Source organism: Agromyces sp. NPDC057679 (assembly GCF_042799635.1).
In the GTDB taxonomy this organism is placed as follows: domain Bacteria; phylum Actinomycetota; class Actinomycetes; order Actinomycetales; family Microbacteriaceae; genus Agromyces.
Map to the genome: position 1 here is coordinate 1 of NZ_JBHVIK010000005.1, position 109086 is coordinate 109086.

General features: G+C 71.8%; 116 protein-coding genes, 3 tRNA genes and 1 pseudogene (1 of these 120 only partly in view). 77 read left to right on the forward strand and 43 right to left on the reverse strand.

The genetic code is table 11. The features are described from left to right. From ACFVAJ_RS19395 to ACFVAJ_RS19440, 10 genes and pseudogenes are all read left to right on the forward strand, one after another. A pseudogene (locus ACFVAJ_RS19395) lies at nucleotides 1-171 on the forward strand (UTP--glucose-1-phosphate uridylyltransferase); the annotation flags it as partial. Nucleotides 172-173: 2 nt separating this feature from the next. Continuing rightward, nucleotides 174-836, forward strand: a complete 663-nt coding sequence (locus ACFVAJ_RS19400; RefSeq protein WP_376947081.1) for a GNAT family N-acetyltransferase — start codon at nucleotides 174-176, stop codon at nucleotides 834-836. 53 nt (nucleotides 837-889) lie between these two features. After that, nucleotides 890-1900, forward strand: coding sequence for a hypothetical protein (locus ACFVAJ_RS19405; RefSeq protein ID WP_376947083.1), 1011 nt, complete (start codon nucleotides 890-892; stop codon nucleotides 1898-1900). A 62-nt stretch (nucleotides 1901-1962) separates the two neighbouring features. Further along, nucleotides 1963-2035, forward strand: a tRNA-Ala gene (locus ACFVAJ_RS19410). Between the two features lie 166 nt (nucleotides 2036-2201). Continuing rightward, nucleotides 2202-2534, forward strand: coding sequence for a hypothetical protein (locus ACFVAJ_RS19415; protein ID WP_376947085.1), 333 nt, complete (start codon nucleotides 2202-2204; stop codon nucleotides 2532-2534). Between the two features lie 2 nt (nucleotides 2535-2536). Continuing rightward, complete coding sequence (locus tag ACFVAJ_RS19420; protein ID WP_376947087.1) at nucleotides 2537-3889, forward strand: hypothetical protein; 1353 nt, start codon at nucleotides 2537-2539, stop codon at nucleotides 3887-3889. A gap of 29 nt (nucleotides 3890-3918) precedes the next feature. Continuing rightward, nucleotides 3919-4485, forward strand: a complete 567-nt coding sequence (locus ACFVAJ_RS19425; protein ID WP_376947089.1) for a hypothetical protein — start codon at nucleotides 3919-3921, stop codon at nucleotides 4483-4485. Beyond that, entirely contained in the window at nucleotides 4482-5084 is a 603-nt protein-coding gene (locus tag ACFVAJ_RS19430; protein ID WP_376947091.1) for a hypothetical protein, read from the forward strand. The genes ACFVAJ_RS19425 and ACFVAJ_RS19430 overlap by 4 nt, the downstream gene beginning before the upstream one ends. Beyond that, nucleotides 5057-6244, forward strand: coding sequence for a hypothetical protein (locus tag ACFVAJ_RS19435; protein ID WP_376947093.1), 1188 nt, complete (start codon nucleotides 5057-5059; stop codon nucleotides 6242-6244). The genes ACFVAJ_RS19430 and ACFVAJ_RS19435 overlap by 28 nt, the downstream gene beginning before the upstream one ends. A gap of 28 nt (nucleotides 6245-6272) precedes the next feature. Further along, nucleotides 6273-7766, forward strand: a complete 1494-nt coding sequence (locus tag ACFVAJ_RS19440; RefSeq protein ID WP_376947095.1) for an MFS transporter — start codon at nucleotides 6273-6275, stop codon at nucleotides 7764-7766. A 6-nt stretch (nucleotides 7767-7772) separates the two neighbouring features. Here ACFVAJ_RS19440 and ACFVAJ_RS19445 read toward each other — a convergent pair whose 3' ends face one another. Together ACFVAJ_RS19445 and ACFVAJ_RS19450 are read right to left on the reverse strand one after the other, a co-directional pair. Continuing rightward, a complete protein-coding gene (locus tag ACFVAJ_RS19445) occupies nucleotides 7773-8465 on the reverse strand; it encodes a DNA alkylation repair protein (RefSeq protein WP_376947097.1) in 693 nt (230 codons plus the stop codon). Between the two features lie 43 nt (nucleotides 8466-8508). Next, nucleotides 8509-9162 (reverse strand): NADPH-dependent F420 reductase, encoded by a 654-nt coding sequence (locus ACFVAJ_RS19450; RefSeq protein WP_376947099.1) that lies wholly within the window; start codon nucleotides 9160-9162, stop codon nucleotides 8509-8511. Between the two features lie 191 nt (nucleotides 9163-9353). Between ACFVAJ_RS19450 and ACFVAJ_RS19455 the strand changes: the two genes are divergently transcribed. Beyond that, nucleotides 9354-10475 (forward strand): LLM class flavin-dependent oxidoreductase, encoded by a 1122-nt coding sequence (locus ACFVAJ_RS19455; protein WP_376947101.1) that lies wholly within the window; start codon nucleotides 9354-9356, stop codon nucleotides 10473-10475. A gap of 13 nt (nucleotides 10476-10488) precedes the next feature. Here ACFVAJ_RS19455 and ACFVAJ_RS19460 read toward each other — a convergent pair whose 3' ends face one another. The 8 genes from ACFVAJ_RS19460 to ACFVAJ_RS19495 all read right to left on the reverse strand — a co-directional run bounded on the left by ACFVAJ_RS19460 (nucleotide 10489) and on the right by ACFVAJ_RS19495 (nucleotide 17731). Then, entirely contained in the window at nucleotides 10489-11676 is a 1188-nt protein-coding gene (locus ACFVAJ_RS19460) for a cation:proton antiporter (protein ID WP_376947103.1), read from the reverse strand. A gap of 13 nt (nucleotides 11677-11689) precedes the next feature. Beyond that, entirely contained in the window at nucleotides 11690-12184 is a 495-nt protein-coding gene (locus ACFVAJ_RS19465) for a cation:proton antiporter regulatory subunit (protein ID WP_376947105.1), read from the reverse strand. Nucleotides 12185-12260: 76 nt separating this feature from the next. Next, nucleotides 12261-13136, reverse strand: a complete 876-nt coding sequence (locus tag ACFVAJ_RS19470; protein ID WP_376947107.1) for a metal-dependent hydrolase — start codon at nucleotides 13134-13136, stop codon at nucleotides 12261-12263. 10 nt (nucleotides 13137-13146) lie between these two features. Next, nucleotides 13147-13293, reverse strand: coding sequence for a hypothetical protein (locus ACFVAJ_RS19475; protein WP_157424635.1), 147 nt, complete (start codon nucleotides 13291-13293; stop codon nucleotides 13147-13149). Between the two features lie 91 nt (nucleotides 13294-13384). Beyond that, a complete protein-coding gene (locus ACFVAJ_RS19480) occupies nucleotides 13385-14527 on the reverse strand; it encodes an acyl-CoA dehydrogenase family protein (protein WP_376947809.1) in 1143 nt (380 codons plus the stop codon). 75 nt (nucleotides 14528-14602) lie between these two features. Then, a complete protein-coding gene (locus tag ACFVAJ_RS19485; protein ID WP_376947109.1) occupies nucleotides 14603-15529 on the reverse strand; it encodes a DUF4349 domain-containing protein in 927 nt (308 codons plus the stop codon). Nucleotides 15530-15677: 148 nt separating this feature from the next. Continuing rightward, nucleotides 15678-16511, reverse strand: coding sequence for an aldo/keto reductase (locus ACFVAJ_RS19490; RefSeq protein ID WP_376947111.1), 834 nt, complete (start codon nucleotides 16509-16511; stop codon nucleotides 15678-15680). A gap of 11 nt (nucleotides 16512-16522) precedes the next feature. After that, nucleotides 16523-17731: an MFS transporter gene (locus tag ACFVAJ_RS19495; protein ID WP_376947113.1), complete on the reverse strand. Its 1209-nt coding sequence runs from the start codon at nucleotides 17729-17731 to the stop codon at nucleotides 16523-16525. 235 nt (nucleotides 17732-17966) lie between these two features. Here ACFVAJ_RS19495 and ACFVAJ_RS19500 point away from each other — a divergent pair, with 235 nt between their 5' ends. The 5 genes from ACFVAJ_RS19500 (at nucleotide 17967) to pnuC (ending at nucleotide 21880) form a co-directional block, all read left to right on the forward strand. Then, the gene (locus ACFVAJ_RS19500) at nucleotides 17967-18869 is read left to right on the forward strand and encodes an ABC transporter substrate-binding protein (protein WP_376947115.1); all 903 of its coding nucleotides are present in this window, start codon (nucleotides 17967-17969) and stop codon (nucleotides 18867-18869) included. A gap of 20 nt (nucleotides 18870-18889) precedes the next feature. Next, nucleotides 18890-19900, forward strand: a complete 1011-nt coding sequence (locus ACFVAJ_RS19505; protein WP_376947117.1) for an amino acid ABC transporter permease — start codon at nucleotides 18890-18892, stop codon at nucleotides 19898-19900. Then, entirely contained in the window at nucleotides 19897-20673 is a 777-nt protein-coding gene (locus ACFVAJ_RS19510; RefSeq protein WP_376947119.1) for an amino acid ABC transporter ATP-binding protein, read from the forward strand. Before ACFVAJ_RS19505 ends, ACFVAJ_RS19510 begins: the two co-directional genes overlap by 4 nt. Before the next feature lie 74 nt (nucleotides 20674-20747). Next, a complete protein-coding gene (locus ACFVAJ_RS19515) occupies nucleotides 20748-21212 on the forward strand; it encodes a DUF3054 domain-containing protein (protein ID WP_376947121.1) in 465 nt (154 codons plus the stop codon). After that, nucleotides 21209-21880: a nicotinamide riboside transporter PnuC gene (pnuC, locus tag ACFVAJ_RS19520; protein WP_376947123.1), complete on the forward strand. Its 672-nt coding sequence runs from the start codon at nucleotides 21209-21211 to the stop codon at nucleotides 21878-21880. Before ACFVAJ_RS19515 ends, pnuC begins: the two co-directional genes overlap by 4 nt. Before the next feature lie 27 nt (nucleotides 21881-21907). Here the strand turns inward: pnuC and ACFVAJ_RS19525 are convergent, their stop codons facing one another. Further along, on the reverse strand, nucleotides 21908-22246 hold the full coding sequence (locus tag ACFVAJ_RS19525) for a hypothetical protein (protein ID WP_376947125.1): 339 nt from the start codon (nucleotides 22244-22246) through the stop codon (nucleotides 21908-21910). Nucleotides 22247-22438: 192 nt separating this feature from the next. Between ACFVAJ_RS19525 and ACFVAJ_RS19530 the strand changes: the two genes are divergently transcribed. Next, nucleotides 22439-23080: an RBBP9/YdeN family alpha/beta hydrolase gene (locus ACFVAJ_RS19530; RefSeq protein ID WP_376947127.1), complete on the forward strand. Its 642-nt coding sequence runs from the start codon at nucleotides 22439-22441 to the stop codon at nucleotides 23078-23080. Between the two features lie 8 nt (nucleotides 23081-23088). Next, nucleotides 23089-24654, forward strand: a complete 1566-nt coding sequence (locus tag ACFVAJ_RS19535; RefSeq protein WP_376947129.1) for a methyltransferase — start codon at nucleotides 23089-23091, stop codon at nucleotides 24652-24654. A 39-nt stretch (nucleotides 24655-24693) separates the two neighbouring features. Here ACFVAJ_RS19535 and ACFVAJ_RS19540 read toward each other — a convergent pair whose 3' ends face one another. Continuing rightward, nucleotides 24694-25122: a DUF1761 domain-containing protein gene (locus tag ACFVAJ_RS19540; protein ID WP_376947811.1), complete on the reverse strand. Its 429-nt coding sequence runs from the start codon at nucleotides 25120-25122 to the stop codon at nucleotides 24694-24696. Nucleotides 25123-25231: 109 nt separating this feature from the next. Here ACFVAJ_RS19540 and ACFVAJ_RS19545 point away from each other — a divergent pair, with 109 nt between their 5' ends. The 3 genes from ACFVAJ_RS19545 (at nucleotide 25232) to ACFVAJ_RS19555 (ending at nucleotide 28153) form a co-directional block, all read left to right on the forward strand. Further along, on the forward strand, nucleotides 25232-26161 hold the full coding sequence (locus tag ACFVAJ_RS19545; protein ID WP_376947131.1) for a DnaJ domain-containing protein: 930 nt from the start codon (nucleotides 25232-25234) through the stop codon (nucleotides 26159-26161). Between the two features lie 64 nt (nucleotides 26162-26225). Continuing rightward, on the forward strand, nucleotides 26226-27515 hold the full coding sequence (locus tag ACFVAJ_RS19550) for a M18 family aminopeptidase (RefSeq protein ID WP_376947133.1): 1290 nt from the start codon (nucleotides 26226-26228) through the stop codon (nucleotides 27513-27515). Between the two features lie 104 nt (nucleotides 27516-27619). Further along, nucleotides 27620-28153, forward strand: a complete 534-nt coding sequence (locus ACFVAJ_RS19555; RefSeq protein ID WP_376947135.1) for a rhodanese-like domain-containing protein — start codon at nucleotides 27620-27622, stop codon at nucleotides 28151-28153. A gap of 61 nt (nucleotides 28154-28214) precedes the next feature. Here ACFVAJ_RS19555 and ACFVAJ_RS19560 read toward each other — a convergent pair whose 3' ends face one another. The 3 genes from ACFVAJ_RS19560 to ACFVAJ_RS19570 form a co-directional block, all read right to left on the reverse strand. Then, the gene (locus ACFVAJ_RS19560; RefSeq protein WP_376947137.1) at nucleotides 28215-29105 is read right to left on the reverse strand and encodes a sulfurtransferase; all 891 of its coding nucleotides are present in this window, start codon (nucleotides 29103-29105) and stop codon (nucleotides 28215-28217) included. Between the two features lie 107 nt (nucleotides 29106-29212). Continuing rightward, entirely contained in the window at nucleotides 29213-29410 is a 198-nt protein-coding gene (locus ACFVAJ_RS19565; RefSeq protein ID WP_376947139.1) for a hypothetical protein, read from the reverse strand. 64 nt (nucleotides 29411-29474) lie between these two features. Beyond that, a complete protein-coding gene (locus tag ACFVAJ_RS19570) occupies nucleotides 29475-30869 on the reverse strand; it encodes an L-serine ammonia-lyase (protein ID WP_376947141.1) in 1395 nt (464 codons plus the stop codon). A 139-nt stretch (nucleotides 30870-31008) separates the two neighbouring features. Between ACFVAJ_RS19570 and ACFVAJ_RS19575 the strand changes: the two genes are divergently transcribed. Beyond that, nucleotides 31009-32055, forward strand: a complete 1047-nt coding sequence (locus ACFVAJ_RS19575; RefSeq protein WP_376947143.1) for a GNAT family N-acetyltransferase — start codon at nucleotides 31009-31011, stop codon at nucleotides 32053-32055. A 3-nt stretch (nucleotides 32056-32058) separates the two neighbouring features. Here ACFVAJ_RS19575 and ACFVAJ_RS19580 read toward each other — a convergent pair whose 3' ends face one another. Continuing rightward, complete coding sequence (locus ACFVAJ_RS19580; RefSeq protein ID WP_376947145.1) at nucleotides 32059-32490, reverse strand: GNAT family N-acetyltransferase; 432 nt, start codon at nucleotides 32488-32490, stop codon at nucleotides 32059-32061. 95 nt (nucleotides 32491-32585) lie between these two features. Between ACFVAJ_RS19580 and ACFVAJ_RS19585 the strand changes: the two genes are divergently transcribed. From ACFVAJ_RS19585 to ACFVAJ_RS19600, 4 genes are read left to right on the forward strand one after another with little or no spacing between them, the layout of a single operon-like run. Continuing rightward, a complete protein-coding gene (locus ACFVAJ_RS19585; protein WP_376947147.1) occupies nucleotides 32586-32822 on the forward strand; it encodes a helix-turn-helix domain-containing protein in 237 nt (78 codons plus the stop codon). Beyond that, a complete protein-coding gene (locus ACFVAJ_RS19590; RefSeq protein ID WP_376947149.1) occupies nucleotides 32815-33324 on the forward strand; it encodes a Clp protease N-terminal domain-containing protein in 510 nt (169 codons plus the stop codon). The genes ACFVAJ_RS19585 and ACFVAJ_RS19590 overlap by 8 nt, the downstream gene beginning before the upstream one ends. Before the next feature lie 2 nt (nucleotides 33325-33326). Next, nucleotides 33327-34268, forward strand: a complete 942-nt coding sequence (locus ACFVAJ_RS19595; RefSeq protein WP_376947150.1) for an ABC transporter ATP-binding protein — start codon at nucleotides 33327-33329, stop codon at nucleotides 34266-34268. Continuing rightward, the gene (locus tag ACFVAJ_RS19600; protein WP_376947151.1) at nucleotides 34265-35107 is read left to right on the forward strand and encodes an ABC transporter permease; all 843 of its coding nucleotides are present in this window, start codon (nucleotides 34265-34267) and stop codon (nucleotides 35105-35107) included. Before ACFVAJ_RS19595 ends, ACFVAJ_RS19600 begins: the two co-directional genes overlap by 4 nt. 22 nt (nucleotides 35108-35129) lie before the next feature. Here the strand turns inward: ACFVAJ_RS19600 and ACFVAJ_RS19605 are convergent, their stop codons facing one another. Next, nucleotides 35130-35738, reverse strand: a complete 609-nt coding sequence (locus ACFVAJ_RS19605; RefSeq protein WP_376947153.1) for a CoA-binding protein — start codon at nucleotides 35736-35738, stop codon at nucleotides 35130-35132. After that, the gene (locus tag ACFVAJ_RS19610; RefSeq protein WP_376947155.1) at nucleotides 35735-37030 is read right to left on the reverse strand and encodes an O-acetylhomoserine aminocarboxypropyltransferase/cysteine synthase family protein; all 1296 of its coding nucleotides are present in this window, start codon (nucleotides 37028-37030) and stop codon (nucleotides 35735-35737) included. The genes ACFVAJ_RS19605 and ACFVAJ_RS19610 overlap by 4 nt, the downstream gene beginning before the upstream one ends. Nucleotides 37031-37233: 203 nt before the next feature. Between ACFVAJ_RS19610 and ACFVAJ_RS19615 the strand changes: the two genes are divergently transcribed. From ACFVAJ_RS19615 to ACFVAJ_RS19640, 6 genes are all read left to right on the forward strand, one after another. Next, nucleotides 37234-38304, forward strand: coding sequence for an AAA family ATPase (locus ACFVAJ_RS19615; RefSeq protein ID WP_376947157.1), 1071 nt, complete (start codon nucleotides 37234-37236; stop codon nucleotides 38302-38304). Beyond that, the gene (locus tag ACFVAJ_RS19620; protein ID WP_376947159.1) at nucleotides 38301-38597 is read left to right on the forward strand and encodes an antibiotic biosynthesis monooxygenase family protein; all 297 of its coding nucleotides are present in this window, start codon (nucleotides 38301-38303) and stop codon (nucleotides 38595-38597) included. The genes ACFVAJ_RS19615 and ACFVAJ_RS19620 overlap by 4 nt, the downstream gene beginning before the upstream one ends. A gap of 101 nt (nucleotides 38598-38698) precedes the next feature. Further along, complete coding sequence (locus ACFVAJ_RS19625; RefSeq protein WP_376947161.1) at nucleotides 38699-39025, forward strand: DMT family transporter; 327 nt, start codon at nucleotides 38699-38701, stop codon at nucleotides 39023-39025. Between the two features lie 92 nt (nucleotides 39026-39117). After that, on the forward strand, nucleotides 39118-39549 hold the full coding sequence (locus ACFVAJ_RS19630; protein WP_376947163.1) for a hypothetical protein: 432 nt from the start codon (nucleotides 39118-39120) through the stop codon (nucleotides 39547-39549). Beyond that, nucleotides 39543-39767, forward strand: coding sequence for a helix-turn-helix transcriptional regulator (locus ACFVAJ_RS19635; protein WP_376947165.1), 225 nt, complete (start codon nucleotides 39543-39545; stop codon nucleotides 39765-39767). Before ACFVAJ_RS19630 ends, ACFVAJ_RS19635 begins: the two co-directional genes overlap by 7 nt. A gap of 2 nt (nucleotides 39768-39769) precedes the next feature. After that, a complete protein-coding gene (locus ACFVAJ_RS19640; protein ID WP_376947813.1) occupies nucleotides 39770-40789 on the forward strand; it encodes an NAD(P)-dependent alcohol dehydrogenase in 1020 nt (339 codons plus the stop codon). A gap of 10 nt (nucleotides 40790-40799) precedes the next feature. On the opposite strand, the gene ACFVAJ_RS19645 is transcribed toward ACFVAJ_RS19640, so the two are convergent. Further along, complete coding sequence (locus ACFVAJ_RS19645; protein WP_376947167.1) at nucleotides 40800-41177, reverse strand: hypothetical protein; 378 nt, start codon at nucleotides 41175-41177, stop codon at nucleotides 40800-40802. A 2-nt stretch (nucleotides 41178-41179) separates the two neighbouring features. After that, on the reverse strand, nucleotides 41180-42223 hold the full coding sequence (locus tag ACFVAJ_RS19650; protein ID WP_376947169.1) for an NAD(P)-dependent alcohol dehydrogenase: 1044 nt from the start codon (nucleotides 42221-42223) through the stop codon (nucleotides 41180-41182). Between the two features lie 89 nt (nucleotides 42224-42312). Here ACFVAJ_RS19650 and ACFVAJ_RS19655 point away from each other — a divergent pair, with 89 nt between their 5' ends. After that, nucleotides 42313-42981: a TetR/AcrR family transcriptional regulator gene (locus tag ACFVAJ_RS19655; protein WP_376947171.1), complete on the forward strand. Its 669-nt coding sequence runs from the start codon at nucleotides 42313-42315 to the stop codon at nucleotides 42979-42981. Nucleotides 42982-42988: 7 nt separating this feature from the next. Here the strand turns inward: ACFVAJ_RS19655 and ACFVAJ_RS19660 are convergent, their stop codons facing one another. Next, nucleotides 42989-44554 carry a dolichyl-phosphate-mannose--protein mannosyltransferase gene (locus ACFVAJ_RS19660; protein WP_376947173.1) on the reverse strand — a complete coding sequence of 522 codons (1566 nt, stop codon included), beginning with the start codon at nucleotides 44552-44554 and terminating at the stop codon, nucleotides 42989-42991. 29 nt (nucleotides 44555-44583) lie between these two features. Here ACFVAJ_RS19660 and rsmI point away from each other — a divergent pair, with 29 nt between their 5' ends. The 11 genes from rsmI (at nucleotide 44584) to ACFVAJ_RS19715 (ending at nucleotide 56750) form a co-directional block, all read left to right on the forward strand. Further along, nucleotides 44584-45414 carry a 16S rRNA (cytidine(1402)-2'-O)-methyltransferase gene (gene rsmI / locus ACFVAJ_RS19665; RefSeq protein WP_376947175.1) on the forward strand — a complete coding sequence of 277 codons (831 nt, stop codon included), beginning with the start codon at nucleotides 44584-44586 and terminating at the stop codon, nucleotides 45412-45414. Between the two features lie 124 nt (nucleotides 45415-45538). Continuing rightward, nucleotides 45539-46675 carry an NADP-dependent oxidoreductase gene (locus tag ACFVAJ_RS19670; RefSeq protein WP_376947177.1) on the forward strand — a complete coding sequence of 379 codons (1137 nt, stop codon included), beginning with the start codon at nucleotides 45539-45541 and terminating at the stop codon, nucleotides 46673-46675. 280 nt (nucleotides 46676-46955) lie between these two features. Beyond that, on the forward strand, nucleotides 46956-48515 hold the full coding sequence (gene metG / locus ACFVAJ_RS19675; RefSeq protein WP_376947179.1) for a methionine--tRNA ligase: 1560 nt from the start codon (nucleotides 46956-46958) through the stop codon (nucleotides 48513-48515). A 3-nt stretch (nucleotides 48516-48518) separates the two neighbouring features. Continuing rightward, nucleotides 48519-49412, forward strand: a complete 894-nt coding sequence (locus ACFVAJ_RS19680) for a TatD family hydrolase (protein ID WP_376947181.1) — start codon at nucleotides 48519-48521, stop codon at nucleotides 49410-49412. After that, nucleotides 49409-50293: a 16S rRNA (adenine(1518)-N(6)/adenine(1519)-N(6))-dimethyltransferase RsmA gene (rsmA, locus tag ACFVAJ_RS19685; protein WP_376947183.1), complete on the forward strand. Its 885-nt coding sequence runs from the start codon at nucleotides 49409-49411 to the stop codon at nucleotides 50291-50293. The genes ACFVAJ_RS19680 and rsmA overlap by 4 nt, the downstream gene beginning before the upstream one ends. 141 nt (nucleotides 50294-50434) lie before the next feature. Then, nucleotides 50435-50977 (forward strand): hypothetical protein, encoded by a 543-nt coding sequence (locus ACFVAJ_RS19690; RefSeq protein WP_376947185.1) that lies wholly within the window; start codon nucleotides 50435-50437, stop codon nucleotides 50975-50977. Nucleotides 50978-51015: 38 nt separating this feature from the next. Then, complete coding sequence (locus tag ACFVAJ_RS19695) at nucleotides 51016-51948, forward strand: 4-(cytidine 5'-diphospho)-2-C-methyl-D-erythritol kinase (RefSeq protein WP_376947187.1); 933 nt, start codon at nucleotides 51016-51018, stop codon at nucleotides 51946-51948. 50 nt (nucleotides 51949-51998) lie between these two features. Then, nucleotides 51999-53876, forward strand: coding sequence for an ABC-F family ATP-binding cassette domain-containing protein (locus tag ACFVAJ_RS19700; protein WP_376947189.1), 1878 nt, complete (start codon nucleotides 51999-52001; stop codon nucleotides 53874-53876). A gap of 182 nt (nucleotides 53877-54058) precedes the next feature. After that, nucleotides 54059-54961 (forward strand): MetQ/NlpA family ABC transporter substrate-binding protein, encoded by a 903-nt coding sequence (locus ACFVAJ_RS19705; RefSeq protein ID WP_376947191.1) that lies wholly within the window; start codon nucleotides 54059-54061, stop codon nucleotides 54959-54961. Nucleotides 54962-55062: 101 nt separating this feature from the next. Further along, entirely contained in the window at nucleotides 55063-56091 is a 1029-nt protein-coding gene (locus ACFVAJ_RS19710; RefSeq protein ID WP_376947193.1) for a methionine ABC transporter ATP-binding protein, read from the forward strand. Continuing rightward, nucleotides 56091-56750 carry a methionine ABC transporter permease gene (locus tag ACFVAJ_RS19715; RefSeq protein ID WP_376947195.1) on the forward strand — a complete coding sequence of 220 codons (660 nt, stop codon included), beginning with the start codon at nucleotides 56091-56093 and terminating at the stop codon, nucleotides 56748-56750. The genes ACFVAJ_RS19710 and ACFVAJ_RS19715 overlap by 1 nt, the downstream gene beginning before the upstream one ends. 36 nt (nucleotides 56751-56786) lie before the next feature. On the opposite strand, the gene ACFVAJ_RS19720 is transcribed toward ACFVAJ_RS19715, so the two are convergent. After that, nucleotides 56787-57284 carry a MarR family winged helix-turn-helix transcriptional regulator gene (locus ACFVAJ_RS19720; protein ID WP_376947197.1) on the reverse strand — a complete coding sequence of 166 codons (498 nt, stop codon included), beginning with the start codon at nucleotides 57282-57284 and terminating at the stop codon, nucleotides 56787-56789. A gap of 73 nt (nucleotides 57285-57357) precedes the next feature. Here ACFVAJ_RS19720 and ACFVAJ_RS19725 point away from each other — a divergent pair. The 5 genes from ACFVAJ_RS19725 (at nucleotide 57358) to ACFVAJ_RS19745 (ending at nucleotide 62194) form a co-directional block, all read left to right on the forward strand. Continuing rightward, nucleotides 57358-57429 (forward strand) — tRNA-Gln (locus ACFVAJ_RS19725). Nucleotides 57430-57477: 48 nt separating this feature from the next. Further along, complete coding sequence (gene glmU / locus ACFVAJ_RS19730) at nucleotides 57478-58917, forward strand: bifunctional UDP-N-acetylglucosamine diphosphorylase/glucosamine-1-phosphate N-acetyltransferase GlmU (protein WP_376947199.1); 1440 nt, start codon at nucleotides 57478-57480, stop codon at nucleotides 58915-58917. A gap of 14 nt (nucleotides 58918-58931) precedes the next feature. Further along, nucleotides 58932-59966 (forward strand): ribose-phosphate diphosphokinase, encoded by a 1035-nt coding sequence (locus ACFVAJ_RS19735; RefSeq protein ID WP_376947201.1) that lies wholly within the window; start codon nucleotides 58932-58934, stop codon nucleotides 59964-59966. Nucleotides 59967-59975: 9 nt separating this feature from the next. Beyond that, complete coding sequence (locus ACFVAJ_RS19740) at nucleotides 59976-61676, forward strand: long-chain-fatty-acid--CoA ligase (RefSeq protein ID WP_376947203.1); 1701 nt, start codon at nucleotides 59976-59978, stop codon at nucleotides 61674-61676. Nucleotides 61677-61690: 14 nt separating this feature from the next. After that, the gene (locus ACFVAJ_RS19745; protein WP_376947205.1) at nucleotides 61691-62194 is read left to right on the forward strand and encodes a hypothetical protein; all 504 of its coding nucleotides are present in this window, start codon (nucleotides 61691-61693) and stop codon (nucleotides 62192-62194) included. 19 nt (nucleotides 62195-62213) lie between these two features. On the opposite strand, the gene ACFVAJ_RS19750 is transcribed toward ACFVAJ_RS19745, so the two are convergent. Next, a complete protein-coding gene (locus ACFVAJ_RS19750) occupies nucleotides 62214-62567 on the reverse strand; it encodes a VOC family protein (RefSeq protein WP_376947207.1) in 354 nt (117 codons plus the stop codon). 202 nt (nucleotides 62568-62769) lie between these two features. Between ACFVAJ_RS19750 and ACFVAJ_RS19755 the strand changes: the two genes are divergently transcribed. After that, nucleotides 62770-63933 (forward strand): DUF998 domain-containing protein, encoded by a 1164-nt coding sequence (locus tag ACFVAJ_RS19755; RefSeq protein ID WP_376947209.1) that lies wholly within the window; start codon nucleotides 62770-62772, stop codon nucleotides 63931-63933. Between the two features lie 22 nt (nucleotides 63934-63955). Here the strand turns inward: ACFVAJ_RS19755 and ACFVAJ_RS19760 are convergent, their stop codons facing one another. From ACFVAJ_RS19760 to gndA, 4 genes are all read right to left on the reverse strand, one after another. Continuing rightward, nucleotides 63956-64321, reverse strand: coding sequence for a hypothetical protein (locus tag ACFVAJ_RS19760; protein WP_376947211.1), 366 nt, complete (start codon nucleotides 64319-64321; stop codon nucleotides 63956-63958). Further along, on the reverse strand, nucleotides 64318-64644 hold the full coding sequence (locus ACFVAJ_RS19765; protein WP_376947213.1) for a DUF202 domain-containing protein: 327 nt from the start codon (nucleotides 64642-64644) through the stop codon (nucleotides 64318-64320). Before ACFVAJ_RS19765 ends, ACFVAJ_RS19760 begins: the two co-directional genes overlap by 4 nt. Then, nucleotides 64641-64994 (reverse strand): YidH family protein, encoded by a 354-nt coding sequence (locus ACFVAJ_RS19770; RefSeq protein WP_376947215.1) that lies wholly within the window; start codon nucleotides 64992-64994, stop codon nucleotides 64641-64643. The genes ACFVAJ_RS19765 and ACFVAJ_RS19770 overlap by 4 nt, the downstream gene beginning before the upstream one ends. 105 nt (nucleotides 64995-65099) lie before the next feature. Beyond that, entirely contained in the window at nucleotides 65100-66554 is a 1455-nt protein-coding gene (gndA, locus tag ACFVAJ_RS19775; RefSeq protein WP_376947217.1) for an NADP-dependent phosphogluconate dehydrogenase, read from the reverse strand. Nucleotides 66555-66755: 201 nt separating this feature from the next. On the opposite strand from gndA, the gene ACFVAJ_RS19780 reads away from it, so the two are divergent. The 3 genes from ACFVAJ_RS19780 (at nucleotide 66756) to pth (ending at nucleotide 68882) form a co-directional block, all read left to right on the forward strand. Beyond that, the gene (locus ACFVAJ_RS19780; RefSeq protein WP_376947219.1) at nucleotides 66756-67280 is read left to right on the forward strand and encodes a gluconokinase; all 525 of its coding nucleotides are present in this window, start codon (nucleotides 66756-66758) and stop codon (nucleotides 67278-67280) included. Between the two features lie 231 nt (nucleotides 67281-67511). Beyond that, a complete protein-coding gene (locus ACFVAJ_RS19785; protein ID WP_376947221.1) occupies nucleotides 67512-68144 on the forward strand; it encodes a 50S ribosomal protein L25/general stress protein Ctc in 633 nt (210 codons plus the stop codon). Nucleotides 68145-68300: 156 nt separating this feature from the next. Further along, the gene (gene pth, locus ACFVAJ_RS19790; protein ID WP_376947223.1) at nucleotides 68301-68882 is read left to right on the forward strand and encodes an aminoacyl-tRNA hydrolase; all 582 of its coding nucleotides are present in this window, start codon (nucleotides 68301-68303) and stop codon (nucleotides 68880-68882) included. An 18-nt stretch (nucleotides 68883-68900) separates the two neighbouring features. Here pth and ACFVAJ_RS19795 read toward each other — a convergent pair whose 3' ends face one another. Further along, complete coding sequence (locus ACFVAJ_RS19795) at nucleotides 68901-69602, reverse strand: RNase H family protein (RefSeq protein WP_376947225.1); 702 nt, start codon at nucleotides 69600-69602, stop codon at nucleotides 68901-68903. Between the two features lie 101 nt (nucleotides 69603-69703). Between ACFVAJ_RS19795 and mfd the strand changes: the two genes are divergently transcribed. Continuing rightward, the gene (gene mfd / locus ACFVAJ_RS19800) at nucleotides 69704-73387 is read left to right on the forward strand and encodes a transcription-repair coupling factor (protein WP_376947227.1); all 3684 of its coding nucleotides are present in this window, start codon (nucleotides 69704-69706) and stop codon (nucleotides 73385-73387) included. A gap of 63 nt (nucleotides 73388-73450) precedes the next feature. Here the strand turns inward: mfd and ACFVAJ_RS19805 are convergent, their stop codons facing one another. After that, entirely contained in the window at nucleotides 73451-73780 is a 330-nt protein-coding gene (locus ACFVAJ_RS19805; RefSeq protein ID WP_376947229.1) for a hypothetical protein, read from the reverse strand. A gap of 82 nt (nucleotides 73781-73862) precedes the next feature. Beyond that, the gene (locus ACFVAJ_RS19810; protein WP_376947231.1) at nucleotides 73863-75062 is read right to left on the reverse strand and encodes a Na+/H+ antiporter NhaA; all 1200 of its coding nucleotides are present in this window, start codon (nucleotides 75060-75062) and stop codon (nucleotides 73863-73865) included. A 217-nt stretch (nucleotides 75063-75279) separates the two neighbouring features. Between ACFVAJ_RS19810 and ACFVAJ_RS19815 the strand changes: the two genes are divergently transcribed. Continuing rightward, complete coding sequence (locus ACFVAJ_RS19815) at nucleotides 75280-75933, forward strand: LysE family transporter (protein ID WP_376947233.1); 654 nt, start codon at nucleotides 75280-75282, stop codon at nucleotides 75931-75933. Nucleotides 75934-75982: 49 nt separating this feature from the next. Next, the gene (locus ACFVAJ_RS19820; RefSeq protein ID WP_376947235.1) at nucleotides 75983-76684 is read left to right on the forward strand and encodes a YabN family protein; all 702 of its coding nucleotides are present in this window, start codon (nucleotides 75983-75985) and stop codon (nucleotides 76682-76684) included. Nucleotides 76685-76714: 30 nt separating this feature from the next. Here the strand turns inward: ACFVAJ_RS19820 and ACFVAJ_RS19825 are convergent, their stop codons facing one another. Next, nucleotides 76715-77812, reverse strand: a complete 1098-nt coding sequence (locus ACFVAJ_RS19825; protein WP_376947237.1) for an ABC transporter permease — start codon at nucleotides 77810-77812, stop codon at nucleotides 76715-76717. Next, nucleotides 77809-78729, reverse strand: coding sequence for an ABC transporter ATP-binding protein (locus tag ACFVAJ_RS19830; protein ID WP_376947239.1), 921 nt, complete (start codon nucleotides 78727-78729; stop codon nucleotides 77809-77811). The genes ACFVAJ_RS19825 and ACFVAJ_RS19830 overlap by 4 nt, the downstream gene beginning before the upstream one ends. A gap of 51 nt (nucleotides 78730-78780) precedes the next feature. Here ACFVAJ_RS19830 and hisS point away from each other — a divergent pair, with 51 nt between their 5' ends. The 7 genes from hisS (at nucleotide 78781) to ACFVAJ_RS19865 (ending at nucleotide 85776) form a co-directional block, all read left to right on the forward strand. Next, entirely contained in the window at nucleotides 78781-80049 is a 1269-nt protein-coding gene (gene hisS / locus ACFVAJ_RS19835; protein ID WP_376947241.1) for a histidine--tRNA ligase, read from the forward strand. A gap of 175 nt (nucleotides 80050-80224) precedes the next feature. Continuing rightward, complete coding sequence (gene eno / locus ACFVAJ_RS19840) at nucleotides 80225-81505, forward strand: phosphopyruvate hydratase (protein WP_376947243.1); 1281 nt, start codon at nucleotides 80225-80227, stop codon at nucleotides 81503-81505. An 82-nt stretch (nucleotides 81506-81587) separates the two neighbouring features. Beyond that, nucleotides 81588-82370 carry a septum formation initiator family protein gene (locus ACFVAJ_RS19845; protein WP_376947245.1) on the forward strand — a complete coding sequence of 261 codons (783 nt, stop codon included), beginning with the start codon at nucleotides 81588-81590 and terminating at the stop codon, nucleotides 82368-82370. Next, the gene (locus tag ACFVAJ_RS19850) at nucleotides 82367-82888 is read left to right on the forward strand and encodes a DUF501 domain-containing protein (protein ID WP_376947247.1); all 522 of its coding nucleotides are present in this window, start codon (nucleotides 82367-82369) and stop codon (nucleotides 82886-82888) included. Before ACFVAJ_RS19845 ends, ACFVAJ_RS19850 begins: the two co-directional genes overlap by 4 nt. Further along, nucleotides 82885-84171: a S8 family serine peptidase gene (locus ACFVAJ_RS19855; RefSeq protein WP_376947249.1), complete on the forward strand. Its 1287-nt coding sequence runs from the start codon at nucleotides 82885-82887 to the stop codon at nucleotides 84169-84171. Before ACFVAJ_RS19850 ends, ACFVAJ_RS19855 begins: the two co-directional genes overlap by 4 nt. Nucleotides 84172-84218: 47 nt before the next feature. Continuing rightward, complete coding sequence (locus tag ACFVAJ_RS19860) at nucleotides 84219-85625, forward strand: NAD(P)/FAD-dependent oxidoreductase (RefSeq protein WP_376947251.1); 1407 nt, start codon at nucleotides 84219-84221, stop codon at nucleotides 85623-85625. Nucleotides 85626-85702: 77 nt separating this feature from the next. After that, nucleotides 85703-85776 (forward strand) — tRNA-Leu (locus tag ACFVAJ_RS19865). A 143-nt stretch (nucleotides 85777-85919) separates the two neighbouring features. On the opposite strand, the gene ACFVAJ_RS19870 is transcribed toward ACFVAJ_RS19865, so the two are convergent. Further along, nucleotides 85920-87266: a DUF2252 domain-containing protein gene (locus ACFVAJ_RS19870; RefSeq protein WP_376947253.1), complete on the reverse strand. Its 1347-nt coding sequence runs from the start codon at nucleotides 87264-87266 to the stop codon at nucleotides 85920-85922. A gap of 33 nt (nucleotides 87267-87299) precedes the next feature. Next, on the reverse strand, nucleotides 87300-88376 hold the full coding sequence (locus tag ACFVAJ_RS19875) for a DUF998 domain-containing protein (protein ID WP_376947255.1): 1077 nt from the start codon (nucleotides 88374-88376) through the stop codon (nucleotides 87300-87302). 215 nt (nucleotides 88377-88591) lie between these two features. On the opposite strand from ACFVAJ_RS19875, the gene ACFVAJ_RS19880 reads away from it, so the two are divergent. Both ACFVAJ_RS19880 and ACFVAJ_RS19885 read left to right on the forward strand, forming a co-directional pair. After that, a complete protein-coding gene (locus ACFVAJ_RS19880) occupies nucleotides 88592-89311 on the forward strand; it encodes a hypothetical protein (protein WP_376947257.1) in 720 nt (239 codons plus the stop codon). A gap of 130 nt (nucleotides 89312-89441) precedes the next feature. Then, nucleotides 89442-89846 (forward strand): SHOCT domain-containing protein, encoded by a 405-nt coding sequence (locus ACFVAJ_RS19885; RefSeq protein WP_376947259.1) that lies wholly within the window; start codon nucleotides 89442-89444, stop codon nucleotides 89844-89846. A 95-nt stretch (nucleotides 89847-89941) separates the two neighbouring features. Here the strand turns inward: ACFVAJ_RS19885 and ACFVAJ_RS19890 are convergent, their stop codons facing one another. Then, nucleotides 89942-90868 (reverse strand): Ppx/GppA phosphatase family protein, encoded by a 927-nt coding sequence (locus ACFVAJ_RS19890; protein ID WP_376947261.1) that lies wholly within the window; start codon nucleotides 90866-90868, stop codon nucleotides 89942-89944. 109 nt (nucleotides 90869-90977) lie between these two features. On the opposite strand from ACFVAJ_RS19890, the gene ACFVAJ_RS19895 reads away from it, so the two are divergent. Genes ACFVAJ_RS19895 through ACFVAJ_RS19910 form a run of 4 tightly spaced genes read left to right on the forward strand, consistent with a single transcriptional unit; the run spans nucleotide 90978 to nucleotide 95420 of the window. Beyond that, the gene (locus ACFVAJ_RS19895) at nucleotides 90978-91574 is read left to right on the forward strand and encodes a TetR/AcrR family transcriptional regulator (protein ID WP_376947263.1); all 597 of its coding nucleotides are present in this window, start codon (nucleotides 90978-90980) and stop codon (nucleotides 91572-91574) included. After that, the gene (locus tag ACFVAJ_RS19900; protein WP_376947265.1) at nucleotides 91571-92845 is read left to right on the forward strand and encodes an MFS transporter; all 1275 of its coding nucleotides are present in this window, start codon (nucleotides 91571-91573) and stop codon (nucleotides 92843-92845) included. The genes ACFVAJ_RS19895 and ACFVAJ_RS19900 overlap by 4 nt, the downstream gene beginning before the upstream one ends. A 5-nt stretch (nucleotides 92846-92850) precedes the next feature. Further along, nucleotides 92851-94095, forward strand: coding sequence for an alanine racemase (locus ACFVAJ_RS19905; RefSeq protein WP_376947815.1), 1245 nt, complete (start codon nucleotides 92851-92853; stop codon nucleotides 94093-94095). After that, nucleotides 94092-95420, forward strand: a complete 1329-nt coding sequence (locus tag ACFVAJ_RS19910; RefSeq protein WP_376947267.1) for a D-arabinono-1,4-lactone oxidase — start codon at nucleotides 94092-94094, stop codon at nucleotides 95418-95420. Before ACFVAJ_RS19905 ends, ACFVAJ_RS19910 begins: the two co-directional genes overlap by 4 nt. Before the next feature lie 51 nt (nucleotides 95421-95471). Here ACFVAJ_RS19910 and ACFVAJ_RS19915 read toward each other — a convergent pair whose 3' ends face one another. The 4 genes from ACFVAJ_RS19915 to ACFVAJ_RS19930 all read right to left on the reverse strand — a co-directional run bounded on the left by ACFVAJ_RS19915 (nucleotide 95472) and on the right by ACFVAJ_RS19930 (nucleotide 98607). Then, nucleotides 95472-96323, reverse strand: coding sequence for a trypsin-like serine protease (locus ACFVAJ_RS19915; RefSeq protein WP_376947269.1), 852 nt, complete (start codon nucleotides 96321-96323; stop codon nucleotides 95472-95474). Between the two features lie 85 nt (nucleotides 96324-96408). Next, complete coding sequence (locus ACFVAJ_RS19920) at nucleotides 96409-97143, reverse strand: ABC transporter permease (protein ID WP_376947271.1); 735 nt, start codon at nucleotides 97141-97143, stop codon at nucleotides 96409-96411. After that, nucleotides 97140-97982 (reverse strand): ABC transporter ATP-binding protein, encoded by an 843-nt coding sequence (locus ACFVAJ_RS19925; protein WP_376947273.1) that lies wholly within the window; start codon nucleotides 97980-97982, stop codon nucleotides 97140-97142. The genes ACFVAJ_RS19920 and ACFVAJ_RS19925 overlap by 4 nt, the downstream gene beginning before the upstream one ends. A 31-nt stretch (nucleotides 97983-98013) precedes the next feature. Then, nucleotides 98014-98607, reverse strand: coding sequence for a TetR family transcriptional regulator (locus tag ACFVAJ_RS19930; protein ID WP_376947275.1), 594 nt, complete (start codon nucleotides 98605-98607; stop codon nucleotides 98014-98016). Nucleotides 98608-98799: 192 nt separating this feature from the next. On the opposite strand from ACFVAJ_RS19930, the gene ACFVAJ_RS19935 reads away from it, so the two are divergent. Then, complete coding sequence (locus tag ACFVAJ_RS19935; protein ID WP_157424712.1) at nucleotides 98800-99366, forward strand: LemA family protein; 567 nt, start codon at nucleotides 98800-98802, stop codon at nucleotides 99364-99366. 9 nt (nucleotides 99367-99375) lie between these two features. Continuing rightward, entirely contained in the window at nucleotides 99376-100251 is an 876-nt protein-coding gene (locus ACFVAJ_RS19940) for a M48 family metalloprotease (RefSeq protein ID WP_376947277.1), read from the forward strand. Nucleotides 100252-100297: 46 nt separating this feature from the next. On the opposite strand, the gene ACFVAJ_RS19945 is transcribed toward ACFVAJ_RS19940, so the two are convergent. Then, nucleotides 100298-101512 (reverse strand): winged helix-turn-helix domain-containing protein, encoded by a 1215-nt coding sequence (locus ACFVAJ_RS19945; RefSeq protein WP_376947279.1) that lies wholly within the window; start codon nucleotides 101510-101512, stop codon nucleotides 100298-100300. Between the two features lie 105 nt (nucleotides 101513-101617). On the opposite strand from ACFVAJ_RS19945, the gene ACFVAJ_RS19950 reads away from it, so the two are divergent. After that, nucleotides 101618-102850 carry an AI-2E family transporter gene (locus ACFVAJ_RS19950; RefSeq protein WP_376947281.1) on the forward strand — a complete coding sequence of 411 codons (1233 nt, stop codon included), beginning with the start codon at nucleotides 101618-101620 and terminating at the stop codon, nucleotides 102848-102850. Beyond that, on the forward strand, nucleotides 102847-104094 hold the full coding sequence (gene ilvA, locus ACFVAJ_RS19955; RefSeq protein WP_376947283.1) for a threonine ammonia-lyase: 1248 nt from the start codon (nucleotides 102847-102849) through the stop codon (nucleotides 104092-104094). The genes ACFVAJ_RS19950 and ilvA overlap by 4 nt, the downstream gene beginning before the upstream one ends. A 150-nt stretch (nucleotides 104095-104244) precedes the next feature. On the opposite strand, the gene greA is transcribed toward ilvA, so the two are convergent. Then, nucleotides 104245-104736 carry a transcription elongation factor GreA gene (gene greA, locus ACFVAJ_RS19960; protein WP_376947285.1) on the reverse strand — a complete coding sequence of 164 codons (492 nt, stop codon included), beginning with the start codon at nucleotides 104734-104736 and terminating at the stop codon, nucleotides 104245-104247. 78 nt (nucleotides 104737-104814) lie between these two features. Then, a complete protein-coding gene (locus ACFVAJ_RS19965) occupies nucleotides 104815-105237 on the reverse strand; it encodes a DUF4307 domain-containing protein (RefSeq protein WP_376947287.1) in 423 nt (140 codons plus the stop codon). 68 nt (nucleotides 105238-105305) lie between these two features. On the opposite strand from ACFVAJ_RS19965, the gene ACFVAJ_RS19970 reads away from it, so the two are divergent. Next, a complete protein-coding gene (locus ACFVAJ_RS19970; protein WP_376947289.1) occupies nucleotides 105306-105635 on the forward strand; it encodes a hypothetical protein in 330 nt (109 codons plus the stop codon). Nucleotides 105636-105638: 3 nt separating this feature from the next. Here the strand turns inward: ACFVAJ_RS19970 and ACFVAJ_RS19975 are convergent, their stop codons facing one another. Next, complete coding sequence (locus ACFVAJ_RS19975; RefSeq protein WP_376947291.1) at nucleotides 105639-106442, reverse strand: hemolysin III family protein; 804 nt, start codon at nucleotides 106440-106442, stop codon at nucleotides 105639-105641. A gap of 75 nt (nucleotides 106443-106517) precedes the next feature. Here ACFVAJ_RS19975 and ACFVAJ_RS19980 point away from each other — a divergent pair, with 75 nt between their 5' ends. From ACFVAJ_RS19980 to ACFVAJ_RS19990, 3 genes are all read left to right on the forward strand, one after another. Next, on the forward strand, nucleotides 106518-107303 hold the full coding sequence (locus tag ACFVAJ_RS19980) for an isoprenyl transferase (protein WP_376947293.1): 786 nt from the start codon (nucleotides 106518-106520) through the stop codon (nucleotides 107301-107303). Between the two features lie 81 nt (nucleotides 107304-107384). Further along, nucleotides 107385-108503 (forward strand): aminotransferase class V-fold PLP-dependent enzyme, encoded by a 1119-nt coding sequence (locus ACFVAJ_RS19985; RefSeq protein ID WP_376947295.1) that lies wholly within the window; start codon nucleotides 107385-107387, stop codon nucleotides 108501-108503. A 165-nt stretch (nucleotides 108504-108668) separates the two neighbouring features. Continuing rightward, nucleotides 108669-109086, forward strand: partial view of a PhoH family protein gene (locus tag ACFVAJ_RS19990; protein WP_376947817.1) — the beginning only. The gene runs 986 nt beyond the window's last position; the window shows 418 of its 1404 coding nt (coding positions 1-418); the start codon lies at nucleotides 108669-108671; its stop codon lies beyond the right edge, outside the window.

A 109086-nucleotide genomic window follows, 5' to 3' on the forward strand; every position in this document is an offset into this window, starting at 1 on the left:
CAGGGCACGGGCGGGGTGTACGGGGTCGTGTTCCGGGGTCGCCGGTACGACACGGGCGACAAGCTGGACTACATCAAGGCCGTGATCCAGCTCGCGGTCGATCGTGACGACCTCGGTGCCGAGCTCCGGTCCTGGCTCGTCGACTACACCGCAGACCTCGAAACCGACTGACGATGGCCGCGGTCGCCCTGCCCACGCTCCGTGACGGCGAGGTCACGCTCCGGCCCATCCGCGTCCGCGATGCGAAGGCGCTCGAGCGCGTGCTGCTCGCCAATCGCAGCTGGCTGCGCCAGTGGGAGGCGACCTATCCCGGCGGCGGCTCGTTCATCGACGCGCGAGCGTCGATCCGCAATCTCCTCGCGCACGCGCGCAGCGGGCACGGGCTGCCGTTCGTGGTCGAGGTCGACGGGCAGCTCGTCGGCCAGCTGAACGTCTCGTCGATCAGCTACGGCTCGCTCTCCTCGGCGACGATCGGCTACTGGGTCTCCGAGGAGGTCGCCGGGCGCGGCATCACCCCCACGGCCGTCGCGCTCGCGACCGACTACTGCTTCGGGGTGCTGCGCCTCCACCGCATGGAGATCTGCATCCGCCCCGAGAACGGCCCGTCCCTGCGCGTGGTCGAGAAGCTCGGCTTCCGCTACGAAGGGCTCCGGCGTCGATTCATCCACATCGACGGGCACTGGCGCGACCACTTCTCGTTCGCCCTCGTCGCGGAGGAAGTGCCCGGCGGCGTGCTCCGGAGGTGGCGCGACGGGCGGGTGCCGAGCGGGGCCGCACGGGTCGCCGCAGCGGACCTGGCCGCGAGCGAACGACCACTTCCCCTGACAGATCGCTGAACACGCCCGAGTCTGGTCGGGGCAGCGACGCCCGGTGACTTAATGTTGTCGCCATGGATGTGATCGGCGGGGGAGTCCTGGTGGCGGTGGCCGCCGCCCTGTGGATCGCGTACCTGCTGCCGAACTGGCTGCGTCGTCGGCAGTACCTCGCGACCGAGCGGAACGCCGTCCGCCTCCAGCAGACGCTGCGCATCCTCGCCGAGACCGCCGAGACGCCCGAGCCGGTCGTGGTCGAGGCGACGGCCCGCGAGGTCGCGACCCAGCAGCGCATCCTCCACGAGCACGAGGAGACCGCGAGACTCGCCGCCGAGGCGGCCGAGCAGATCGCGATCGCCGAGCGGCGCGAAGCCGAAGAGGTCGCGGATGCCGCGCGCGCACGCGCCGACGCCGCGCTGGCCGCTCGCGCCCCCGTCACCGAGCCCATCGCGCTGCCCACGAGCGCGCCCGACTCCGCAGGGCGCGCCGCCCGGCTCGCCCTGCGCCGCAAGCGCGCCGCCTGCTCGCTGACGGCGTTCGCGGCCCTGCTCACCGTCATCGGCGGACTCGTGGCGACCGTCTTCGGCGCGTCGCTCCTCATCGCCGGCGTCGCAGGCATCGTCTTCCTCGCCTCGTTCGGCGGGCTCGTCGCGCTCGCGCGGGTGCGTCCGCCGCGCCAGGCGTCGAGCGTCGCGCAGCCCGTCAGGACCGCGGCGCCCGAGTTCGAGCCCATCGAGCTCCCCGACACCGTCGCCGAGCCTGCCGGCTGGACGCCGCAGCCGCTGCCCCGCCCGCTGCACCTCTCGCGCGGCACCATCGCCGCGACCGCGATGGCGTCGATCGAGGCCGCCGCCGAGCTCAAGCGCGCCGAGTCGGAGGCCGCCGTGGCGCGGCGCGCCGAGCGCCTCGCTCCTCCCGTGCCGTCGATCACCCCCGCGGCATCCGCAGCCGCAGCCGCGCCCGACACGCGTCGGGCCGACCGGCCGTCCGCGGCGAGCCCGTACGCGAGCATGGGCATCGTCGACGACTCGCGTCCGGGCTTCGAGGACCTCGACGCGGTGCTCCGGCGGCGCCGGGCTGCGGGCTGACGCCCAACGGGGCGGCCGTGGTCAGAACCACCCCCTGAAGGGTGATAGGCTCTTTCTCGCTCGGGCCCATGGCGCAGTTGGTAGCGCGTCTCGTTCGCAATGAGAAGGTCGGGGGTTCGAATCCCCCTGGGTCCACCGAGTCGAAGGGCTCCCGCATCGCGGGAGCCCTTCGTGCATCTCCAGCCGTCGGCATCGGCCGTCCGCGACATGGTGAGTTCTCCCCATTCCGGCGGCGCGTGCGAGGCCTCTAGTCTGAAGCGAGCCCGAGGGCTGGGCCAGTGGACCTGCGAGAAGGAGTGGTATGAGTGCCGACGTCGAGATCCCGTACGAGGTGCTCAACGAGCTCAACGGGTCGTTGAAGCAGATCATCGTCGAGTTCGACAAGGCGGGCTCGCGCACGAACTCGCTCGAGTCGGCCATCGGCCGCCCGCTCGGCCGCGGGGCGCTCCGCGACCAGGTCGACCGATTCGAAGGCGCCTGGAACGACAAGCGCGAGACCCTCAAGCAGGACATCGCGGAGCTCCAGCAGCACGTCGAGGACGTCGGCAAGGGGTGGAAGGACTGGGACCAGGAGGCCGCACTCTCGCTCTCGGTCGATCAGGACGAAGCGAAGAACCTGCCGAGGAAGGCGTGAGCATGCACAACTCCCCCCGAGGGCACGAGATCCGCAAGATCGCCGGCGACGGCGGCACCATCACCAGGCGGGGCAGCGAGATGGAGTCGCTCGGCCTGCAGATGCGCGAGTCGGCTGCGCTGCTCCGGGCCATCGTCGACGGCGCGAAGGGCAAGGGCTACTCGATCGACAGCCTGAAGGAGACCGCCGGAGAGGTGCACGCCGACCTCGCGAAGGCCGGCGAGCGCTACGAGCCGAGCGGCCGCGTGATCCGCCAGTACGGCGAGGCGATGTCGAGCGTCCAGCCGCGGATCGACACCATCGTCGACAACTGCATCGAGCTCTGGAGCGCCTACGAGTCGGCGAACGGCTCGTTCGGCGACGCCAGCACGCAGGTGCCCCCGGCCGACGAGACGGCGACGCAGACCACCCAGCGCGAGCAGGAGCTCGACGAGCTGCGCGGCTCGCGCGACGCGGCGTACGACGCGTGGGAGGCGGAGGCGCGCAAGTACGACGATCCCTACGACACCTGGGACGAGGCGTACGACCGGGCCCTCAACGGGCTCGAGGACGCCAACGACCGCGGCGTGGAGGACAGCTTCTGGGACAACGCGCTCCCGGCGATCGAGGTGATCCTCACCGTGCTCACCTTCGTCGGCGTCGCCCTCGCGATCGCCGCGATCGTGATCGGCGGGCCGTTCATCCTGCTCGCGGCCGCAATCGTCGGACTCGCCGCGCTCGCGCTCACGGTCTGGAAGGTGGCGGCCGGGCGCGGCGGTTGGCAGGACATCCTGATCGCCGCGATCGGCGTGTTCCCGTTCGGGAGGCTCGCGAAGCTCGGCACGCTCTTCAAGGGCGCCGGCACGTTCGCGTCGCGGTTCGGCACCTTCGCGAAGGGGTTCGGCAGCGACCTCGTGGGCATCTCCGCGTTCCGCGAGCTGCGGGCACTGCGCGGGCTGCAGAACTTCCTGCACGGACCGGTCACGAACTCTGCGGGCAACCTGACCCAGAGCCGCGGCATCCTCGAGCAGATCGCCTCGGTGCGCAACTCGGTCGACGGCATCTCGTACACGGGCCTCGCGGGCTGGTCGCGCATCACCGGCGGCTCGTCGGCGCCGATCTCGAACGTCCTGACCGACGTCTTCTCGGGTGCCGGCCCCGCGGTCACCAACCGCGTGAACGGCGCTCTCGCGGGCACGGTGCTCGACGGTGCGCAGCACGGCAACGGCGCGGTCGACATCGCGCTCAACGTCATCGACAGCGTTCCGAAGCCGGGCTACGGCGCGTACAACGACATCGACGGCATGATCGGCGACGCCGGCGACGCGGCCGACGCCGACCGCTGGGCCGGCGAGCTGGCACGGTCCGGCCGGTGACCGGCGCGGGGCATCCGTATGCTGGAGCGGTGCTGACCTACTCGCTCGACTACGAAAGCAAGTGGTGGCTGCCGGTGCCGGCGGCGTTCCCGACGCCCGAGGGGCTCGGTCTCGAGGAGTGGGCGCGGAGCACCGCGGCCACGTCGAACATCTCGGCCGCCTGGGTCGACTCGCCGCTCGCGGCGCAGCTGCCCGAACTGCTCGCGGCGCAGGTCTACGGTCTCGACCCGGGGCGCTCCGGTGCGCTGTGGTACTGCCCGTACGGCCTGCCGGCCGCGGGCGTCGCGCAGCTCTTCATCACCGAGCGCGCCGACGACGACCTGCTCAGCCCCGCTGAGGAGATCGCGGCCCTGCCGAGCTTCGTCGCCGTGCGCCCGCTCGAGGTGCGCGCCGCGGGCCTCGGAGCGGGCGTGGGGTACTCGCGCATCGTCGGCGACGACGAGGACGGTCCGACGGTCGCCGAGCTCGGCTACGTGTTCACCCCGCCGGGGGCCCGCGTCGCGGTGATCGCCCGCAGCGGCGACGCCGACTCGATCGGGCTGATGGCGCCCGAGCTGTGGGCACTCGTCGACTCGATCGTCCTGGAGCGCGCATGAGCCCCCTCACCCCGGTCGTCCCGTCGTTCCGCATGCTCTTCCCGCCGGGATGGGTGCGGCACGATCCGTCGACCGAGTCCGAGCGCGAACTCCTCGACCGGATGCGGGCGAAGATGCGCGCGTACGCGCGCCCCGACCTCGAGTTCGAGCTCACGATGACGGTCAAGTCCGCGTTCCGCGAGCTGCGTGAGCGCTCGGGCATCGCGATCTACCTGCCGAGCGGCGCCGAGGGCACCACGCTCGTCCCCATGTCGATCACCGCGACGCGCTTCACCGAGCCGGGCGGTGCCTCGCTCGACGGCCGCGTCGCCGACCTGTTTCGGAGCCACGAGGCCGACTTCCTCGGCGACGACCGCACGATCGTGCGCTGGCGGCGCACGATCACGAAGCTCGAGGGGTTCGAGGGTGCGGTCAACGAGCAGGTCAACTACCTCGTTCCGGTGCCGGGTACGTCGCGTCGGGAGGCGGTGCTCATCTCGACGGCCGTGCTGCGCGACGGCACCGAGCCCGTCGACGAAGAACTGCTCGAGTCGTGCCTCATCCTGAGCGATGCGATCGTGAGCACGTTCGCATGGGCACCGGACGGGCGAACGCCGTGATCGACCTGCAGCGGTGGGCGAAGCAGACGCCCGGCGGGCGCGACCCGCGAGACATCCTCGTCGAACTCGACGCGATCCAGCGCGACGCGGCACCGGGCGCCGGGAGGGCCCGGCGCGGGGGCCGCGCCCCGGCGCTGGGCGTGGTGGACACCACGGCCGCCGATGACCGCCGCACGGCGCTCGACGTGCTCGTGCGTCGGGGGGTGCTCACCTCGCAGCTCGCCGACGCCGCCGCGGCGGCGCCCGTGGGCGAGGCCGCGGCGACCGTGCCGCGCCCGCGTGGCAGTGCGCGGCCGACGGCCCTGCCGACGCGCGTCGTCGAAGACCGGCCGGCCGATCCGGGGGCGGTGGTCGGCGTCGCGCTCGTGGCACTCGCCCCCGTCACCGTCGTCGTCGCCGCACTCGTCGGGCTCGACCGCGCCATCGGCGACGCCGTCTCGACCGTCCTCCTGCTCGCGGGCGAGCTCGTGCTCGCGGTCACGGCGGGCCGCGGCGTCGCGAACGCGCCCCGGCGCATCGGCCGGCTGAGCCCCGTCGCCCTGCGCTGGACCGCGGCCCTCGGCGCCCTCTCGCCCGTGCTCCTGCTCGCGATCGCGTTCGCCGACCCCGGCGCAGCGTCGGAGTACGTCGGCTGGTTCTTCGGCGTGCAGTGCATGATGGTGCTCGGCCTCGTCGCGTTCTCCGAGATCGCGCGCGCCCAGGACTGGAGGGCGCGGGGCGGACGCTCGGCAGACCCACGGATCGAACGCGGAGATCCCGTGCGGCCCGACCTCGGCGCGTTCGCCGGCATCGCGCTCATCGCGCTCGCGCCGATGCTCGCAGGAGCAGGCCTCGCCGCGGCGGTCGCCCCGGCCGCGAGCGCCTGGCTCGCGAGCGGGTCGATCGTGGCCGGCGCGCTCGTCCTCGCGCTCTCCGCGGGGCGTGCAGACGGCTTGGCTCCCTCGCGCCGCGGGATGCTCGGCTCCCGCGCGCTCTGGTGGGTCGTGCTGGTCGCCGCACTGACGCCGGTGACGCAGCTCGTGGTGATCCTCAGCGATCCGGGCGAGCTCTGGACGATGCTGCGCCCCGCCCTCGCGGTCCAGTCGATCGCGGTGATCGCGCTCGCGACCCTGCCGCCGATCGCGCGTCGACAGGAGCGAGGCGGCCCGCTGCGCGGGTGACCGTGCCCCCGGGCATAGGCTGGAACGGATGTCCGTGCCTCCCGTCACCCGTTCCATCCCGCTTTCGGAGCAGCACCGCTGGCGTGCGTACTGGGTCTGCGTCGCGGTCGCGGCGCTCACCATCCTCGATCTCTCGAAGGTCAACGTCGGCCTGCCCGCCATCGAGGACGCGTTCGACGCCGGTTCGACCGAGCTGCAGCTCATCGTCGCGGGCTACGTCCTGACGTTCGGCCTCACGCTCGTACCGGCTGGGCGCATCGGCGACCAGCGATCGCGCAAGACCCTGTTCGTGATCGGCCTCAGCCTGTTCACGCTCACGAGCCTCGTCGCGGCCCTCGCGCCGAACGCCACGGTCCTGCTCGTGGCCCGACTCCTCCAGGGCGTCGCCGCGGGCATCCAGATGCCGCAGGTGCTCGGCATCATCCAGGAGCTCTTCCACGGCAAGGAGCGGGGCAAGGCCTTCGGCCTCTTCGGTGCGACGATCGGGCTCGCGACCGCGTTCGGCCCGACGCTCGGCGGCCTCATGATCGCGATCGGCGGCCCCGAGGACGGCTGGCGCGGCATCTTCTGGATCAACGTCCCGCTCGCGCTCGCCGCGATCGCGCTGGCCGTCTGGCTGCTCCCGCAGACGCGTCATCCGTCCGGCAAGCCGCTCTCGCTCGACCCCATCGGGCTCGGCCTCTTCGCGGTCACGGTGATCTCGCTGATGTGGCCGTTCCTCTTCACGACCGGCTCGCCCGACGACGATCCGGCGCGCTGGTGGGTGCTCGTGGTGTTCGTGTTCGCCGCGACGGCGTTCATCGCGTGGGAGCGCCACTACGCGGCCTCGGGGCGCCATCCGCTCGTGCCGCTCAACCTCTTCGCCGTGAGCTCGTTCCGCAACGGCACCGCGCTCGCCGCCGTCTACTTCGCGGCGATGCCGTCGATGTTCCTGCTGACGACGCTCTACCTGCAGCACGGTCTCGGCCTCGAGGCGGTCTACGCGGGCATGGTGGGCATCGGGTTCGCGCTCATGAGCGCCGTCGGCTCCTGGCTCGGCGGCAACCTCGTGAACCGCATCGGGCGACCGCTGGTCGTCTGGGGGCTCGTGCTGCTGCTCATCGGCATCGGGCTGCTCGTGCTCCTGGCCATCGTGACCCCTCCCGAGCTGACGCCGTGGGCGATGGCGGGGGCCATGATCATCGGCGGCGCGGGCGGCGGGCTCGTCGTCTCGCCGAACCAGACGCTCACGCTCATGGACATCCCGGTGAAGCAGGGCGGCCTCGCGGGCTCGGTCGGTCAGCTTGGCCAGCGCATCGGCACCGCGATCGGCACGGCGGTGACGCTCTCCCTCTTCTACTCGACGATCTTCCGCGAGGCCGACGGTGATCCCGATCTCGTCGTCTACCACGACGCGTACGCGGTCGGAATGCTCGCGGTCGCCGTGTTCGTCGCGATCGCGTTCGCGATCGGCGTGGCCGACCTCGGCGCCCGGCGTCGGGAGCGCCGTCCGCTCGGCGGCGAGGCATCCGACGAGGGCTGAGCGCGCTCAGCGGATCGCGAGCACGCGCGTCCGCTCCTCCTTCGGAAGGTGCTCGATCGCGGCGCGGAGGGCGACCCGGGGCATCCTCGCCGCGTGGCGCTCGACGAGCGCGACGAGCCGCGCCTCGTCGAGGTCGCCCGCCGCCCGCAGCACCCAGCCGACCGCCTTCTGGACGAACGGCGCCTCGTCGAGCGCGAGGCGCTCGCCGAGGGCGAAGGCATCGTCGGTCTGACCGTGCTTCAGGAACGCGAAGGTCGCGACGAGCGCGGTGCGCCGTTCGGGCCAGAAATCGGATGCCGCGAGCCGGTCGAGCGGCGCGCGATCGCGTTCGAGGAGGTGCGCCCCGATGACGTCGCGGGCGGCGAGGTCGACGAGATCCCACTGGTCGATGCGGTCGTGGCGGCGGAGGTAGAGCCCGTACAGCGCGGTGCGGCGGGTCTCGTCGCTCGTCCGGTGCGCGGCGGACTTGCCCATGATGCTGCAGGCGAGGGCGCGCACCTCGTGCGTCGGCTCCTCGAGCAGCAGCTCGAGTTCGCGCTCTGGCAGGTCCAGCGCGGTCTTCGCGAGGTCGAAGACGGCGCCCATGCGCACGCCGATGAACGGCGCGGCGTCGTCGTCGGGGAAGTACCGCCGGTACTTCACCCGCTCGGTCTCGCTCGCCATCGCCTCGAGTCGGCCGATCAGCTCCGCAGCGTCCATGCTCGCCCCCCGGTTCGTGCCGTCGGGGAACAGCGTAGGGGGATCAGGCGGCGAGGTGGGCGACGGGCGTGAGCAGCGCGGCGAGTTCGGCGGCGGAGAGCTCGCGGCCGAAGGCCGGGTGGCCGGGTTCGAGGGCGACGCCGTGCGCGAGTGCGCCGCCGTCGACGGGGTCGAAGCCGATCGCGTCGATGAGTGCGGCGACCTCGGCCCGTGCCTCGCCGTCGTCGCCCACGACCGCGAGCGCGCGGCGCAGCGGGTCGCCGGCGGGCAGGCTGTCGTCCTCCATCTCGTGGTATCCGAGGTGGTTGAGCGACTTCACGACTCGGGCGCGCGGGTTGCGGGCGGCGTTCTGCTCGCTCGTCGTGCGGGGGTCGTCGTCGACCTCGGCGATGTTGCCGTCGACCGGGGGCCAGTAGTTCATGGCGTCGACCACGATGCGGCCGTCGAACGCGGGCCACGGCACGGTGCCGGCCTTGCCGAACGGCACGGCGACGATGATGATGCGCGCCTCGGCGGCGAGCACGTCGGGTGCGACGACCTCGGCGCCGGGGGCGACCACGCCGACGAGCAGCTCGAGTGCGGTCTGCCGGGGCGAACCCGACATGAGCACGCGGTAGCCGGCGTCGACGAGCAGCCGGGCGAGGGCGGTGCCCACCTTGCCCGCTCCGAAGATGCCGATCACCGGACGTTCCGTCACCGTTCCATGCTCCCATTCCCGACGCGCGACCACGAGATTGATGCGTCGACATGGAATGCCAACGCCGGCGGCAGGGCGGGCATTCCCGTTCGGGTGCTGGCCGCCGGGGCGAGCGGGGGAATAGTCTCGTGGCGTCACGGGTTTCGCCAAGAAGCATGCATACGCATGCAGACGCGGAGAGAAGGGCCGGCATGACCGAGCGCTACGAATTCGGACTCGACACCTTCGGGGATGTCACGGCGGGCCCCGACGGCACTGCGCTGCCGCACGCCCAGGTGCTGCGGAACGTCGTCGAGGAGGCGGTGCTCGCCGACCGGCTCGGCCTCGACTTCTTCGGCATCGGCGAGCACCACCGGCACGAGTTCGCCGTGTCGGCCCCCGAGGTCGTGCTCGGCGCGATCGCCGGGCGCACCGAGCGCATCCACCTCGGCTCGGCCGTGACGGTGCTGAGCTCCGACGACCCCGTGCGGGTGTTCCAGCGTTTCGCGACCCTCGACGGCCTCTCCGGAGGGCGCGCGGAGGTCATCCTCGGGCGGGGGTCGTTCATCGAGTCGTTCCCGCTGTTCGGCTTCGAGCTCAGCCAGTACCAGGAGCTCTTCGAGGAGAAGTTGAACCTCTTCGCCGCCCTGCTCGAACAGGAGCCGATGACGTGGACCGGCGAACTCCGCCCGCCGCTCGAGAACCAGCTCGTCTTCCCGCCGGTCGAGCACGGGCATCTGAAGACCTGGGTCGGCGTCGGCGGCAGCCCCGAGTCGGTCGTGCGCGCCGCGCACTACGGACTGCCGCTCGTGCTGGCGATCATCGGCGGCAGCCCGGCGCGCTTCGCGCCGCTCGCCGAGCTCTACCGGAAGGCGCTCGCGCAGTTCGGCAAGCCGGTGCAGCCGGTGGCGATCCACTCGCCGGGATTCATCGCCGACACCGACGAGGCGGCCCTCGACACGCTGTGGCCCCACTACCAGGTGATCATCGACCGCATCGGCCGCGAGCGCGGCTGGGGTGCCGTCACCCGCGAGCACTTCGAATCCGAGGCCTCGGAGCACGGCGCGCTCTACGCCGGCTCGCCCGAGACCGTCGCACGCAAGATCGCGAGCGCGATGCGCACCATCGGCGCCGTGCGCTTCGACCTCAAGTACTCGAACGGCACCCTGCCGCACGAGGCGATGATGGGGAGCATCGAGCGCTACGGCAGCGAGGTCGTGCCGCGCGTGCGCGAGCTGCTCGCCGCCGCCGATGCCGCCGAACTCGATGCCGCCGCCGCGCTCGCGCGGGCCGACCGCGCCGACGCCGCGGCGAACGCCGGCCCGGGGGAGTAGGCGGCGACGCGCCCTATGACGAGAGCCGTGCGCGCTGCTGCCGGGCGCGCACGGCCGCGCGGAACCACGTCGCATCGGGCAGCCGGGTCAGGAAGGTGCCCGCGATGATCGTGATGAGCACGTAGGCCGTGGCGAGCGGCGCGATCGCGGGCTCGACGCCCGCACTCACCGCGAGCCCGGCGATGACGATCGAGAACTCTCCGCGGGGGGCGAGCGAGAAGCCGGCGCGCCATTGGCCGAGCGTGCCGACCCCCGCCCGCCTGGCCGCATAGGCGCCCGTGATGAGCTTCGTCACGATGGTGATCGCGGCGAGCAGGAGCGCGGGCAGCAGCATCGACATGAGCCCCGACGAGTCGGTCGTGAGCCCGAAGAAGACGAAGAAGGTGGCCGCGAAGAGGTCGCGGAGCGGGGTCAGCACCTGGCTGGCGTTCGCCGCCACCCGCCCCGAGAGCGCGATGCCGACGAGGAACGCGCCGACGGCGGCCGACACGGAGACCTCCTGGGCGAGGCCGGCGACGAGCATCGTGAGCCCGAGCACCCCGAGCAGCAGTGGCTCGGCGTGGTCGGCGGGGAAGAGCCGCGACACGAGGTGTCCGTGCCGGAGCGCGATGTAGAGGATCACCGCGACGACCGCGACGGCGACCGCGACGGCGATGGCGCCCTGCCAGAGGCTCACGCCGACGACGATCGCCGAGAGCACCGGCAGGTAGAAGGCCATCGCGAGGTCCTCGATGACGAGCACGCCGAGCACGGCGGGCGTCTCGCGGTTCGAGAGGCGCCCGAGGTCGCGCAGCAGTTTCGCGATCACGCCCGACGACGACACCCACGTGACCCCGGCGAGCGCGACCGCGGCGACGGGGCCCCAGCCGAGGAGGAGCGCGAGCCCCGCGCCGGGCAGCGCGTTCAGCAGCCCGTCGAGGATGCCCGGCTTGCGAGCCGACTTCAGGCTGTCGAAGAGCTCGGTCGCCGTGTACTCGAGGCCGAGGAGCGCGAGCAGCAGGATGACGCCGATCTCGGAGCCGGTCTGCAGGAACTCGATGCTCGCGTCGAACGGGAAGATGCCGCCGTCGCCGAAGGCGAGGCCGAGCAGGAGGTAGAACGGGATCGGCGACAGGCCGATCAGGAGGGCGAGACGCCCCAGCAGGCTCATGCCGAGAAGCAGCGCGCCGACTTCGATGAGGAGGAGCGTCGTCTCATGCATACCGGGCCCGGCGTCAGTCGGGTCCGTTGGCGAGCAGGCGCGAGACGCCGTCGAGCCCCTCGCGGGTGCCGACGACGACGATGACGTCGCCCGCGCGCAGGGACTCGGAAGGCGTCGGGGAGGGGATCACCGCGCCGTCGCGCACGATCGCCACGATCGAGGCGTGCGTGCGGGTGCGGGCCTTCGTGTCGCCCAGCGTGGCGTTGAGGTAGGGCGAGTCGGTGGGCAGCGCGATCTGTTCGGTGTAGAGGCCCGCGGTCTCGTCGGAGAGGCTCGTGAGGCGGCTCAGCATGACCGAGGCGCCGAGCACGTCGGCGAGCGCCGCCGCCTCGTCGTCGTTCAGCGCGACGGAATCGCGGCATGCGTCGGGGTCGTCGATGTCGAAGACGCCGAGATCGCGCTCGCCGTCGCGATGCGAGACCACGCTGATGCGGCGCCCGGCTTCGGTCACGAGGTCGTGACGCACGCCGATCCCAGGCAGATCGACCTTCTCGATGCGAATACCCACGTCGGTAATCGTAACCCCGTTCGGCGGTGGCGCGGCCGTTCGGCGTCGGTGTGCTGGAAGCCCCGGTGCGGGCCGCTCAGGCGCCGGTGCGGGTACGCATCTCGAGCACCGGCGTGCCGGCGTCGTCGACGAGCTCGAGGGAGACCTCGACCCGGCCGAGCTCGGCCAGGGAGCCGACGTGGGTGCCGCCGCAGGCGATCGATGCCGTGCCGCCCGGCAGCTCGGCGACCCAGTACCTGCGGTCGGTGAGGCCGTCGCCGTCGCGATCGATGCGCACGTGGGAGCCCGCCGCGACCCACTCGCCGACGGTCGCCGAGACCGCCCGGCCGAGGGCGTCGAGCTCCTCGGCGAGCCCGGCGACGTCGAATCCCGCGCGCCGCAGCGACTTGTTCAGCCGGTACCGGTCGAGCGAGCCGTTCGGCTCGATCCGGCTCGAGGCGATCGCGATGCCGTCGAAGTCGGGGCGGCCGAGCGCATCGGTGCGCGCCGGCTTCGACCAGCGGCCCTCGAGCGCGAGGTTCAGGGCGAGGGATGCCGCGTGGCAGGCCGTGTGCCCGGCGGAGAGGGCGCGGCGCGCCGTGGCCTCGGCCGTGATCTCGACCTCGTCGCCCTCGGCGATCGCCGACCCCTCGTCGACGAGGTGCGCGACGAGGAAGGCCCAGCCCTCGGTGCCCTTGCGCACCGGGATGTCGGCGCCGAGGTGCAGCGCCTCGCCGTCGCTCGCCGCGACGACCGCGTCGCGCACCGGGGCCTGTGCCCCGTCGGCGAGCGTGATCGTCCCGGTGTCGGCGGGCTGGTCGGGCCAGGCGGCGTCGACCGGGTGGAAGGCCGTGACATCGGTCACGACGGCGTCGAGGCCGTCGCCCGCGGGTGCGACGTGCAGCACCCGTGCGCGCTCGCCGAGGGCGCCCGTGGGGTAGGTGACGCGGGTGTCGTGCGCCGGAAGGGTCATCGGGGCGCGCTCAGTCGTCGGCGCGGCCGAGCACGTGGAACGGGATCGCGAGTGCGAGCGCCACGGCGATGATGCCGGAGAAGAAGGTCGCCGCCTCGAAGCCGGCCACCTCGGGGGCGATGCTCATGACCCACATGCCGAAGACGAAAAATGCCATGGCGATGATGGTGGCGACGACGTTCACAACGACCTCCAGTGTGCGTTGGCGACGTTCGCCGCCCTCGCAAGTCTAGCCAAACGCGCCGCCGTCAGTCGGGGACGGGGCCGAGCCACGCGTTCGCGACCGTGGCGTGCGCGGACTCGTCGTCGGAGGGATGGAAGATGCCCGCGAGCACGTCGCGGTAGAGCCGGCCGAGCTCCGATCCGGCGAAGTAGCTCGATCCGCCCGCCACCCGCACCGCCTGGTCGACGACGTGCTTCGCGGTCTCGGTGGCACGCACCTTCACCCCGACGAGCTTCGGGAACCAGCCGGCGCCGTGGTCGACGAGCCCGTCGAGGTCGCGCGCCACGGCCTCGAGCTGCGGCGGCACGGCGTCGTACGCCAGTGCGGCGTCGGCGACCCGCCAACGGATGTCGGGGTCGTGCGCGAGCGGGCGGCCGTCGTACTTCATCGAGGTGCGCCGGTGCGCCGCCGCGACCGCGAGATCGAGGGCCCGCGCACCGATGCCCGTGTACACCGAGGCGAGGAGCAGCTCGAAGTTCGCGAAGATGCCGAAGACGAGGAGGTCGGCGTTCGGACCCGGGTCGAGGCGACGCACGATGCGATCGGCGGGGGCGTACGCGCCGTCGAGCACCGTCGTGCGGCTCTGGCTGGCCCGCATGCCCATCGTGTTCCAGTCGTCGAGGATCCGGACGTCGGGGTCTTCGCGGTCGATGAAGCCGTAGACGAGCTTCGGGGCGTCGGGCGAGACGCTGTCGAGGCCCATCGTGCCGAGCCTCGTCCACGCCGGCGAGAGCGAGGTGAAGATCTTGCGCCCCGAATAGCGGTAGCCGCCGTCGGGCTGCGGCTCGGCCGTCGAGCGCGAGCCGAAGAGCATGAGGTCGTTGCCGGCTTCGCTGATGCCGAAGCCGAAGATCTCGCCCGCCCCGGCCTCGCGAAGGACGAACTCGAGCGAGTCGTCGCCGCGGTCGCGGAGCACCTTCGCCACGCCCGTCCAGACGAGGTGCATGTTCACCGCGAGGGCCGTCGCCGGCGCGGCACCCGCGAGACGCTGCTGCGCACGCACCACGTCGAGCGTCGACCAGCCGAGGCCGCCGAACTCGACCGGCACGAGCGCGGTGAGGTAGCCCGCAGCGCGCAGTTCGGCGAGGTCGTCGTCGAAGAACGTGTTGTCGCGATCGGACTCCGCGGCCCTCGCCCGGAATCGCTCCAGCAGCTCGTCGCCGAGCAGGGGCTCGGGCGTCGGGGAGTTCGTCGTCGTGGACTCTGGCGTCGGGTTCTCGGTCGTCGCGCTCACGCCGCCAGACTACGCCCGGCGCTCGTCGTCGGGGGAGGGCGCAGGGGCCCGCGGATCGGCCGGGGGCGCTGCGGACGTCGCCCGACGGCGACCGCGGGTCGCGAGCACCACCACGAGCACGACGATCGCCGCCAGCACGAGCAGCACGGCGATCCACGGCAGCAGCACGCCGATCGCGACGCCGAGCGCCGAGGCGAATCCGACGAGCGCCGACCACCCTGCCGCCAGCCCGCTCCAGAAGTCGTCGGGCGCGGTGTCGGGGGCCGTCTCGACCGTGATCAGCTCGACCGTGAGCGTCGAGTAGTCGACCTGGTCGACGAGCCAGTCGCGCTGCTGCGTGAGGCTGTCGAGCTCGGCCTGCCGGGTCGTCAGCTCCGCCTCGATCGCGATGAGATCCGTGATCGTCTCGGCCTGCGCGAGCAACTGCTCGAGGCGGTCGACGGAGGCGCCGAGGGCCTCGATGCGCGCGTCCAGGTCCTTGCGCTGCGCGGTGACATCCGATTCATCCATCGTCACCCCGTTGACGTCGCCGAACCCGCGGAGCTCGTCGACGACCGCGTCGAGCCCGTCGGCCGGGACCCGGAGCACGAGTTCGGCCCGCGGCGAGGACGAGCCCGAGCCGGGCTGCTCGCTGCGGCTCTCGACCCGCCCGCCGGCGTCGCCGGCGAGCTCGGCCGCCTCCTCGGCCGCGGCGAGCGGGTCGTCGACGGTGATCGACATGCGACCCGTCGTGATGACGCTCTGGGTCGCCGTCGCGCCCTCGGCGCCGTCGCCGGCGGCCTCGTCGGCGGACTGCCCGGACTCGCCGCCCTCCGCGGGCATCGGCATCGCCGGTTCGGGGACGCCGGAGTTCTCGCTGCCCGAGCCCATCGAGCACCCGGCGAGGAGCAGAACGGTGAGCGCGGCGGCCGCGGCCGCGGGGAGGAGTCGTCTCATGCGGTCAGGCTACGACCGGGGTCGGAGCCGATGTCTGGACGCCCGCTGGGAGTCGGGTCACGATCGGATTGCGGCCGTGATCAGGCCGTTACCGCGCCGTGACCGCGCTGTGATCCGGGCGTGACCGCGCCGTGACGGACGGATGCGATCAGTCGTCGTCGGGGTCGCGGCCGGTGCGCTCGCCGCTCTCGAGCGCGGCGATCTCGGCGAGGTCGCCGAGACGCAGCTCGAAGTCGAAGACGTCGAGGTTCTCGCGGATGCGCTCGGGCGAGGACGCCTTCGGGATGACCACGTTGCCGAGCTGCACGTGCCAGCGGAGGACGATCTGCGCCGGGGTGCGGCCGTGGCGGGCCGCGAGCCCGGCCAGCACCGGGTCGTCGAGCACCCGCCCGCGCGCGAGCGGCGACCACGCCTCGGTGAGGATGCCGTGGGCGAGGTCGAACGCGCGCAGCTCGGTCTGAGGGAGCCACGGGTGCAGCTCGACCTGGTTGACGACGGGGGCGACGCCGGTCTCGCCGATGATCCGCTCGACGTGGTGGGCGTGGAAGTTCGCGACGCCGATGGAGCGCACCCGGCCCTCGTCACGGAGACGCACGAGCGCGCGCCACGTGTCGACGTAGCGGTCGGTCGACGGCACCGGCCAGTGGATGAGGAGGAGGTCGAGCCGCTCGAGACCGAGGCGCGCCATCGAGGCGTCGAACGCGCGCAGGGCCTCGTCGTAGCCGTTGTCGTCCTTCCAGACCTTGCTCGTGACGAAGAGCTCCTCGCGCGGCACCGGCGCCGCGCGCACCGCCTCGCCGACCTCCCGCTCGTTGCCGTAGAAGGCCGCGGTGTCGAGGTGGCGGTACCCGGCGTCGATCGCCTCGAGGCTGAGCCGGGTCGCGTCGGCGGCCGGCACCTTGTAGAGGCCGTAGCCGAGCTGGGGGATGGCCGCGCCGTCGGCGAGCGGCAGCAGCGGAGCGGGATCGAGGTTTCGTGACATCCTGCGGGTTTCTAACTCGGTTGCAACGGCACCGGTTCGGTGTCGGGGATCGGGCTCGCGTCGCGGCCGCGGAGATCGGGGTGCCATCGCCGGGCGAGCGCCGGTACGAGGAAGCCGAGGAACGCGAGCCCCGTCGCCGCCCAGAACGCGCCCTGGGCGCCGTAGCCGTCGATGAGGAAGCCCGCGAGCGCCGAGCCGAGCGCCGCGCCGATGAGCTGGCCCGTGCCGACCCAGCCGTACGCCTCGGCCGTGTCGGAGAACTTGACGCTCGCCGAGACGATGGCGAAGAGCACCGCGAGCGCGGGGGCGATGCCGATGCCGGCGATGAACAGGGTGATCGAGAGCCACCAGAAGTCCATCACGAACGCGGCGAGGGCCGTGCCTGCGAAGACGATGAACATGCGGCGGGCCGTCGACCACGGGCCGATCGGCACGTGGCCGAGGAAGAGCCCGCCCGCGAGCGAGCCGACGGAGAAGATCGCGAGCACGATGCCCGCCTCGGCGCCGTCGTGCCCGAACACCGCGACGACTCCCGCCTCGATCGCGGCGCACGCCCCGATGAGGAGGAAGCCGACCACCGTCGCGAGCAGCACGGGCGGACGGGTCAGCACGACGCCGAGCTTGCGCTTCGAGCGCGGAATGCGCACGCGCCCGAGCTCGGGCGAGGAGATGAACCAGGCGCCGCCGACGACCATGATCGCGGCGGCGAGCAGGATGCCCCAGATGGTGCCGATCTGCGTGGAGACGAAGGTGGTGACGACGGGGCCCACCACCCAGATGATCTCCTGGGCGGAGGCGTCGAGCGAGAACAGCGGCGTGAGCTGGCGGGAGTTCACCATCTTCGGATAGATGGTGCGCACGGCGGGCTGCACGGGCGGGGTCGCGAGCCCGGCCACGAAGCCGACCGCCATGTAGAGGGGCACGGTGAGCGGCAGCACGGCGATCGCGACCACTCCCGTCACGCAGACGGCGAGGGTGATGATGAGCACGGGGCGCATGCCGAAGCGACCCATCAGGCGGCTCGTGAAGGGGCCGGCGATGGCCTGGCCGATCGACGTCGCCGCGAGGACGAGGCCGGCAGCGCCGTACGAGCCCGTCTGCTGCTCGACGTGGAGGAGGAAGGCGAGCGAGAGCATCCCGAACGGGAAGCGCGCCGTCAGCTGGGCGGCGATGATGCGTGCGACGCCCGAGGTCTTCAGCAGTTCGGAGTAGCTTCCCACAGTGCGCCCAGCCTATCGATCGCTCGGCGCTGTGCGAGGACGCGCGCTGAAAGTACGGAATCTTGCGTCTTATCGGCGCAGAACGCGCGATTCCAATCGCTGTCGAATCGTGATCCGCAGAGATGCATGCGTGGCGCTCGCCGTGGTCTAGGCTCTCTCCGTACGGCGACGGAGCCCTGCGATTGCGCTCAGCCGTCTTGTCCCAAAATGATCGCGTGACGACAGAGGTACCAACATGAACATCCGCCGACTTCTCCTGCCGGCCGCCGTCGCATCCGCCGCGGCCCTGCTCTTCACTGGCTGCGTCAACAACGCCGAGAGCGAGGGCGGCTCGACCGGGAGCGACGCCCCCGCCGCCACGATCACGGCCGACGACGCCGCGGTCGCGCTGCTGCCCGCCGAGGTCAAGGACTCGGGCGTGCTGCGCATCGGCACCGACGCCGAGTACCCGCCCAACGAGTACAAGGACGACGCGGGCAACCCGACCGGCTGGGGCGTCACCCTCGCCGAGGCGGTCTCCGCCAAGCTCGGCCTCGAGCCCGAATGGGAGATCCTGAGCTTCGACAGCATCATCCCGCGCATCCAGGAGGGGGCGCTGGACATGGGCTCGTCGTCGTTCACCGACACGGTCGAGCGCCAGGCGTCGGTCGACTTCGTCGACTTCCTGAACGCGGGCAGCCTGTGGGCCGCTCCCGCCGGCAGCGACATCGACCCCGATGACGCGTGCGGCAAGACCGTCGCCGTGCAGTCGGGCACCATCCAGCACACCGACGAGCTGCCCGCCCGCAGCCAGGAGTGCGTCGACGCGGGCAAGCCCGCCATCGAGATCCTGCCGTTCGAGGGCCAGCCCGAGGTGACCAACGCCGTCGTCAACGGCAAGGCCGACGCCTTCTCGGCCGACCTGCCCGTCACGGGCGACGCGGTCGCCAAGCTCGACGGCCAGCTCGAGTCCGTGGGCGAGATGTTCGACGCCGCACCGTACGGCTTCGCCACCCAGAAGGGCGGCGAGATGACGAAGGCCGTGCAGGCCGCACTGCAGTCGCTCATCGACGACGGCACCTACCTCGAGATCCTGACGGCCGCCGGCATCGAGTCGGGTGCCGTCGACGAGGCCGTCATCAACGGCGCCACCAACTGATCCGGGAAACGACCGCAGTCATGTCCGACATGCAGTCCCGGCCGGCGGGGTCCGAGACCCCGCCAGCCGGCACCGGAAGCGACACGCCGCCCGAGGCGATCAAGGCCATCAAGCTGCGCCACCCGTGGCGCATCGTCCTCGCCGTCGTCCTCGTCCTGCTCGTCGTCCTCTTCGTGGTCGACGCAGCCGTCAACCGGCCCGTGTACAACTGGCCCGAGGTCGGCAAGTACCTCTTCGACACGCGCGTCGTCGAAGCCGCGGGGTACACCCTCCAGCTGACCGTCTACTCGATGGTCATCGCCATCGTGCTGGGCGTGGTCCTCGCCGTCATGCGGCTCTCGCCGAACCCCGTCGTGAAGTCGGTGGCCTGGGTGTACCTGTGGCTCTTCCGCGGAACCCCGGTGTACGTGCAGCTCGTGTTCTGGGGCCTCGTCGGCGTCATCTACAAGACGATCGACGTCGGCATCCCGTTCTCCGAGCCGTGGCTCTCGATCACGACGAGCGACCTGCTGAGCTACTTCGCGCTCGCGATCATCGGCCTCGCGCTGAACGAGGCCGCCTACATGGCGGAGATCGTGCGCGCCGGCCTGCTCGCCGTCGACCGCGGCCAGGAGGAGGCGGCCACGGCGCTCGGCCTCGGCTGGTGGCACACCATGAGCCGGGTCATCCTGCCGCAGGCCATGCGCGTGATCATCCCGCCGACCGGCAACGAGGTCATCTCGATGCTGAAGACGACCTCGCTCGTCATCGCGGTGCCGTTCACGCTCGAGCTGTTCACCCGAACGCAGGACATCGCGGCGAAGACCTACCAGCCGGTGCCGATGCTGATCGTCGCCTCCATCTGGTACCTCGCGATCACCTCGGTGCTCATGGTCGGCCAGTACTACCTCGAGAAGCACTACGCGAAGGGCGTCGACCAGCGCCCCGCCCCGCAGAAGCCGACCGTCGAGACCAGTGCGGTCGCCGCGGTCGACGCGGGCGTCGATCCGGGCGCGGTGCCGCCCAAGAACCGCCCGGGAGGAGGCGCATGAACGCCGCGGAGACCCCCATGGTGAAGGCCGAGGCGGTGTCGAAGGCCTACGGCTCGAACACCGTGCTGCGGTCGATCTCGCTCGAGGTGAAGCGGGGCGAGGTGCTCTGCCTCGTCGGCCCGTCGGGCTCCGGCAAGTCGACCTTCCTGCGCTGCATCAACCATCTCGAGACGGTGAGCGCCGGCCGCCTGTCGGTCGACGGCCAGCTCGTGGGCTATCGCCAGCACGGCGACAAGATCTACGAGCTGCACCCGAAGGATGCCGCGAAGCAGCGCCGTGACATCGGCATGGTGTTCCAGCGCTTCAACCTCTTCCCGCACATGACGGCCGTCGAGAACGTGATGCTCGCGCCGACACTGCTGAAGAAGAAGCTGCCGAAGGCGCAGCTGAAGGCGCGTGCGCTCGAACTGCTCGCACGCGTGGGCCTCGCCGAGCGCAGCGACTACTACCCGTCGCAGCTGTCGGGCGGCCAGCAGCAGCGTGTCGCGATCGCCCGGGCGCTCGCGATGGAGCCGAAGCTCATGCTCTTCGACGAGCCGACCTCGGCGCTCGACCCCGAGCTCGTGGGCGAGGTGCTCGAGGTCATGAAGGAGCTGGCGAAGAGCGGCATGACGATGATCGTCGTGACGCACGAGATGGGCTTCGCCCGTGAGGTCGCCGACACGCTCGTCTTCATGGACGGCGGCGTCGTCGTCGAGTCGGGCGACCCGCGCGAGGTGCTGTCGAACCCGCAGCACCAGCGCACGCGGGCGTTCCTCTCGAAGGTGCTCTGACCTCCGAGTCGAATTCGGACGAGCCCGGTGGAGCAGGCGATCGCGCCCGCCCCACCGGGCTCTACGATTGAGGGGTGAATCGCCAGAGCGTCCCGTCGCCCGCCGGCCCGTCGCAGTCGGCCCCGCCGACCACGGCCGGCGCAGTGGCCGCCTTCTTCGTCGATGCCGTGCTCGTCGTCCTCTTCGTGGTGATCGGCCGCCGCAGCCACGCCGAAGGCGTCGACCTCGCGGGCATCTGGCAGACCGGGTGGCCGTTCCTCGTGGCGCTCGCCGTGGGGTGGCTCGTCTCGCTCGCCTGGCGCCGCCCGCTGGCGCTCTGGCCGACGGGCGTCGTCGTCTGGGCCGTGACCGTCGCAGGCGGCATGGCACTCCGCGCCGCCTCCGGCCAGGGCACCGAACTCGCCTTCATCGTGGTCGCGACGGTGACGCTCGCGGTCTTCCTGCTCGGCTGGCGTGCGATCGAGGGGCTCCGCGCCCGACGGCGGGCCGCGCGTGCCGCGGCGGAGGCCGAGGCGAACGGCGCATCGGCCGCACCGTGAACCCGATCGAGTGGCTCTTCGACGCCCAGCTCGTCATCGGCGACCAGGTGATCCTCTGGCGCGAGATCGTCGGCAACCTGTTCGGGCTCGCGAGCGCCCTCGGCGGGCTGCGGCGCAAGGTGTGGGCGTGGCCGGTCGGCATCGTCGGCAACGCGCTGCTCTTCACCGTCTTCATGGGCGCCGTCTTCGACACCCCCAACCCGGTCAACCTGCTCGGGCAGGCCGGACGGCAGCTGATGTTCATCTGCGTCTCGATCTACGGCTGGGTGCAGTGGTCCCGTCACCGCAACGCGGCGGAGGGTGCGTCGGCGGTCGACCCGCGATGGGCGAGCGGTCGCGAGCGGCTGCTGCTCGTGGGGCTCCTCATCGGCGGCACGCTCGTGCTCACCCCGATCTTCCGCGCGCTCGGCTCGTTCGAGCCGGTGTGGGCCGACGCCTGGATCTTCATGGGGTCGCTCCTCGCGACCTGGGGCATGGCCAAGGGCTGGACGGAGTTCTGGCTGATCTGGGTGGCCGTCGACATCGTCGGCGTGCCGCTCCTCGTCTCGGCCGGGTACTACGCCTCGGCGCTGATGTACCTGTTCTACGGCGCGTTCACGCTGCTCGGCTTCTTCACCTGGATGCGCGTGCAACGGCGTCGCGCCGAATCGCTCTCCGACCCGGCCTGAGGGCCCGGTCGGTCGGGGGCGCGAACCTCACCAGGCGGCGGGAACCCGGTCGAGCACCGACCAGACGGCGGCGCTCAGCTCGGGATGCTCCAGCGCGATGCCGCGCAGGAGGTCGAACTCGAACCGGGCGGCTTCGCCCTGGGGTGCGGCGGGGTGATAGGCGCGGGAACGCGCCGGACCCCACTCCTCCGAGCGGAGGCGGTCTTCGCGGAGCGTCGCGACGACCTGCTCGTCGACCGAGGGGAGTTCGGGCAGGAACTCCCACGGGTCTTCGCCGAGCCGGCAGCGCAGTTCGATGAGCGCGGCGAGTTCGTCGCGCGCGTCTCGACGCAGGCGTTCGAGCGCCGGTGCCGGTGTCTCTGCCATTGTGCGACCTCCCCTCGCTGCCACGATCGTACGCCCACGCTACGCGCACCGTGTGACGCTCGGGTTACGGGGCGCAATCCAGGATGTCGCGCAGATGACGCCTGTATGACGCGCACGGTGCGCCGGCGTGCCGCAGCGGGTTTGAATGGGCGTCGCGGGCGAACGGCGTCCGCGGTGAGAGGGAGGGACCCCATGGCCGAGGTGCTCATCCTGCACGGCTGGCAGAACCGCCGGCCCGAGGGTCACTGGCAGCGCTGGCTGGCCGACGAGCTGCGCGGGCTCGGCCACGAGGTGCGGTACCCGCAACTGCCCGAGCCCGACGCTCCCGATCGCGCGGACTGGCTCGCCGCGCTCGACGCCGAACTTCACGGCACCGACTCCGCGCGGCTCACGGTCGTGGCCCACAGCCTCGGCTGCCTGCTCTGGGTCGCGCACGCCAGGGCGCGGGCCGCTGCGGGCCTCGGCGACCCCGTCGCGCGGCGGGTGCTGCTCGTCGCGCCGCCCTCCGACGCGGTCGTGACGGCGATCCCCGAGCTCGCGTCGTTCGCGACGGCGAGCGGTGCGGCCGACGAGCGGGCCGCGCCCGAGGCGGTCGCCGCGTTGGCCGCGGCGAGCGAGGAGCCCCCCGTCGTGGTCTCGGGCGATGTCGACGAGTACTCGCCGGTCGAGGCCGAGGGGCTGGCGGCCCGATTCGGCCTCGAACGGATCGTCGTCGAGGGCGGCGGCCACCTCACGATCGACGACGGCTTCGGACCATTCCCGCTCGTCCTCGACCTCGTCGATGCGGCCCTGGCCGTGCGCCGACCGCCGCACCCGCCCGTGCGCTGCGCTTGAATGGTCGGGTGGAAGCCGCACCCAGCCCCGAACTCCTCGCCCGGCTCGCTGCCGACCTCCGTCGCGCCGACTACACCGTCGACGCCCTCGACGCGCTCTGGGGCGACGACGCGGCCGCAGCCCTGCACCGGGGCGAGCGCGTGCCCGCACGGCGCGTGCTCGACGCCCGCCGGGGCGAGCACGGGGCATCCGCACCGCTCGCGGCGCTCGCCGAGCTCTTCGTGCTCGGACTCCCGGTGCCCGCCGCCGAGGCGGAGGACGCGCTCGCGACCCTCGGGGTCGACGGCGCCGTCGAGCTCGGGCTCGTGCGGGAGTCGGGCGGGCAGGTCGCCGCCGCCCTCGACCTGCGCCCCTACGCCTTCGCCGACGAGCACGGATCGGCACTGTGGTGGATCCTCTCGGACCTCGGCGAGCTCGCACTCGGCCACGCCCTCGGCGAGCACCACGTGCTCGGCGTCGGCGGCGCCTCGACGACGCTCTCGGGCCTCATGCTGCCGACTCGGGCGAAGCGCGTGCTCGACCTCGGCACGGGCTGCGGGATCCAGGCCATGCACGCCTCGCGGTTCGCCGAGGAGGTCGTCGCGACCGACATCTCCGAGCGGGCGCTCGCGCTGGCCCGCATGAACCTGCTGCTCAACGGCATCGAGGGTGTCGAGCTGCGCCTCGGCAGCCTCTTCGAACCCGTCGCGGGGGAGCGCTTCGACCGCATCGTGTCGAACCCGCCGTTCGTGATCACGCCGCGCACCGAGGGCGTGCCCGAGTACGACTACCGCGACGGCGGGATGGTGGGCGACGCCCTCGTCGAGGCAGTGGTGCGGGGCGCGGCCGAGCACCTCGAGCGGGGCGGCATCGCGCAGCTCCTCGCGAACTGGGAGTACCGCGCCGGCGACGGCGCGGACGCCGACGGCCTGGCCCGCGCGGTCGCCTGGACCGACGGCCTCGAGCACTGGATCGTCGAGCGCGAGGTGCAGTCGGTCGCCGAGTACGCCGAGACCTGGATCCGCGACGGCGGCACCCGCCCCGGCACGCCGGCGTTCGACCGGCTCTACGACGCCTGGCTCGACGACTTCGAGGCGCGCGGCGTCGAGCACGTCGGATTCGGCTATGTGCTGCTGCGCCGGCCCGACGAGCGGCGGGATGCTGCGCCGACCGCGCCGCTCGCACGGGCAGAGCGTCGCCACGGCCCGCTCGGCACCGACGCGGCCGCCCTCGGCGGGCACCTCGCGGCCGCCCTCGCCGCGCACGACAGTCAGGCGCGCACGAGCGATGTCGAGCTCGGACTGCTGCGGTTGCGCGTCGCCGGCGACGTCACCGAGGAGCGGCACTACTGGCCGGGCGACGAGGACCCCACGGCGATGCTGCTGCGGCAGGGCGGCGGCTTCGGTCGCACGGTTTCGCCCGGCACGGGCCTCGCCGCCCTCGTCGGCGCCTGCGACGGCGAGCTCGCGATCGGGGCGATCGTCGCCGCGCTCGCCCAGCTGCTCGAGGTCGACGAGTCGGCGCTCTCGGAGGAACTGCTGCCCGCGGTGCGCGAACTCATCGACGACGGGATGCTGCTGCTGCCCGAGGCGTGATCGGGCACGGGGCATCCGCCCGCGAACGCGGAACCGAGATCAGACCGTGCCGGCGGGCGGCCAGACGCCGATGATGAGCGCCATCACGATGACGGTCACGAGCTCGTGCGCGATGTTCAGGATGGTGAGGCCGGGCGGGCGCCCCTCGAAGGCGTCGTGCGTGATGAAGCGCGCCGCGGTGAACCCCGCCCAGAGCATCAGGCCCGTCATCATCGTGATGCCGAGGTAGTTGCCGCCGAGCGCCGTCCACGCGATCTGTGCCGCGATCGCGAGCACCCACGCCGAGATGAAGCTCACGATGAGCGTCGTGAGGATCGGGCCGACGGCCCCGCGGTCGCCCGAGTCGTCGACCTTGGCGACCCGCATCCAGTAGTTGCCGAAGACCTTCGGGGTGTACCAGACCGAGCCGACGAGCATCGTCGAGAGCGTCGCGATGACGACCGCCCAGTAGTTGACCTCCACGAGCATCGCGGCCTCCCGGCGCTTGTGCGGCCCGGTGGGCCGGATTGCTCCGCAGTCTAGACCCGAGGCGCGGCGCAGCGGGGTATTGTCGTGGTCGCAGATCGAAAGCGAGCCCATGCCCGACTCCCCGCTCTCCGACTCACCGTACGAGGTGCTCGGCGTCGCCTCCGACGCGGATGCCGCGGAGCTCCGCGCGGCGTATCGGCGTGCGCTGCGCGTGGCACACCCCGACACGGGCGGCGACCCGGCCCGCTTCCACGCGGTGCAGCGCGCCTGGGCGCTCGTCGGCACGCCTGCCGCGCGCGCGGCGTTCGACCGGGGCTCGGGCGGCGTCGCGGCGCCCACCCGTGCGACGTGGGCGCCCGCCCCGCCCCGGCCGCGGCACGACTCGCGCCCGCTCGCCCGCTCGTACGGCCACCCCGGCGGGCTCTCCCGCGAGCGGTACCTCGCGCTCATCCGCGAATGGGTGGGCCGCGGCGTGCCGCTGGCCGACCCGTACGACCCCGCGCTCGTGCGCAGCGCCCCCCGCGACATCCGCCACGTGCTCGCCGACGCGCTCGCCGAGGAGGCGACCGCACGCTCGCTCTCGACGCTCGGCATCGCGTACACGATCTGGCACGACCTCGCGACGAACGCCGCGGGCCCCGGGCTCCCGCCGAAGCTCGACCACCTCGTGCTCGGCCCGACGGGGCTCTTCGCGATCCAGTCCGAGGACTGGGGCGGCCCGGTGGCGCTGAAGCGCGGCGAGCTCGTGGGCGAGGCGCTCGCCGGCGAACGGCCGATCCGGGCGCTGGCCGCACGGGCGAAGGCCATCGGCAAGGCCGCGAAGGTCAGGCCGACGGCGCTCGTCGTCGTCGTGCCCGACCAGTACGCGGCCGAGCCGATCGAGTTCGGCGGAACGAATCGCGGTGCGGTCGTCGCGCTCGTGCGCAGCTCGCGCCTCGCGAGCGCGGTGCGCGAGGGGCTGCCGGGTTCGGCGCACCTCGGCGGCACCGAGGTGATGGAGGTCCGGTCGCGGCTCCAGGCCGTCGTGCGCTTCGCCTGATCCCGCACCGTGCCGGGCACTGCCCGGTTCGTCGTCGCGGGGGTCGGCGGTGTTGGATGGAGGCATGCCTGATGCCACGACCGTGACCCCGACCGACGCCTACATCGAGGACTTCGCCGCATTCGTGCAGGCCTCGCCCTCGTCGTATCACGCGGCCGCGGAGGTCGCCAGGCGCCTCGAGGCCGCCGGGTTCGACCGCCTCGACGAGACCGCGGAGTGGCCCGCGGCACCGGGCCGCCGGGTCGTCGTGCGCGACGGCGCCGTGATCGCGTGGGTGCAGCCCGAGGGCGCCGGGCCGGTGACGCCGTTCCGCATCCTCGGCGCGCACACCGACTCGCCGTCTTTCAAGCTCAAGCCGAACCCCTCCACCACGGGCGACGGCGTGCTGCAGGCGGGGGTCGAGGTCTACGGCGGGCCGCTGCTCAACTCGTGGCTCGACCGCGAGCTCGAACTCGCCGGGCGCATCGCCACCGACGACGGCGAGCTGCACCTCGTGCGCACCGGGCCGATGCTCCGTATCCCGCAGCTCGCGATCCACCTCGACCGCGAGGTGAACAAGGGCCTCACCCTCGACAAGCAGCGCCACACGCAGCCGGTCTGGGGCGTCGTCGACGGCGAGGACGCCGACCTCCTCGCCGAGCTCGCCCGGTTCGCGGGCGTGCCCGGCGCGACGATCGTCGGGCACGACGTGCTCGTCGCCGACACCCAGGCGCCCGCGCGCTTCGGGCGTTCGGGCGAGCTGTTCGCCTCCGGCCGCATGGACAACCTCAGCTCGGTCTACGCCGGCCTGGTGGCGCTGCTCGCCGCCCCGGCCGACGGCGAGCATGTCAGCGTGCTGGCGGCCTTCGACCACGAGGAGCTCGGCTCGGAGTCGCGTTCGGGGGCGAGCGGACCGATGCTCGAGGACGTGCTCGTGCGCATCGCCGCGGGCCTCGGCGCCGGCGACGACGAGCGCCGCCGCGCGTTCGCCGCGTCGTGGATCCTCTCCTCCGACGCCGGTCACGCCGTGCACCCGAACTACCCCGAGCGGCACGACCCCGCGAACCGTCCCGTGCTCGGCGGCGGGCCGCTGCTGAAGCTCAACGCGAACCAGCGTTACGCGAGCGACGCCGTCGGCTCCGCGCTGTGGTCGGGCGTCTGCCGCCAGGCGGGAGTGCCGACCCAGCCGTTCGTGTCGAACAACGCGATCCCGTGCGGCTCGACGATCGGCCCGCTCGCGGCGACCCGGCTCGGCATCCGCACGGTCGACGTCGGGGTGCCGCTGCTCTCGATGCACTCGGCCCGCGAGCTCGCGCACGTCGACGACCTCGCCGCGCTCGGAGCCGCCGTGACGGCGTTCTTCGCGCCCGCCTGAGCGCTGGGCGCGCTCGGGGCCGGCCCGGCGCGCTGGCCGGATCTCGCGGCGGAATGGCGCGATTTCCCTGCGGTCCGAGGCGCGGTGGCTGGCAGTCTGGGCGCATGACCGAACTCACCGCCTCCGTCGCCCCGGCCGCTCCCGCCACCACCGCGCTGTTCGACACCGTCGCCTCGCCCGAGACGGCGATCGCGCACTTCGCGGCCCGCCTCGCGGTCGAGGCGGACGTCTCGGACGTCGCCGCGGCGCTCGCCGACGGCGGCTCCGGGTTCGTGCTCGTCGACACGCGCAGCGACGAGGCGTGGGCGCAGGGTCACGTGCCCGGGGCCGTACACCTGCCCCGCCGCCGGATCGCCGAGGAAGGCACCGCGCTCGTCGGCCCGGGAACGGCGGTGGTCGTCTACTGCTGGGGTCCGGGATGCAACGGGGCGACGCGCGCGGCGCTCGAGTTCGCCCGACTCGGTCACCCCGTGAAGGAGATGATCGGCGGCTTCGAGTATTGGGTGCGCGAGGGCTTCGCCTACGAGACGGCCGAGGGGTTCGCGCAGCTCGCTCCCGACCCGCTCACGAACGTCGGCCGCGCCGGACTCGGCGGGTCGCCCGTCGCCGGTGCCGGGGGCATCAGCTGCGACTGCTGAACGCCGCCGAAACCGCACAGACCACTCGTCACCCTCACCGGGGCCGACCGGGACTTCGCGCTCAGGCGAGGGTGACGAGCGGCGCCTCGGGGTCGGCGAGCCACTCCTCGAGCGATCCGTCGTACACCGCTGCGGCGTGGCCGGCGCGACGCAGCGCCAACGCCGTGCCCGCGGCCGCGATGCCCGCGCCGCAGTAGACGATGATCGGGGCGGCACCGCCGCCGGTGGCCGGGGCGAGTCGCTCGGCGAGCTCGTCGCCGGCGAGGGACCGGCGGGTCTCGGGCGCCACGACGGAGCCGACCGGCACGTTCACGCTGCCCGGGATGTGCCCGGGCCGCGGACGGCGCCCGGTCTCACCGCGGAAGTCGGCGGGCGGCAGCGCGCAGACGAGGACGCCCTCGGTCTCACCCGCGACGACGCGACGCACCTCGTCGCGGTCGGCCCAGAACCCGGCGCGGGCCTCGAGCCGCAGCTCGCCCGCCGTCCGCGGAGCACGGAACCCGGTCTCGAGCTCGCGGCCTTCGGCGCGCCACGCCGTGAGCCCGCCGTCGAGCACGGCGACGTTCGCGAAGCCGGCCGAGCGCAGCAGCCACCAGAACCGCGCGGCCCAGTGCCCGATCGAGGTGTCGTAGACGACGACCGCCGTCCCGTCGTCGAGGCCGAGCGCTCGCGCCGCTCGGGTGAGGCGCTCGAGGCCGGGGCGGGTGAAGGTGTGGGGGCCGCGCTCCGAGAACTCGTCGATGAGATCGGCGAAGACGGCGCCGGGCACGTGGCCCTCGATGAGGTGGTCGTCGAGGCCGCTCACCCAGCGGAACCCGCCGGGGGTCTCGACCCCGAGCACGGTGGCGTCGACCACGACGAGCCGCGCATCGTGCAGGTGGTCGGCGAGCCACGCGGTGGTCACGAGGTCGTCGGGCAGGTCGAGGGGGGTGCGGGGCGCGGGCGTCGTCATGCCGTCACGGTAGTCGCGGGGCCCGAGGGCGTCGACGGGTCGTGAAACGAGCCGTCATGGGGCGCCGCGCTGCGTCACGCGGGGTCGAGGAAGGCGCGGAACGGGGTTCAGCGCAATGGGCCCCTGCGACTCTCCAGCCACATGGTGTGCTCGCGCAGGCCGTTGCGCACGGCGGCCTTGATGATGACGTATCCGATCCACAGCATGAGCGCGAGGACGGCGAGGTAGATCACCAGTCCGATGACGAGGCCGATGAGGCCGGCTCCGTAGAAGAAGGACGGGTCGAGCGTCGGGTCGCTTTCCATGGGAGAACTTTGACAGAAGCGCCGCGTCGCCGGGAGAGTCCCCGTCTGGGGGACAGGGCGGCGTTCAGCACTCGATGACGTTCACCGCGAGGCCGCCCTCGCTCGTCTCCTTGTACTTCGTCATCATGTCGATGCCGGTCTGGCGCATCGTCTCGATCACGGTGTCGAGCGACACGAGGTGGGTGCCGTCGCCGTGCAGGGCGAGACGTGCGGCCGAAACGGCCGTCGACGCCGCGATCGCGTTGCGTTCGATGCACGGCACCTGCACGAGCCCCGCGACGGGGTCGCAGGTGAGGCCGAGGTGGTGCTCCATCGCGATCTCGGCGGCATTCTCGATCTGACCCGGCGTTCCGCCGAGCACGGCGCACAGCCCGCCCGCGGCCATCGCGCAGGCGGAGCCGACCTCGGCCTGGCAGCCGCCCTCGGCGCCCGAGATCGAGGCGTTCTTCTTCACGAGACTCGCGATGGCCGAGGCGGTGAGCAGGAAGCGGCGGATGCCCGCGGCATCCGCACCGGGGACGAAGCGCAGGTAGTAGTGGCCGACCGCGGGGATGATGCCCGCCGCGCCGTTCGTCGGCGCGGTGACGACCCGCCCGCCCGAGGCGTTCTCCTCGTTGACGGCGAGGGCGAAGGCGTGCAGCCACTCGGTCGAGGTGTCGCGCTGGTGCACGGCCTCGATCTCGTCGTGGTCGTACGCCTCGAGGCGGCGGCGCACCTCGGGGGCGCGGCGCTTCACCTTGAGCCCGCCGGGCAGGGTGCCCTCGGTGTCCAGGCCGTGCGCGACGCACTCGGCCATCGCCGCCCAGATCGCGTCGAGGCCCTCGTCGATGCCGGCCTCGCCGTGCACCGCGACCTCGTTGTGACGGGCGATGTCGCAGAAGGAGACGCCGTGTTCCTCGCAGAGCGCGAGAAGCTCGGCGGCGTTCGAATAGGGGAGCGGATGGCGCAGCGCCTCCGCCTCGCTCGGGGCGTCGCCCTCTCGGCGGATGAAGCCGCCGCCGACCGAGTAGTAGGTCTCCTCGGCGATCGGGAGCGGACCGTCGCCGAAGGCCTGCAGGGTCATCGCGTTCGGGTGGCCGGGGAGGCGCGTGCGGGGCTCGAGCGAGATGTCGCTCTGCCGGAGCCGGATGGGCCGACGGCCGAAGAGGAGCACCTCGGCGCCGTCGGGGCCGGCCTCGTCGAGCCGCGCCCATGCACCGCGCACGTCGTCGGGGTCGCAGTCGTGCGGCTCGAGGCCCGCGAGCCCGGCGACGACGGCGTCGGGAGTGCCGTGGCCGAGCCCGGTCGCACCGAGCGAGCCGTAGAGCGAGCACGAGACACGGGTCACCGCACCGAGCGCACCCTGATCGTCGAGCGCCTCGACGAACATTCGAGCCGCCCGCATGGGGCCGACGGTGTGCGAACTCGAGGGGCCGATCCCGATCGAGAACAGATCGAGGGCAGAGACGAACGCTGTCACCCCTCAAGGCTACGCCGCTTCACGCGCACGGATGCCACGGGGCTTCGCAGATTCGTGCGTCGCGGGCCGATCTCGCGCACATCGTCGGCAGCATCCGCGACGGACGGGCCCGTGGCCCGGCCGCCTAGGCTGGTTCACGATGACGAACGACACCGCCCGCACCTTCGTCGACGGCACGACCATCCGCCCGATCCGCCCCGACGAGTCCGATGCGGAGTCGGCCGTGATCGTGGGCGCATTCGCCGCCGGCCCGTACGGACACCTGCCGAAGAGCGCCGAGCGCGCCGCGTTCGAGGCCGACACGGCCGGACGCGGCGCCGACGGGGCCGTGCTCGTCGCCGTCGGCGCCGACGGCGCCGTCGTCGGCACGGCGAGCGTGCTGCGAGCGGGCAGCCGCTACTCGCGCGTCGCCCGGCCCGGAGAGGCCGAGGTGCGGCTGATCTCGGTGGATCCCTCGGCGCAGGGTGCCGGGCTCGGCGCCGCGCTCACGCGGGCGAGCCTCGAGGCGGCGCTCGACTGGGGCGCCTCCGCGCTCGTGCTCGACACCGGGAGCCGCAACACGCGCGCGCAGGCGCTCTACGAGCGGCTCGGCTTCGTGCGCGACCCGGGCCGCGACGCGGTGGTCGGCGCCGGCGTCGAGTCCGTCGTGTACCGCTTCCCGCTGCAGCCGCGCGACGACGTCGTGGTGCGCCTGATGCGCGCCGACGAGGCCGATGCGGTCGCCGCGCTCGTCGAGCACGCCTACGCCGCCGACTTCGAGCTGAACGCCGGGTACCGGGCCGATATCGTCGCGGTCGCCGAGCGGGCGCGCGAGCACCGGGTGTGGGTCGCGGTCGACGCGATGACCGGCGAGCTCCTCGGCACGGCCTCGACACCGCGCGCCGGCGAGACGATGTCGCCGGTCGCGCGGGACGGTGAACTCGACTTCCGCTTCCTCGGGGTCGCGCCGGGCGCCAGGCGCCGCGGCATCGGCGAGGCGCTCGTGCAGCACGTGCTGCTGCTCGCCCGCATCCGCGGGCTCGAGCGGGTGGTGCTCAACACCGGACCCGACATGCTCGCCGCGCAGCGGCTCTACGGCCGCCTCGGGTTCAGCCGCCTGCACGAGCGCGAGTTCACCTTCGTGCGGCCCGACGGGTCGAGCTTCCAGATGCTGGCCTACGGCCGCGACGCCCGGCTCGCCGCCTGAGGTCTAGACCGTCGGATTCGGGCCGACCCGCGACATCCAGTCCTCGGGGCGGTCGATCCGCTCGAAGCCGAACCGTTCGTACAGCCCGTGGGCGTCGCCCGTGATGAGCAGCACCCGCTTCAGGCCGAGTGGATCGAGGGTGGCGAGCACGAACTCCATGAGCGAGACGCCGATGCGCGCGCCCCGGCTGCCGGGGTCGACGATGACGTCGCACAGCCAGGCGAAGGTGACGCCGTCGGTGACGACGCGGGCGTAGCCGAGCTGTCGTCCGCTCGCACGGTCGTAGACGCCGAAGTTCATCGAGCCGTCGATCGCCGCGTCCTGCGTCGCCCGCGGTCGACCCTTGGCCCAATACGCGTGCTCGGAGAGCCAGGCGTGCACGAGCGTGCGGTCGAGGCGTTCGGGGTCGGTCGAGAAGTCGAGTTCGAGCGGCATAAGACCCGAGCGTATCCCCGGCCGCCGAGGCGGGGGAGCCTCGAAATGAGCAACTCGGGTTGACAAATTCCAATCAAGCAACCTAAGTTGCTTGTATGACCCCCAAGCCGCCCGAATCGACCGGACCCGAGGCCGACGACCTCGCCGCCGTCGTGGCGCTGCGAGAGCTCGCCGACCGCCTCGAAGACGCCGCCGTCGAACGCGCCATGCGCACCGGCTGGAGCTGGAGCCAGGTGGCCGAGGCGCTCGGCGTCACCCGACAGGCCGTGCACAAGAAGCACCATCGGCGACTCGAGCTCGCCGGCATCGAACTGAGGAGGCGAAATGCCTGACCGCCTGAACGACGAGGCACTCGACCTGACCCTGAAGCAGGTCATCATCAGCGCGGTCGACGAGGCGACCCGCCGCGGTGCGCCGAGCGTCGAGGCCGAGCACCTGCTGCTCGCGATCGCCGCCGGCCAGGATGCCGCGGGGCGCACGCTCGCCGAGTTCGGCCTCGACCACGCCGGCGTCGACGCGGCCCTCCGCAGCGAACGCGAGCGATCGCTCCGCGCCGCCGGCATCGAGCCCGTCGCCGAGGAGCGGCTCCTCGCGACCCGGCAGTCGCGCCCGCGCTGGGGAGCGACGGTGCGCGAGGCGCTACGGCGTGCCGACTTCTCGGCGCACCGCGGCCGTCGCCGCGCCGAGCGCGAACGGCTGGCCGTCGCCGACGCGCTCATCGGCATCCTGCGCTCCGACCTCGGCACCGTGCCACGTGCGCTCGCCTACGCAGGAGTCGACCGCGACGCGCTCGTCGCGCAGCTCGAGTCGGTCTCGTCCGACCGGGAGGCCTGACGATGGAGCGCGCGACGAGGTCGGTCGATCGCCCCGTGATCGAGGTCGACGACCTGCGCATGCGGTACGGCGCGGTCGACGTGCTGAAGGGCGTGTCCTTCGAGGTGCGTCGGGGCGAGGTCGTCGCCCTGCTGGGGCCGAACGGGGCCGGTAAGTCCACCACGATCGAGATTCTGGAGGGCCTGCGGGCACGCTCGGCCGGTCGCGTCGAGGTGCTCGGCGTCGACCCCGCCCGTGGCGGCGAAGTCTGGCGCGCCCGGACGGGCATCGTGCTGCAATCGTGGCGGGACCACGCGAAGTGGCGGGTCCGCGAGCTGCTCGCGTATCAGGGCTCGCTCTACGCCCGGTACGCCACCGAACGGATGCCCCGCCCGTGGGACGTCGACGACCTGCTCGAGGCGGTCGGCCTCTCGGACCACGCCGGACGGAGGCTCTCCTCGCTCTCGGGTGGCCAGCGACGCCGTCTCGACGTGGCGGTCGGCCTCGTCGGCCGACCCGAACTGGTGTACTTCGACGAGCCGACCGCCGGCCTCGACCCGCAGGCGCGCCGGGACTTCCACGACCTGGTCCGTCGCGTCTCGCGCGAGCTCGACATGACGGCCCTCATCACGACGCACGATCTCGCCGAGGCCGAGCAGCTCGCCGACCGCATCATCATCCTCACGCAGGGCCGGATCATCGCCGACGGCACCGCCGAGGAGCTGGCGCGACAGATCGTGGGCGCCGACGAGGTGCGCTGGGTGCAGGGCGGCGACCGTCGCACCCGGTTCGTCGCCGACTCGACGGCGTTCGCGCGCGAGCTGCTGCTCGAGCACGGCACGGCGGTCAGCGCGCTCGAGATCCGTCGCGCGTCGCTGGAGGACACGTATCTCGCACTGGTCCGCGAGGCCGAGGCCGCCGCGATGACCGCGGACGAGCGCGAGTTCGAGGGGGCGGCGCGATGAGCACCGGGATCGCAGGAGTCCGCGCGGGGTTCGCGCGGGGCATGATCGAGCTCCGACTCGCGTTCAGCGGCGCGGAACTCGTCGGCCAGCTGCTCTGGCCGGTGGCCACGCTGGTCGCCGTCTTCCTCCTCCGCGACGTCCCGATCGGCCCCGACTACACGCTCGACACCTTCATCCTGCCGGGAGCGCTCGGCATGTTCGTGGCGCTCGGCATGCTGCTCGTCGTGCAGCAGCTCGCCGCCGACCGCGAGGACGGCTCCCTGCTGCGTGCGAAGGTCACCCCGAACGGCATCCGCGCCTACCTGATCGGCAAGCTCGTGCAGATCTCGGCGACGATCCTCGCCTACCTCGCGATCATCCTCCTCCCGGGGCTCGTCTTCGTCGACGGGCTCGACACCGGCCGGCCGGGGTCGTGGCTGACCTTCACGTGGGTCCTCGCACTCGGCCTCGTCGCGACCCAGGCCATCGGCGTCTTCGTCGGGTCGTGCGTGTCGACCTCGCGAGGCGCGGGCTACGTCTCCCTGCCGGTCCTCGGACTCATCGCGATCTCGGGCATCTTCGCGCCGATCACCGCGTTGCCCGAGTGGCTGCAGTGGGTCGCGCAGGCGTTCCCCGTGTACTGGCTCGGCCTCGGCATGCGCTCGGCACTGCTGCCCGACTCGGCGGCCGCGATCGAGCTCCACGGTTCATGGCGACCGGTGGAGACGGCGGTGGTGCTCGGAGCGTGGAGCGTCGTGGGACTCGTCCTGGCGCCGATCGTCCTCCGGCGGATGACCCGGCGCGAGTCGGGTTCGCGCGTCGCCGCGCGTCGCGAGCGGGCCCTGCAGCGGCTCGGCTAGGGCCCGCCCGCCCGCGTCGCGCCTAGCGCAGCGTCTTGCGGCTCGTGATCTGCCCGGTGTCGAAGCCGAGCAGGTGGAGCCCGCCGTGGAAGCGCGCGTGCTCGACCTTGATGCAGCGGTCCATGACGACGGTCAGGCCCTGCTCCTCGCCCGAGTACGCGGCCTCCTGGTTCCAGATGCCGAGCTGCACCCAGATGGTCTTCGCGCCGACGGCGACGACGTCGTCGATGACGCTCGGGATGTCGCTGCCGCGGCGGAACACCACGACGATGTCGGGCACCTCGGGGAGGTCCTTCAGGCTCGCGTACGCCGGCTGCCCGAGGATCTCGGTCTCCATGGGGTTCACGAAATAGAGCCGGTAGTCGCTCGACTGCTGCAGGTAGGTGCCCACGAAGAAGCTCGAGCGCTGCGGCTTCGGCGAGGCGCCGACGATCGCGACCGACTTCGCCGCGTTCAGGATGCGCAGGCGCGCCTTCGCGTCGGGGCCGACCCAGGTGCGCTGCGAGTGCAGCAGCTTCGCGAGGGGCGAGGAGGCGGGCAGCTCGCAGGAGAGCCCGTTCGCGAAGCGGACCGTCTCGAGCGAGTCGGTCGCGGTCTCCGCGGCGGCATCCGTGCTGAGGGCGTCGGTCATCGCGTGCCTCCGGTCGCGGCGCTGAGCGCCTGGTCGAGATCGTAGATGATGTCGTCGGCATCCTCGATGCCGACCGAGAGCCGCACCACGCCCGGCGCGACGCCCGCGTCGACGAGCTGCTGCTCGGTGAGCTGCGCGTGCGTCGTCGAGGCGGGGTGGATGATGAGGGTCTTCGCGTCGCCGATGTTCGCGAGGTGCGAGGCGAGGTTCACGTTCTCGATGAGCGCCTGGCCGACGGCCCGGCCGCCCTTCACCTCGAAGCTGAACACCGAGCCCGGGCCCTTCGGCAGGTACTTCTGCGCGCGCTCGTGGTGCGGGTGGTCGGGGAGGCCCGCCCACAGCACCCGCTCGATGCGCGGGTCCTCGGCGAGCCAGTTCGCGACGGCGCGGGCGTTGTCGACGTGCGCCTGGATGCGGTACGGCAGCGTCTCGACGCCCTGTGCGAGCAGGAACGCGGAGTGCGGCGCGAGCGAGGGGCCGATGTCGCGCAGCTGCTCGGCGCGGAGCCGCGTGAGGAACGCGTACTCGCCGAAGTTGCCCGACCACTCGAGGCCGCCGTAGCTCGGCACCGGCTGCCCGAAGAGCGGGAACTTCTCGGAGTGCCAGTGGAAGCGGCCCGACTCGACGACGACGCCGCCGAGGGTGGTGCCGTGGCCGCCGAGGAACTTCGTCGCCGAGTGCGTCACGAGGTCGGCGCCCCACTCGATCGGGCGGTTGAGGTAGGGCGTCGCGATCGTCGAGTCGACGATGAAGGGGATGCCGTGCGCGTGCGCGACGTCGGCGAGCGCCTCGAGGTCGGCGATCTCGCCCGAGGGGTTCGCGATGGTCTCGACGAAGAGGGCCTTCGTGTTCTCCTGGATGGCGGCGGCGTAGTCGGCCGCGTCAGAGCTCGCCACGAAGGTCGTCTCGACGCCGAAGCGGCGGAGCGTGACATCCAGCTGGGTGATCGAACCGCCGTAGAGGTTCGCGCTGGCGACGATGTGGTCGCCGGCGCCCGCGAGCGAGGCGAAGGTGATGTACTGCGCCGAGAGGCCCGAGGCGGTCGCGACGGCCCCGAGGCCGCCCTCGAGGCTCGCGACGCGCTCCTCGAAGCTCGCGACCGTCGGGTTCGCGAGGCGCGAGTAGATGTTGCCGTACTTCTGCAGCGCGAAGCGCGCCGCCGCGTCGGCGGTGTCGTCGAAGACGAACGCGCTCGTCTGGTAGATCGGCAGCGCGCGGGCGCCCGTCACCTGGTCGGGGATGTTGCCCGCGTGGATGGCGCGGGTCTTGAAGCCGTATTCGCGGTCTGCCATGCGGGCAACGCTACGCGCGCGGCGGGGTGGATCCGGTGCGATTCGTAACGCGGGGCAACGCACGCTCGCGGATCCTTCGCGCGCGCGGTGCGCGCGGCGCCTTCGCGTTCTCTAGGCTCTTCTGGTGATCGATCGGCATTCCGCCCCGTGGACTCGGGCACTCGGCTCCGGGATCGGCGCGCCCGCAGCACGGGGAGTCGCGGGTGTCTGAGGGCGAGGACCGGTTCGCGCACGGGCTGGTGATCGGCCGATTCCATCCGTTGCACGCCGGGCACTCCAGCCTGATCACGAGCGCGCTGCGCGCCTGCGACCGCGTCACGGTCGAGGTGCTCGGTTCGAGCGGCGAGAGGATCCCGCTCGACGCACGCGCCGAGTGGGTCCGTGAGGAGCATCCGACCGCGAGGGTCGTCGCCGCCGTCGACGACACTCCCGTCGACTTCGACTCGGATGCCTCGTGGGAGGCGCACACCGCCCTCATCGCGACGCTCGCGGCGGGCCCCGTCGACGCGGTGTTCACGAGCGATCCGTACGGCGCCGAACTCGCCGGCCGGCTCGGCGCCGAGTGGGTGCAGGTCGACCCCGGCCGGGTGCTGAACCCCGTCTCGGGCACCGCGGTGCGCGCCGATCCGTGGGGGCTCTGGCACGAGCTCGCCCCGGCCGCCCGCGCGCACCTCGCCGCCCGCGTCGTCGTGGTCGGTGCCGAGTCGACCGGCACGACGACGCTCACGGCGGCGCTCGCCGAGGCGCTCGGCACCGACTGGGTGCCCGAGTACGGCCGTGAGTACTCCGAGGCGCGCGAGGGCGGTCCCGCGGGCCCGTGGCGCAGCGACGAGTTCGACCTCATCGTCGACCGCCAGCTCGCGCTCGAGCAGACGGCCCTGCGCCGGGTGCCGGTGCCGGTGCTCGTCTGCGACACCGACGTGCTCGCGACGGCGATCCTGCACGAACGGCACGTCGGACACGAGGCGCCCCGCCTCGTCGCCAGGGCCGCGTCGCATCGGCCCGTGCTCTACGTGCTCGCGGGCGACGAGATCCCGCTCGCCGAAGCGGGCGCGGGCGACGGCGGGGGACCGCGCAGGGCCGTGCAGCAGCGCTTCCGCGACGCGCTCGCCGCGAGCGGCGTGCCCTGGCTCGAGGTGCACGGCGACGTCGAGGACCGGGTCGCCCGGGCGCTGCCCGCGATCCAGTCGGCGCTGCGCGACCACCTCGCGTCCGTCGCGCCGCTCGAGGGGCGCCCCGCGGCCGAGCCGCCGGACGTTACGGTGGGCGAATGATCCTCGAGCATGCGCTCCTCCCCGTCGTCCCCGGCCGCGAGGCGGAGTTCGAGTCCGTGTTCGCCGAGGCGAAGCAGATCATCTCCTCGATGCCCGGGTTCGTCGACCTGACGCTCTCTCGCTCGATCGAGACGCCGAACGAGTACCTGCTGCTCGTGCACTGGGAGAGCGTCGAGGCGCACGAGCGGGGGTTCCGCGGCTCGCCCGAGTACGAGCGCTGGCGGGCGCTGCTCCACGGGTTCTACGAGCCGTTCCCGGTGGTCGAGCACTTCGCCCTCGTGCACAGGGCGTGATCAGGCACGCTTGCTAACCTGATCGCAGGTCGTGAGAGACGACCACCGGACGAGGGCACCCAGTACCCGGACATGACGACTGGCTCAAGGAGTGAACAGTCATGGCATGGGTCATCCTCATCGCGTCGGGCGTGCTCGAGGCCGTCTGGGCCACCGCGCTCGGCAAGTCCGAGGGCTTCACGAAGCTCTGGCCGTCGGTCGTCTTCGGCGTCGCGATCGTGCTCTCGATGGGCGGGCTCGCCTGGGCGATGCGCGACATCTCGATCGGCACCGCCTACGCGGTCTGGGTCGGCATCGGTGCGGCGCTCACCGTCATCTGGTCGATGATCACCGGCGATTCGGATGTCTCGTGGGTGAAGATCGCCCTGCTCATGGGCCTCGTCGGCTGCGTCGTCGGCCTGAAGTTCGTCGACGGTGCCGGCCACTAGTCCCGATCATGTAAAGAATGCTTGACATCGTGTCTGCTTCGGTTGACACTGGATGTCAAGCATTCTTGACATCTGGGCAAAGGGGTTCGACCATGTCGTACGAGGAGAAGGGCACCTGGCAGTACCTGGTCATCGCCGTCGTCGGCTACGCCGTGTACCTGTCGCTGATCGTGCCCCGGTTCGCCGGAGGCGCCGCGGTCGGCGACGTCGACTACGTGCCGGCCATGCTCTGGACCATCGGCGGCGCGATCGTCGTCGCGATCGTGCTGCGCATCGTCGTCGAGATCTTCGTGCCGAGCGACAGCACCAGGGGAGACGTGCGCGACCGCGACATCGATCGCCTGGGCGAGCGGGTGGGCAGCTGGTTCGTGGTCGCCGGGGCGTTGGGCGCACTCGTGCTCGCAATGCTCGAGGCCGAATGGTTCTGGATCGCGAACGTCGTCTACCTGTGCTTCGTGCTCTCGGCGGTCGTGTCGAGCGTCACGAGGCTCGTCGCCTACCGCAGGGGGGTGCCGGCGTGGTGAAGCCGACGCGGGTCACGAACGACGTGCGTGCGCTCCGGTTCCGGCAGGGCGAGATGACCCAGGCCGAACTCGCGAAGCGCATCGGGGTGACCCGCCAGACCGTCATCGCCATCGAGCAGGGCCGCTACTCGCCGTCACTCGAACTGGCGTTCCAGATCGCGAGGGTGTTCGGGGTCGGCCTCGACGACGTGTTCGGGTACCCCGAGGAGGGGGAGTGACCATGCGCACCGTCATCGTGGACCGATACGGTCCGCCCGAGGTCGCCCGCGTCGCCGAGGTGCCGGCGCCCGAGCCCGGCGCCGGCGAGGTCCGGGTGCGGGTCGCCGCATCGGTCGTCGGCGCTGCCGACGCCGCCATGCGGTCGGGGCGACCGCGTATGGTCCGGCTCGCGGCGGGGCTCCGGCGCCCCCGCAATCCGGTTCCCGGAGGGGACTTCGCCGGCGTGGTCGACGCACTCGGCGTCGGCGCGACGCGGTTCGCGGTGGGCGACCGCGTGCACGGCACGCTCGCGCCCGGCTCCGGAGCGAACGCCGAGTCCGTCGTGATCGCCGAGGACGCCGCGGTCGCGCCGACGCCCCCCGGCCTCGATGACGCCGAGGCGGTCGCGATCGTCGACGGATTCCTCACCGCGCTCCCGTTCCTGCGCGACCTCGGTCGGGTCGGCGAGGGCGACGAGGTGCTCGTCGTCGGCGCCGCCGGCTCGGTCGGGTCCTCCGCCGTGCAGCTCGCGCACGCCTTCGGCGCCCGCGTGACCGCCGTCACGAGCACGTCGCACCTCGAGCTCGTTCGTTCCCTGGGCGCCGACGTCGTCATCGACCGCACCGCGGGTCGCCCGCAGGACGCGGCGGTGGCGGCAGCCCCGACCGCTGCCGCACGTGGCCTGGGCGGCGCTGCCGGCTACGACGTCGTGTTCGACGCGGTCGGCGCGTGGGGATTCGGCTCGGCCCGGTCCCTGCTCCGCCCTCGGGGCGTCTATCTCACGACCGTGCCCGACCTCGCGGTGATGCTGCTCGCGGGCCCGACCGCGCTGCTGCGCCGACGCCGGGCCGCGATCGCCTTCACCGGGCTCCGGAAGGCCGCGGCGAAGCGCGAGGACCTCGGACTCCTCGGCAGGCTCGTCGCCGAGCGCCGGTTCCGGCCCGTGATCGACTCGGTGCTGCCGCTCGACCAGGTCGCGGAGGCCTACCGGCGGGTCGACGGCGGGCGCAAGGCGGGGGCCGTGGTGCTCGTCAGCGGGTGAGTCCGCCGCGTCACTGCTCGGCGGCCGGGTTCCAGGCGAGCGCCACCCAGATGACGAGCGCGTTGAAGCCGAAGCTCACGACGATGAGCACGTTGTCGTAGAGGCCCTTGTAAGGCAGGCCCGACAGGTTGAACACCACGAGCGCGGCCGAGACGATGACCGTGATCCACTTGAGCGGCGTCGCGGGCACCATGAGCGAGACCGTGATCATGACGATCGGCACGAGCATGATGAGCGCCGCCAGCAACCACATCCAGCTCGCGGCCGCCTTGTCGGCGATCTTGCCCGGCTCGGCATCGCCCGAGAAGATGCGCAGCACGTCGCCGAGCAGGTAGACGAGCATGAGCGAGATCCAGCCGCCGGCGAGGATGATGCGGGTCGGGTCCATGGTCAGGCGGCTTCCTCGGCCGAGCCGGCACCCGCGCCCGCGGGCTCCTGCGGGTGCAGCACGAGGTTGCCGACCTTGCGGCCCGAGTCGACGCGCGCGTGCGCCTCGGCGAGGCGGTCGAGCGGCATCGTCTCGTCGATGACGACCCGCAGCGCGCCGGTCTCGACGAGGTCGAGCAGAGTCACGAAGTCCTCGGCCCGTTCGGGGGAGGTGCCCGTCTTCACCGGGCCGCGGGCGGTGATGATCTCGCCGAGGCTCGCGACGGCGAGCAGCAGCCGCCCGCCCTCGGCGAGGAGCGGTCGCCCGGTCGCCGGGCTCAGCGCGCCCACCGTGTCGAAGACGACGTCGAAGCGCTCGCCGTGCGACTCGAGCGATTCGAGCGGCGTCGCGTGGTAGTCGACGACCCGGTCGGCGCCGAGCGCGGTGACGAGTTCGGCGTTCCGTGCGCTCGTGACGGCCGTGACCCGCGCGCCGAAGCGCTTCGCGAGTTGCACGGCGTTCGTGCCGACCGCGCCCGAGGCGCCGACGACGAGCACGTGCTCGCCCGGCCGCACCGCGGCCTTGTCGCGCAGGTAGTGCAGCGCCGTCGCGCCGCCGAACAGCACCCCGGCCGCGTCGTCGAACGACACCCCGTCGGGGATGCGCGCGAGCCGCGAGGCGGGTACCGCGACGAGTTCGGCGTGCGCGCCCATGCGGGCGCCCGTCATGCCGCAGACGCGGTCGCCGACGGCGAACCCGGATGCCACGGCGCCGGTGCCGCCCGCGTGCGGGGCGCTGCCCGTGGCATCCGCACCGATCGCCTCGACGACCCCCGCGAAGACGACGCCGAGCACCTTGGCGCGGGGGCCGGTCAGGCCGAGCGCGAGCTTGCCCGGCACTGCGAAGCCGCGTGGGAAGCGTGCGCCGCGGATGCGCGCGTCGCCCGAGTTGACGGTCGCCGCCATGACGCGCACGAGCGCCTCGCCGCGGCCCGCGACCGGATCGGGCACCGTTTCGATCCGCACGGCCGACGGCGGGCCGTAGCGCTCGACCACTCCTGCACGCATGCTGCTCCCTTACACCTGTAAGTCCCTGTGGCGTTCACGATAGCCTTACAGTCGTAAGGACGCAAGCATCGGTGGAGGACGGAGTCGGAATGGCCCAGCGCACCCCGCTCAGCCGCGAGCGCATCATCGCCGCCGCGATGCAGGTCGCCGACGACGGCGGCCTCGCCGCCGTCAGCATGCGCAGCGTCGCCAAGGCGCTCGGCGCCGAGGCGATGTCGCTCTACCATCACGTCTCGGGCAAGGAGGAACTGCTCGATCTCCTCGCCGACGCGGCGTTCGACGAGATCCCGCTGCTCGAGGTCGGCACGCCGTGGCGCACCGCGATGACCTCGCGCGCCGACATCATGCGCGCCGTGCTCAAGCAGCACTCCTGGGCGCTCGGCCTCCTCGAGTCGCGCTCGAATCCCGGACAGGCCGTCATGCGGCACCACGACCGCGTGCTCGGCGTGCTGCGGCACGACGGCTTCGACCTCGCGCTCGCCGCTCACGCCTACTCGGCGCTCGACGCCTACATCTACGGCTTCGTGCTCACCGAGCTCAACCTGCCGTTCACGCCCGACGTGGGCGCCGACGCCTTCGCCGAAGGGCTCGAGCTGCCCGCCGAGGAGTACCCGCACCTCGCCGAGATGCTCGAGCAGATGGTGCTCGGGCACGACTACGACTACGGCGACGAGTTCGGCTACGGACTCGACCTCGTGCTCGATCAGCTCGAGCTGCGCCTCGTCGGGCAACTCGGCCGAACCGGGCTGCACCCGTGAACCGCGCTCAGCCCCAGCTCGGCAGCCAGAAGTGCAGCTGGCGCAGCGTCGGGGTGATCGGCACGCCCGTCCAGATCGGGTAGTAGAACGCCGAGACGAGCAGCACGACGGCGAGGAACACCGCGACGATCGCGAGCCCGCGCGTTCGCGCCCACCGCTCGTCGCCCGGCCTGCCCGCGATCATCCCGAGCACGAAGACGAGCGCGAGCACGAGGTAGGGCTCGAAGGCGATCGAGTAGAACTGGAACACGGTGCGGTCGAGGTAGCCGAGCCACGGCAGGTAGCCCGCCGCGAGGCCCACGAGGATCACGCCGGCCTGCCACTCGCGATACCGCGCGACGCGGTAGACGAGGTAGAGGGATGCCGCGGCGGCCGCCCACCAGATGAGCGGGTTGCCCACCCCGATGATCGAGGAGACGAGCCCGCTCGAGGAGTCGTCGGAGTAGTACATGTTCGTCGGCCGGATCATGAGGAGCCACGTCAGCGGGTTCGACTGCCACGGGTGCTCGCTGTGCACGCCCACGTGGTAGTCGTACGCGGAGACGTGGTAGTGCCAGAGGCTCTGCAGCGAGCCCGGCACCCACGCGAACAGGCCGGTCGCCGCGTTGCCGGCCTCCTCGGCCCAGTGACGGTAGTAGCCGCCGTCGGTCGTCAGCCAGCCCGTCCACGAGGCGAGGTACACGACCGCCGCCACCGGGACGAGCAGCACGAACGTCACCGGCGCCTGCTTCAGCAGTCCGCCCGTGAGCCAGAACGGCACCCGGGCCCGTCGCCGCGCGACGATGTCGACCACGACGAGGTAGATGCCGAACGCCGCGAGGAACCAGAGCCCCGACCACTTGACGGCGGTCGCCGCACCGAACGCGGCGCCCGCGGCGATCACCCAGGGCCGAGACCACAGCGCCGGTCCGTAGTGCGGGTCGCGGCCGGACGCCCACGCCTCGGCGAGCCGGGCGTCGAGCGCCCGCTCGGCGTGCGCGCGATCGAGCAGCACGAACCAGAAGCCGAGCAGGGCGAAGAGCATCACCCAGTTGTCCAGGAGCGCGACCCGCGACATCACGATCGCGTTGCCGTCGACCGCGAACAGGAGGCCCGCGGTGACCGCGAGCGCGGTGGAGGAGAACAGCCGGCGTCCGACGAGCGTGATGAGGAACACGGCGATCGTGCCGGCGAGCGCCGTCGTCGCGCGCCACCAGAACGCGTCGCCCGCGCCGAACGCGGCCATGCCGAGCCCGATCATCCACTTGCCGAGCGGCGGGTGCACGACATACGAAGGCTCGTCGAGGTAGAGGTTCGTGTCGCCCGCGGCGAAGTCGGCGTCGGCGCCCTCGGGCCATCGCGACTCGTAACCGTTGTTGATGAGCGTCCACGCGTCCTTCACGTAGTACGTCTCGTCGAAGACGATCTGCTGCGGATGCCCGAGGTTCCAGAAGCGCAGCACGGCGGCGATGAGCGTGACGAGGATCGGGCCGCCCCAGTACCAGAGCCGGCGGCGGGCCGACGTCGACATCTGCCGGGACCACCAGTCGTCGAGTCGGGAACCCGTGGGCTCCACCGACGCGTCGACACTCATGCGCCCAACACTAGGACAGACTTGAAGGCATGATCATCCTCGCGGCGACGCCCATCGGCAATCTCGGGGACGCCTCGACGAGGCTCAGGGAGGCGCTCGAGGCCGCGACGGTGATCGCCTCGGAGGACACCCGCGTGACGCAGCGCCTCATCGCCGCGCTCGGCATCGCGAACCGCCCCCGCCTCATCGCGCTGCACGAGCACAACGAGCGGCAGAAGGCCGACGAGCTCGTCGAGCTCGCCCGCGAGCACGACCTCCTCGTGCTGAGCGACGCCGGCATGCCGACCGTCTCCGACCCGGGCTTCCCGCTCGTCGCCGCGGCGGCGGCGGCCGGGGTCCTCGTGACGGTGATCCCCGGCCCCTCCGCCGTCGTGACCGCGCTCGCCGTGTCGGGACTGCCGACCGACCGGTTCGCGTTCGAGGGGTTCCTGCCGCGCAAGGCCGGCGAACGCTCTCGCCGGCTCGCCGAGCTCGCGGGCGACCGGCGCACGCTCGTCTTCTTCGAGGGACCGTCGCGGCTCGCGCCGAGTCTCGAGGCGCTCGCCGAGGCGTTCGGCGCCGACCGTCCGGCTGCGGTCTGCCGCGAGCTCACGAAACTCCACGAGGAGGTTCGCCGCGGCGCCCTCGGCGAGCTCGCCGACTGGGCCGCCGCGGGCGTGCGCGGCGAGATCGTGATCGTCGTCGGCGGGGCCGGCGAGACCGCGGTCGACCCCGAGGGCGCGCTCGAGCGCGTGCTGGGGCTCGCCGCGTCGGGCACCCGCCTGAAGGACGCGGCCGCGCTCGTCGCCGCGGAGACCGGACTCGGCAAGCGCGACCTCTACGAGGCGGCGCTCGCGCACCGCCAGCGGCCCGTCGAGTAGCCCCGACGTCGGCGCACGGACGCGCCCGCGCATCTTCGGCGACGAGGGCCGAGCGGCGCAACCCCTGTCGCTCACCCCCGAACGGGGGGAGAATGGGGGCATCGCCCGACATTGGAGGTGCGAGATGGATGCCACGCGCGGAACGCACGGAGGCGGCGCGCACGCCGTCCGATTCGCCGAGTACGGCGGGCCCGAAGTGCTGCGGGTCGACGAGGTGCCGGTGCCCGAACCACAGGCGGGCGAGGTGCTCGTCGAGGTCTTCGCCGCCGGGCTCAACCCCGCCGACAGCGCCGCGAGGCGCGGCGAGCACCCCGACCGCTGGCCCGTCGAGTTTCCCGCCCGTCAGGGCAGCGACCTCGCGGGGGTCGTGCTCGCGACCGGACCCGGCGTCGCACGATTCGCCCGTGGCGACGAGGTGATGGGCTTCGTCGCCCGGGGCGCGCAGGCGAGTCACGTCGTCGTGCCCGAGCAGCAACTGCTGCCGAAGCCGCCCGGGCTCTCCTGGGAGGTCGCCGGTTCGCTCCACTTCGCCGGCACCACCGCGTGGAACGCCGTCGAGGGCCTCGCGCTCGGACCCAACGACACGATCGTCGTCACCGCGGCCGCGGGCGGGGTCGGCTGCCTCGCCGCCCAGTTCGCGAGGATCCGCGGGGCGACCGTCATCGGCACCACCACCGAGGAGCGCTTCGACTTCCTGCGCCAGTTCGGCGTGATCCCCACGGGGTACGGACCTGGGCTCGCCGAGCGTGCGACGGCGATCGTCGAGGCGACCGACCACGCGCGACCCGTCACGGCGTTCCTCGACTTCCTCGGCGGCGAGACCGCCGCCGCGCTCGCGCTCGGGGTGCCGCGCTCGCGCATCCTCACCGTGCTCGACCAGAGTGCCGTCGAGGCGAGTCAGGCCGTCGAGCTGGGGGCCGGAGACGTCGTCGCGCTCGGCCGCGTCGCCGCACTCGTGTCGGCTCGGCGCGTCCGCCTCCCGATCGCCGACGTGTTCCCGCTCGCCGAGGTCGCCGACGCCTACCGGTCGCTCGACCGACGCGACGCCCCGGGCAAGATCGTGCTCGGCTTCCGAGTGGTCGAGTACCCGGGCCAGCGGGTGCGCGAGCCCGCGATCAAGGAGCAGGACGTCACGCTCGGCGTGCCCACCCCGCACGAGCACATGGAGGTCGCCGAAGCGGTGCCGCCCGCGATCGGCGACGGGAGCGTGCGCCGGCGCCGTCGTGAGCGCCGGGCCGAGGAGGAGGCGCACCGCGGATAACGCGAACGCGGCGGCATCCGCGCGCGGCAATAGGGGGTGAGCCCGAAGCCTCGGCGGTAATGGTGCTCAGCGCGCGTGAGGTTGAGCAGGTCTCGTCGGGTGAGCCCGAAGCCTCGGCGGTAATGGTGCTCCGTGCGCGTGAGGTTGAGCAGGTCTCGTCGGGTGAGCCCGAAGCCTCGGCGGTAATGGTGCTCCGCGCGCGTGAGGTTGAGCAGGTCTCGTCGGGTGAGCCCGAAGCCTCGGCGGTAATGGTGCTCCGTGCGCCCATAAGATTGAGCGCATGGCCGAAGCCTCCTCGTTCTACATCACCACGCCCATTTTCTACGTCAACGACGTGCCCCACATCGGGCACGCCTACACCGAGGTCGCCGCCGACGTGCTCGCACGCTGGCACCGGCAGGCCGGTGACGACACGTGGATGCTCACGGGCACGGACGAGCACGGCCAGAAGATCCTCCGCACCGCGACCGCGAACGGCGTCACCCCGCAGGAGTGGGCCGACAAGCTCGTCGCCGACGCCTGGATCCCGCTGCTCGAGACCGTCGGCATCGCGAACGACGACTTCATCCGCACGACCGACGCGCGCCACGAGGCGAACGTGCAGAAGTTCCTGCAGAAGCTCTACGACGACGGCCACATCTACACGGGCGAGTACGAGGGGTACTACTGCGTCGGCTGCGAGGAGTACAAGCAGGAGTCCGACCTCGTGCCGGGCGCCGGCGAGTACGAGGGCCAGCTCGTCTGCGCGATCCACTCGAAGCCGGTCGAGCTGCTGCACGAGAAGAACTACTTCTTCCGCACCTCGGCGTTCGCCGAGCGCCTCCTCGCCCTCTACGAGGAGCGCCCCGACTTCGTGCAGCCCGAGTCCGCCCGCAACGAGGTGCTCGGCTGGGTGCGCTCGGGGCTCGCCGACCTCTCGATCTCGCGGTCGACCTTCGACTGGGGCGTCAAGGTGCCGTGGGACGAGACCCACGTCGTCTACGTCTGGTTCGACGCGCTGCTCAATTACATCACCGCGGTCGGCTACGGCCAGGACGACGAGGAGTTCGCCCGCCGCTGGCCGGCGCAGCACATCGTCGGCAAGGACATCCTCCGCTTCCACGCCGTGATCTGGCCGGCCATGCTGATGGCCGCCGGCCTCGAGGTGCCGAAGGGAGTGTTCGGCCACGGCTGGCTGCTCGTCGGCGGCGAGAAGATGTCGAAGTCGAAGCTCACGGGCATCGCGCCCGAGCAGATCACCTCGACGTTCGGTTCCGACGCGTTCCGCTACTACTTCCTCCGGGCGATCGCGTTCGGCCAGGACGGCTCGTTCTCGTGGGAGGACCTGTCGGCCCGCTACCAGGCCGAGCTCGCGAACGGCTTCGGCAACCTCGCCTCGCGCGTCGTGGCGATGATCACGCGCTACTGCGACGGCGCCGTGCCGACCGCCGGCGCCCTGCAGCCCGCCGACATCGAGATCGCCTCGGTCGAGCGCCGGGCGACGGAGGCCTCGTGGCAGGCGATCGACCGACTCGCGATCCACGAGGCGATCGGCGCCGCGTGGGAGCTCGTCGACGCCCTGAACGGCTACCTCACCGCCGAAGAGCCCTGGGCGCTCGCGAAGGACCCGGCCAACCGCGAGCGGCTCGAGACGGTGCTCGCGACCGCGTACCGCGGCCTCGGCACCCTCGCCGTGCTGCTCTCGCCCGTCACGCCCGTCGCGGCGGCGAAGCTCTGGACGGCGCTCGGCGCGCCCGGCACCGTGCAGCAGGCGCGCATCGACCGTGCGCACGAGGCCGAGCTCGGCGAGCGGGTCGCACCCCTCGAGGCGCTCTTCCCGCGCGTCGAGGTCGCGGAGTAGCGGGTGACGCCCGAGTACCCGCCGCTGCCCGAGGCGCTGCCCGTCCCGGTCTACGACAACCACACCCACCTCGAGCCCTCCGACGAGGCGCCGCCCGGGCGCCCCGACACCCTCCTCGACGTGCACCAGCACCTCGAACGGGCGGCCTCCGTCGGGGTCGCGGGAGCTGTGCAGGTCGGCACCGACGTCGCCACCAGCCGCTGGTCGGCCGAGCTCGCCGCGCGCGAGCCGCGGCTGCTCGCCGCGGTCGCGCTGCACCCCAACGAGGCGCCCGAGCTCGCGGCATCCGGTTCGCTCGACGAGGCGATCGCCGTGATCGACGAGCTCGCCGCGCAGCCGCGCGTGCGCGCGGTCGGCGAGACGGGGCTCGACTTCTTCCGCACCGGCGCGGAGGGGCGCCCCGCGCAGTTCCTCGCGTTCGAGTCGCACATCGACATCGCGAAGCGGCACGGCGTCGCGATGCAGATCCACGACCGCGACGCGCACGACGAGGTCGTGGCGACGCTGCGCCGGGTCGGTGCGCCCGAGCGCACCGTGTTCCACTGCTTCTCGGGCGGCGAGGAGCTCGCGCGCATCGCCGCCGACGAGGGCTGGTACTGCTCCTTCGCGGGCAACGTGACGTTCAAGAACGCCGAGAACCTCCGCGACGCCCTCCGGGTGCTGCCGCGCGAGCTCATCCTCGTCGAGACCGACGCGCCGTACCTCACCCCGGTGCCGCTGCGCGGGCGGCCGAACGCGCCGTACCTCGTGCCCCACACCGTCCGCTTCATGGCCGAGACGCTCGGGGCCCCGCTCGACGAGTTCTGCGCCGAGCTCGCGTCGAACACGCTCGCCGTGTACGGCTCATGGGAGGATGACCCCGTGCAGGGGGCGACGACGAGGGGCGACGGGGCGTGAACGCGCACCGCCACGAGGCCGAGAGCGACGGCCCCGGCGCCCAGCCGCGCCTGCTGGGGCCCGCCGAGATCCGCGACCTCGCCGAGCTCCTCGGCGTGACGCCGACGAAGAAGCTCGGCCAGAACTTCGTGCACGACGGCAACACGGTGCGGCGCATCGTGCAGACCGCGGGCGTCGAGCGCGGCGAGACCGTGCTCGAGATCGGGCCGGGGCTCGGCTCGCTGACCCTCGGCCTCCTCGAAGCCGGCGCCGACGTCATCGCCGTCGAGATCGACAAGCGGCTCGCCGCGCAGCTGCCTCATACTGCTGGCATCATGCAGCCGGGCACGTCGCTGACGGTCGTCACCGAGGATGCGATGCGCGTCACCGAACTTCCGGGGGCCCCGGTCAGGCTCGTCGCGAACCTCCCGTACAACATCTCGGTGCCGGTGCTGCTGCACCTGCTCGAGCACTTCGACTCGCTGCGGTCGGGCATCGTCATGGTGCAGGCGGAGGTCGGCTATCGGCTCGCGGCCGAGCCGGGGTCGAAGGTCTACGGCGCCCCGAGCGTGAAGGCCGCCTGGTACGGGCACTGGCGCACCGCGGGGCAGGTCTCGCGAATGGTGTTCTGGCCGGTGCCGAACGTGGATTCGGTGCTCGTCGGCTTCGAACGTGCGGAGGCTCCCGGCTCGGAGGCCGAGCGCGTCGCGACGTTCGCGCTCGTCGACGCCGCCTTCCAGCAGCGCCGCAAGATGCTCCGCCAGTCGCTCTCGGGCGTGCTCGGCGGCGGTTCGGCCGCAGCGGCGGCGGTGCTCGAGGCCGCGGCGGTCGATCCCCAGGCGCGCGGCGAGCAGCTCGTCGTCGACGACTTCCTCCGCATCGCGCGGGCGGCGCAGGCGTAGTCCGCGCCCTCGCGCGGGCGGCGAGTCGCAGGACGATCCGACCCGGATGCGGGATTCCGCCCGCGTGCCGCTGGAAACCTCCTTCGACTCGCCACGCGTGCAGGGCTCCGATGCGTTCGTCGCGCCGGGTAGCGTGGTCGCATGGCGAGTGAGACCGTGGGATCGAACACCGACGGGGTCGGCGACGACGCCGTCGAGGCGGCGACCGGGCAGCCGCGCGAGGTGTGGTTCGCCCGCCTCGACGAGGCCGGCGCGACGACGTGGACGCACAAGGCCGTCGCGACGTGGCTCGTCGCCGAGCACGGGGTCGACCCCTGGTGGGCGCAGAACGTGACGGTGGCCTACGAGCAGGCGCGGGGCATCCGCCGGCCGGGGCAGCGGCAGGACGGCAGTTACGAGGCGAGCGTCACCCGCTCGGTCGACCTCGAGAAGACGGCGGCGCTCCGCGCGCTCGCCGGCGTCGTCGAGGCGGCGCTCGGCACGGCGCCGCTCGCCCTCAACCTCACGGCGAAGCATCCGACGGCCCGTTTCCCGCTCGACGGCGGCGAGTTCGTGCTCGCCTCGTCGAGCGACCGGCCGGGCGGTCGCTCGTCGATCGGCCTGACGTGGGGCCGCATGCCGGGCGACGAGCGCCTCGCCGAGGTGAAGGCCCGCATGCGCGGATGGCTCGCCGAGGTCGGGTGAGGCGTCGTGGCCGGGAAGCCGTCGGGTAGCGTGGTGGCATGACGATCGCCTGGGCCGACGAGGCAGTGCATGTTCGGGCGCCCGGCAAGATCAACCTCTTCATGCGCGTGGGCGCGGTGCAGCCCGACGGCTATCACGACGTGGCGACCGCGTACCAGGCGGTCTCGCTCTATGAAGACGTGCGGGCGTGGCCCGACGACGAGTTCAGCGTCACGTTCGGCGGCAGCGTCGACGTGTCGGCCCTGCCGACCGACGGCTCGAACCTCGCGATCAAGGCGGCCAAGCTGCTCGCCCGCACGGCCGGGGTCCCCGGCGGCGTGCGCCTCGAGGTCGAGAAGCACGTGCCCATCGCGGGCGGCATGGGCGGGGGCTCCGCGGATGCCGCGGCGACCCTCGTGGCCTGCGACGCGCTCTGGGGCACCGGCCTCTCGAAGGAGGAGCTGCACGCCCTCGCCGCGAAGCTCGGCGCCGACGTGCCGTTCGCGCTGACCGGCGGCACGGCCATCGGCACCGGTCGCGGCGACCGGCTGAGCCCCGCGCTCGCGACCGGATCGTTCCACTGGGTGCTCGCGGTGGCCGAGTTCGGGCTGTCGACGCCCGGCGTCTACCGCGAACTCGACCGCCGCCGCGATGCGCACCCCGAGCTCGATCCGGGTGACGCGACCCCCGCGGTCGACACCGAGGTGCTGCAGGCGCTCCGCGCGGGCGACGCGCGGATGCTCGCCGCGGCGCTCCACAACGACCTCCAGGCGGCGGCGCTCGGGCTCGCCCCCGGGCTCGGCGGCATCCTCGAACTCGGCGAGGCGAACGGCGCACTCGCCGGCCTCGTCTCCGGCTCGGGGCCGACGGTCGCGTTCCTCGTCGACGACGCGGACTCGGCCATCGAGCTGCAGGTGGCCCTGTCGGCCGCCCGGCTCAACGCCCTGCACGTGCACGGCGCCGTGCACGGGGCTCGGCTGCTGCGGTCCTGAGCCCGCCCGCGGCGGCGGCCGACGGGTCGCCCGGCTAGGCTCGTCAGGTCATGGCACACCTCCTCGGCGCTGAGCGCCTGCATCTCGAGTTCCCGACGCGCACCGTCTTCGACGAGGTGACCCTCGGCATCGACGAGGGCGACCGCGTCGGCGTGGTCGGCCGCAACGGCGACGGCAAGTCGACCCTCATGAAGCTCCTCGCCGGGCGCCTCGAACCCGACGGCGGGAGGGTCACGCAGCGTCGTGGCATCCGCATCGGCATGCTCGACCAGGCCGACGTCGTCGACCCGGGGGTCACGGTCGCCGAGGCCGTCGTCGGCGGCATCGACGAGCACGTCTGGGCGGGCGACGCGAAGGTGCGCGACGTCATCGGCGGGCTGCTCGCGGATGTCCCGTGGCAGGCGCAGGTCGGCAGCCTTTCGGGCGGCCAGCGCCGACGGGTGGGCCTCGCGGCGCTGCTCATCGGCGACTGGGACGTGCTCTTCCTCGACGAGCCGACGAACCACCTCGACGTCGAGGGCATCGCCTGGCTCGCGGGCCACCTGAAGGGGCGCTGGGCGCAGGGGCAGGGCGCGCTCGTCGTCGTGACCCACGACCGGTGGTTCCTCGACGAGGTGTGCACCGCGACATGGGAGGTGCACGACGGCATCGTCGAGCCCTTCGAGGGCGGGTACGCGGCCTACGTGCTGCAGCGCGTCGAGCGCGACCGCATGGCCGCGGCCAGCGAGGCGAAGCGGCAGAACCTCATGCGCAAGGAGCTGGCGTGGCTGCGGCGCGGCGCGCCCGCGCGCACCTCGAAGCCGAAGTTCCGCATCGAGGCGGCGAATCAGCTCATCGAGGACGAGCCGCCCGTGCGCAATGCCGTCGAGCTCTCGCAGCTCGCCGTGTCGCGGCTCGGCAAGGACGTCGTCGACCTCCTCGACGTGAGCGTCGAGTACCCGTCGGCCGAGTCGGCCACGGGCTCGAGGACCGTGCTGCACGAACTCGAGTGGCGCATCGCCCCGGGGGAGCGCACCGGCATCCTCGGGGTGAACGGCGCGGGCAAGTCGACGCTGCTGGGGCTCGTCACGGGCGCGGTCGAGCCGACCTCCGGCCGGGTGAAGCGCGGCAAGACGGTGCGCATCGCGACCCTCAGCCAGGAGCTCGCCGAGCTCGCCGAGTGGGCCGACGAGCGGGTGTCCGCCGTCGTCGCCGAGCAGCGGGCGAGCTACACGGTCGGCGCCGGCTCGAAGGCCGTCGAGCTCACCCCCGGGCAGCTGCTCGAGCGGCTCGGCTTCACGAGCGCGCAGCTGTCGACGCCGGTGAAGAACCTCTCGGGCGGCCAGAAGCGCCGCCTCCAGCTCCTGCTCATCCTGCTGCAGGAGCCGAACGTGCTCATCCTCGACGAGCCGACCAACGACCTCGACACCGACATGCTCGCCGCGATCGAGGACCTCCTCGACTCCTGGCCGGGCACCCTCCTCGTGGTCTCGCACGACCGCTACCTCATCGAGCGCGTCACCGACCGGCAGCTCGCGATCATCGACGGGCACCTGCGCGACCTCCCGCGCGGCATCGAGCAGTACCTCGAGCTGCGGGCGGGCGTGGATGCGGCGCGGCTGGCCGGTGCGGCGGCGCCGGGCGGCCCGTCGGGCGGCCCGGGCGTGCTCGCTCCCGCCGGCGGTGCGGCGCCCGTCTCCGGCACGGCCGCGGCGCCGGCGCTCTCGGGCGCCGAGCGCCGCAACGCCGAGAAGGAGCTCGCCTCGATCGACCGCCGGCTCGAGAAGCTGCAGGCCGAGATCGCCGTGCACCACGAGAAGCTCGCCCGTCACGACCAGTCCGACTACGTCGGGCTCGGCGCGCTCGGCGACGAACTGCGCGCGCTCGAGGCATCCGTCGCCGACCTCGAGACCCGCTGGCTCGAAGTATCTGAGAATCTCGAGGGTTGACGTCGCAGAAGCTGTGACCGTTTGTGACCAGGTGGTCAACACGGCGAAGAACCTTCGCCTAGCGTAGAGATGCGCCCGCGATCGCGGCATCGAAGCCCCCACTGAAATCAACGGTGGCGGAGCCATGCCTGCTCCACGCCCATCCGCACCCAGACCGCGGCGCCCGAAGCGAAAGGGAACCCATGTCACACCGCACCACGAAGCTCATCGCCGCACTCGCGGCCGCGCCCCTGCTGTTCGGGCTCGCGGCCTGCGCGACCCCCGCGGCCGGCGGCGAGGGCGACTCCGCAAGCGACGTCGTGAAGATCGGCGTCGTCGGCAAGGGCGACCCGCAGTGGGAGGCGTTCGAGGAGGCCGCGGCCGACGAGGGCATCACCATCGAGATCGTCGACTTCGGCGACTACGCGCAGCCGAACCCGGCGACGACCGAGGGCGAGCTCGACCTCAACCAGTTCCAGCACATCGTCTACCTCGCCGACTACAACGTGTCGGCCGGTGAAGACCTCACGGCGATCGGCTCGACCGCGATCTACCCGCTCGGCCTCTACTCGACCAAGTACGAGTCGGCCGACGACATCAAGGACGGCGAGACCGTCGCCGTGCCGAACGACCCGTCGAACCAGGCGCGCGCGCTGCTCGTGCTGCAGTCGGCCGGCCTCATCGAGCTGAAGAGCGGCGGCACGATCTTCTCCGACCTCGCCGACGTCGACGAGAGCGCCTCGCGCGTCAAGGTCACCGCCCTCGAGGCCTCGCTCACGCCGACCTCGCTGCCCGACGTGGCCGCCGCGGTCATCAACAACGACTTCGTCGCCGACGCCGGCCTCACCTTCGAGGACGCCATCGCGCAGGACGACCCGAGCGACCCCAACGCGCTGCCCTACGTGAACATCTTCGCCACCCGCGCGGAGGACAAGGACAACGCGACCTACAAGAAGCTCGTCGAGATCTTCCAGACCGACCCCGAGGTGCAGGCCGGCCTCGTCGAGGCCTCGGGCGGCACCGGCGTGCCGGTCGTGACGCCCGTCGCCGACCTCGCCGAGTCGCTCGCCAAGGTCGAGGCCGACACCAAGGCCGCCAAGGGCTGACGCCCGTTCCATCCGTACCGCCGCGCGGGCGGTGGCGACCCACCCGGTCCCACCGCCCGATGCGCGTTTCCAGAGGACCACGAGTCCGGAGGAGAAGCACCATGGCGCTCGTCGCGCTGAAGAACGTCACGAAGACCTACCCGGCACCCGAGAAGGGCGGCCGCGAGGTCGTCGCCGTCGACGACGTCACGCTCGACATCGAGCCCGGCGACGTCTACGGCATCATCGGCTACTCGGGCGCCGGCAAGTCGACCCTCGTGCGGCTCGTCAACGCGCTCGAGCCGGCCAGCTCGGGTTCGATCTCGTTCGACGGCCGCGAGCTCACGGGCCTTCCCGAGCGCGAACTCCGCAAGATCCGCCTCGGCATCGGCATGATCTTCCAGCAGTTCAACCTCTTCACCTCGAAGACGGTGCAGGGCAACATCGCCTACCCGCTGAAGGTGGCGGGCTGGTCGAAGGCCGAGATCGCGCCCCGCGTGGCCGAACTGCTCGAGTTCGTCGGGCTCTCCGACAAGGCGAAGTCCTACCCCGAGCAGCTCTCGGGCGGGCAGAAGCAGCGCGTCGGCATCGCCCGCGCGCTCGCGACCTCGCCGCGGCTCCTCCTCGCCGACGAGGCGACGAGCGCGCTCGACCCCGAGACGACGCAGGAGGTGCTCGAGCTCCTCAAGCGGGTGAATCGCGAGTTCGGCGTCACGATCATCGTCATCACGCACGAGATGGACGTCATCCAGTCGATCGCGACGAAGGTCGCCGTCATGGACGGCGGCCGGGTGATCGAGGACGGCGACGTGTTCGACGTCTTCTCGACCCCGCAGAACTCCTCCTCCCAGCGCTTCGTCGCGACCGTCGTGAAGGGCGTGCCGTCGCCCGCCGAGCTCGCCGTGCTGCGCGAGCGCCACGACGGGCGCATCGTCACGATCTCCTTCCGCGACGGCGACGCCTCGCAGGCGCAGGTCTTCCTCGAGCTCGCCCAGGCCGGGCTCGACTTCGAGCTCGTCTACGGCGGCATCAACGACATCCAGGGCCGGGCGTTCGGTCACCTGACTCTGGCGATCAGGGGTGAGGATGCCGCGACCGACGCCGCACTCGCCTCGATCGCCGCGCGCGTGGAAGTGACGGAGGCCGCCTGATGGATCGCCTGTTCGAACTCGGCTCGGAGTTCTGGGTCGCCGCGTACGAGACGCTGTACATGGTCGCGCTCACGCTGCTCATCGGCGGCGCGATCGGCCTCCTGCTCGGCGTGGTGCTCTACAGCACCCGCCCCGGCAGCCTGCTGCCGAACCGGGCGGTGTTCAACGTGCTCAACGTCGTCATCAACTTCTTCCGCCCGATCCCGTTCATCATCTTCCTCGCGGCGGTGCAGCCCCTCGCCCGGTACGTGATCGGCGTCGGCATCGGCAACGACGCGTTGGTCTTCTCGCTCTCGATCGCCGCCTCCTTCGCGATCTCGCGCATCGTCGAGCAGAACCTCATCACGGTCTCGCCGGGCGCGATCGAGGCCGCCCGCGCCATGGGCGCGGGCCCCGTCCGCATCCTCCGCACGGTGGTCATCCCCGAGGCGCTCGGCCCCCTGATCCTCGGCTACACCTTCATCGTCGTCGCGATCGTCGACATGACGGCGATGGCCGGCTTCATCGGCGGCGGCGGGCTCGGCAACTTCGCGCTCGTCTACGGCTACCGGCAGTTCGAGCCGGCGATCACCTGGGCGGCGCTGCTGCTCATCGTGATCTTCGTGCAGGCGCTGCAGTTCCTCGGCAACTGGCTGGCCCGCAAGGTGCTGCGTCGCTGACCGGCCGCCGCGGGAAGGCCCGGCGCCGTGCCTCGCTCAGAGCGCGTCGAACCCGAGGCTGAGCTTTCGCAGCAGCCCTGCGAGGCGCTTCTGCTCGGCCGCGGGCAGGCGTGCGAGCAGCTCGGCCTCGGCGTCGACGAGCCGGGTGATCGCCGCGTCGACCCGGGTGAGCCCGGCCGGGCTCATCTCCACGAGGATGCCGCGGCCGTCGTTCGGGTCGGTCTGGCGACTGACGAGCCCGCGTTCGACGAGCCGGTCGATGCGGTTCGTCATGGTGCCGCTCGACACGAGCGTCTGCTGCAGCAGCGCCTTGGGGGAGAGCCGGTACGGGGTGCCCGCGCGGCGCAGCGCCGAGAGCACGTCGAACTCGCTCGCCTCGAGCTCGGAGCGGGCGAAGGCCTGCCGCCTCGCCCGGTCGAGGTGCTTCGCGAGCCGCGCGACGCGCGACAGCACCTGCAACGGGGAGAAGTCGAGGTCGGGGCGCTCGCGCTCCCAGTCGTCGACGATCCGGTCGACCTCGTCGGCATCGCTCATCCCGCCATTATCGCGCGCCGTTTGCGGCATGGCAGACTTGAGGGCGCGTGCGCCGGCGAGCCGCCTCGCGCATTCCGCCATGGTGTAACGGCAGCACGACAGCCTTTGGAGCTGTGAGGCCCAGGTTCGAATCCTGGTGGCGGAGCCCGAACTCTCCGTCGCCTCCGACACCGCCGCAACCACAGGAAGCCGCATGACCGACCAGAACCTCGCGATCATCGTCCTCGCCGCCGGCCAGGGCACCCGAATGAAGTCCTCCCTGCCGAAGATGCTCCACCCCCTCGCGGGGGCGCCGATCGTCGGCCACGTGCTCGCCACGGCGCGCGCCCTCGACGCCGCGCACGTGCTCGCCGTGGTGCGCCACGAGCGCGAGCGCGTCGCCTCGGCCATCGAGGACGGATTCCCCGGCACCGTGCTGGTGGACCAGGACGAGATCGACGGCACCGGCCGCGCAGTCGAGCTCGCCATCGCCGCGCTGCCCGAGGGATTTGACGGCGACGTGCTCGTCCTGAACGGCGACGTGCCGCTCCTCGACGCCGACACCCTCGCCGAGTTCCTCGGACGCCACCGCGACACCGGCTCGGCCGCCTCCGTGCTCTCGGCCGTCTACGACGACCCGAGCGGCTACGGGCGCATCGTGCGCAGCGACGCCGGCGCCTTCGACCGCATCGTCGAGCAGAAGGACGCCACGCCCGAGGAGCGGGCGATCGGCGAGATCAACGCCGGCATCTACGCCTTCGGCGCGTCGGCGCTCCGAGACCAGCTCGCGAACCTCACGACCGAGAACGCCCAGGGCGAGAAGTACCTGACCGACGTGATCGGGCTCCTGCGCGCGGCGGGCTCCGAGGTCGAGGCCGTGCCGGTGGCCGAGCCCTGGCTCGTCGCCGGCATCAACGACCGGGCCCAGCTCTCCGAGGCGGCCGCGCGGCTCAACGCGCTCATCGTGCGCGGCTGGCAGCTCGCCGGGGTCACGATCGAAGACCCGACGACCACGTGGATCGACCTCGCGGTGAAGATCGAGCCCGACGTGACCATCCGCCCCGGCACGCAGCTGAAGGGCGCGACGGTCATCGCGACCGGTGCGGTCGTCGGCCCCGACACCACCCTCGTCGACTGCGAGGTCGGCGAGAACGCCGAGGTGCGCCGCACCGACGGCACGCTCGCCGTCATCGGCGCCGGCGCGACGGTCGGCCCGTTCTCGTTCCTCCGGCCCGGCACGGTGCTCGGCGCCGACGGCAAGATCGGCGCCTTCGTCGAGTCGAAGAACACGCGGATCGGCGAGGGCAGCAAGGTGCCGCACCTCTCGTACGTCGGCGATGCCACCATCGGGCGCGGGGTGAACCTCGGCGCGGGCACCATCACCGCGAACTACGACGACGTCAACAAGCACCGCACCGAGATCGCCGATCAGGTCCACACGAGTTCGCACACCGTGCTCGTCGCGCCCGTTAGGCTTGGTGCCGGAGCGAAGACCGGCGCCGGTGCGATCGTCCGGAAGGACGTTCCTGCCGGGGCACTGGCCCTCAGCGTCGCCCCTCAGCGCAACATCGAGGGGTGGGTCGAAGAGCATCGACCCGGTACGGAGGCGGCACGTGTCGCCGCCGAGGCGCGGTCCGGCGAACGAGGCAAGTGAGCAGAAGGCGAACCATGGGGCGCAAGAAGAAGGTCGTCGATCTCGACCTGGAGAACAACATCGCACCCGGCCTGCAGGCCAAGACCAAGAAGCGTCTCGTGGTCGTCACGGGTCGCAGCGACCCGGCGCTCGCCGGGCAGGTCGCCGCGGTCCTCGGCACCGAGCTCGCGCCGACCGAGCACCGCACCTTCGCGAGCGGTGAGATCTACACCCGGTTCGAGGTCTCGGTGCGCGGCTGCGACGTGTTCGTCGTGCAGTCGTTCGGCCCGCCCGTCAACGAGTGGCTCATGGAGCTGCTCATCATGCTCGACGCGCTCAAGCGCGCCTCGGCGAAGCGCGTCACCGTCGTCGCCCCCTACTTCCCGTACTCCCGGCAGGACAAGAAGGGCCGCGGTCGCGAGCCCATCTCGGCCCGCCTCGTCGCCGACCTCCTGAAGACCGCCGGCGCCGACCGCATCATGAGCGTCGACCTCCACGCCGCGCAGATCCAGGGCTTCTTCGACGGCCCCGTCGACCACCTCTTCGCGAAGCCGGTGCTGCTGCGCCACTTCCAGGAGAGCCTGTCGGCCGACGACCGTGCGAAGCTCACGGTCGTCTCGCCCGACATGGGCCGCGTGCGCGTCGCCGACACCTGGGCCGACGACCTCGGCGCGCCGCTCGCGATCATCCACAAGCGCCGCGACCCGAAGGTGGCGAACCAGGTCACCGTGCACGAGATCGTCGGCAACGTCGCGGGCCGCGTGTGCCTGCTCGTCGACGACATGATCGACACGGGCGGCACGATCGTGAAGGCCGCGCAGGCCCTCAAGGAGAACGGCGCCGAGAAGGTCATCGTCGCCGCGACCCACCCGATCTTCAGCGACCCGGCGGCCGAGCGGCTCCAGGACCCGTCGATCGACCAGGTCGTCGTGACCGACACGATCCCGCTGCCGCCGGAGAAGCTGTGGGACGGGCTCACGGTCCTCCCGATCGCGCCGCTGCTCGGTCGCGCGATCCGCGAGGTCTTCGAGGACGGCTCGGTGACGAGCATGTTCAACGGCGAGGCGTAGGCCCGGCTGATGGCGATCACGACGCCCCGTCCCTGGCTCGCGAGCTATGCGGCGGGAGTCCCCGACGACATCGACGAGCCCGAGGGCTCGCTCTACGACCTCATCCGCGGCTCGGTCGAGCAGTACCCCGACAACGTCGCACTCGAGTTCTTCGAGCGCACGATGAGCTACCGCGAGCTCGGCGAGCAGATCGAGCGCGCCGCCGAGGGGCTGCGCCTGCTCGGCGTGCAGAAGGGCGACCCGGTCGCACTCGTGCTGCCGAACTGCCCGCAGCACATCGTCGCGTTCTACGCGGTGCTGCGGCTCGGCGCGATCGTCGTCGAGCACAACCCGCTGTACACGCCCCGCGAGCTCCGCCACCAGTTCGAGGACCACGGCGCCCGCGTCGTGATCGCCTGGGACAAGGTCGTCGAGACGATCCAGGCGTTCCCCTCCGACGTGCAGGTCGCGCACCTCGTCTCGGTCGACGTGACCCGGGCGATGCCGTTCCTGACGCGTGCGCTGCTCCGCCTGCCGGTCGCGAAGGCGCGCGAGTCGCGGGCCGCGCTCACGACGAAGGTGCGCGGCACCGTGCGCTGGGAGGAGCTCACCTCCTCGGCGCCGATCGACCCGCACATCATCGCGCCGACGGTCGCCGACGTGGCGCTCATCCAGTACACGAGCGGCACCACGGGCAGCCCGAAGGGCGCGACGCTGACGCACGCGAACCTGCTCGTGAACGCGGCGCAGTCCCGGGCGTGGGTGCCCGACGTGCCGCGCGGCACCGCGGTCGTGTACGCGGTGCTGCCGATGTTCCACGCCTACGGGCTGACGCTCTGCCTCACCTTCGCGATGAGCATGGGCGCACGCCTCGTGCTGTTCCCGAAGTTCGACCCCGAGCTCGTGCTGAAGGTCGTGAAGAAGCATCCCGCGACCTTCCTGCCTGCGGTGCCGCCGATCTACGACCGCCTCACGAAGGCCGCGGCCGCCGAGGGCGTCTCGCTCCAGGGCATCCAGATCGCCATCTCGGGGGCGATGCCCCTCTCGGCCGAGGTCGTCGAGCCCTGGGAGGCCGCCACCGGCGGGTACCTCGTCGAGGGCTACGGCCTCAGCGAGTGCTCGCCCGTGCTCATGGCGAACCCCGTCGCACCGAACCGCAAGGCGGGCACCGTCGGCCTCCCGCTGCCGTCGACCGAGTGCCGGGTCGTCGACCCCGAGCAGCCGTCGAACGACGTCGCTCCCGGCGCCGAGGGCGAGCTGATCGTGCGCGGGCCGCAGGTGTTCTCGGGCTACTGGCAGAAGCCTGAAGAGACCGAGGCCGTCTTCGTGGCCGACCCCGAAGGCGGGGCGCCCTGGTTCCGCACGGGCGACATCGTCTCGATCGACGACGAGGGCTTCGTGCGCATCGTCGACCGCATCAAGGAGCTGATCATCACGGGCGGCTTCAACGTCGCGCCGAGCGAGGTCGAAGAGGCGCTGCGTGCGCACCCCGACGTCGAGGACGCGGCCGTCGTGGGCCTTCCCGACGAGCACTCCGGCGAAGAGGTCGTCGCGGTCGTCGTGCTCGCCGAGGGGGCGCAGTTCGACGAGAAGTCCATCCGCGACTTCGTGCGCGACGGACTGACGCCGTACAAGGTGCCCAAGCGCATCCTGCCGGCCGACGACCTGCCGCGATCGCTCATCGGCAAGGTCCTGCGCCGCGAGGTGCGCAACGGCCTGCTGAACGGCTGAGCGGGGGCGGCGACGTGTCGTTCCTCTCCGCCGAGACCGCGCGGGCGCTCGCCGAGCTCGTCGCGCTCGACGCGCTCGACGGGGCGGCCGGGCCCGACGGCGAGGATGCCTCGCCGCTCGAGCGGCTCGGCGGCATCCGTTCGCTCGTGGCCGCCCTCGAAGCCGACCCGGCCGTGCTCGCCGCCGTGCGCGAGGCGGTCGCCGCCGGGATCGGCTGGGACGAGATCGCCGAGGCCGCGGGCCTCAGCGCCTCGGCGGCGAAGTACCGCTGGGCCGGCGACGACGAGACGATCTCGGCACGCCAGGAGGCGAGCCGCAAGCGCAAGCGCGAGCGCCCCTCGAGCGTGCCGACCGAACTGCCGGGGCTCTCGGTCGCCGAGGCCGCGGCGAGGTACGGCGTCACCGCGCAGGCGATCTACCAGCGGGTCACCCGCGGCATCCTGCGCGCCGAGACCGTCGAGCTCCCCGACGGGCGCAAGTACAAGCGGGTGTTCCCCGACGAGCCCGACGCCGGGTGAACCGCGGCGCGCCGGTGCCTCACGCGATCGGCTCGAGGAACTCGAGCCGATTGCCGTGGCAGTCCTCGCTGTAGAAGCGGCGCATCCCCGGGAACCCGTCGTCGAAGTGCACGGGGTAGCCCGCGTCGCGGAGACGGCCGGCGCACGCGTCGAGCCCCGCGACCAGGAGGCCCGGATGCGCCTTCTTCGCCGGGGCGAACTCCGGTTCGACGCCGAGGTGCAGCTCGATGCCGTGGCCGCGGAACCAGCAGCCGCCGCGCGCCGCGAGCGCCGGCGGCTTCTCGAGCTCCGCGAATCCGAGCACTCCGGCGTAGAAGTCGCGGAGCGCGGCCTCGCTGCCGGGCGGGCAGGCGAGTTGGACGTGATGCAGCATGCCGAGCCTCCGAACTCTCTCGATATCAAGATAGTTCGAGGGAGCGGTCTCCGTCGAGTCCCGTCGACGACGCCCCGAACGGGGATGCTGGCCCCGAGGCCCGCGTGGTGCTAGGTTGCGGCTCAAGGGCCGAGCGGCCCGATGGATGTCGGGGCACGGACGCCTGGATCGCACCGACCACGACGCGGACACGGGGAGTGCCATGTCGACGTCGATCACCAAGCTGCTTCGTCATCCGGCAGCGAACGCGCAGTCGCTCGAGTCGGCTGCGCTGCTCATCGGCGCCGCGGTGTTCGTGGTCGCGGCACCGCTGTCGTTGCTGATCTACTGGGGGCGCGAGCTGCCGATCTCGGGCGACGGATCGCTCGGGCAGATGATCGGCATCACCTCGGCCGTCGTCGCCCTCGTCGTCTTCGTGGTCGGCCGCCGTGTGGTGGCCACCCGCAGCTCCGCGGAGACGCCGCTCGCGCCGGACGGGGCGGTCGTGCCGCCGCACGGTCGGTTGCGGTGGTACGACATCGCCGCCCTCGCCGTCGCGCACGCGGTCATCGCGCTGCTCGGCTGGATCGGGCTCGCGGCCGTGCTCAGCCTGAGCTTCGTCGACGCGGTCGTCTTCGCGGTGCCCGCGGCGGCGCTGACCGCGGTCGCGACGGCGATCACGGCGTACGCCGTGTTCCTCTCCTCGGTGCACCTCAGCCCGATGGTGCTGTCGCTCGTGCTCGCGGTGTTCCTCGTGGTCGGCGCGCTCGCGAGCATGCTCAGCGCCTCCGATCCGCACTGGTGGCAGAAGAACCTGAGCTCGCTCGGCATGACCGACGACATCTCGGCGCTCGCGTTCAACCTCACGCTCATCATCGCCGGCGTCCTCGTGACCACGATCGCCCACTACGCCGTATCGGGGGTGCCGGCGTCGACCCCTGAGGAGGCGAAGGGCCGGAGGACCGTCGCGGTGTTCCTCGCCGTGATCGGAGTGCTGCTCGCCTGCGTCGGCGTGTTCCCGGTCGACGAGTTCCTGATGGCGCACAACGTCGCGGCGACCGGCATGGCGATCGTCTACACCGTGCTCGTGCTCTCGCTCCGCCGGTTCATCCCGACGACGCCGCGCGTGTTCCTGCTGCTCGGGTACGTCTACATCGGCGTGATCGTCGTGATGGCGGCCTTCTTCATCTCGGGCTACTACAACCTCACGGCCGTCGAACTCGTCGTCGCGGTGCTCGTGTTCAGCTGGGTGATCGTCTTCCTGCGCAATCCCGGTGAGCCCGTGGCGCCGGCTGCGGTCGCTGACGGGCCGGGCGACCTGGGTGCGGCCGGCAACGACCACGTCGTCGACGGCGCGCCCGGCACCGGATCGCCGGTGCCGAGATGATCGGCCGATCCGACCGCTCGGGCTAGGCGGGCAGTTCCTCGGGGTCGACCGGGCGCGGCGCGCTCGGCAGGAGGCCGAGGTTCGCGAGCGGGGTCGCGACCCCGCCCGCCGACACCGCGGAGCACATCCAGCCGGGACCGCCGTCGGCGAAGAGGTCGAGCGCGACGCGCGAGCCGACCGCGTCGGCGTCGTACCGGTCGACGTAGACGGCGCACGCGCGTGCGGCGGCCGACTGCGCCTGACCGGCGACCGAGAGCACGAGCGGCAGCACGAGGGCGGCCAGCGCGACGAGCACGGTGATGCGGAGCACCCGTCGGCGACGCTCGCCGTACACCGGCCGGTCGTCGTCGTGCCGGGCGTCGTCGTGGTCGGGGCGCTCGTCGGTCATCGCTGCGGCTCGCTGATGAGGACCGACGCGATGCCGGCTGCCGCCGCGGCGACCGTCGCCGCCGCGACCGCCATGATGAGGAGCGGGTGCGGGGCGTAGACGCCCGCCTCGAGCTGGCGGCGGCGCACGGTGCCGACGGCCGCGACCGCGGAGGCGGCTGCGACCAGCACGACGCCCGCGGCGATCAGCCATGCCTCGCCGTGGAGGAGGCCGGTGCGGAGGGCGAGCAAGGCGTTCACGGCGACGACGAGCGCGGTGCGCGTCCACGACAGGGCGGTGCGTTCGGGCTGGAGGCCCGGGTCGCGGGCGATCGGCAGGCTCATGGCAGGGCCAGGAACACCGTGAGCACGACCGCCGTCACGAGGCACACCGCGGCGAGCACGGGCAGTGCCCAGCTGAACGCGAGTCGGCGGCCGTGGCGCATCGCGATCTCGTTGCTGCGCCAGCGCAGGTACGACAGGAGCGCGAGGGCGGCCGCCGCGAGCCCGAGCCCGACCGCGAGGATCGTCACCATGACGCGCGGGCCGATCGCTGCCGCGAACTCGTGCAGCAGCACACCGCCGGCGATCAGCGCGAGCGCTGTGCGGATCCAGGCGAGGAAGGTTCGCTCGTTCGCCAGGGTGAAGCGGTAGTCGGGGTCGTCGCCCTCGCTCCGCCATTTCGGCTCGACCATCGGCACCTCCTCCGTGAGCCTAACGGGCGCGGGCCCGGTGCGGCGCTCGGCCGCACCGGGCCCGGCACGTGGTGTCACCCGTCCGGCGAAGCGGACGGATGGGGATCAGTGCGACGAGGGCGTCGTCTCGATCTCGCTGCGGTCGCCCGACCACAGGGTGTGGAACACGCCCGCCTTGTCGACGCGCTTGTAGGTGTGCGCGCCGAAGAAGTCGCGCTGGCCCTGCACGAGGGCGGCGGGCAGGCGCGGTGCGCGCAGGCCGTCGTAGTACGCGAGCGACGAGCTGAACGCCGGCGTCGGGATGCCCGACTGCGCCGCCGCGACGACCACGCGGCGCCAGGCCGCCTGGGCGCCGGTGACCGCGTCGCGGAAGTACGGCGCGACGACGAGGGCCACGAGCTCGGGGTCCTCGGCGTAGGCGTCGGCGATGCGGTTGAGGAAGCGGGCGCGGATGATGCATCCGGCTCGCCAGATCTTCGCGATGTCGCCCTTCTTGACGTCCCAGCCGAACTGCTCGGCGCCCGCGATGATCTCGTCGAAACCCTGCGAGTAGGCGATGATCTTCGAGGCGTAGAGCGCCTGGCGGACGTCCTCGATGAAGGCGTCGGCGTCGGCGACGGCGAACTCGCCGTCGGGGCCCGGCAGGGTCGCGGATGCCTCGCGCTGGGCGCGCTTCGACGACAGGCTGCGGGCGAACACGGCTTCGGCGATGCCCGAGACGGGCACGCCGAGGTCGAGGGCGTTCTGCACCGTCCATGCGCCGGTGCCCTTGGCGCCGGCCTCGTCGAGGATGACGTCGACGAGCGGGAGGCCGGTCGAGGCATCCACCTGGCGGAGCACCTCGGCGGTGATCTCGATGAGGTAGCTCTCGAGCTCGCCGGTGTTCCACTCGGCGAAGATCTCGGCGATCTCGGCCGGGCTCTTGCCGGTGCCCTGGCGGATGAGGTCGTAGGCCTCGGCGATGAGCTGCATGTCGGCGTACTCGATGCCGTTGTGCACCATCTTGACGAAGTGGCCGGCGCCGTCGGTGCCGACGTGGGTCACGCAGGGCTCGCCCTCGGCGACCGCGGCGATCGAGGCGAGGATCGGGCCGAGGGTCTCGTACGACTCGGCCGAGCCGCCGGGCATGATCGACGGGCCGTTGAGCGCGCCCTCCTCGCCGCCCGAGATGCCGGTGCCGACGAAGTGGATGCCGGTGGGCGAGATCTCGCCCTCGCGGCGGATCGTGTCGTGGAAGTTCGCGTTGCCGCCGTCGACGATGATGTCGCCCGGCTCGAAGCGGCTCGCCAGCTCGGAGATGACGGCGTCGGTGCCGCGGCCCGCCTGCACCATGATGATCGCGGTGCGGGGCTTCTGGAGCGAGGCGACGAAGTCGTCGTACGACTCGCTCGCGACGAACCCGGCCTCGGGGTGGTCCTCGACGAGGGTGCGGGTGCGCTCGGGGGAGCGGTTGAACACGGCGACGGTGTTGCCTTCGCGGCTCGCCAGGTTGCGGGCGAGGTTCGAGCCCATGACCGCGAGGCCGACGACGCCGATGTTTGCTGAAGGGGTGACAGGCACGTAGCTCTCCTCGAAGAAAGGGTGGGGTCGATCCCAGCGTACTGTGAGCGGGCCTCACGGTTGCACGGTGTTGCGGTGAGCCGGTGCGCATCGATCGCCGGGCCGGCCGGTCTGCGGTAGCTTCGAGTCGCGATCCCGTCGTGCGGCCGCGCACGCCGAGGGGTCGCCGTCGGAGCCGGCGAGGAGCCCGAGGAGGATGCCGTGTCAGAGGTGCTGCGCACCCCGCTCGTCGTGATGGGCGTCTCCGGTTCGGGCAAGTCGACCGTCGGCGCCGCGCTCGCCGCGGCCTTCGACGTGCCGTTCGTCGACGGCGACGACCTGCACCCGCCCGCCAACAAGCGCAAGATGGCCGAGGGGCGTCCGCTCGACGACGACGATCGGGCGCCGTGGCTCGAGCGCATCGCCGTGCGCATCGGCGCCGAGCTCGACGCGGGGATCCCGATCGTCGTCGCGTGCTCGGCGCTCCGGCGGCGCTATCGCGAGCAGCTCGTGGCGCATGCCCCCAGCACCGTGTTCGTGCACCTCGCCGGCCACGCCGAGCTCATCGCCCAGCGCCAGCGGGACCGCGCGCACGAGTTCATGCCGGCGAGCCTGCTCGCCTCGCAGCTCGAGGCGCTCGAACCGCTCGGCGACGACGAGCGCGGCATCGTGGTCGACGTGCGCCGGAGCCCCGCCGAACTCGTCGAGGACGTGCGCGCCGCGCTGGGCCTGCCGGGCCGCGCCTGAGTGCCAGGGCCGCTCGAATCGGCAGGACGGCCGCCTTCGGGTAGAATGGGCGATTGGACTTCGGCGAGGGACGCCCTTCCGCCCGTGCGAACGGTCGGCGAGGCATCCGTGATCGACGCGGTAGGAGCAGGCTCCACGGCTTTTCCTCACGCTCTGCGCAGGCCACTGCGCGCGTTCGAGTCGAAACGACAGACACACGATCTGGGCCGTGCGCCCGCAAGGAGAATCATCATGGACGACGACAACAAGGTCATCGCAGAAGCCCGCGAGAGCTTCGGCAAGGGTGCGGCCCGCAAGATCCGCGCCGCCGGCAAGATCCCCGCGGTGGTCTACGGCCACGGCACCGAGCCGCAGCACGTCACCCTCCCGGCCCACCAGGTCGGCCTGCTCATCCGCAAGGCGAACGCCGTGCTCGACCTGCAGATCGCCGGCAAGAGCCAGCTCGCGCTCGTCAAGGACGTCCAGAAGGACCCGGTGCACCAGATCATCGAGCACCTCGACCTCATCGTCATCAAGAAGGGCGAGAAGGTCCAGGTCGAGGTCCCCGTGCACCTCGAGGGCGAGCCCGCCCCCGGCACCATCGCCGACCTCGACTCGCACACGCTGCTGCTCGAGGTCGAGGCGACCCACATCCCCGAGAACGTGGTCGTGTCGGTCGAGGGCCTCGAGGAGGGCACCCAGATCCACGCCAAGGACGTCGAGCTGCCCAAGGGCGCGGCGCTCATCACCGACGGTGACGCGCTCGTCGTGAACGTGCACACCCCGCAGAAGGTCGACCTCGGCGAAGAGGCCGCCGAGGCCGCCGAGGGCGAGGCCGTCGAGGGCGAAGCCGTCGAGGAAGCCGCAGCCGAGTCCGCCGAGTAAGGCGCACCGCTTCGCAGGGGCCTGCGGCGCCGCTCCGGGTACGCTCGGAGCGGGCCGCAGGCCCTCGTGCTGTCACCGGCACCCACACCTCGAACCTCGCGAACGGAGACGATCATCGGACTCCTCGACCGCTTTCGCCCCCGGAAGGATCCCATCGTGGCCGCGAACACCTGGCTCGTCGTCGGCCTCGGCAACCCCGGGGCGCAGTACGCCGGCAACCGCCACAACGTCGGCCAGATGGTCGCCGACGAGCTCGCCTCGCGCATCGGCGCGAGCTTCAAGAGCCACAAGACGCCCTCGCGCGTCGCCGAGGGCTTCCTCCGTCCTGGCGGCCCGAAGCTCGTCATCGCGAAGCCCAACTCGTACATGAACACCTCGGGCGGCCCGGTCTCGGCGCTCGTGAAGTTCTACGGCATCGAACCCGAGCGCCTCATCGTCGTGCACGACGAGCTCGACCTGCCCTTCGACACCGTGAAGCTCAAGCAGGGCGGCGGGCACGGCGGGCACAACGGCCTGCGCGACATCTCGAAGGCGCTCGGCCCCGACTACGTGCGCGTGCGCGTCGGCGTGGGCCGCCCGCCCGGCCGGCAGGACCCCGCCGACTTCGTCCTCAAGGACTTCTCGGGCACCGAGCGCCAGAACCTCTCGATCCTGCTCGGCGACGCGGCCGACGCGGTCGAGGCGGTCGCCTCCGACGGGCTGCTCGCGGCGCAGCAGCGGTTCCACTCGCCGGCCTGAGCCGACGGCCCCGCGACCTCAGATGAGGCCGCGGAGGAACTCCTCGGGCGAGAGGCCCGCGGCGCGGGCGCGCTGCACGAGCCGCTCGTGCTCTTCGGTGGAGAGCTCGACGGTGAGCGTCTGCCACGCGTCGGGCGCCTCGTCGAGGTCGAAGAGCGTCGCGGGCACGTCGTCGGCATCGCGGTCGACTCCGTCGGCGTCGGCGTCGTCGTCGAGATCGACCGAGGATGCCTCGTCGGACTCCCGGTCCGTCGGCTCGCCGCCCGACCACCCCGGCCCCGTGGGAACCGGCAGCCCGCTGCGGAATGCCTCGGCCGCGGCGCGGGCACGCTGATCGGCGGCCTCGTTCATCGGGTGGCCGACGTGACCCTTCACCCACTCGAAGCGGTAGCGGCGGCCCACCAGCTCCGCGTCGATCTCTTTCAGGATCTCGACGTTCATGACGGGCTTGCCGTCGGCCTTGCGCCACCCCTTGCGCTTCCACCCGGGCATCCACTTCGTCACCGAGTTGATGACGTACTGGCTGTCGCACTGCACGAGCAGCTCGTCGTCGAGGTGGGCGGTGGCACGGAACAGCTCGAGCACGGCCGTGAGCTCGCCGACGTTGTTGGTGCTGTGCTTCCACCCGCCGGCCGCCCAGCGGTCGTCATCGACGTACCAGGCCCAGCCCGCGGGGCCGGGGTTGCCGAGGGCCGAGCCGTCTGCGGCGGCGATGATCATGCGGGGTCCTTCCGTCGAGCCGCGCCAATCGTATCCGGCGCCGCCGACGGCGCCCGTCGCCGGCCGCCGGCCGTGTCGGAGGGCGCGCGTAGACTCGTCGGGTGAGTCTGCAGGGTCTGAACACGGCGCTTTCGCGCGCCTCCACGATCGACGGCGCCCTCTCGGAGGCCCTGCGGAACGCCGATTTCTCGGCTCCGGCGGGCCTCGATGCGCCGTTGCTGGCCGGGCTCCTCGCCCGTCGGGTCGAGGCGGGGCTGCCGCCGGCCCTCCTCGTCATCACCGCGACGAGCCGCGAGGGCGAGGCGATGCGCGCCTCGCTCGCGCCCTACCTGCCCGACGACGCCGAGCTCCTCGAGTTCCCCGCATGGGAGACGCTGCCGCACGAACGCCTCTCGCCGAGCGCCGAGACGGTCGGCCGTCGGCTCCATGCCCTGCGCCGCATGCACGAGTGGTCGGCGTCGTCGGCGTCGCATCCGCTCGTCGTGGTCGCCTCGGTGCGCGCCGCGCTGCAGCCGCTGGCCGACAACCTCGCCGACCGCGCCCCCATCGAACTCGTGCAGGGCGGCCGGGGGCACGAGCTCTCCAAGCTCGCCGTCGAACTCGTCGACCTCGCGTATGCCCGCGTCGACATGGTCGCCCGGCGCGGCGAGTTCGCGGTGCGCGGCGGCATCCTCGACGTGTTCCCGCCGACGGCCGACCACCCGGTGCGCGTCGAGTTCTTCGGCGACGAGGTCGAGGAGCTCCGTGCGTTCTCGGTCGCCGACCAGCGGTCGCTGCCCGAGCCCGTCGAACGCGTCGTGCTCTCGCCGAGCCGCGAGCTGCTGCTGACCGCCCCCGTGCGGCAGCGGGCGAGCGAGATGGTGCACGAGTTCCCGAGCCTCTCGGCGATGCTCGAGAAGATCGCCGAGGGCATCCCCGTCGAGGGCATGGAGTCGCTCGCACCGGCCCTGCTCGAGCGGCTCGTGCCGGTCACGCACTACCTGCCCGAGGGCGCGGCGCTCGCCGTGCTCGAACCCGAGCGGGTCTCGGGGCGCGCGGTGAGCCTCGGCGAGACGAACCGCGAGTTCCTCTCGGCCGCGTGGATGGCCGCGACCCACGGCGCCGAGGCGCCGATCGACCTCGCCGCGGGCGACTTCCTCACCGTACGGGCGCTGCGCGACGCCGCCATCTACAGCGCGCCGGGCGAGCCCGACCCGCGCCGCGTGTGGTGGAACTTCTCGAGCTTCGACCTCGGCGACGCCGCCGAGGTGGTCGCCGCGGCCGGGGGCGATGCCGCCGAGCAGGCCGCGCAGGCGGCGGCCGCGACCCGGCGCGTCGCGGCGAACGCGATGCCGAGCTTCCAGGGCAACGTGGAGGGCGCCGTCGAACATGTCGCCGGCCGCCTCCGCGACGGCTGGTCGCTCGTCGTCGTCTCGGCCGGGCAGGGGCTCGTCGAGCGCGCCCGCGACGTGCTCGCCGAGGCGGGCCTCGCCGCGCGCATCGTCGAGGAGACGCCGAGCGAGTTCGAGCCCGGGGTCGCGTACCTCGTGCACGCCGACGCGGCCCGCGGCTTCGAGGTGCCCGAGGCGAAGCTCGGGCTCATCGCCGAGGCCGAGTTCTACGGCCGCGCCGCGGGCTACGACGCGAGGCAGGGCAAGAAGCTCGCCTCGCGCCGCCGCAACGTCGTCGACCCGCTGCAGCTGAAGGCGGGCGACCACGTGGTGCACCAGACGCACGGCATCGGGCGGTTCGTCGAGATGGTCCAGCGCGAGGTGGCGACGGGCGCCCGCCCGAAGGGCCCCAGCCGCACCGCCGGCATCCAGCAGCAGCCCACCTCGGTGCGCGAGTACCTCGTGCTCGAGTACGCGCCCTCCAAGCGCGGCCAGGCGGGCGACCGCCTGTTCGTGCCGACCGACCAGCTCGACCTGCTCTCGCGCTACGTCGGCGGCGAGGCCCCCGCGCTCTCGAAGATGGGCGGCAGCGACTGGTCGCAGGCGAAGAACAAGGCCCGCAAGGCCGTGCGCGACATCGCCGTCGAGCTCGTGAAGCTCTACTCGGCGCGCATGGCGGCGAAGGGGCATGCCTTCGGCCCCGACACCCCCTGGCAGCACGAGCTCGAAGAGGCGTTCCCGTTCGCCGAGACGCACGACCAGCTGCAGACCATCGACGAGGTGAAGGCCGACATGGAGCGGCCGATCCCGATGGACCGCCTCCTCGCCGGCGACGTCGGCTTCGGCAAGACCGAGGTCGCCGTGCGCGCCGCGTTCAAGGCCATCCAAGACGGCAAGCAGGCCGCGATGCTCGTGCCCACGACGCTCCTCGCGAAGCAGCACCTCGAGACCTTCAGCGAGCGCTTCGCGGGGTTCCCGGTGCGCGTGCGACCGCTCAGCCGGTTCCAGACCGACAAGGAGGTGCGCGAGACCATCGCGGGCCTCGCCGACGGCACCGTCGACATGGTCATCGGCACCCACCGCATCCTCACCGAGAAGGTCCAGTTCAAAGACCTCGGTCTCATGATCATCGACGAGGAGCAGCGCTTCGGCGTCGAGCACAAGGACGCGCTCAAGAAGCTGAAGACGAACGTCGACATCCTCGCGATGAGCGCGACGCCGATCCCGCGAACCCTCGAGATGGCCGTCACCGGCATCCGTGAGATGTCGACCCTCGCGACGCCCCCTGAAGACCGCCACCCCATCCTCACCTTCGTCGGGCCCTACTCCGAGCAGCAGGTGGGCGCGGCGATCCGCCGCGAGATGCTCCGCGAGGGGCAGGTCTTCTTCGTGCACAACCGCGTCTCGTCGATCAACCGGGTCGCGGCCCAGCTCGCCGAGCTCGTGCCCGAGGCGCGCATCGCGGTCGCGCACGGCCAGCTCAACGAGCACGTGCTCGAGCAGATCGTGAACGACTTCTGGGAGCGCAAGTTCGACGTGCTCGTCTCGACGACCATCATCGAGACCGGCCTCGACATCTCGAACGCGAACACGATCATCATCGACAAGGCCGACAAGTACGGGCTCAGCCAGCTGCACCAGCTGCGCGGCCGCGTCGGCCGCGGGCGCGAGCGGGCGTACGCGTACTTCCTCTACGACCCCGCGAAGCCGCTCACCGAGACCGCGCACGACCGGCTCTCGACGATCGCTGCGAACAACGAGCTCGGCTCGGGCATGCAGGTCGCCCTGAAAGACCTCGAGATCCGTGGCGCCGGCAACCTGCTCGGCGCCGAGCAGGCGGGGCACATCGCGGGGGTCGGCTTCGACCTGTACCTGCGCATGATCGGCGAGGCCGTCTCCGCGTTCCGCGGCGACGTCGCCGAAGGGCAGACCGAACTGCGTCTCGAGCTGCCGGTCGACGCGCACATCCCCGAGGAGTACGTCGACAGCGAGCGGCTGCGCCTCGAGGCCTATCAGAAGCTCTCGGCCGCGAGCGGCCCGGCCGCGAAGGACGACCAGATCGACACGGTGCTCGAGGAGCTCGTCGACCGCTACGGCACGCCGCCCGAGCAGGTGGCGCACCTCATCGCCATCTCGCGGTTGCGTCGTCAGGCCCAGCTCGCGGGGCTCAGCGACCTGCTCGCGACCGGGTCGAAGCTGCGCATCGCACCGGCGAAGATCCCCGACTCGCGGCGCGTGCGCCTCGAGCGCATGTACCAGGGGGCGAAGCACTTCGCGCAGAACGACGTCATCCTCGTGCCGTTCCCGATGCCCGGCGGCGAGATGCTGCCCGACGCCGAACTCATCGAGTGGGTGTCGCGGCTCGTCACGAACATCTTCGAGCCGAGCGAGTCGACGGCGGCGCCTGCGGTGTGAAGCCGGGCCGCGCAGCGCCCGCAGCGGCCGGCCGCCGCGTCCCCGACCCCGGGGCGCCCCGGCCTAGGCCTTGAGGTGCCCCCACTCGGCGAGGAACTCCTCGACGCTCAACCGATCGAGGTCGGCGCGGATCTGTCTGAGCAGCTCGTCGGCCTCCATGAGCGATCCCGCCCCGGTCCGGATGACCGGAGCCCCGGTCTCGGTGCGCACGACCACCAGCTCGGCGACCGACGGGCCGCCGAGGCTCATCGCCTCGCCCGCGACGAGCAGCACCGTGTGCACGGCCCTGCGGATGCCGCGCAGCCGTCGCGGTCGCAGTTCGGCGCTCAGGTGCCGGCTCGCCGGCTCCGCCGCCCGTCGACCGTCGGGCCCGGAGTCATGACCGCCGCTCATCGAGTTCCTCCATCGTCCTTCATCGATCCTGTCGTCCTCATCGATCCTGTCGTTTCGCCGGGGGTCGCGCCTGCGCTGCCGCTCATCGGGAGAACGCCCCGCCGGGGCCGGCCTGCGCCCCACGGCGCTTGTACTGCGCCGAGCGCACGCCGACCGCGACGCCGGAGGCGACGATCGCGATGCCCGAGCCGAGCAGCACCGCGAGGGTGCCCTCGTCGGCGACTCCGGGCAGTGCCGCGAACGCGAGCTCGTTCATGAGCAGCGACACGGTGAAGCCGATGCCGCCGAGGGTTCCGACGACGAGCAGGTCGCCCAGCGTGAGGGGCGTGCCCGATCTGCGCCGGGCCACGAGGCCGCCGAGGCCGCCGGCGATGACGATGCCGACGATCTTGCCGACCGGGAGGCCCACGAGGATGCCCCAGAACGCGGGGTCGAGCTCGCTCGGGCTCACCTGCGGCACGGCGACCATCGCCGCCGAGAAGGCGAAGAGCGGCAGGATGACGCCGTTCGACCACGGTTCGAGCGCGTGCACGGCGCGGCCGCCCGGGCGGCGCGACATCACGAGGCCGAGGGCGACGCCGGCGATCGTGGCGTGCACGCCCGAGCGGTAGACGAAGTACCAGGCGAGCACCCCGAGCACGACGAGCAGCAGCACGATGGGCCACTGCGGGCGACGGGCGAGGATCCACGCCGAACGCGGCTTCATGATGCGGCTCACCGCGCCGAACAGCGCGATCGCGATGCCCGCGAAGCCGATCGAGGCGAGATTCGCGTCGCTCGTGAAGAAGAACGCGATGATGAGGATCGCGATGAGGTCGTCGAGCACTGCGAGGGCGAGGAGGAACACGCGCACGCGCGTCGGGATCCACGTGCCGAACACGGCGAGCACCCCGAGTGCGAACGCGATGTCGGTCGCGGTGGGGATGGGCCAGCCGTCGGCGGTCGGCGTGCCCGCCGTGAACCCGAGGAAGATGAGGGCGGGCACGATCACGCCGCCGACCGCGGCGATCGCCGGCAGGAGCGCCTTCGAGAGGCTGTTGAGCTCGCCGATGACGAGCTCGCGCTTGAGCTCGACGGCGACGATGAAGAAGAAGATCGCGAGCAGTCCGTCGCTGATCCAGTGACCGACCGAGAGATCGAGGCCGATCCACGAGAGGTCGAGGTGCGCGTTCTTGGCGTCGAGCAGTGCGGGGCCGGCTGCCGTGTTCGCGAGGAGCAGGCCGAGGGCGGCCGCGATGAGCAGGAGGCCGGCGGCCCATCGCTCGGAGCGGAGGAAGTTCATGGGACTCCTGTTCGGACGTCGCGTGCGCGTACGGGCCTGAGCCCTGAGGCGACGCGGGAAGGACGGTGACGACGGTCTCCCGCCGGCCGACCAGACTTCCCGGCACTCCGCGATCGAGTCTATCGGGCGGGTCGGGGCGCGTCCGGGCGCGGCCGGGCGGGTCCGGGCGGGGCGGGCGCGGCAGAAGCACCCCCGCGGCCCGCCTACGCTTGACCGGGTGACCCTCTCGCTCTGGGCGACGCTCCTCGCCGCGTGCTTCGTGATCAGCTTCACCCCGGGCGCGGGGGCGATCAACACGATGGGCAACTCGCTGAGCCACGGGTTCCGCCGGTCGATCTGGGGCATCCTCGGCCAGCAGGCCGCGCTCGTCGTGCACATCCTCATCGTCGCCGCGGGCGTCGGCGTCCTCGTCGCGAAGTCGCCCGTCGCCTTCGAGGTCATCCGCTACGCGGGCGCCGCCTACCTCGTCTACCTCGGCATCCGTCAGCTGCTCGCGAAGCCGCAGGCACCCGACGAGGCCGACGCAGACGAGGCGGATGTCTCGGCGACGGCGCCGCTCGCCGCCTCCGAGTCGCGCTGGTCGATGTTCCGCAGGGGTCTCTGGGTGAACCTCCTGAACCCGAAGGCGATCGTGTTCTTCCTCGCCTTCCTGCCGCAGTTCATCCGGCCCGACGAGCCGCTGCTGCCGCAGTACCTCGTCGTCGGCGCGACGGTCATCGTCGTCGACGTCATCGTGATGTGGGGCTTCTTCGCGCTCGCCGCGCACGGGATGCGCCGCTTCACCCGCTCGGTGCGCGGGCAGCGCATCGTGAACACGGCGTTCGGCGTGCTGTTCATCGGCGTCGGCCTGCTGCTCGCGTTCGTGCACTGACCGCGGCGCGACCCGCGCACGCGTCGCGACGTCCGCCTAGGCTGCCGGTATGAGCGCACCCCACCCCGGACTCGACGAACTCGTCGCCACCGTCGCCCTGCTGCGCGCCCCCGGCGGGTGCCCGTGGGACGCCGACCAGACCCACGAATCGCTCGTGCAGTACCTCGTCGAGGAGTGCTGGGAGCTGATCGACGCGATCGAGGCGGGCGACCGCGCCGAGATGCTCGAAGAGCTCGGCGACGTGCTCTACCAGGTGCTCTTCCACGCCGACATCGCCGCCCATACGGGCGACGAGCGCTTCGACATCGACGACGTCGCCCGCCATATGACGGCCAAGATGGTGTCGCGGCATCCGCACGTCTTCGGCGACCGCGAGGCCGAGACCGCCGACGACGTCGTCGCATTCTGGGAGGACCTGAAGGCCGACGAGAAGCCGCACCGCACGAGCGTGCTCGACGGTGTGCCGCGCGGCATGCCGGCGCTCGCGCTCGCCCGCAAGGTGCAGGGCAAGGCCGAGAACGCCGGCGTCACCGCGCAGGATGCGCCGTGGCCGGCGCCGGCCGAACCGTCGAGCGTCACCGCGCCCGCCACCGAGGAGGAGCTCGGGCGGCAGCTGTTCGCGCTCGTCGCCTCCGCCAGGGCGCAGGGGCTCGACGCCGAGCGGGCGCTCCGCGCCGCGGTGCGCGAGTTCGAGGACGAGGTGCGACGCGCCGAGCAGGCCGCTGCCGAGGAGCCCCGGCCGGTCGAGTAGCGGAGCGTCTCGAGACCCAGCCCGCCCCGTTCAGGCGATCCGGCTGCCCTTCGCGAGTCGCCGTGCCGGCACCTCGGTGCGGCGCCACGCCCAGGCGAGCGCGCCTGCGCCGAGCAGCACGTGGATCGAGAGCCCCACGAACCACGACGGCACCGAGCGGTCGTAGACCTCCTGCGGGGTCTCGTAGTCCTGGTCGCCCGGGTACCCGTAGGGGCCGTACTTCTCCCACTCGGCGCACTCGTCGTAGACCGTCTCGAGGTCGGGCGCGTGCTGCGCCTGCCGCACGCTCACGGCGATCCAGCCGAACAGGTCGCGCGGCGAGCCGTGCTCGTCGAAGGCGCCGGGCGAGGCGTCCGCGACGACGACGTAGGGATTCGCGGCGAGGAACCCCCAGACGTAGTCCCATCGCGGAACCGGGTACTCGGTGATCTGGGGCGGCAGGCAGGGCACCTCGCCCTCGAGGTCGCCGGGCAGCAGTCCCTGCTCGTCGAGATAGGCGTAGTCGACCGAGATGTACGTGCTGCGCACCGTCGACTGCATCGCGGAGGCGCCGAGCGCGAAGGCGATCAGCGTGCCGATCGAGAGCGCGGCGACGACGAGGTAGGTGACGACCACCGAGAACAGCGGCCGCGTGATCACCCCCGACAGCCCCACGCCGATCGCGGCGATCACGCCGACCTCGACGGCGAGCACGAGCAGCGACACCGCGATCGTCGACGCCGAGACCTGGCCGAGCACGACGCCGAACACGAGGAACGGCACCGAGGCGGCGAGGAACGCGAGGGCGGTGAACCAGGCGGCGAGCCACTTGCCGACGACGAGCTGCGCGGTCGTGACGAGCGTCACCTGGGTCGTCGCGAGCGTGCCCGCCTCGCGCTCGCCGTTGATCGCGTTGCCCGAAAGGGCGGGGGAGACGAGCGTGCCGAGCAGCAGCACGAAGAAGACGACGGTCGAGAAGACCGCACCGCCGCCCTGGTCCCACGCGTTCGTCGCGATGACGACGAGCACCGTGACGATCGTCACGAGCAGCACGAAGACGCCGAGCAGCACGTACCAGGCGACGCCGCGCACGCGCTGCCTGAGGTCGAGGGCGACGATGAGCCACATGCCCTGGAAGAACCCGATCATGCGTCGTCCCCCGCCCGGTTGAGGTCGTGGAAGACGTGTTCGAGGTCGCCGACGGCCGGCGCGAACGACGAGACCGGCACGCCCGTGCCGATGAGGTGGGCGAGCAGCTGCGCCGCGTCCCGCTCGCTCGCGAGCGGGACCACCGCGCCGAGGCGGTCGACGACCGCGACCTCGCCGAAGCCCGCCGCGCCGAGGGCGGCGACGAGCCGATCGGGGTCGAGCGACCTGATCCGCCAGTGGCGCGCCGTGCGGCCGGCCCGCTCGACGTCCTCGGGTGCCGCCGTCGCGCCCGCCGCCAGGTACACCGCCGAGTCGGCCATCTCCTCGAGCTCGGCGAGCACGTGGCTCGAGACGAGGATCGTCTTGCCCTCGCCCGCGAGCCGGCGGACGAGCTCGCGGAGCTCGGCGCGTGCGGCCGGGTCGAGACCCGAGGCCGGCTCGTCGAGCAGCAGCACCTCGGGGTCGTGCACGAGGGCCCGGGCGAGGCTCAGCCGCTGCTTCTGCCCACGCGAGAGCACTCGCGTCGCCTGCTCGGCGAGCGGGGCGAGGTCGACGAGGTCGATGAGCTGCTGCGCACGAGCGGATGCCTCGACCGCGCCCATTCCGTACATGCGGGCGCTCGTCGTCAGCGCGACCCGCACGCTGAGCGTCGGCCACGAGCCGAGCACGTCGGGCATCCAGCCCATGCGCCGTCGCACCTGGTGCGGTTCGGTGACTGGGTCGTAGCCGGCGATGCGGATCGTGCCCGAATCGGGCGCGAGCAGTGTGGCGAGCATCAGCAGCAGCGTGGTCTTGCCCGCGCCGTTCGGTCCGATGAGGCCCGCGACGCTGCCCGGCGCGACCTCGAAGCTCGCATCGCGGACCGCGTGCACCCCGCCGAACGATCGGGCGACGCCCGCGACCGTGATGCCTGCCATCGTGCCTCCTCGCGCACGGGGCCGGCCCGCACAACTGGAAGAATGGCACGCATGGCCGCTTCCGTCACTCCTCCGCGCGGCATGCGCGACTTCCTCCCCGCCGAGAAGGCCCGCCGCGAGCACGCCCTCGGCGTGATCCGCGGGGTCTACGCGGCCCACGGCTTCGACGAGATCGAGACGCCCGTGATGGAGGACTCGAGCCGCCTGCACGCCGGGCTCGGCGGCGACAACGAGAAGCTCGCCTTCGCCGTCATGAAGCGCGGCCTGACCGCCGACGACCTCGCGCGCGCCGCGGCATCCGGCGACGCCCTCGCGCTCGCCGATCTCGGCCTGCGCTACGACCTGACCGTGCCGCTCGCCCGCTTCTACGCGACGCACCGCGCGGCCCTGCCTCCGGTGTTCCGTGCGATCCAGATCGCCCCGGTCTGGCGCGCCGAGCGCCCGCAGAAGGGCCGCTACCGGCAGTTCGTGCAGTGCGATATCGACATCATCGGCGAGGCCGGACCGCTCGCCGAGCTCGAACTGCTCACCGCGACCGTCGCGACGCTCGACGCGCTCGGGCTCACCGGCACGACGATCCGCCTCAACGACCGGCGCGTCCTCCAGGGCATCCTCGCGTCGTGGGGCGTGCCCGAGGAGCTCCGCGAGCGCGCCCTCATCACGATCGACAAGCTCGACAAGATCGGCGTCGGGGGCGTCGCCGCCGAGCTCGCCGAGACGGGGGCGGTGTCGGCCGACGTCGACGTGGCGACCGCGCTCGAGGGGCTCACGAGCGCCGACTGGCACCTGGCCGACGGCGTCGTGCCGCCGCCCGCGTGGCTCGACCGCGCCGCCTACGACGACCTCCTCGCGCTGCGCGCCGCGCTGCCCGACGCCGCGATCGAGTTCGACCCCACGCTCGTGCGCGGGATGGGCTACTACACCGGCACGATCTTCGAGATCGCCCACCCCGAGTTCGGCTATTCGCTCGGCGGCGGCGGCCGCTACGACGGCATGATCGGGCGGTTCCTCGGACAGGACGTGCCCGCCTGCGGCTTCTCGATCGGCTTCGAGCGCATCGTCGACCTGCTCGAGATCGCCGACGACGCGCGTCCGCGTGCCGTGGTGCTGGTCTACGACGGGGAGGTCCCGCAGGCGCGCCTGCTCGCCCTCAAGGGCGAGCTCGTGGCCTCCGGAACCCGTGTTCGACTCGAACGCCGGACCAAGAACATGCGCGCCCTGCTCGACCGCGTGACCGCCGACGGCTTCGACGCCTTCGCGAACGTGTCGGCCTCGGCGACCGACGCCGCCGCGCTCGAGTTCCGCGACCTCGGCGCGTAGCGGCGCTCGCCGAGGGGGACCCTGGCGTCAATCTGCGCATGGATCGCGCCAACTTCGCCCGCTCGATCGTGGTCGGCATCGGGCGCAAGCGCGAGACATCCTCGACCTCTAGACTTGGGCGCGGATCACGACGGAGTCTTCCACCCAGTCACCCCACCCACACGAGGAGTCCACTGTGGCATTCATCGAAGCTGTAGGCGCGCGCGAGATCCTGGATTCGCGCGGCAACCCGACCGTCGAGGTCGAGGTGCTGCTCGACGACGGCACCCTGGCCCGTGCGGCCGTGCCCTCGGGCGCCTCCACCGGTGCCTTCGAGGCCTACGAGCTGCGCGACGGCGACGCCGACCGCTACCTCGGCAAGGGCGTGCAGAAGGCCGTCGATGCCGTGCTCGACCAGCTCGGCCCGGCCATCGAAGACCTCGACGCGAGCGACCAGCGCCTCGTCGACGCGGCCCTCATCGAGGCCGACGGCACCGACAACAAGAGCGCCCTCGGCGCGAACGCCATCCTCGGCGTCTCGCTCGCCGTGGCGAAGGCCGCCGCCGACGCGGCCGACCTGCCGCTGTTCCGCTACCTCGGCGGCCCGAACGCGCACGTGCTGCCCGTGCCGATGATGAACATCATCAACGGCGGTGCGCACGCCGACACCGGCGTCGACATCCAGGAGTTCATGGTGCTGCCGATCGGCGCGCCGACGTACTCCGAGGGCCTCCGCTGGGGCGTCGAGACCTACCACTCGCTGAAGAGCCTGCTGAAGTCGAAGGGCCTCTCGACGGGCCTCGGCGACGAGGGCGGCTTCGCCCCCGACTTCGAGCACAACCGCGCCGCGCTCGACTTCATCTCGGAGGCGGTCGAGAAGGCCGGCTTCACGCTCGGCACCGACATCGCGCTCGGCCTCGACGTCGCCGCGTCCGAGTTCTTCGAGAACGGCGTCTACCGCTTCGAGGGCAAGGACCGCACCTCGGCCGAGATGAGCGCGTACTACGCCGAGCTCGCCGCCGCGTACCCCCTGATCTCGATCGAGGACCCGCTGGACGAAGCCGACTGGGAGGGCTGGACGGCCCTCACGGCCGAGCTCGGGCAGAAGCTGCAGCTCGTCGGCGACGACCTGTTCGTCACGAACCCGAAGCGCCTCGCCGACGGCATCGCCAAGCACGCGGGCAACTCGATCCTCGTGAAGGTCAACCAGATCGGCACGCTGACCGAGACCCTCGACGCCGTGTCGCTCGCGCAGCGCTCGGGCTACACCGCGGTGCTCTCGCACCGTTCGGGCGAGACCGAGGACACGACGATCGCCGACCTCGCCGTCGCGACCAACTGCGGTCAGATCAAGACGGGCGCGCCCGCCCGCTCGGAGCGCGTCGCCAAGTACAATCAGCTTCTGAGGATCGAAGAAGAGCTCGGTGAGGCCGCGGTGTACGCCGGTCGCACGGCGTTCCCGCGCTTCACGGCGTGACAGCGTAGCTGAACTGCAGCGACGGGGGTGGCCGGGTGGCCGCCCCCGTCGTCGTCTTCCGGGCCTGCCGGGAGGAGGGGCGATGAAGGACGATTCCCCCCGCAACCCCCGGCGTCCCGCGAACCCGGCCGGCGCGCGCACGCCGCGCTCGCGCACCCCGCAGAATCAGGGCAGGGATGCCTCGGCGCCCGCCTCGTCCGCGAAGCGCGGCGCCGCGGGGGCGAAGCCGGCGAACGCGAAGGCGGCGAACGCGAAGTCCGCCGCGGGATCCGCGAAGCCCGCGGCATCCGCGAAGCCCGCGAACACTCGTCCCGCCGCGAAGACGGGCCGGTCCGGGCCGGCGAAGCCTCCCCGTTCTGCGACCCCCGCCGTGGGCGCTTCGACGGACGCCGTGCGTGCGGGGTGGCTCAGTGGCATCCGTTTCTCAGGTTTCTCGCTCATCATGCTGGGAGTGCTCGTGCTCGCGGTCGTGGTGCTCGCACCGACGATCGCGGCCTTCGCGCAGCAGCGCGCGCAACTCGCCGAGCTGCGCGCCGCGGTGGCCGCACAGGAGACCGAGGTCCAGCGTCTGCGCGACGAGCGCGAGCGCTGGAACGACGAGACGTTCATCGTCACGCAGGCGCGTGAACGTCTGTACTACGTGATGCCGGGCGAGGTGAGCTACCTCGTCATCGACGACCGCAGCGAGGCCGCGAAAGCGGAGGACGCCGCAGCGGTCTCGGCCGAAGTGACCGAATCGAAGGGCGATTGGATGCGCACCCTGCTCGACTCCGTGATGACCGCGGGGCTGGCCCCCGAGGCCGGTGACCCGGCGGCGCCGGCGACCGACGCCCCGGCGACCCCCGATGCGGAGGGGGCGCGATGACCCGGCCCCCGTTCGACGAGGTGTCCGAGCGCGATCTCGCGATCGTGTCGGCCCAGCTCGGCCGCCCTGCCCGCAACGTCGTCGGCATCGCCGCGCGCTGCGTGTGCGGTGCGCCGACGGTCGTCGCGACCTCGCCGCGCCTGGCCGACGGCACCCCGTTCCCGACGTTCTACTACCTCTCGCATCCGGGCGCGACCGCCGCGATGTCGTTCCTCGAGGCGGCCCAGCTCATGGTCGAGTGCACCGAGCTGCTCGCGAGCGACGACGACGTGCGCGCCGCCTACGAGCACGCCCACCGCGAGTACCTCGCCGACCGCGCCCGGTTCGGCGACGTGCCCGAGGTCGACGGCATCTCGGCGGGCGGCATGCCCACGCGGGTGAAGTGCCTGCACGCGCTCGCGGCCCAGTCGCTGGCGGCGGGCCCGGGCCTGAACCCCATCGGCGACCTCGCCCTCGAGCGATCGAGCTGGTCGCCCGACGTCTGCCGATGCCCCGATTACGGAGTCGACCCGGAATGACCCACCGCCGGGGCCGCCTCGCAACGACGCTCGCGAAGACCGCGACCGCCGCGGTCGCGGCTGCCGCGGTGCTGCTCGGCGGGGCCCTGCCGGCCCACGCCGACACCGTTCGCGACTACGAGTACTGGCTCGGCGACTACGGCTTCACGACGGCGTGGAACACCACCAAGGGCAAGGGCGTCAAGGTCGCGATCATCGACACCGGGGTGAACGGCAACGTCACCGAGCTCCGCGGTGCCGTCACCGGCGGCACGGATGTCTCGGGCCTCGGCACTCCCGACGGGCAGACCCCGGTCGGCGACCCCGACGAGAGCGGGCACGGCACGATGGTGGCGTCGCTCCTGGCCGGGCGCGGCACGGGGGAGGGGGCCGGCGTCATCGGCGTCGCGCCCGAGGCCGAGCTGCTGACGGTGTCGGTCGCCTTCGGGCAGGACACCGGCGCCGAGAAGTCGAACGACGAGCAGATCGCCGAGGGCGTGAGGTGGGCCGTCGACAACGGCGCCGACGTCATCAACATGTCGCTCACGCGCAACACCCGTGACTGGCCCGAGAGCTGGGACGAGGCGTTCCTCTACGCCTTCGAGCACGACGTCGTGGTCGTCGCCGCGGCGGGCAACCGCGGCAGCGGCACGACCGAGGTCGGCGCGCCGGCGACGATCCCCGGCGTGCTCGCCGTCGCGGGCGTCGACAAGGAGAAGAACGCGAGCCTCGACGCGAGCTCCCAGGGCATCACGCTCGGCGTCGCAGCCCCCAGCGAAGACCTCGTGGGCGTCAGGCCCGACGGCCGCGTCGTCATCTGGGACGGCACCAGTGCGGCGACCCCGCTCGTCTCCGGACTCGTGGCGCTCGTGCGCGCCGAGTACCCCGAGCTCGACGCGGCGAACGTCATCAACCGGGTCATCCAGACCGCCGACCCGAACGGCCACGAGGTGCCGAGCCCGCTCTACGGCTACGGGCTGATCGATCCCGTCCCGGCGCTCGAGGCCGAGGTCGAGCAGGTCGACGAGAACCCGCTCGGCAGCCTCGAGGAGTGGATCACCCTGCACCGGCGCGCCTCCTCGACGACGCAGCCCACGGATTCGCCCGAATCCGAGATCGTGCCCATCGCCGACCCGCCGCCACCGGCCGATGAGGGCACGGCGACCCTGCTTCCGACACCGTGGACACTGGCCTACATCACCGTGCCGCTCTCGCTCGTCGCAGGATTTGGTACGCTAGCAGCGCTGTTGGGCATCGGCGCCACTCGGCATACCAGGCGGACTGTCCGCACTCGCGAGCAGTGATCGCACGCATCAGGCCGCATCACCAGATACTGAGGAGTCCATTCACCGTGCCCAAGATTCTCATCGTCGGCGGTGGCTATGCGGGGTTCTACACGGCGTGGAAGCTCGAGAAGTGGCTGCGCGCCGGCGAGGCCGAGGTGACGGTCGTCGACCCGCTGCCCTACATGACCTACCAGCCGTTCCTGCCCGAGGTCGCGGCGGGTTCGATCGAGGCCCGCCACGCGGTCACCTCGCAGCGTCGCCACCTGAAGAAGACCAACGTCATCACGGCGAAGGTCACCAAGATCGACCACGCCTCGAAGACCGCGACGATCACCCCCGAGCTCGGCGAGCCGTGGGAGTTCGAGTACGACGTCGTCGTCGTGACCGGCGGTGCCGTCTCGCGCACCTTCCCGATCCCCGGCATCGCCGACAACGCGATCGGCCTGAAGACGATCGAAGAGGCCGTCGCGATCCGCGACCGCCTCGTCTCGAACTTCGACAAGGCGGCGAGCATGCCCGCCGGCCCCGAGCGCGAGCGACTGCTCACGGTCACCGTCGTCGGCGGCGGCTTCGCCGGCATCGAGGTCTTCGCCGAGCTCCGCTCCTTCGCGAGCGCGCTGCTCGAGTACTACCCGCAGCTGAGCTTCGACGAGACGCACTTCCACCTCATCGAGGCGATGGGCCGCATCATGCCCGAGGTCTCGCTCGAGACGAGCCACTGGGTCATCAAGCACCTCGCGCAGCGCGGTGCCGAGATCCACCTCGACACCCAGCTCACGAGCGCGCAGGACGGCAAGATCGAGCTGTCGACCGGCGAGAGCTTCGAGTCCGACCTGATCGTCTGGACCGCCGGCGTCATGGCGAACCCGGCGATCGTGCGCACGAGCGACCTCCCCGTCGAGGAGCGCGGCCGCATCAAGACCCGCGCCGACCTCCGCGTCGGCGACGACGAGGACTTCGTCCCCGACGCGTGGGCGGCCGGCGACATCTCGGCCGTTCCCGACCTCTCGGGCGGCGGCGTCGGCGGCTACTGCGTGCCGAACGCCCAGCACGCCGTGCGTCAGGGCAAGCTGCTCGCGAAGAACATCGTCGCGGTGCTCCGCGGCGAGGAGCCCAAGCAGTACTTCCACAAGAACCTCGGCGCCGTCGCCGGCCTCGGCATCGGCTCGGGCGTGTTCCAGTCGGGCAAGCTCGCGATCAAGGGCCTGCTGGCCTGGTTCGCGCACCGCGGCTACCACGGCCTCGCGATGCCCAGCTGGGAGCGCAAGTTCCGCGTGTTCTGGGGCTGGTGGAACAACTTCTGGCTCCGCCGCGACATCGTCGCGATCGAGGCGGTGCAGACCCCGCGCGCCCAGTTCGAGCTCTTCGCGGCTCGTCCGAAGCCCCCGGCGGTCGAGGCGCCCGCACCGGCCGCGCCCGCCGCGGCGAAGGACGCCAAGCCCGCCAAGAAGGAGCCCGTCGCCGCCAAGTAGCGGACGGCCCCTGACTAAGCTGAGACGCGGCGTCGCCCTTCGGGGCGGCGCCGCGTTCCGCGTCTTCCGGGCGCGACGCTCCCGTAGCCCAATCGGCAGAGGCAGGCGGCTTAAACCCGCTCGAGTCTGGGTTCGAATCCCAGCGGGAGCACCGTTCTCGACGCCGTCAGATCCGCTGAATCACGCGGAAGTGGGGCTCGTCAGCAACTGCTCCTGAGCGCTTCCGGCACTTCGCGTGCGGTGATCTCGACGATCGTCCCCTCGCCGAAGGCCCGGATCGGTGCTTCGCGGGCGTCAGTCGGTGTCGAGGGCTGCGTCGAGTCGCCCGGCCTTGATCGCGTCGACGAGTGTTTGATGGTCGTGGACCGTTTGCTCGGCGTACGCAAGCGAGAATCGCCCGAGAGCCTTGTCGAACGTGTCGCCGTCGCCGAGGTAGCCCGCGATCCCGGCGGCTGAACCCGTGTTGGCGTGAGCGCGGGCCAGCGCAGTGGCGCAGAAATCGGCGTACCGCGTCATCAGCTCGACATCGGCCACGAGGTCGATGGAGAGCTTCATGTCGCGCAGTTGGCGCACGTAGAACTCGCGGCCGGCCGGACTTGTGGCGTATCCGAGGAAGATGTCGCTCGCCGGCTGCATCAGCCGCTGACCGGTGACAACCCGCTCGCCGTTGTGCACCAGCGGGTCCGGGCGTCGAGGGACGAAGGGTGCGAGCACAGAGTCGTTCGCCTCCTTGACCTGCAGCAGTAGCGGCTTGCCGTCGTCGTCGGTGAACAACACGACGTAGCAACGAGTGCCGACGCTGCCCACGCCGACCACCTTGATCGCGACATCGCGAAGGAGGTAGTGGTCGTACAGCACTTGAAGCGGCCGGGAGAGCGAGGATCTGTAGGCGTCGAAGAATCCCTGGATGCTCTCGAGGTTGATCTCATCGAAGTGGAAGATCAGCGGTGGTTGGTCCGCTATCCGCAGGTCGCCGCCTGCGGTATCGACGAGTTTCGGGAACAGATGCTCGGCTACTCGCCGACGCGCCCGCCGTCGCAGCTCCTTTCGCCGCTTCTTCGTCTTCTTGTCGGGTGCCGTGTCGATGAGTGTCGCCAGGTCGATGCGGTCGTACCACACCTCCAGTGGAGTCATCGTCGCCAGTTCCGCGATGCGACGTCGATACGCGGCCGCGCATGCGACGGCAACGGATTCCGCACCGTGGTCGTCGATGCCCACCTCCTGGCAAGCGACGACCAGACTCGCGGTGAGTCGCTTCAGATCCCACTCCCACGGTCCGGGGAGGGTCTCATCGAAGTCGTTGACTCCGAACACGACGTTGCGTTCCGGGGTGGCGAAGAGCCCGAAGTTCATGAGGTGGCAGTCGCCGCACAGCAGGACCTCAAGTCCCGGCGTCGGCGCGGTGGCGAGGTCGCCGGCCATGACGGCGGCGGAGCCGCGCAGAAAGGCGAACGGGCTTGCGGCCATGCGACCGAAGCGGATCGGGATCAGCCCCTCCAAGCGGCTCGCATTGGAAGCCGTCAGCACATCGATCGGGTCGGCCCGGTCCTTGGAGGGTACCCAGTCGCCGTGCGAGTCGAGCGGTACAACCTTTCGCCGGTCGTGACCATCCTGGAACTGCTCGGCCCTGGTGAGTGTCATCGTCGGCTCCCCTCGATGGTGACGCCGCCCGCGTCAGTCGTGGTTTCCCGCAACACGGAGGAAGCGGATGAAGACTGCGATCCAGCCGAAGATCAGCGCGAACACGATGATCTCGAATGCGGTAAGCGAGAAGTAGCCGATTGCGGGGATGAAGAGGATCACCGAGACAACCACCGCAGCGAGGAACCCCCACGACGCGACGAAGTAGGTGCGGGGCATGCCGCGGAAGAACCTCGGGCCGCCGATGAGGAGCACGAGGAACATCACGGCCATGCCGGAGGCCGAGAGGTTGTGGGCAGTCATGTTCACGTCGACCGGGAAGATGCCCACGCAGGCGAGCATGATCCCCATAATGACGAACAGCACGGGGACGACGCGGGGCGCCCGCGGGTTCTCGAGCACGCCGACCGCCGCGAGGGCGCGCATGTCGTGGGCCACGTAGACCGCGAACGTCGTCACGAGGAGGCCGGCGGCGATCAACGTGCCGTTGAAGAGCCAGCTCGAAAGGTCGTCCTCGAAGGTGCCGAGATGGCTGAAGTGGATCGTCCACCAGGTCGGGTCGGGGGTGGTGACCATCGCGGTCAACGTGCCGATCGCGATGAAGGCCAGCATCAGCGACGACATCCGTTGGGTCGTCATCGCTGACACCGAGAGGTAGACGATCCAGGCGGTGAGGCCCAGGGTGACCGCCATCATGACCACCGACCAGAACGTCACGATCGGCAGCCCGATGAATCCCCTCTCGAACATCCGGTAGAGCGCGTACACCGCGACGAACGCGAGTGCTGCGTGCACGACCACGACCGACGCGGTGTTGACGATGCCCTTCCACACCGGGAGCGACTCCCGCCACTCCTGCCCTGGACGGTGGCGCGCTCGCCAGTACCCGATCGACGAAGCGACGGCGGCGACGATTCCTGCACCGGTCGCCGCCCAGGTCGCGAAAGAATCGGCTGCTCCGGCCACGGGGCGGTCAGGCACGACCCACCCCAGGAGGAGGCCGTAGATCGCGCCGACCAAGCCGGCGGACAGCGCCGCGTACACCGCTTCGGATTCCGCCCGACGGCCAGGCGTCGACGAGACGGCGGCGGAGGTGTCGATCGTGTCCACGGGGTCAGAGTACGACTTGGGCTGGACGCGCGGAACACCCAGATCGGGGCTCGTTTCACGCGAGGTGCGCCGCTCCCGATCCGCTGTGCGCCGCACATTCGGGTTCGAATCCCAGCGGGAGCACCGGACGTTTGGCTCGCGCCCGTGGGCACCGCCCGCCGGCGGACGCCAGAATCTCCACAGCGGCGGGCGCCGCTCGCTGAGACGGGGGGAAGATGTCGTCGCTACTCGAACTGGTCCTCGAGGCGAACGGGGTCGACCGGTTCGCCTCGCTCTCCACGATCACCGCCACGGTACGGTACGGCGGCTCGTTCTGGGAGGTGAAGGGGCATCCCGATTACGCCGGAGCCGCGGTCGTGGAGGCCCGCGCGCATGAGCAGTGGATCCGGCAGACCGATGTCGACGGCGGAGTGCAGATGGTCTTCGACCAGGCGGCGAACCTGATCACGGTGACGGAGTCGAACGGCGACGTCATCGAGGAGCTGCACGATCCGCGGCGGTCGTTCGACGGGTACACCGAGCGCTCGGTCTGGAGCGAGGCGCAGATGGCGTACTTCCGCTGCTACGCGACCTGGCTCCACCTCGTCGAGCCGTTCGTGTTCGCCTTTCCGGGCGTCACGAACCACGAGATCGCGGCGCACTCCGAGCACGGCGAGATCTGGCGGGGGCTCAGCGTCACGTTCCCGCCGGAGCTCGACACTCACAATCGGACCCAGCTGTACTACTTCGACGAGGAGTATCGACTGCGGCGGAGCGATGTGCAGCCCGAAGTCGACGACTACACGAAGACGACGCAGTACGTCGACGACCACGTCGACCTCGACGGCATCACCCTGTCCACGAAGCGCCGGGTCCACCTTCGCCTCCCCGATCGCTCGCCGGACACCGCCCGCACTCCCGTCACCGTCGATCTCAGCGACATCCGTCTCGGTTGAGCGGGTGGATCGGGCGGAGCCCCCGGCTCTGGATTCCACCCGAATGAGGTGATGCGCTGAGACCCTGCGGGGGTCTAGTGTCGAGGCACGACGGCGCGACCGTCACGCCGCGGACGAAAGGGGCACCACTGTGAACAACAGCTTCTGGGACTTCCTCCTCTGGCTCTTCTGGTTCTACGTCCTGATCGCGTGCATCTGGATCTTCATCACGGTGATCATCGACATCTTCAAGGACCACACCCTCAACGGGTGGGCGAAGGCGCTGTGGGTGATCTTCCTGGTGTTCCTGCCGTTCCTGGCGGCGTTCATCTACCTGATCGCCCGCGGCAACTCGATGGCCCAGCGTCGCATGGAGGAGGCCCAGCAGATCCAGGCCCAGAACGCCGACTACATCCGCACCGTCGCGGGCACCGGCGGCGGTGGCGGCGGCGCGTCCTCGGCGAGCGAGATCGAGACGGCGAAGCGCCTGCTCGACTCCGGCGCGATCAACCAGGCCGAGTACGAGCAGCTGAAGGCGAAGGCGATCGCGGGGTAGCGCCGGAGCCGCAGAGAGAACAAACGGCGGTCGCGCAGTGGGGGCTGCGCGGCCGCCGTTTCCGCGCGTGAACGGATGCCTCGCGGCGGCCCCGCTCAGTCCATCAGGTCGAGCCGGCGGAGGATGAGTCCTTCGCGCAGCGCCCAGGGAGAGACCTCGAGCTCGCGGACGTCGAAGGCGCGCATCGCCTCGGAGAGCACGACGGCGCCGGCCACGATCTGGAAGGTGCGATCGGCGGTGATGCCGGGCAGCGCCGGGCGCGCGTCGGCGGGGATCTTCGCCAGCCGGGGCGTCCAGTCGTCGAGGCCTCGCCGGGTGAGCACGTAGCGCTCGCTCGAGCCGACGCCCTCGGCCACGTGGCCGGCGAGCCGCGCGAGCGAGCGGATCGTCTTGGAGGACCCGACCACGTGGTCGGGTGCGGGGAGGTCGCGGAAGGCGCCGACCTCGTCGGCGAGGAGCCTTCTGGCGTGGGCTCGCAGCCGTGCGACCTGCTGCTCGGAGGGCGGGTCGTCGGGCAGGAACTCGACGGTCGAACGCCCGGCGCCGAGCGGCACCGACCGCGCGACATCCGGGATCTCGTCGACGCCCTGGGTGAGTTCGAGCGAGCCGCCGCCGATGTCGAAGAGGAGGAGGTTGTCGGCCGACCAGCCGTACCAGCGCCGGACGGCGAGGAAGGTCAGGTTCGCCTCGTCCTCGCCGGGCAGCACCTGGAGCTCGACGCCGGTCTCGCGGGCCACGCGGGCGAGCACCTCCTCGCCGTTGGCGGCCTCGCGGATCGCCGAGGTCGCGAACGGGAGGAACTCGTCGATGTCGGCCTCGCGCGCGGCGGTCGCGGCGGCGCCGACCGCCTCGATGATCGCCGCGACCCCCTCCTCGCTGATGGCGCCTTCGGCGTCGAGGTACCGCATGAGCCGCAGCACCGACTTGTGCGAGGTCATGGGGATCGGGCGGGCGCCGCGGTGCGCGTCGACCACGAGGAGGTGCACCGTATTGGAACCGACATCGAGAACACCGAGACGCATGTTGCGAGCGTAGTCGGTGGCGAGCATGCATGCCGTAGCGTTTTCGTGCATACTTATGCGACTGGGACGATTGTCCCACTTCGTCGGCATCGCAGTCGAGAGGAGCAACGTGGCCCGAATCCCCGCAGCCGAGCGACGCGCCGCGCTCGTGGCCGCCGCGCTCATCGTGGTCTCCCGCAAGGGCCTCGCGCAGGCGACGACCCGCGCGATCGTCGCCGAGGCCGGCATGAGCCTCGCGAGCTTCCATTACGCGTTCGAGTCGCGCGACGAGCTCATCGACGAGCTCATCTCGACGGTGGTCGCCCGTGAGCAGCAGGCCGTCACTCCCGAGGAGGTCGAGGGGCTCACGCTGTTCGAGCTCGTCGAGGCCGGCATCCTCCGGTACTTCGAGCACCTGAAGGCCGATCCCGAGCACGAGCAGGCGATGCTCGAGCTCACCCAGTACGCGCTGCGCTCGCCCGAACGGCAGCCGCTCGCCGCCGCCCAGTACGAGAAGTACATCGCCCTCGCGGCGCAGTCGCTCGAACTCGGCGCCGAGCTCGCCGGCGCTCGCTGGACGGTTCCCGTCGAACGCGTCGCGCGCGTGCTCGTCGCCTTCACCGACGGGCTCACCCTCACCTGGCTCGTCGACCGCGACGACGACGCCGCCCGGGCGGTCGCGCACGCGGCCGCCGACGCACTCACGAGAATGGCCGACACCCGATGACGCGTGCCGACGCCCCCGGCGCCCCCACCACCCCCGCGGCATTCGCCGAACCGACGCGCCGCATCGGCGCCGGATGGATCGCGTCGTTCGCGACCGTCTGGTTCGGCATCTGGATGGCGCAGCTCACCCCCGTGCAACTGCTGCTGCCCGCCCAGATCGACGCCGAGCTCAAGCCCGAGCACTGGGTCGACTCGGTCGTCGCGTTCGGCACCATCTCGGGCATCGCGGCGATCGCGACGATCATCGCCTATCCGCTGACCGGCGCGCTCTCCGATCGCACGAGCTCGCGTTTCGGCCGCCGCCGGCCCTGGATCCTCATCGGCGGGCTCGTGTTCGCCGCCGCGCTCGTGGCGCTCGGCTTCCAGACCGAGATGTGGGCGATCGGCACCGCGTGGGTCGTGGCATCCATCGGCTTCTGCATCATGACCGCTGCGCTCACCGCGACGATCTCCGACCAGGTGCCGGTCAACCAGCGCGGCTTCGTGTCGGGCTGGATGTCGGCGCCCCAGGCGGTCGGCATCATCGTCGGGCTCATCCTCGTGACCGAGCTCGTGACCGACGCGTCCCTCGGCTACCTCCTGCTCGCGGTGCTGCTCCTCGTGCTCGCGGTGCCCTTCCTCACCCGCCACGACGAGCCGCTCGCTCCGGCGCTGCGCACCCCGATGACGCTGAAGAGCATCATCTCGGGGTTCTGGATCAGCCCGAGGAAGCACCCCGACTTCGGCTGGACGCTGCTCAGCCGCGTGCTCGTCTCGACGGGCAACGCGCTCGGCACGAGCCTGCTGCTCTACTTCCTCATGTTCCAGCTGAACGACCAGAACGCCGAGGCCGACCTCATCGTGCTCACGCTCATCTACATGGTGTTCGTGATCCTCGCGTCGCTCATCGGCGGCAAGCTCTCCGACAAGCTCGGGCGCCGCAAGCAGTTCGTGTTCGTGGCCTCGGCCCTGCAGGGCGTCGCGGCGCTGCTGCTCGGCCTGTTCCCCGACCTGACGGTCGCGATGGTCGGCGCGGGCCTCCTCGGCCTCGGCTACGGCTGCTTCCTCTCGGTCGACCAGGCGCTCGCCACCCAGGTGCTGCCCGACGCCACCTCGCGCGGCAAGGACCTCGGCATCATGAACATCGCCTCGGCCGTGCCGCAGGCCGTCGCTCCGATGATCGGTGCGGCCGCGGTCGTCGTCTCGGGCTCGTTCATGCTCGTGTTCCTGCTCGGCGCGGCCCTGTCGACCGCGGGGGCGTTCGCGGTCGCCCGAGTGCGGAGCGTGCGCTGATGACCATGATCGACCTGCGGATGACCGGCAGCCCCACGACCGACGCCTCGAGCTGGCGCACGCCCGCCGAGTACTGGCCGCGCCTGACGGCGGCGACCGCGCACCTCGACGCTCCCGTCGGCGCCCTCCACCTCGGCGCGCTGCGCCACAACGCGCTCGACATGCTGCGACGGGCGAACGGCATGCCGATCAGGGTCGCGTCGAAGTCGGTACGGGTGCGCAGCGTCATCGAATCGCTGCTCACGATGCCGGGCTACCGCGGCGTGCTCGCGTACACCCTCGCCGAGGCGCTCTGGCTCGCCGACACGGTCGACGACATCGTCGTCGGCTACCCGACGGCCGAGCGGGCGAGCCTGCGCCGCCTGGCCACCGACCCCGACGCCGCGGCGCGGATCACGCTCATGGTCGACTCGCCCGCGCAGCTCGACGTCGTCGACGCGGTGCTGCCGCCCGGCAAGCGCGAGACGATCCGCGTCTGCCTCGAGCTCGACGCCTCCTGGGATGCCCCGGTGCTGGGGCACCTCGGCGTGCGTCGTTCGCCCGTGCACGCCCCCGCCGACGCCGGAGCGCTCGCCGCCTACATCGTCCGCCGCCCCGGCTTCGAGCTCGTCGGCATGATGTCGTACGAGGCGCAGATCGCCGGCGTCGTGAACCGGCCGGCCGGCCGGCCCGTCGACGGCGCCGTCAACCGCTGGATGCAGTCGCGCTCGATGCCCGAGCTCCTCGAGCGTCGCGCCCGCGCGGTCGCGGCCGTGCGCGAGCACGCCGAGCTCGAGTTCGTGAACGGCGGCGGCACGGGCTCGCTCGAACGCACCTCGGCCGATCCGGCGGTCACCGAGATCGCTGCGGGCTCGGGCCTGTTCGGCGGCCATCTGTTCGACGGGTACGAGCACTTCACCCCGGCTCCGGCGGCGGCGTTCGCGCTCGACGTCGTGCGGCGCCCGAGTGCGGCGCACGCGACGATCCTCGGCGGCGGCTGGATCGCCTCGGGGCCGCCCGCGCCCGATCGGCTGCCGCGCATCGTCTGGCCCGAGGGGCTCGTCATGGAGCCGCGCGAGATGGCGGGCGAGGTGCAGACGCCCGTGTCGGGCCGCGCCGCGCGCCGGCTCGAGGTGGGCGACCGGGTGTGGTTCCGCCACACGAAGTCGGGCGAGCTCGCCGAGCACCTGAACGAGTTCGCCGTCGTCGACGGCGACGAGACCGTGGACATGATCCCGACGTATCGGGGAGAAGGGAAGGCGTTCCTGTGACCGCGACCGGAGCAGTGTGGCGCAACTGGGGGCGGACCGAACAGGTTCGGCCGCTCAGGGTGGAGCGTCCTGCCTCGCCCGAGGCCGTGCAGCGCGCCGTGCAGTCGGCGGCGACGAGCGGCCTGCGCATCAAGCCGGTCGGCTCGGGCCACAGCTTCACGGGCATCGCCGTGGCGCCGGGCGTGCAGCTCGACCTCACCTCGCTTTCGGGCGTCGTCGACGCCGACGTCGCGACCGGGCGGGTCACCCTCGGGGCGGGGACCCGCCTGCACGAGCTGCCGGCGCTGCTCGCGCCCTACGGCCTCGCCCTGGCGAACATGGGCGACATCGACCGGCAGACGATCTCGGGCGCGACCTCGACGGGCACCCACGGCACGGGACTCGGCTTCGGCGGGCTCGCCACCCAGATCGTCGCGGCGAAGCTCGTGACCGGCACGGGCGAGCTCATCACCGTGAGCGAGACCGAACGGCCCGAACTGCTGCCCGCCGTGCGCCTCGGCCTCGGTGCCCTCGGCGTCATCGTCGAACTCACACTGCAGCTCGTGCCGCGTTACGTGCTGCACGCGGTCGAACGCCAGGAGCCCTTCTCCCTCGTGCTCGACGAGTGGATGGACCGGGTCCGGGAGCACGACCACTTCGAGTTCTACTGGTTCCCGCACACCGACACCGCGATGACGAAGACCAACACCCGGCTTCCGGGCGATGCACCGCGCGCGCCGCTCGGCAGGGTCTCGCGCTGGATCGACGACGAACTCGTCGCGAACGGCCTCTACCGGGCGGCGTGCTACACGCTTCGAGCCGCACCCGGCGCGATCCCGCGGCTCTCGTGGCTCGTCGAACGGCTCACCGGCAACCGGGACTTCAGTGACTTCTCGCCGTCGGTGTTCGTCACGAACCGCACCGTGCGATTCCGCGAGATGGAGTACGCGATCCCGCTCGCGGCGGTGCCCGAGGCCGTGCGGGAGGTGCGCGCCCTGATCGAGCGCAAGGACTGGAAGATCACGTTCCCGATCGAGGTGCGCGCCGCCGCGGCCGACGACAACTGGCTCTCCACGGCCTACGGCCGTGAATCGGGCTACATCGCGGTGCACCGCTACTACCGCGAGGACCAGCGCGAGTACTTCGCCGCCGTGGAAGACCTCATGCGCGCCCACGGCGGCCGCCCGCACTGGGGCAAGATGCACACCCAGACCGCCGAGACGTTGCGCGAGTCGTACCCGCGGTTCGACGACTTCCTCGCCGTGCGCGAGGAGCTCGACCCCGAGCGGCGCTTCCAGAACCCCTACCTCGAGCGCGTGCTCGACGGGGTGCACGCGCGAGTCTGAGACGACGAACGGCGGATGCCGAGGCATCCGCCGTTCGTTCGGCTCACGCGGTCACAGGCCGAACTCGGCGAGCCATTCTTCGACGACCGGGACCTCGACGCGCTGGTAGCCGCCGAGGTACCGGCAGTTCGAGGTGTAGCCGTAGCTCGTCACCGCGACCAGTTCGCCGTCGTGGAACACGGGCCCGCCGGAGTCGCCGAAACAGGTGCCGCCGGTGCCCCACGGGTCCTTCTCGTTGCCGTTCGTCTGCAGGATCTGCGGGGTGAGCTTCTGCCCGGGCATGTCGACGTAGCGCCGCAGGATCGGGTAGCTCTCGGGCTCGGGCTTCTTGTTGTCGCCCTCCTGGCGCACCTCGGTGCCGTAGCCGACGGCCGTGAACAGGGTCTTCGAGAGCGCGCGCTGCGGGATCTCGTCGAGCGTGCCGGTCGCCGCGATCTGCGGGTAGCCGTCGCCGTGCGAGGCGATCGGCTCGTCGAGCACGATCACGCCGACGTCGTTCCAGTTGCGGGTGTCGGTGAAGTCGGAGTACTCGGGGTGCGTGTACGCGGTGCCCGAGACGTAGCCCGCCGCGGCGAGCTCCGCCGAGGTGTAGCCCGCGGCCGGGTCGGCGGCGACGGGCAGGAACGACGGCGGGGCGTCGTCGAGGAAGGTGTCGAAGGTGACGAGCGTCTTGCCCACGGTGCCGAGGGTGCAGTGCGCCGCGGTGATGACGACGGTCGGGGAGACGAGGGTCGCGCTGCAGCGGAAGCGGCCAGTGCTGTCGTAGAACGCGATGAGGCCCACGTCGGGGTGGAGGTCGCCGTCGGGCGAGCCCCCCGTCGAGGCCTGTGCCGGTGCGGCGCCCAGCGCGAGGCCGCAGACGGTGGCGGCGACGGCGAGGGCAGCGAGAAGTGGCTTGCGCATCGATCTCTCTTTCGGTCGGGTGAACGGTCTGACGATCATGCTCCCGGCCATGGCCGCGTGTCGAGAGGAACGCACGAAAGCTGCGTCAGGCGGTGCGTCGGCGCAACGTGATGGACCCGAGCACGATGGATCCGATGATCCATGCCCCGATCACGAGCAGTTTCGTCGCGATCCACTCGGGCGACTCGCTGTCGGCGGCGACCGCCTGCAGTGCGTCGATCGCGAAGGTGAGGGGGAGCCACGAGCTGATCGCCTCGAGCGCCTCGGGCAGCTGATCGGTCGGGATGAAGATGCCGCCGAGCAGGATCTGCGGGAACACCAGCAGCGGCATGAACTGCACGACCTGGAACTCGGTGCGTGCGAACGCGCTCGCGAGCAGCCCGAGCGCGGTGCCGAGCAGTGCGTCGGCGACCGCGACGGCGAAGAGCAGCCAGATGGAGCCCTCGATCTCGAGGCCGCAGACCCACACCGCGAACGAGACGGCGATCGCCGTCTGCGCGACCGCCAGCAGCCCGAACGCGAGCGCGTAGCCGAGGATGAAGTCGCCCTTGCCGAGCGGCATCGACAGCAGGCGCTCGAGCGTGCCGCTGCGACGCTCGCGCAGCGTCGCGATGCTCGTGACGAGGAACATCACGATGAACGGGAACAGGGCGATCATCGCCGGGCCGATGTCGCTGAACACGTCGGTGTCGACGAAGATCCACGCGACGAGCCCGATGAGGAGGCTCGGCACGACGAGCAGGAGGCCGATCGTGCGGTGGTCGTGCCGGATCTGCCCGAGCACGCGCCCGGCGGTGGCGAAGGTCCGGGTGAGCGTCATCGGGACTCCTCCACGTCGGCGGCGTCGGTCGCGGCTCCGGCCGCATGCCTGCCATGGTCGGCGGCCGTGGACTCGCGGGGCCTGAGGTCGGGCTCACCGCGTTCGATGAGCCGGAGGAACGCCGTCTCGACGTCGTCGGTGCCGGTCACCTCGAGCACGCCCTGCACGGTGTCGTCCGCGAGCAGGGCGCCGTCGCGCATGAGCAGCAGGCGATCGCAGCGCTTCGCCTCGTCCATCACGTGGCTCGACACGAGGAGGGTGGCGCCCTCGTCGGCGAGGCTGCGGAACATGTTCCAGAGCTCGACGCGGAGCACGGGGTCGAGGCCGACCGTCGGCTCGTCGAGCACGAGCAGCTCGGGGTCGCCGAGCAGGGCCGCCGCGAGCGAGACCCGGCTGCGCTGGCCGCCCGAGAGCGTGCCCACCAGGCGGTGCTCCACGGGACCGAGTTCGGTGCGCTCGATGACCCGCGCCACGTCGCTCGCCGGTGCTCCCAGCACGCGCCTGAAGTAGGCGAGGTTCTGCCGCACCGTGAGGTCGTCGTAGACGCTCGCCTGCTGGGTGACGTAGGACACGCGGTGGCGCAGCTCCCGGCTGCCGGCCGGCTGGCCGAGCACGTCGATCGTGCCGGACTTCACGACCTGCACCCCCACGATGGAGCGCATGAGCGTGGTCTTGCCGCTGCCGCTCGGGCCGAGGAGGCCGACGATCATGCCGCTCGGCACGGCGAGCGAGAGCCCCTCGAGCACGGGGGTGCCTCCGCGGTGGACGTGGAGGTCCTGCGCGATGATGGCGGCGGTCGCGGCGGGCTGCGGCGCCGGGGCATCCGCGGTATTCAGCATGTGCTGAATATCTCGCTGCGCGAGCCGGCTGTCAAGACCCCGGCGGACGACCGGTCAGGTGCCATTGCACCGCCGGCCCGACGCGCGCGACGAGCTCGTCGACCGGGAGCGAGGCGACCGGGTCGAACTCGAGCACGTAGCGCACCATGATCACGCCGACGAGCTGTGATGCCGCGAGCTCGGCGCGCAGTTCGGCGTCGCCGGTCTCGACGGCTCCGCCGCCGTCACCGGCCCCGCCGTCGTCGAGTCGCACCGCGATTCGGTGCATGATCTCGCCCCGCAGGAACTCCCGCAGCATCCGGGCGACCGGGCCCTGCCCGATCGCCGAACGGAGGGCCGCGACGGCCGCCGGGCGAACCGCAGGCGAGTCCCACGCGGTGAGCACCGCGCGCACGAGCCGCTCGCCGAGTCCCTCGAGCGGTCCGTCGAGCGCGGTGCGCACCAGGCGGTCGGGGCGGAGCGGCACCTCGACGACCTCGGCGACGAGCCGCTGCTTGTCGTCGAAGTAGTGATGCACGAGGGCGGGATCGACACCCGCGCGGCGGGCGATCGCCCGCATCGAGGCCGCCTCGTAGCCGCGCTCGCCGAACTCGGCCGTCGCTGCGGCGAGAATCCGTGCCCGCATGTCTCCGGGCTTCGCACCGCGAGGGCGACCGGGGCGCCGCGGGCTGGAACGCTCCGTCACAGTCTGAGCCTAACCCCGGAGCATCCACCGGGGTTCCTCCGAGTCTCATGGGAACGGCCGTGGCTCGAAGGCGGCCTCGGTAGGATTGCAGAGCCCGCGATCACGCAGCCGAATGCCCTAGGAGTCCGCGCCATGGAATGGCTCATCCCCGTCCTCATCGTCGTCGCACTCGTGCTGGTGATCGGCATCTACCTCTGGGCGACCTACAACTCGCTCGTCACGCTCAACGTGCGCGTCGACGAGGCGTGGAGCGACATCACGGTGCAGCTGAAGCGCCGTGCCGACCTGATCCCGAACCTCATCGAGGCGGTCAAGGGCTATGCCGCGCACGAGAAGAGCGTCTTCGAGTCGGTGACGCAGGCGCGCGCCGAGACGCTGCAGGCGCAGGGCCCGGCAGAGGCCGGTGCCGCCGAGAACCACATGCAGCAGGCGCTGAAGTCGATCTTCGCCGTCGCCGAGGCGTACCCGCAGCTGCAGGCCAGCCAGAACTTCCTGCAGTTGCAGTCCGAGCTCGTCGACACGGAGGACAAGATCCAGGCGTCGCGCCGCTTCTACAACGGCGGCGTGCGCGAGCTCAACACCAAGATCAAGGTGTTCCCGAACACGCTGTTCGTGCGCGGCCTCGGCTTCCACGAGCGCGACTTCTTCGAGGTCACCGAGCCGGCGGCGATCGCCGAGCCGCCGCGCGTCCAGTTCTAAGGGCCGGCGTTGTACCGCGCGATCGCGAAGAACAAGCGCAACACCGTCTTCATCATCCTGTTCTTCCTCGCCATCATCGGCGGGCTGGGCTGGTTGGCCGCCTACATCTACCAAGACCTGACGATCGTCATCGTGACGCTCGTCGTGGCGACCGGGTACGCGCTCATCCAGTACTTCACGGCCGACCGGCAGGCGCTGTCGATGTCGGGCGCGGTCGAGATCACCTCGAAGGCCGAGCACCCGCGGCTCTGGCGCACGGTCGAGAACCTCTCGATCACGACGGGCACGCCGATGCCGCGCGTCTACGTCATCTCCGACCCCGCCCCGAACGCCTTCGCGACCGGCCGCGACCCCGAGCACGCCGTCGTCGCCGCGACGACGGGCCTGCTCGAGATCATGGACGACGCCGAGCTCGAGGGCGTCATGGCGCACGAGCTCGGCCACGTGCGCAACTACGACATCCGCCTGTCGATGATCGTGTTCGGCCTCGTCGTGGCCGTCGGCTTCATCTCCGACATGCTCGTGCGCATGGCGTTCTTCGGACGCAACAACAACAACTCGAACCCCATCGTCATGGTGTTCGGGCTCGTCGCCATGCTCATCGCACCGCTCGTCGCGAGCCTCGTGCAGCTCGCCGTCTCGCGACAGCGCGAGTACCTGGCGGATGCCACGGGCGCGATGACCACCCGCCACCCCGACGCGCTCGCCCGCGCGCTCGCGAAGCTCGAGGCGTACGGGCAGCCGATGAAGCGGCAGAACTCGTCGATGGCCCACCTCTGGATCGCCGACCCGCTGAAGCCCGGCGTCATGGACCGCCTCTTCGCGACGCACCCGCCCATCGCCGACCGCATTGCGCGCCTCGAGAAGATGGGCGGCAGCTTCTAGGCTGCGGCGATCGAGCCGTCAGGCCGCGGGGCGACCCGTCGGGCGTTCAGGCGGCCGCGGCGGCGAGCTCGCTCGCGAGGGCGGGGGAGAGGTCGCCCCGGCCGGCCACGACGACCTCGTCGAGCCCCTGCCACGCCGCGGCACGGTGGAGCACCGGCACGAGCCGGGCCGCCGCCTCGGCGGGCGCACCGGGCTCGGCCCACGCCGACTGCACGCGCAGCGTACGTGCCTTGCGGTCGCTCTTGAGGTCGACCCGCGCGACGACGCGGTCGTCGACGAGCACCGGCAGCGAGTAGTAGCCGAACTTGCGATCGGGTTCGGGCGTGTAGATCTCGATGCGGTAGTGGAAGTCGAAGAGCCGCTCGGTGCGCGGACGGAACCAGACGACCGGGTCGAACGGCGAGAGCAGCGCGACCTGGTCGATGCGGCGGGGCCGGTGCGCGTCGCGGTGGAGCCAGGCGGGCGTCGGCCGCGAACCCGTCTGCCAGCCGGGCACCTCGACGGGCAGCAGCACGCCCGCGTCGACCAGTTCGGCGACGGCCTGCCGCACCGGTGCCCGCTTCATGCGCCAGTAGTCGGCGAGGTCGGCCTCGGTCGCGATGCCCTGCGCCGCTGCGGCGCGCTCGACGAGTTCGCGCACCGCGTCGACCTCGGACGGCCCAGCGCCCAGCAGATGATCGGGGAGCGCCTGCTCGGGGAGGGCGTAGACCCGTTCGAAGCGCACTCGGTCGACGCAGATGACGTCGCCCGTGCGAAACATCATCTCGAGCGTGCGCTTCACGTCGGACCAGCCCCACCAGGGGCCTCTCCGTTCGTTGGCGTCGTGCTCGATCTCGCTCGCGCGCATCGGGCCGTTCGCAGCGAGCTCGGCGCGAAGCCAGATCGCGAGATCGCGCTGCTCGGCGACCCAGCCGCCCCAGTCGCTGCCTGCGCGCCGGTACTCGTCGCGGCGGAACTCGAACAACGGCCAGAGCTCGCGCGGGATGTAGGCGGCCTGGTGCGCCCAGTACTCGACCATCCGCCCCCGTCGGCCCGAGGTGATGCGGTCGAGCAGCCCCCGGTCGTAGTGGCCGACCCGGCTGAACGCCGGGAGGTAGTGGCTGCGCTCGAACACGTTGACCGAGTCGATCTGGAGGAGGCCCAGCCGGTCGACCACCCCGTTCAGGGCGCGCGTTCCGGCGGCCTCGGGGTGCGGGCGGGCGAAACCCTGCGCAGCGAGGGCGATGCGGCGGGCGAGAGCGGGACTGACGACGTCGACCATGGTGCATCCGACGCTACCGCCGACGACCGACACGGCGCTCGCCGTTCACCACCTCGTCGCGCTCGACATGCCGAACCGCGCATACTCGGTGCCTAGACTGGACGAATGGCGGACTCGACTGGTGGGGCGGGGAAGCGCGGCCGATGGTCGCGACGATGGGCCGGGCGAGCCACCGAACCGTCGCCGACGCCCGTCGAGCCCGTGCGCGATCCGGTCGACTCGATCCCGTTCGGCATGCGGCTTGCCGGTGCCTGGTCGTGGCGCCTCCTCCTCATCGGCGGCGTGCTCGCCGTCGTGGTCTTCCTCATCATCCAGCTCCGGCTGATCGTGATCCCGATCCTCGTCGCCGTGCTCCTGAGCGCCCTGCTCGTCCCCTTCTCGGGGTTCCTGCAGCACCACCGCTGGCCCAAGTGGCTCGCGGTCACGACGGCGATGCTCTCGGCGCTCGCCGTCGTCGGGGGCCTCCTCACCCTCGGCATCTGGCAGATCGCCCGCGGCGCCGACGAACTCGCCGCGCAGTCGCTCGTCGCGTGGGAGGAGTTCCGCGGCTGGCTCCTCGAGGGGCCGCTGCACATCACCGAGGCCCAGCTCAACGACCTCGTCGATCGCGCCGTCACGGCCGTGCAGCAGGACATGGGGATCATCTGGAGCGGCGCGCTCTCGGTCGGCTCGAGCCTCGGCCACTTCCTCGCAGGCATGCTGCTCGCCCTGTTCGCGACCCTCTTCATGCTCATCGACGGACGCGGCATCTGGAACTGGATCGTCGGCATCTTCCCGCGGCGCGCCCGCGCCGCCGTCGACGGCGCCGGCGGGGCCGGCTGGACGACGCTCCAGAACTTCGTCAAGGTGCAGATCCTCGTCGCGACGATCGACGCCGTCGGCATCGGGCTGGGCGCCTTCTTCCTCGGTCTGCCGCTCGCGGTCCCGATCGCGATCCTCGTCTTCCTCGGCTCCTTCATCCCGATCGTCGGTGCCGTCGCGACCGGCGCGCTCGCGGTGTTCGTCGCGCTCGTCTACAACGGCTGGGGCGTCGCGCTCATCATGCTCGGCGTCGTGCTGCTCGTGCAGCAGGTCGAGGGCCACGTGCTGCAGCCGCTCATCATGGGCACCGCCGTGAAGGTGCACCCGCTCGGCGTCGTGCTCGCGGTGGCGACGGGGTCGCTGCTCGCCGGCATCCCCGGCGCGCTCTTCGCGGTGCCGGTGGCCGCGGTGGTCAACGTCATGATCCTCTACGTCTCGGGCGGGGCGTGGAAGGACGACGCGCCACCGTCGACCGCCGACGTGCGATCGCCGCTCTGGCGCACCGTGCCCCAACGACCCGGATTCCGAGGAGAATGAACGAGTTGAGCACCACCGTCGCGGGGCCGACCCTCGCCGAGTTCGAAGCCGCTCGCGAGGTCGTCGCGCGCGTCGCGCGGCAGACGCCGATGGAGTCCTCGCGCTATCTCGAGCGGCTGTTCGGCGCCCCCGTGCGCCTCAAGTGCGAGAACCTGCAGCGCACCGGCTCGTACAAGCTGCGCGGGGCCTACAACCGGCTCTCCTCGCTCTCCGACGGCGAGCGGGCGCGCGGCGTCGTCGCCGCGTCGGCGGGCAACCACGCCCAGGGCGTCGCGTACGCGGCCCGCGAGCTCGGCATCCGCGCGACGATCTTCATGCCGGTCGGCGTCGCCCTGCCGAAGCTCGAGGCGACCCGCGCCTACGGCGCCGACGTCGTGCTCGCCGGAGCCTCGATCGGCGAGACGCTCGAGGCGGCGGCGGCCTTCGCCGAGGAGACGGGCGCGGTCATCATCCCGCCCTTCGACCACCACGACGTCGTCGCGGGCCAGGGAACGCTCGGGCTCGAGATCCTGGAGCAGGCGCCCGACGCCACGACCATCGTCGTTCCGATCGGCGGCGGCGGGCTCGCCGCGGGCATCGCGAGCGCCGTGAAGCAGCAGGCGGCGGCCGAGGGGCGCACGATCCGCGTGATCGGCGTGCAGGCGGCCAACGCGGCCCCGTACGTCGCCTCGCTCGCGGCCGGGTCGCCGCAGCAGGTGCCCGTCGTGCCGACGATCGCCGACGGCATCGCCGTGTATCGCCCCGGCGCCCTCAACTTCGAGATCATCCGCGACACGATCGACGAGATCGTCACCGTCGGCGAGGACGACATCGCCCGCGCGCTGCTCGTGCTGCTCGAGCGGGCGAAGCTCGTCGTCGAACCGGCCGGCGCGGTCGCGGTCGCGGCGATCATGACCGGCGCCGTGCCGAACGACGGGCCGGCGGTCGCCGTGCTCTCGGGCGGCAACATCGACCCCCTGCTCGTGCAGCGCGTCATCGCGCACGGTCTCGCCGCCTCGGGCCGCTACCTCACCGTGCGCATCGGGCTGCCCGACCGCCCGGGCCAGCTCGTGCGCGTCGCCGAGCTCGTCGCGGGCACCCACGCGAACGTCGTCGAGGTGATGCACACCCGCCACGGGCGCGGCATGCAGATCTCCGAGGTCGAGATCGACATCTCGGTCGAGACCCGTGGCCCCGCCCACCGCACCGAGGTCGTCGAGGCCCTCCGCCGCGCCGGGTACTCGCCCGTCGTGCTCGACGACTGAGCGGGCGCCGTCTCAGGAGAACGCGCGCGGTCAGGACGATTCCCGGCGGATCGTCCTGCAGAGCGTCCTCCTTCCTGAAGCCGGGTCGCAACGCGAAAGAGCGGATGCCACGTGGCATCCGCTCTTCGCGTTCGTCGGTGGGGGAGCGCCCTACTGGCCGCCCCAGGTGTCGACGGCGGTGACCTCGACGGCGATCTCGCGGCCGTTCGGCGCGGTGTAGCTGGTCTTCGCGCCGACCGCGAGGCCGAGGATCGCGGCGCCGAGCGGCGACTGCTCGCTCCACACGTCGAGCTCGGAGTCGCCGGCGATCTCGCGGCTGCCGATGAGGAAGGTCTCCTCGTCGCCGGCGATGATCGCCGTGATGACGGTGCCGGACTCGACGATGCCCTTCGACGCGGGGGCGTCGCCGACCTCGGCGGTCTTCAGCAGCTCCTTGAGCTGGCGGATGCGTGCCTCGATCTTGCCCTGCTCGTCCTTCGCGGCGTGGTAGCCGCCGTTCTCCTTGAGGTCGCCCTCTTCGCGTGCCGCTTCGATGCGCTTCGCGATCTCCTCGCGACCGGCGGTCGAGAGCTGTTCGAGTTCCGCCGCGAGGCGGTCGTAGGCCTCCTGGGTGAGCCAGGTGACGGTGGCGTCCTGCGCCATGATGCACACTCCTGTGTAGGGGAAGTCACGCCGGATAGACGTGTCGCCCCGAACGACGTTCAGGGCGAATGTCCAATGTTAGGTGAGCCAGCAGCGGTAAATCAAACCCGTGTTCGCCTCCTGCGCGGTGCGCACGGTCTCGGTCAGGCTGCGGATGTGCTGGTCGGAGGCCGGGACCTCGATCACCTTCCAGCCGACGACCGTGAAGTCCTCGTTCAATGCCTGCACGATGCACGCGGTCTCGTTGCCGGGCGGCACCGAGAGGTTCCAGCTCACCTCGACGGCGCGCTCCTCGTTCAGGAGGCGATGCCCGGTGTCGGTCACCTCGAGCTGGGGCTTCTGGCCGTCGAGGCCGGCCCAGACCACCCACGCGACGAGCACCACGGCGAAGGCGATCGCGGCGCCGATGAGGAGGAATCGGTCGCGCGAGCGATGACGGCGGGTGCGCCCGTATCGGTCGTCGAGCTGCGCACTCGCGGGTGCGTCGGTCTGGGTGGGCACCCGGGCTCCTTCAGAGGTGGATCGACTAGGCTGCATCAAGCCTAACGCCGCCCCCTGAAGGGAATCCGATGCTCGTCGACTCCGTCCGTTCTCTGCTGCTCCCGGCGACCGATTTCGGCGCCGAGCAGGACGAGTTCGACCCGAACACGGTCACCCCCGGGGTCTGGGGCTTCGTCGTGACCTTCCTCATCATGGTCGTGGTGCTCCTGCTCATCCTCGACATGGTGCGGCGCATCCGCCGCACGAACTACCGGGCCCAGGTGCGTGCTGAGCTCGAGGCCGAGGCCGCGGCCGAGGCGGCCGCGGTGGACGAGGCCGCCGTCGGCGAGGCCGACGCGCAGACGACGGATGCCGCGGAGGACGGGCCGCGCGACGACGACGCCCCGAACCGGGGCTGAGCGTCAGCCGGCGTGGTACGCCGGCGCCATGGCGATCAGCAGCGTCGCCGTCCAGTGGCATATGAAGGCCAGCACCGTGCAGGTGTGGAAGATCTCGTGGAACCCGAAGACGCCGGGCCACGGGTTCGGCTTCTTGAAGCCGTAGACGACCGCGCCGACCGTGTAGAGCAGGCCGCCGACGATGACGAGCACCATCATCGCGAGGTTCGCTGCGAGCAGGTCGCCGAGGTACATGACCGCGGCCCAGCCGAGCAGCAGGTAGAGCGGAACGTACAGCCAGCGGGGCGCCGAGATCCAGAAGACGCGGAATCCGATGCCGAGCAGCGCGCCGCCCCAGACGATCGAGAGCAGGAGCCAGCCCTTCTCGGGCGGCAGCGCGAGGATCGCGAGCGGGGTGTACGTGCCGGCGATGAGCAGGAAGATGTTCGCGTGGTCGATGCGCTTCAGCACGACCTTCGTCTTCGGCTTCCAGTTGAAGCGGTGATAGAGCGCCGAGTTGCCGAACAGCAGCATCGAGGTGAGCACGAACACCGCCGAGGCCCACTTCGCCGGGGCACCCTCGGCGAGCACGATCAGCACGATGCCGGCGATGATCGTCACCGGGAAGGTCGCCGCGTGGATCCAGCCGCGCCACGTCGGCTTGACCTCGTCGGCGTGGCTGAGCGAGTCGTCGAGCAGCGGGATGTTCGGCAGATCGGGGCCGTGCTCGTCGCGCTCGACCGCGAGATCGGCCGGGTCGTCGGGAGCGACCGGGCGCGTCAACCCTTCGACGAGGTCGGCGGGTTCGCGATGGCGCTCGGGGGTCATGGTCACAGCGTAGAGCCTCGGCGGTCACGGTCCGCTGTGAGTTCGGCAGCGGCGGTGAAGGGGTAGCGTAGTGCCGTGCAGACGAGCGATCAGCCCCTCGGTCGCGGGATCCTCTACCGGCTCTACCAGAACCGGCTCCGACGCGGACTCGACCCCGCGGCCCTCCCGCGCCACGTCGCGATGATCATCGACGGCAACCGCCGCTGGGCGAAGCAGCTCGGCTTCGAGACGGCCGCGCACGGGCACCGCGCGGGCGCCGCGAAGATGCGCGAGTTCCTCGAGTGGTGCGACGACGCCGGCATCTCGACCGTCACGCTCTACCTGCTCTCGAGCGACAACCTCGGCAACCGTCCGAGCGACGAGCTCGCCGACCTCATCGAGATCATCGCCGAACTCGCCGAGGAGCTCAGCCACTATCGCGACTGGCGGGTGCAGCACGTGGGCTCGGACACGGGCCTGCCCGAGCCGCTCGTCGCCGCGCTCGACGCGGCCGAGCATCGCACCGCCGACAAGCACGGCCTCCACGTGAACCTCGCGGTCGGCTACGGCGGCCGCAAGGAGATCACCGACGCGATGCGCTCGATCGTCGCCGCGCATCACGCCGAGGGGCGCAGCCTCGAAGACCTGGCCGAGCGGCTCACCCCCGACCTCATCGGCGAGCACCTCTACACCGGCGGTCAGCCCGACCCCGACCTCGTCATCCGCACCTCGGGCGAGCAGCGCCTCAGCGACTTCATGCTGTGGCAGTCGGCGCACAGCGAGTTCTACTTCGTCGAGGCACTCGGCCCCGACCTCCGCAAGGTCGACTTCCTCCGCGCACTCCGCGACTACTCCAAGCGCCACCGCCGTTTCGGCGGCTGACCGGCGGCCGCCGTCGGCAGCCGGGCTGCGAGGCATCCCCTCGTTCTGCAAGGATGTTCGACGGAGAAGGGGGCACATCAGGTGACCATCGACGATTTCAACGCCGGATTCACGGAAGAACCCGGCTACCTCGACTACGGCCGGGTGGGGCCGCTGTCGACCGCTGCCGCCGAAGAGGTGCTCGCGTTCACGCAGGTGCTGCAGCGCGCCCGCCACGGCAGCATGGACGCGTTCTCCGAGCAGGACGCGCGGGTGCGCGCCGCCGCCGCCGCGGTCACCGGCTTCACCCCCGAGCAGATCGTCTTCGAGCCGAACACCACGACCGGCATCATGCACGCCATGTTCGGGCTCACGGGGGGCGTGCTGCTCTCGGCCGAGGAGTTCCCGAGCCTGCCGATCGGCGCCGTGCGCGCCCAGGAGGCGCTGCACACGGTGCAGCCCGTGTGGCTCGAGACCGACCACGGCAAGGTGACGCCCGGGCAGATCCGCGAGCAGCTCGAGCAGAACGTCGCGGCCGTCGCGGTGAGCCTCGTCGACTCGCGCACCGGGTACCTCTGCGACATCGAGGGCATCCGGCAGGTCATCGGCGACCGGCTCCTGATCGTCGACGCGATCCAGGGCTTCGGCGTCGTGGATGCTCCGTGGGAGGCCGCCGACGTCGTCGTCACCGGTGGGCAGAAGTGGTGCCGCGCCGGTTGGGGCACGGGCCTGCTCGCCCTCTCCGACCGTGCGCTCGAGCGCTTGACGCCCGTGTTCTCGGGGTTCAGCGCGACCGAGGAGGTCGAGCCCTGGGGGCACGTGCCGCCGCCCGCGCCCGACGCCCGCGCCTACCGCATCGCCAACCCCGACCCGCTCGCGCAGGCGCGGCTCGCGGCCGCCCTCGAGGAGATCGCCGAGACCGGCGTCCCCGCGATCAACGCGGCCGTGGCCGAGCGCGTGAGCCGCGCGATCGAACTCGCCGACGAGTATGCGATCGCCGTCGTCTCGTCGCGCGACGAGCAGGAGCGGGCCGGCATGGTCGTGCTCGAGCCGCCGGCCGAGCAGGTGACCCTGCTCACGGCGTCGCTGCACAACCACGGCGTCACCGCGACGACCCGCCTCGGGCAGGTGCGGCTCTCGATCCACTCCGCGACCTCCGACGAGACCTTCGAGATGCTGCGCGCCGCGTTCGTCTCGTACTCGACGGCCGCGAGCTACTAGCGCGGGGCGCACGTCGGACGTGAACGGCGTGTGTCCTCCCGCGTGTCGCTTCCGCGGTTCTCGCGCGACGGACGTAGGTTCGGCTCAACGGGCAGATCGCCCGTTCGAGTCGGCCTCGAAACCGACTACGGAGGGATCGCCGGCCGGCGCGTGAACCGGGCAGGAATGCTCGGGGCGGGAGCGGTTGTGGCGTCATCGGTTACTCCTGATTCGGTCGGTCGTCCGGACGAGCGCTCGGATGAGCGCGCCGCGGCGAGCACGCGCGACGGCGTCGCGCAGGCCGAGCGCACGTACGTGCTCGACACCTCGGTGCTGTTGAGCGATCCGCGCGCACTCTTCAACTTCGCCGAGCACGCGGTGGTGCTGCCTGTCGTGGTCATCACCGAGCTCGAGGCGAAGCGCAACGACCCCGAGATCGGGTACTTCGCTCGGCAGTCGCTCCGGATCCTCGACGAGCTGCGCGTCGCGCACGAGCGGCTCGACTTCCCGATTCCCGTGGGCGACGGCGGCTCGCTCCGGGTCGAACTCAACCACTCGAGCCCGAAGGTGCTGCCGAGCGGGCTCCAGCTCGGCGACAACGACT

Bases quoted from the DNA above. Each gene is read 5' to 3' on its own strand.
- ACFVAJ_RS19400 (WP_376947081.1), top strand. From the start codon at position 174: ATGGCCGCGGTCGCCCTGCCCACGCTCCGTGACGGCGAGGTCACGCTC.
- ACFVAJ_RS19405 (WP_376947083.1), top strand. From the start codon at position 890: ATGGATGTGATCGGCGGGGGAGTCCTGGTGGCGGTGGCCGCCGCCCTG.
- ACFVAJ_RS19415 (WP_376947085.1), top strand. From the start codon at position 2,202: ATGAGTGCCGACGTCGAGATCCCGTACGAGGTGCTCAACGAGCTCAAC.
- ACFVAJ_RS19420 (WP_376947087.1), top strand. From the start codon at position 2,537: ATGCACAACTCCCCCCGAGGGCACGAGATCCGCAAGATCGCCGGCGAC.
- ACFVAJ_RS19430 (WP_376947091.1), top strand. From the start codon at position 4,482: ATGAGCCCCCTCACCCCGGTCGTCCCGTCGTTCCGCATGCTCTTCCCG.
- ACFVAJ_RS19435 (WP_376947093.1), top strand. From the start codon at position 5,057: ATGGGCACCGGACGGGCGAACGCCGTGATCGACCTGCAGCGGTGGGCG.
- ACFVAJ_RS19440 (WP_376947095.1), top strand. From the start codon at position 6,273: ATGTCCGTGCCTCCCGTCACCCGTTCCATCCCGCTTTCGGAGCAGCAC.
- ACFVAJ_RS19445 (WP_376947097.1), bottom strand. From the start codon at position 8,465: ATGGACGCTGCGGAGCTGATCGGCCGACTCGAGGCGATGGCGAGCGAG.
- ACFVAJ_RS19455 (WP_376947101.1), top strand. From the start codon at position 9,354: ATGACCGAGCGCTACGAATTCGGACTCGACACCTTCGGGGATGTCACG.
- ACFVAJ_RS19460 (WP_376947103.1), bottom strand. From the start codon at position 11,676: ATGCATGAGACGACGCTCCTCCTCATCGAAGTCGGCGCGCTGCTTCTC.
- ACFVAJ_RS19470 (WP_376947107.1), bottom strand. From the start codon at position 13,136: ATGACCCTTCCGGCGCACGACACCCGCGTCACCTACCCCACGGGCGCC.
- ACFVAJ_RS19475 (WP_157424635.1), bottom strand. From the start codon at position 13,293: ATGGCATTTTTCGTCTTCGGCATGTGGGTCATGAGCATCGCCCCCGAG.
- ACFVAJ_RS19485 (WP_376947109.1), bottom strand. From the start codon at position 15,529: ATGAGACGACTCCTCCCCGCGGCCGCGGCCGCCGCGCTCACCGTTCTG.
- ACFVAJ_RS19490 (WP_376947111.1), bottom strand. From the start codon at position 16,511: ATGTCACGAAACCTCGATCCCGCTCCGCTGCTGCCGCTCGCCGACGGC.
- ACFVAJ_RS19500 (WP_376947115.1), top strand. From the start codon at position 17,967: ATGAACATCCGCCGACTTCTCCTGCCGGCCGCCGTCGCATCCGCCGCG.
- ACFVAJ_RS19505 (WP_376947117.1), top strand. From the start codon at position 18,890: ATGTCCGACATGCAGTCCCGGCCGGCGGGGTCCGAGACCCCGCCAGCC.
- ACFVAJ_RS19510 (WP_376947119.1), top strand. From the start codon at position 19,897: ATGAACGCCGCGGAGACCCCCATGGTGAAGGCCGAGGCGGTGTCGAAG.
- ACFVAJ_RS19525 (WP_376947125.1), bottom strand. From the start codon at position 22,246: ATGGCAGAGACACCGGCACCGGCGCTCGAACGCCTGCGTCGAGACGCG.
- ACFVAJ_RS19530 (WP_376947127.1), top strand. From the start codon at position 22,439: ATGGCCGAGGTGCTCATCCTGCACGGCTGGCAGAACCGCCGGCCCGAG.
- ACFVAJ_RS19540 (WP_376947811.1), bottom strand. From the start codon at position 25,122: ATGCTCGTGGAGGTCAACTACTGGGCGGTCGTCATCGCGACGCTCTCG.
- ACFVAJ_RS19545 (WP_376947131.1), top strand. From the start codon at position 25,232: ATGCCCGACTCCCCGCTCTCCGACTCACCGTACGAGGTGCTCGGCGTC.
- ACFVAJ_RS19550 (WP_376947133.1), top strand. From the start codon at position 26,226: ATGCCTGATGCCACGACCGTGACCCCGACCGACGCCTACATCGAGGAC.
- ACFVAJ_RS19555 (WP_376947135.1), top strand. From the start codon at position 27,620: ATGACCGAACTCACCGCCTCCGTCGCCCCGGCCGCTCCCGCCACCACC.
- ACFVAJ_RS19560 (WP_376947137.1), bottom strand. From the start codon at position 29,105: ATGACGACGCCCGCGCCCCGCACCCCCCTCGACCTGCCCGACGACCTC.
- ACFVAJ_RS19565 (WP_376947139.1), bottom strand. From the start codon at position 29,410: ATGGAAAGCGACCCGACGCTCGACCCGTCCTTCTTCTACGGAGCCGGC.
- ACFVAJ_RS19575 (WP_376947143.1), top strand. From the start codon at position 31,009: ATGACGAACGACACCGCCCGCACCTTCGTCGACGGCACGACCATCCGC.
- ACFVAJ_RS19580 (WP_376947145.1), bottom strand. From the start codon at position 32,490: ATGCCGCTCGAACTCGACTTCTCGACCGACCCCGAACGCCTCGACCGC.
- ACFVAJ_RS19585 (WP_376947147.1), top strand. From the start codon at position 32,586: ATGACCCCCAAGCCGCCCGAATCGACCGGACCCGAGGCCGACGACCTC.
- ACFVAJ_RS19590 (WP_376947149.1), top strand. From the start codon at position 32,815: ATGCCTGACCGCCTGAACGACGAGGCACTCGACCTGACCCTGAAGCAG.
- ACFVAJ_RS19595 (WP_376947150.1), top strand. From the start codon at position 33,327: ATGGAGCGCGCGACGAGGTCGGTCGATCGCCCCGTGATCGAGGTCGAC.
- ACFVAJ_RS19600 (WP_376947151.1), top strand. From the start codon at position 34,265: ATGAGCACCGGGATCGCAGGAGTCCGCGCGGGGTTCGCGCGGGGCATG.
- ACFVAJ_RS19605 (WP_376947153.1), bottom strand. From the start codon at position 35,738: ATGACCGACGCCCTCAGCACGGATGCCGCCGCGGAGACCGCGACCGAC.
- ACFVAJ_RS19610 (WP_376947155.1), bottom strand. From the start codon at position 37,030: ATGGCAGACCGCGAATACGGCTTCAAGACCCGCGCCATCCACGCGGGC.
- ACFVAJ_RS19620 (WP_376947159.1), top strand. From the start codon at position 38,301: ATGATCCTCGAGCATGCGCTCCTCCCCGTCGTCCCCGGCCGCGAGGCG.
- ACFVAJ_RS19625 (WP_376947161.1), top strand. From the start codon at position 38,699: ATGGCATGGGTCATCCTCATCGCGTCGGGCGTGCTCGAGGCCGTCTGG.
- ACFVAJ_RS19630 (WP_376947163.1), top strand. From the start codon at position 39,118: ATGTCGTACGAGGAGAAGGGCACCTGGCAGTACCTGGTCATCGCCGTC.
- ACFVAJ_RS19640 (WP_376947813.1), top strand. From the start codon at position 39,770: ATGCGCACCGTCATCGTGGACCGATACGGTCCGCCCGAGGTCGCCCGC.
- ACFVAJ_RS19645 (WP_376947167.1), bottom strand. From the start codon at position 41,177: ATGGACCCGACCCGCATCATCCTCGCCGGCGGCTGGATCTCGCTCATG.
- ACFVAJ_RS19650 (WP_376947169.1), bottom strand. From the start codon at position 42,223: ATGCGTGCAGGAGTGGTCGAGCGCTACGGCCCGCCGTCGGCCGTGCGG.
- ACFVAJ_RS19655 (WP_376947171.1), top strand. From the start codon at position 42,313: ATGGCCCAGCGCACCCCGCTCAGCCGCGAGCGCATCATCGCCGCCGCG.
- ACFVAJ_RS19660 (WP_376947173.1), bottom strand. From the start codon at position 44,554: ATGAGTGTCGACGCGTCGGTGGAGCCCACGGGTTCCCGACTCGACGAC.
- rsmI (WP_376947175.1), top strand. From the start codon at position 44,584: ATGATCATCCTCGCGGCGACGCCCATCGGCAATCTCGGGGACGCCTCG.
- ACFVAJ_RS19670 (WP_376947177.1), top strand. From the start codon at position 45,539: ATGGATGCCACGCGCGGAACGCACGGAGGCGGCGCGCACGCCGTCCGA.
- metG (WP_376947179.1), top strand. From the start codon at position 46,956: ATGGCCGAAGCCTCCTCGTTCTACATCACCACGCCCATTTTCTACGTC.
- ACFVAJ_RS19690 (WP_376947185.1), top strand. From the start codon at position 50,435: ATGGCGAGTGAGACCGTGGGATCGAACACCGACGGGGTCGGCGACGAC.
- ACFVAJ_RS19695 (WP_376947187.1), top strand. From the start codon at position 51,016: ATGACGATCGCCTGGGCCGACGAGGCAGTGCATGTTCGGGCGCCCGGC.
- ACFVAJ_RS19700 (WP_376947189.1), top strand. From the start codon at position 51,999: ATGGCACACCTCCTCGGCGCTGAGCGCCTGCATCTCGAGTTCCCGACG.
- ACFVAJ_RS19705 (WP_376947191.1), top strand. From the start codon at position 54,059: ATGTCACACCGCACCACGAAGCTCATCGCCGCACTCGCGGCCGCGCCC.
- ACFVAJ_RS19710 (WP_376947193.1), top strand. From the start codon at position 55,063: ATGGCGCTCGTCGCGCTGAAGAACGTCACGAAGACCTACCCGGCACCC.
- ACFVAJ_RS19715 (WP_376947195.1), top strand. From the start codon at position 56,091: ATGGATCGCCTGTTCGAACTCGGCTCGGAGTTCTGGGTCGCCGCGTAC.
- ACFVAJ_RS19720 (WP_376947197.1), bottom strand. From the start codon at position 57,284: ATGAGCGATGCCGACGAGGTCGACCGGATCGTCGACGACTGGGAGCGC.
- glmU (WP_376947199.1), top strand. From the start codon at position 57,478: ATGACCGACCAGAACCTCGCGATCATCGTCCTCGCCGCCGGCCAGGGC.
- ACFVAJ_RS19735 (WP_376947201.1), top strand. From the start codon at position 58,932: ATGGGGCGCAAGAAGAAGGTCGTCGATCTCGACCTGGAGAACAACATC.
- ACFVAJ_RS19740 (WP_376947203.1), top strand. From the start codon at position 59,976: ATGGCGATCACGACGCCCCGTCCCTGGCTCGCGAGCTATGCGGCGGGA.
- ACFVAJ_RS19750 (WP_376947207.1), bottom strand. From the start codon at position 62,567: ATGCTGCATCACGTCCAACTCGCCTGCCCGCCCGGCAGCGAGGCCGCG.
- ACFVAJ_RS19755 (WP_376947209.1), top strand. From the start codon at position 62,770: ATGTCGACGTCGATCACCAAGCTGCTTCGTCATCCGGCAGCGAACGCG.
- ACFVAJ_RS19760 (WP_376947211.1), bottom strand. From the start codon at position 64,321: ATGACCGACGAGCGCCCCGACCACGACGACGCCCGGCACGACGACGAC.
- ACFVAJ_RS19765 (WP_376947213.1), bottom strand. From the start codon at position 64,644: ATGAGCCTGCCGATCGCCCGCGACCCGGGCCTCCAGCCCGAACGCACC.
- ACFVAJ_RS19770 (WP_376947215.1), bottom strand. From the start codon at position 64,994: ATGGTCGAGCCGAAATGGCGGAGCGAGGGCGACGACCCCGACTACCGC.
- ACFVAJ_RS19785 (WP_376947221.1), top strand. From the start codon at position 67,512: ATGGACGACGACAACAAGGTCATCGCAGAAGCCCGCGAGAGCTTCGGC.
- ACFVAJ_RS19795 (WP_376947225.1), bottom strand. From the start codon at position 69,602: ATGATCATCGCCGCCGCAGACGGCTCGGCCCTCGGCAACCCCGGCCCC.
- ACFVAJ_RS19805 (WP_376947229.1), bottom strand. From the start codon at position 73,780: ATGAGCGGCGGTCATGACTCCGGGCCCGACGGTCGACGGGCGGCGGAG.
- ACFVAJ_RS19810 (WP_376947231.1), bottom strand. From the start codon at position 75,062: ATGAACTTCCTCCGCTCCGAGCGATGGGCCGCCGGCCTCCTGCTCATC.
- ACFVAJ_RS19820 (WP_376947235.1), top strand. From the start codon at position 75,983: ATGAGCGCACCCCACCCCGGACTCGACGAACTCGTCGCCACCGTCGCC.
- ACFVAJ_RS19825 (WP_376947237.1), bottom strand. From the start codon at position 77,812: ATGATCGGGTTCTTCCAGGGCATGTGGCTCATCGTCGCCCTCGACCTC.
- ACFVAJ_RS19830 (WP_376947239.1), bottom strand. From the start codon at position 78,729: ATGGCAGGCATCACGGTCGCGGGCGTCGCCCGATCGTTCGGCGGGGTG.
- hisS (WP_376947241.1), top strand. From the start codon at position 78,781: ATGGCCGCTTCCGTCACTCCTCCGCGCGGCATGCGCGACTTCCTCCCC.
- ACFVAJ_RS19845 (WP_376947245.1), top strand. From the start codon at position 81,588: ATGAAGGACGATTCCCCCCGCAACCCCCGGCGTCCCGCGAACCCGGCC.
- ACFVAJ_RS19850 (WP_376947247.1), top strand. From the start codon at position 82,367: ATGACCCGGCCCCCGTTCGACGAGGTGTCCGAGCGCGATCTCGCGATC.
- ACFVAJ_RS19855 (WP_376947249.1), top strand. From the start codon at position 82,885: ATGACCCACCGCCGGGGCCGCCTCGCAACGACGCTCGCGAAGACCGCG.
- ACFVAJ_RS19870 (WP_376947253.1), bottom strand. From the start codon at position 87,266: ATGACACTCACCAGGGCCGAGCAGTTCCAGGATGGTCACGACCGGCGA.
- ACFVAJ_RS19880 (WP_376947257.1), top strand. From the start codon at position 88,592: ATGTCGTCGCTACTCGAACTGGTCCTCGAGGCGAACGGGGTCGACCGG.
- ACFVAJ_RS19890 (WP_376947261.1), bottom strand. From the start codon at position 90,868: ATGCGTCTCGGTGTTCTCGATGTCGGTTCCAATACGGTGCACCTCCTC.
- ACFVAJ_RS19900 (WP_376947265.1), top strand. From the start codon at position 91,571: ATGACGCGTGCCGACGCCCCCGGCGCCCCCACCACCCCCGCGGCATTC.
- ACFVAJ_RS19905 (WP_376947815.1), top strand. From the start codon at position 92,851: ATGATCGACCTGCGGATGACCGGCAGCCCCACGACCGACGCCTCGAGC.
- ACFVAJ_RS19915 (WP_376947269.1), bottom strand. From the start codon at position 96,323: ATGCGCAAGCCACTTCTCGCTGCCCTCGCCGTCGCCGCCACCGTCTGC.
- ACFVAJ_RS19920 (WP_376947271.1), bottom strand. From the start codon at position 97,143: ATGACGCTCACCCGGACCTTCGCCACCGCCGGGCGCGTGCTCGGGCAG.
- ACFVAJ_RS19925 (WP_376947273.1), bottom strand. From the start codon at position 97,982: ATGCTGAATACCGCGGATGCCCCGGCGCCGCAGCCCGCCGCGACCGCC.
- ACFVAJ_RS19930 (WP_376947275.1), bottom strand. From the start codon at position 98,607: ATGCGGGCACGGATTCTCGCCGCAGCGACGGCCGAGTTCGGCGAGCGC.
- ACFVAJ_RS19935 (WP_157424712.1), top strand. From the start codon at position 98,800: ATGGAATGGCTCATCCCCGTCCTCATCGTCGTCGCACTCGTGCTGGTG.
- ACFVAJ_RS19945 (WP_376947279.1), bottom strand. From the start codon at position 101,512: ATGGTCGACGTCGTCAGTCCCGCTCTCGCCCGCCGCATCGCCCTCGCT.
- ACFVAJ_RS19950 (WP_376947281.1), top strand. From the start codon at position 101,618: ATGGCGGACTCGACTGGTGGGGCGGGGAAGCGCGGCCGATGGTCGCGA.
- ilvA (WP_376947283.1), top strand. From the start codon at position 102,847: ATGAACGAGTTGAGCACCACCGTCGCGGGGCCGACCCTCGCCGAGTTC.
- greA (WP_376947285.1), bottom strand. From the start codon at position 104,736: ATGGCGCAGGACGCCACCGTCACCTGGCTCACCCAGGAGGCCTACGAC.
- ACFVAJ_RS19970 (WP_376947289.1), top strand. From the start codon at position 105,306: ATGCTCGTCGACTCCGTCCGTTCTCTGCTGCTCCCGGCGACCGATTTC.
- ACFVAJ_RS19975 (WP_376947291.1), bottom strand. From the start codon at position 106,442: ATGACCCCCGAGCGCCATCGCGAACCCGCCGACCTCGTCGAAGGGTTG.